The organism is Paenirhodobacter populi, from assembly GCF_004022215.1.
Taxonomy (GTDB): Bacteria; Pseudomonadota; Alphaproteobacteria; order Rhodobacterales; family Rhodobacteraceae; genus Rhodobacter; species Rhodobacter populi.
In genome coordinates this window covers 1-113,008 of record NZ_SAUZ01000006.1, presented here as the reverse complement: position 1 = coordinate 113,008, position 113,008 = coordinate 1, and the positions used below count along the sequence as shown (strand labels likewise).

Annotated in this window: 104 protein-coding genes, 3 pseudogenes and 1 riboswitch (1 of these 108 cut by a window edge); of the genes and pseudogenes, 72 read left to right on the top strand and 35 right to left on the bottom strand. The window is 66.5% G+C overall.

The window, feature by feature from the left end; genetic code table 11:
* Positions 1 to 582 carry the 3' portion of a DUF707 domain-containing protein gene (locus tag D2T30_RS07290; protein WP_128183497.1) on the top strand. 393 nt of this gene lie to the left of the window's left edge, so the window shows 582 of its 975 coding nt (coding positions 394-975); the start codon falls outside the window, past its left edge; its stop codon occupies positions 580 to 582.
* Here D2T30_RS07290 and D2T30_RS07285 read toward each other — a convergent pair.
* From D2T30_RS07285 to D2T30_RS07270, 4 genes are all read right to left on the bottom strand, one after another.
* A complete protein-coding gene (locus D2T30_RS07285; RefSeq protein WP_128208334.1) occupies positions 561 to 1,496 on the bottom strand; it encodes a putative B6 ABC transporter permease subunit 1 in 936 nt (311 codons plus the stop codon). The two genes, D2T30_RS07290 and D2T30_RS07285, sit on opposite strands and share 22 nt — an antisense overlap.
* Position 1,497: 1 nt before the next feature.
* Positions 1,498 to 2,577, bottom strand: coding sequence for a putative B6 ABC transporter permease subunit 2 (locus D2T30_RS07280; RefSeq protein ID WP_128208333.1), 1,080 nt, complete (start codon positions 2,575 to 2,577; stop codon positions 1,498 to 1,500).
* A gap of 196 nt (positions 2,578 to 2,773) precedes the next feature.
* Entirely contained in the window at positions 2,774 to 4,309 is a 1,536-nt protein-coding gene (locus D2T30_RS07275; RefSeq protein ID WP_128208332.1) for a putative B6 ABC transporter ATP-binding protein, read from the bottom strand.
* Between the two features lie 108 nt (positions 4,310 to 4,417).
* Positions 4,418 to 5,452, bottom strand: coding sequence for a putative B6 ABC transporter substrate-binding protein (locus tag D2T30_RS07270; RefSeq protein ID WP_128208331.1), 1,035 nt, complete (start codon positions 5,450 to 5,452; stop codon positions 4,418 to 4,420).
* Between the two features lie 85 nt (positions 5,453 to 5,537).
* On the opposite strand from D2T30_RS07270, the gene D2T30_RS07265 reads away from it, so the two are divergent.
* From D2T30_RS07265 to D2T30_RS07230, 8 genes are all read left to right on the top strand, one after another.
* On the top strand, positions 5,538 to 5,954 hold the full coding sequence (locus D2T30_RS07265) for a hypothetical protein (RefSeq protein ID WP_128208330.1): 417 nt from the start codon (positions 5,538 to 5,540) through the stop codon (positions 5,952 to 5,954).
* 423 nt (positions 5,955 to 6,377) lie between these two features.
* The gene (locus D2T30_RS07260) at positions 6,378 to 7,880 is read left to right on the top strand and encodes a 4-hydroxyphenylacetate 3-hydroxylase N-terminal domain-containing protein (protein ID WP_128208329.1); all 1,503 of its coding nucleotides are present in this window, start codon (positions 6,378 to 6,380) and stop codon (positions 7,878 to 7,880) included.
* Between the two features lie 51 nt (positions 7,881 to 7,931).
* The gene (locus D2T30_RS07255; protein WP_164884242.1) at positions 7,932 to 8,327 is read left to right on the top strand and encodes a nuclear transport factor 2 family protein; all 396 of its coding nucleotides are present in this window, start codon (positions 7,932 to 7,934) and stop codon (positions 8,325 to 8,327) included.
* Positions 8,311 to 9,783 carry an amidase gene (locus D2T30_RS07250; RefSeq protein ID WP_206612881.1) on the top strand — a complete coding sequence of 491 codons (1,473 nt, stop codon included), beginning with the start codon at positions 8,311 to 8,313 and terminating at the stop codon, positions 9,781 to 9,783. Before D2T30_RS07255 ends, D2T30_RS07250 begins: the two co-directional genes overlap by 17 nt.
* A complete protein-coding gene (locus tag D2T30_RS07245) occupies positions 9,780 to 11,084 on the top strand; it encodes an amidase (protein ID WP_128208327.1) in 1,305 nt (434 codons plus the stop codon). Before D2T30_RS07250 ends, D2T30_RS07245 begins: the two co-directional genes overlap by 4 nt.
* Positions 11,081 to 12,169 carry an AbrB family transcriptional regulator gene (locus D2T30_RS07240; protein WP_128208326.1) on the top strand — a complete coding sequence of 363 codons (1,089 nt, stop codon included), beginning with the start codon at positions 11,081 to 11,083 and terminating at the stop codon, positions 12,167 to 12,169. Before D2T30_RS07245 ends, D2T30_RS07240 begins: the two co-directional genes overlap by 4 nt.
* Positions 12,170 to 12,174: 5 nt before the next feature.
* Positions 12,175 to 12,687 carry a flavin reductase family protein gene (locus D2T30_RS07235; RefSeq protein WP_128208325.1) on the top strand — a complete coding sequence of 171 codons (513 nt, stop codon included), beginning with the start codon at positions 12,175 to 12,177 and terminating at the stop codon, positions 12,685 to 12,687.
* Between the two features lie 20 nt (positions 12,688 to 12,707).
* Positions 12,708 to 13,739, top strand: coding sequence for a M29 family metallopeptidase (locus D2T30_RS07230; RefSeq protein WP_128208324.1), 1,032 nt, complete (start codon positions 12,708 to 12,710; stop codon positions 13,737 to 13,739).
* A gap of 55 nt (positions 13,740 to 13,794) precedes the next feature.
* Here the strand turns inward: D2T30_RS07230 and ppaT are convergent, their stop codons facing one another.
* On the bottom strand, positions 13,795 to 14,952 hold the full coding sequence (gene ppaT / locus D2T30_RS07225; RefSeq protein WP_128208323.1) for a pyridoxamine--pyruvate transaminase: 1,158 nt from the start codon (positions 14,950 to 14,952) through the stop codon (positions 13,795 to 13,797).
* A gap of 194 nt (positions 14,953 to 15,146) precedes the next feature.
* On the opposite strand from ppaT, the gene D2T30_RS07220 reads away from it, so the two are divergent.
* Together D2T30_RS07220 and D2T30_RS07215 are read left to right on the top strand one after the other, a co-directional pair.
* Complete coding sequence (locus D2T30_RS07220) at positions 15,147 to 15,848, top strand: FadR/GntR family transcriptional regulator (RefSeq protein ID WP_128208322.1); 702 nt, start codon at positions 15,147 to 15,149, stop codon at positions 15,846 to 15,848.
* A 77-nt stretch (positions 15,849 to 15,925) separates the two neighbouring features.
* Positions 15,926 to 17,437 carry a GMC family oxidoreductase gene (locus D2T30_RS07215; protein ID WP_128208321.1) on the top strand — a complete coding sequence of 504 codons (1,512 nt, stop codon included), beginning with the start codon at positions 15,926 to 15,928 and terminating at the stop codon, positions 17,435 to 17,437.
* On the opposite strand, the gene D2T30_RS07210 is transcribed toward D2T30_RS07215, so the two are convergent.
* The 4 genes from D2T30_RS07210 to D2T30_RS07195 form a co-directional block, all read right to left on the bottom strand.
* Positions 17,434 to 18,057 carry an aminotransferase class IV gene (locus D2T30_RS07210; protein ID WP_164884241.1) on the bottom strand — a complete coding sequence of 208 codons (624 nt, stop codon included), beginning with the start codon at positions 18,055 to 18,057 and terminating at the stop codon, positions 17,434 to 17,436. The genes D2T30_RS07215 and D2T30_RS07210 overlap by 4 nt on opposite strands.
* Positions 18,021 to 19,127 carry an aminodeoxychorismate synthase component I gene (locus D2T30_RS07205; RefSeq protein WP_128208319.1) on the bottom strand — a complete coding sequence of 369 codons (1,107 nt, stop codon included), beginning with the start codon at positions 19,125 to 19,127 and terminating at the stop codon, positions 18,021 to 18,023. Before D2T30_RS07205 ends, D2T30_RS07210 begins: the two co-directional genes overlap by 37 nt.
* A gap of 192 nt (positions 19,128 to 19,319) precedes the next feature.
* On the bottom strand, positions 19,320 to 20,615 hold the full coding sequence (locus D2T30_RS07200; protein ID WP_206612880.1) for a sigma-54-dependent transcriptional regulator: 1,296 nt from the start codon (positions 20,613 to 20,615) through the stop codon (positions 19,320 to 19,322).
* A 7-nt stretch (positions 20,616 to 20,622) separates the two neighbouring features.
* Complete coding sequence (locus tag D2T30_RS07195) at positions 20,623 to 22,371, bottom strand: sensor histidine kinase (RefSeq protein ID WP_206612879.1); 1,749 nt, start codon at positions 22,369 to 22,371, stop codon at positions 20,623 to 20,625.
* Positions 22,372 to 22,692: 321 nt separating this feature from the next.
* Between D2T30_RS07195 and D2T30_RS07190 the strand changes: the two genes are divergently transcribed.
* Complete coding sequence (locus tag D2T30_RS07190) at positions 22,693 to 24,018, top strand: MFS transporter (RefSeq protein WP_128183468.1); 1,326 nt, start codon at positions 22,693 to 22,695, stop codon at positions 24,016 to 24,018.
* Positions 24,019 to 24,112: 94 nt separating this feature from the next.
* Positions 24,113 to 24,871: a precorrin-6A synthase (deacetylating) gene (cobF, locus tag D2T30_RS07185; protein ID WP_128208317.1), complete on the top strand. Its 759-nt coding sequence runs from the start codon at positions 24,113 to 24,115 to the stop codon at positions 24,869 to 24,871.
* Between the two features lie 289 nt (positions 24,872 to 25,160).
* Here cobF and cobO read toward each other — a convergent pair whose 3' ends face one another.
* Positions 25,161 to 25,790, bottom strand: coding sequence for a cob(I)yrinic acid a,c-diamide adenosyltransferase (gene cobO / locus D2T30_RS07180; RefSeq protein WP_128208316.1), 630 nt, complete (start codon positions 25,788 to 25,790; stop codon positions 25,161 to 25,163).
* Positions 25,791 to 25,823: 33 nt separating this feature from the next.
* Positions 25,824 to 26,024, top strand: a riboswitch (cobalamin riboswitch).
* Positions 26,025 to 26,136: 112 nt separating this feature from the next.
* Here cobO and D2T30_RS07175 point away from each other — a divergent pair.
* The 7 genes from D2T30_RS07175 to cobJ are packed head-to-tail and all read left to right on the top strand — an operon-like array spanning position 26,137 to position 33,853.
* Positions 26,137 to 26,487 carry a DUF1636 domain-containing protein gene (locus D2T30_RS07175; protein WP_128208315.1) on the top strand — a complete coding sequence of 117 codons (351 nt, stop codon included), beginning with the start codon at positions 26,137 to 26,139 and terminating at the stop codon, positions 26,485 to 26,487.
* On the top strand, positions 26,477 to 27,487 hold the full coding sequence (cobW, locus tag D2T30_RS07170) for a cobalamin biosynthesis protein CobW (RefSeq protein WP_128208314.1): 1,011 nt from the start codon (positions 26,477 to 26,479) through the stop codon (positions 27,485 to 27,487). The genes D2T30_RS07175 and cobW overlap by 11 nt, the downstream gene beginning before the upstream one ends.
* Entirely contained in the window at positions 27,487 to 30,693 is a 3,207-nt protein-coding gene (gene cobN, locus D2T30_RS07165; protein WP_128208313.1) for a cobaltochelatase subunit CobN, read from the top strand. Before cobW ends, cobN begins: the two co-directional genes overlap by 1 nt.
* Complete coding sequence (locus D2T30_RS07160; RefSeq protein WP_128208312.1) at positions 30,690 to 31,799, top strand: hypothetical protein; 1,110 nt, start codon at positions 30,690 to 30,692, stop codon at positions 31,797 to 31,799. The genes cobN and D2T30_RS07160 overlap by 4 nt, the downstream gene beginning before the upstream one ends.
* Positions 31,789 to 32,418: a precorrin-8X methylmutase gene (locus D2T30_RS07155; protein ID WP_128208311.1), complete on the top strand. Its 630-nt coding sequence runs from the start codon at positions 31,789 to 31,791 to the stop codon at positions 32,416 to 32,418. Before D2T30_RS07160 ends, D2T30_RS07155 begins: the two co-directional genes overlap by 11 nt.
* Entirely contained in the window at positions 32,418 to 33,125 is a 708-nt protein-coding gene (cobI, locus tag D2T30_RS07150; RefSeq protein ID WP_128208310.1) for a precorrin-2 C(20)-methyltransferase, read from the top strand. Before D2T30_RS07155 ends, cobI begins: the two co-directional genes overlap by 1 nt.
* Complete coding sequence (cobJ, locus tag D2T30_RS07145; RefSeq protein ID WP_128208309.1) at positions 33,122 to 33,853, top strand: precorrin-3B C(17)-methyltransferase; 732 nt, start codon at positions 33,122 to 33,124, stop codon at positions 33,851 to 33,853. The genes cobI and cobJ overlap by 4 nt, the downstream gene beginning before the upstream one ends.
* Here the strand turns inward: cobJ and D2T30_RS07140 are convergent.
* The gene (locus D2T30_RS07140; protein ID WP_128208387.1) at positions 33,832 to 34,569 is read right to left on the bottom strand and encodes a cobalt-precorrin-6A reductase; all 738 of its coding nucleotides are present in this window, start codon (positions 34,567 to 34,569) and stop codon (positions 33,832 to 33,834) included. The two genes, cobJ and D2T30_RS07140, sit on opposite strands and share 22 nt — an antisense overlap.
* A gap of 162 nt (positions 34,570 to 34,731) precedes the next feature.
* Between D2T30_RS07140 and cbiE the strand changes: the two genes are divergently transcribed.
* The 4 genes from cbiE to D2T30_RS07120 are packed head-to-tail and all read left to right on the top strand — an operon-like array spanning position 34,732 to position 38,322.
* On the top strand, positions 34,732 to 35,910 hold the full coding sequence (gene cbiE / locus D2T30_RS07135; RefSeq protein WP_128208308.1) for a precorrin-6y C5,15-methyltransferase (decarboxylating) subunit CbiE: 1,179 nt from the start codon (positions 34,732 to 34,734) through the stop codon (positions 35,908 to 35,910).
* Positions 35,907 to 36,266: a cobalamin biosynthesis protein gene (locus D2T30_RS07130; protein ID WP_128208307.1), complete on the top strand. Its 360-nt coding sequence runs from the start codon at positions 35,907 to 35,909 to the stop codon at positions 36,264 to 36,266. Before cbiE ends, D2T30_RS07130 begins: the two co-directional genes overlap by 4 nt.
* Positions 36,263 to 37,036 (top strand): precorrin-4 C(11)-methyltransferase, encoded by a 774-nt coding sequence (gene cobM, locus D2T30_RS07125; protein WP_128208306.1) that lies wholly within the window; start codon positions 36,263 to 36,265, stop codon positions 37,034 to 37,036. The genes D2T30_RS07130 and cobM overlap by 4 nt, the downstream gene beginning before the upstream one ends.
* Positions 37,033 to 38,322, top strand: a complete 1,290-nt coding sequence (locus tag D2T30_RS07120; protein ID WP_128208305.1) for a cobyrinate a,c-diamide synthase — start codon at positions 37,033 to 37,035, stop codon at positions 38,320 to 38,322. The genes cobM and D2T30_RS07120 overlap by 4 nt, the downstream gene beginning before the upstream one ends.
* A gap of 98 nt (positions 38,323 to 38,420) precedes the next feature.
* Here D2T30_RS07120 and D2T30_RS07115 read toward each other — a convergent pair whose 3' ends face one another.
* Positions 38,421 to 39,854 (bottom strand): helix-turn-helix domain-containing protein, encoded by a 1,434-nt coding sequence (locus D2T30_RS07115; protein ID WP_128183443.1) that lies wholly within the window; start codon positions 39,852 to 39,854, stop codon positions 38,421 to 38,423.
* A 137-nt stretch (positions 39,855 to 39,991) separates the two neighbouring features.
* On the opposite strand from D2T30_RS07115, the gene aceB reads away from it, so the two are divergent.
* From aceB to D2T30_RS23565, 4 genes and pseudogenes are all read left to right on the top strand, one after another.
* Positions 39,992 to 41,635, top strand: a complete 1,644-nt coding sequence (gene aceB / locus D2T30_RS07110) for a malate synthase A (protein WP_128208304.1) — start codon at positions 39,992 to 39,994, stop codon at positions 41,633 to 41,635.
* A 33-nt stretch (positions 41,636 to 41,668) separates the two neighbouring features.
* Positions 41,669 to 43,279, top strand: coding sequence for an isocitrate lyase (locus D2T30_RS07105; protein WP_128208303.1), 1,611 nt, complete (start codon positions 41,669 to 41,671; stop codon positions 43,277 to 43,279).
* A gap of 426 nt (positions 43,280 to 43,705) precedes the next feature.
* Positions 43,706 to 43,915, top strand: a pseudogene (locus D2T30_RS23570) (class II aldolase/adducin family protein); the annotation flags it as partial.
* A 40-nt stretch (positions 43,916 to 43,955) separates the two neighbouring features.
* Entirely contained in the window at positions 43,956 to 44,228 is a 273-nt protein-coding gene (locus D2T30_RS23565; protein ID WP_241651219.1) for a hypothetical protein, read from the top strand.
* 45 nt (positions 44,229 to 44,273) lie between these two features.
* Here the strand turns inward: D2T30_RS23565 and D2T30_RS07095 are convergent, their stop codons facing one another.
* Positions 44,274 to 45,101, bottom strand: coding sequence for an IclR family transcriptional regulator (locus D2T30_RS07095; protein ID WP_128208302.1), 828 nt, complete (start codon positions 45,099 to 45,101; stop codon positions 44,274 to 44,276).
* 101 nt (positions 45,102 to 45,202) lie between these two features.
* Here D2T30_RS07095 and D2T30_RS07090 point away from each other — a divergent pair, with 101 nt between their 5' ends.
* From D2T30_RS07090 to D2T30_RS07050, 9 genes are all read left to right on the top strand, one after another.
* Positions 45,203 to 45,559 carry a RidA family protein gene (locus D2T30_RS07090; protein ID WP_128208301.1) on the top strand — a complete coding sequence of 119 codons (357 nt, stop codon included), beginning with the start codon at positions 45,203 to 45,205 and terminating at the stop codon, positions 45,557 to 45,559.
* 11 nt (positions 45,560 to 45,570) lie between these two features.
* Positions 45,571 to 46,803 (top strand): NAD(P)/FAD-dependent oxidoreductase, encoded by a 1,233-nt coding sequence (locus D2T30_RS07085; protein WP_128208300.1) that lies wholly within the window; start codon positions 45,571 to 45,573, stop codon positions 46,801 to 46,803.
* Positions 46,804 to 46,818: 15 nt separating this feature from the next.
* On the top strand, positions 46,819 to 48,426 hold the full coding sequence (locus D2T30_RS07080) for a gamma-glutamyltransferase family protein (RefSeq protein WP_128208299.1): 1,608 nt from the start codon (positions 46,819 to 46,821) through the stop codon (positions 48,424 to 48,426).
* 30 nt (positions 48,427 to 48,456) lie between these two features.
* Positions 48,457 to 49,971 carry an ABC transporter substrate-binding protein gene (locus D2T30_RS07075; RefSeq protein WP_128183427.1) on the top strand — a complete coding sequence of 505 codons (1,515 nt, stop codon included), beginning with the start codon at positions 48,457 to 48,459 and terminating at the stop codon, positions 49,969 to 49,971.
* A gap of 84 nt (positions 49,972 to 50,055) precedes the next feature.
* Positions 50,056 to 50,970, top strand: a complete 915-nt coding sequence (locus tag D2T30_RS07070) for an ABC transporter permease (protein ID WP_128208298.1) — start codon at positions 50,056 to 50,058, stop codon at positions 50,968 to 50,970.
* 4 nt (positions 50,971 to 50,974) lie between these two features.
* Entirely contained in the window at positions 50,975 to 51,853 is an 879-nt protein-coding gene (locus D2T30_RS07065; RefSeq protein ID WP_128183423.1) for an ABC transporter permease, read from the top strand.
* Positions 51,853 to 53,493 (top strand): ABC transporter ATP-binding protein, encoded by a 1,641-nt coding sequence (locus D2T30_RS07060; protein ID WP_128208297.1) that lies wholly within the window; start codon positions 51,853 to 51,855, stop codon positions 53,491 to 53,493. The genes D2T30_RS07065 and D2T30_RS07060 overlap by 1 nt, the downstream gene beginning before the upstream one ends.
* Before the next feature lie 23 nt (positions 53,494 to 53,516).
* Complete coding sequence (locus tag D2T30_RS07055) at positions 53,517 to 55,010, top strand: amidase (RefSeq protein ID WP_128208296.1); 1,494 nt, start codon at positions 53,517 to 53,519, stop codon at positions 55,008 to 55,010.
* Between the two features lie 203 nt (positions 55,011 to 55,213).
* The gene (locus D2T30_RS07050; RefSeq protein WP_206612878.1) at positions 55,214 to 56,293 is read left to right on the top strand and encodes a DNA topoisomerase IB; all 1,080 of its coding nucleotides are present in this window, start codon (positions 55,214 to 55,216) and stop codon (positions 56,291 to 56,293) included.
* On the opposite strand, the gene D2T30_RS07045 is transcribed toward D2T30_RS07050, so the two are convergent.
* Positions 56,277 to 56,510, bottom strand: a complete 234-nt coding sequence (locus tag D2T30_RS07045; protein WP_128208294.1) for a hypothetical protein — start codon at positions 56,508 to 56,510, stop codon at positions 56,277 to 56,279. The two genes, D2T30_RS07050 and D2T30_RS07045, sit on opposite strands and share 17 nt — an antisense overlap.
* Before the next feature lie 122 nt (positions 56,511 to 56,632).
* Here D2T30_RS07045 and D2T30_RS07040 point away from each other — a divergent pair, with 122 nt between their 5' ends.
* Entirely contained in the window at positions 56,633 to 57,241 is a 609-nt protein-coding gene (locus tag D2T30_RS07040; protein ID WP_128208293.1) for a UdgX family uracil-DNA binding protein, read from the top strand.
* Between the two features lie 10 nt (positions 57,242 to 57,251).
* Here the strand turns inward: D2T30_RS07040 and D2T30_RS07035 are convergent, their stop codons facing one another.
* From D2T30_RS07035 to D2T30_RS07025, 3 genes are all read right to left on the bottom strand, one after another.
* Entirely contained in the window at positions 57,252 to 57,704 is a 453-nt protein-coding gene (locus D2T30_RS07035; RefSeq protein WP_128208292.1) for a PPC domain-containing DNA-binding protein, read from the bottom strand.
* 5 nt (positions 57,705 to 57,709) lie between these two features.
* On the bottom strand, positions 57,710 to 58,030 hold the full coding sequence (locus tag D2T30_RS07030; protein WP_128183411.1) for a plasmid stabilization protein: 321 nt from the start codon (positions 58,028 to 58,030) through the stop codon (positions 57,710 to 57,712).
* A gap of 493 nt (positions 58,031 to 58,523) precedes the next feature.
* Positions 58,524 to 59,417, bottom strand: a complete 894-nt coding sequence (locus D2T30_RS07025; RefSeq protein WP_128208291.1) for a LysR family transcriptional regulator — start codon at positions 59,415 to 59,417, stop codon at positions 58,524 to 58,526.
* A gap of 221 nt (positions 59,418 to 59,638) precedes the next feature.
* Here D2T30_RS07025 and D2T30_RS07020 point away from each other — a divergent pair, with 221 nt between their 5' ends.
* The 10 genes from D2T30_RS07020 to D2T30_RS06975 all read left to right on the top strand — a co-directional run bounded on the left by D2T30_RS07020 (position 59,639) and on the right by D2T30_RS06975 (position 73,650).
* Positions 59,639 to 61,153, top strand: coding sequence for an ABC transporter substrate-binding protein (locus D2T30_RS07020; RefSeq protein WP_164884240.1), 1,515 nt, complete (start codon positions 59,639 to 59,641; stop codon positions 61,151 to 61,153).
* A 15-nt stretch (positions 61,154 to 61,168) separates the two neighbouring features.
* Positions 61,169 to 62,110, top strand: coding sequence for an ABC transporter permease (locus tag D2T30_RS07015; protein WP_128208289.1), 942 nt, complete (start codon positions 61,169 to 61,171; stop codon positions 62,108 to 62,110).
* Complete coding sequence (locus D2T30_RS07010; protein ID WP_164884239.1) at positions 62,107 to 64,077, top strand: dipeptide/oligopeptide/nickel ABC transporter permease/ATP-binding protein; 1,971 nt, start codon at positions 62,107 to 62,109, stop codon at positions 64,075 to 64,077. The genes D2T30_RS07015 and D2T30_RS07010 overlap by 4 nt, the downstream gene beginning before the upstream one ends.
* A gap of 1 nt (position 64,078) precedes the next feature.
* Positions 64,079 to 65,200, top strand: a complete 1,122-nt coding sequence (locus D2T30_RS07005; RefSeq protein ID WP_164884238.1) for an oligopeptide/dipeptide ABC transporter ATP-binding protein — start codon at positions 64,079 to 64,081, stop codon at positions 65,198 to 65,200.
* 11 nt (positions 65,201 to 65,211) lie between these two features.
* On the top strand, positions 65,212 to 66,597 hold the full coding sequence (locus D2T30_RS07000) for an LLM class flavin-dependent oxidoreductase (RefSeq protein ID WP_164884237.1): 1,386 nt from the start codon (positions 65,212 to 65,214) through the stop codon (positions 66,595 to 66,597).
* 152 nt (positions 66,598 to 66,749) lie between these two features.
* On the top strand, positions 66,750 to 68,423 hold the full coding sequence (locus tag D2T30_RS06995; protein ID WP_128208286.1) for an ABC transporter ATP-binding protein: 1,674 nt from the start codon (positions 66,750 to 66,752) through the stop codon (positions 68,421 to 68,423).
* A 33-nt stretch (positions 68,424 to 68,456) separates the two neighbouring features.
* Positions 68,457 to 69,425 carry an ABC transporter permease gene (locus D2T30_RS06990; protein WP_164884236.1) on the top strand — a complete coding sequence of 323 codons (969 nt, stop codon included), beginning with the start codon at positions 68,457 to 68,459 and terminating at the stop codon, positions 69,423 to 69,425.
* Positions 69,426 to 69,434: 9 nt separating this feature from the next.
* Positions 69,435 to 70,361 (top strand): ABC transporter permease, encoded by a 927-nt coding sequence (locus D2T30_RS06985; RefSeq protein ID WP_128208284.1) that lies wholly within the window; start codon positions 69,435 to 69,437, stop codon positions 70,359 to 70,361.
* A gap of 65 nt (positions 70,362 to 70,426) precedes the next feature.
* Positions 70,427 to 72,181, top strand: a complete 1,755-nt coding sequence (locus D2T30_RS06980; RefSeq protein WP_128208283.1) for an ABC transporter substrate-binding protein — start codon at positions 70,427 to 70,429, stop codon at positions 72,179 to 72,181.
* A 110-nt stretch (positions 72,182 to 72,291) separates the two neighbouring features.
* Positions 72,292 to 73,650, top strand: coding sequence for an LLM class flavin-dependent oxidoreductase (locus D2T30_RS06975; RefSeq protein WP_128208282.1), 1,359 nt, complete (start codon positions 72,292 to 72,294; stop codon positions 73,648 to 73,650).
* Between the two features lie 404 nt (positions 73,651 to 74,054).
* Here the strand turns inward: D2T30_RS06975 and D2T30_RS06970 are convergent.
* A pseudogene (locus tag D2T30_RS06970) lies at positions 74,055 to 74,191 on the bottom strand (IS481 family transposase); the annotation flags it as partial.
* Positions 74,192 to 74,351: 160 nt separating this feature from the next.
* Here D2T30_RS06970 and D2T30_RS06965 point away from each other — a divergent pair.
* Positions 74,352 to 74,594 (top strand): annotated as a pseudogene (locus D2T30_RS06965) (transposase); the annotation flags it as partial.
* Positions 74,595 to 74,885: 291 nt separating this feature from the next.
* On the opposite strand, the gene D2T30_RS06960 reads toward D2T30_RS06965, so the two are convergent.
* The 6 genes from D2T30_RS06960 to D2T30_RS06935 all read right to left on the bottom strand — a co-directional run bounded on the left by D2T30_RS06960 (position 74,886) and on the right by D2T30_RS06935 (position 78,363).
* Positions 74,886 to 75,704, bottom strand: a complete 819-nt coding sequence (locus tag D2T30_RS06960) for a DUF1217 domain-containing protein (protein ID WP_128208281.1) — start codon at positions 75,702 to 75,704, stop codon at positions 74,886 to 74,888.
* On the bottom strand, positions 75,701 to 76,108 hold the full coding sequence (gene flbT / locus D2T30_RS06955; RefSeq protein WP_128183387.1) for a flagellar biosynthesis repressor FlbT: 408 nt from the start codon (positions 76,106 to 76,108) through the stop codon (positions 75,701 to 75,703). Before flbT ends, D2T30_RS06960 begins: the two co-directional genes overlap by 4 nt.
* Positions 76,105 to 76,482 (bottom strand): flagellar biosynthesis regulator FlaF, encoded by a 378-nt coding sequence (gene flaF, locus D2T30_RS06950; protein WP_241565142.1) that lies wholly within the window; start codon positions 76,480 to 76,482, stop codon positions 76,105 to 76,107. Before flaF ends, flbT begins: the two co-directional genes overlap by 4 nt.
* Before the next feature lie 96 nt (positions 76,483 to 76,578).
* A complete protein-coding gene (locus D2T30_RS06945; RefSeq protein WP_128208280.1) occupies positions 76,579 to 77,433 on the bottom strand; it encodes a flagellin N-terminal helical domain-containing protein in 855 nt (284 codons plus the stop codon).
* Between the two features lie 206 nt (positions 77,434 to 77,639).
* Positions 77,640 to 77,975: a hypothetical protein gene (locus D2T30_RS06940; protein WP_128208279.1), complete on the bottom strand. Its 336-nt coding sequence runs from the start codon at positions 77,973 to 77,975 to the stop codon at positions 77,640 to 77,642.
* A complete protein-coding gene (locus D2T30_RS06935; protein ID WP_338325435.1) occupies positions 77,968 to 78,363 on the bottom strand; it encodes a rod-binding protein in 396 nt (131 codons plus the stop codon). Before D2T30_RS06935 ends, D2T30_RS06940 begins: the two co-directional genes overlap by 8 nt.
* An 83-nt stretch (positions 78,364 to 78,446) precedes the next feature.
* On the opposite strand from D2T30_RS06935, the gene D2T30_RS06930 reads away from it, so the two are divergent.
* Both D2T30_RS06930 and D2T30_RS06925 read left to right on the top strand, forming a co-directional pair.
* On the top strand, positions 78,447 to 79,382 hold the full coding sequence (locus D2T30_RS06930; RefSeq protein ID WP_128208278.1) for a flagellar hook-length control protein FliK: 936 nt from the start codon (positions 78,447 to 78,449) through the stop codon (positions 79,380 to 79,382).
* A 15-nt stretch (positions 79,383 to 79,397) separates the two neighbouring features.
* Positions 79,398 to 80,060, top strand: coding sequence for a flagellar hook capping FlgD N-terminal domain-containing protein (locus D2T30_RS06925; protein ID WP_128208277.1), 663 nt, complete (start codon positions 79,398 to 79,400; stop codon positions 80,058 to 80,060).
* Here the strand turns inward: D2T30_RS06925 and ubiB are convergent, their stop codons facing one another.
* Both ubiB and ubiE read right to left on the bottom strand, forming a co-directional pair.
* Positions 80,061 to 81,590, bottom strand: coding sequence for a 2-polyprenylphenol 6-hydroxylase (ubiB, locus tag D2T30_RS06920; RefSeq protein ID WP_128183377.1), 1,530 nt, complete (start codon positions 81,588 to 81,590; stop codon positions 80,061 to 80,063).
* A gap of 18 nt (positions 81,591 to 81,608) precedes the next feature.
* A complete protein-coding gene (gene ubiE / locus D2T30_RS06915; RefSeq protein ID WP_128208276.1) occupies positions 81,609 to 82,361 on the bottom strand; it encodes a bifunctional demethylmenaquinone methyltransferase/2-methoxy-6-polyprenyl-1,4-benzoquinol methylase UbiE in 753 nt (250 codons plus the stop codon).
* Positions 82,362 to 82,435: 74 nt separating this feature from the next.
* On the opposite strand from ubiE, the gene mutM reads away from it, so the two are divergent.
* The 8 genes from mutM to gyrB all read left to right on the top strand — a co-directional run bounded on the left by mutM (position 82,436) and on the right by gyrB (position 91,639).
* Positions 82,436 to 83,281: a bifunctional DNA-formamidopyrimidine glycosylase/DNA-(apurinic or apyrimidinic site) lyase gene (mutM, locus tag D2T30_RS06910; RefSeq protein WP_128208275.1), complete on the top strand. Its 846-nt coding sequence runs from the start codon at positions 82,436 to 82,438 to the stop codon at positions 83,279 to 83,281.
* 92 nt (positions 83,282 to 83,373) lie between these two features.
* Positions 83,374 to 84,150 carry an enoyl-CoA hydratase gene (locus D2T30_RS06905; protein WP_128183371.1) on the top strand — a complete coding sequence of 259 codons (777 nt, stop codon included), beginning with the start codon at positions 83,374 to 83,376 and terminating at the stop codon, positions 84,148 to 84,150.
* 142 nt (positions 84,151 to 84,292) lie between these two features.
* A complete protein-coding gene (rpsT, locus tag D2T30_RS06900) occupies positions 84,293 to 84,562 on the top strand; it encodes a 30S ribosomal protein S20 (protein ID WP_128183369.1) in 270 nt (89 codons plus the stop codon).
* Between the two features lie 456 nt (positions 84,563 to 85,018).
* Positions 85,019 to 86,386, top strand: coding sequence for a chromosomal replication initiator protein DnaA (gene dnaA / locus D2T30_RS06895; RefSeq protein ID WP_128183367.1), 1,368 nt, complete (start codon positions 85,019 to 85,021; stop codon positions 86,384 to 86,386).
* Positions 86,387 to 86,489: 103 nt separating this feature from the next.
* Positions 86,490 to 87,608, top strand: coding sequence for a DNA polymerase III subunit beta (gene dnaN / locus D2T30_RS06890; RefSeq protein WP_128183365.1), 1,119 nt, complete (start codon positions 86,490 to 86,492; stop codon positions 87,606 to 87,608).
* Positions 87,605 to 88,672, top strand: coding sequence for a DNA replication/repair protein RecF (recF, locus tag D2T30_RS06885; RefSeq protein WP_128183363.1), 1,068 nt, complete (start codon positions 87,605 to 87,607; stop codon positions 88,670 to 88,672). The genes dnaN and recF overlap by 4 nt, the downstream gene beginning before the upstream one ends.
* Positions 88,669 to 89,106 (top strand): VOC family protein, encoded by a 438-nt coding sequence (locus D2T30_RS06880; protein WP_128208274.1) that lies wholly within the window; start codon positions 88,669 to 88,671, stop codon positions 89,104 to 89,106. Before recF ends, D2T30_RS06880 begins: the two co-directional genes overlap by 4 nt.
* Positions 89,107 to 89,188: 82 nt before the next feature.
* Positions 89,189 to 91,639 carry a DNA topoisomerase (ATP-hydrolyzing) subunit B gene (gene gyrB / locus D2T30_RS06875; protein ID WP_128183359.1) on the top strand — a complete coding sequence of 817 codons (2,451 nt, stop codon included), beginning with the start codon at positions 89,189 to 89,191 and terminating at the stop codon, positions 91,637 to 91,639.
* A 98-nt stretch (positions 91,640 to 91,737) separates the two neighbouring features.
* On the opposite strand, the gene xylB is transcribed toward gyrB, so the two are convergent.
* Positions 91,738 to 93,189, bottom strand: coding sequence for a xylulokinase (gene xylB / locus D2T30_RS06870; protein ID WP_128208273.1), 1,452 nt, complete (start codon positions 93,187 to 93,189; stop codon positions 91,738 to 91,740).
* 78 nt (positions 93,190 to 93,267) lie between these two features.
* Positions 93,268 to 94,191: a sugar-binding transcriptional regulator gene (locus D2T30_RS06865; protein ID WP_128183355.1), complete on the bottom strand. Its 924-nt coding sequence runs from the start codon at positions 94,189 to 94,191 to the stop codon at positions 93,268 to 93,270.
* Between the two features lie 123 nt (positions 94,192 to 94,314).
* Here D2T30_RS06865 and D2T30_RS06860 point away from each other — a divergent pair, with 123 nt between their 5' ends.
* The 7 genes from D2T30_RS06860 (at position 94,315) to D2T30_RS06830 (ending at position 101,738) form a co-directional block, all read left to right on the top strand.
* The gene (locus D2T30_RS06860) at positions 94,315 to 95,637 is read left to right on the top strand and encodes an ABC transporter substrate-binding protein (RefSeq protein WP_206612877.1); all 1,323 of its coding nucleotides are present in this window, start codon (positions 94,315 to 94,317) and stop codon (positions 95,635 to 95,637) included.
* A 51-nt stretch (positions 95,638 to 95,688) separates the two neighbouring features.
* Positions 95,689 to 96,558: a carbohydrate ABC transporter permease gene (locus D2T30_RS06855; protein WP_128183354.1), complete on the top strand. Its 870-nt coding sequence runs from the start codon at positions 95,689 to 95,691 to the stop codon at positions 96,556 to 96,558.
* Between the two features lie 9 nt (positions 96,559 to 96,567).
* Positions 96,568 to 97,398, top strand: coding sequence for a carbohydrate ABC transporter permease (locus D2T30_RS06850; protein WP_128208272.1), 831 nt, complete (start codon positions 96,568 to 96,570; stop codon positions 97,396 to 97,398).
* Positions 97,399 to 97,408: 10 nt separating this feature from the next.
* A complete protein-coding gene (locus D2T30_RS06845; RefSeq protein ID WP_128183351.1) occupies positions 97,409 to 98,407 on the top strand; it encodes an ABC transporter ATP-binding protein in 999 nt (332 codons plus the stop codon).
* Complete coding sequence (locus D2T30_RS06840) at positions 98,404 to 99,168, top strand: L-iditol 2-dehydrogenase (RefSeq protein WP_128208271.1); 765 nt, start codon at positions 98,404 to 98,406, stop codon at positions 99,166 to 99,168. Before D2T30_RS06845 ends, D2T30_RS06840 begins: the two co-directional genes overlap by 4 nt.
* A 2-nt stretch (positions 99,169 to 99,170) precedes the next feature.
* Positions 99,171 to 100,631 carry a mannitol dehydrogenase family protein gene (locus D2T30_RS06835; RefSeq protein WP_128208270.1) on the top strand — a complete coding sequence of 487 codons (1,461 nt, stop codon included), beginning with the start codon at positions 99,171 to 99,173 and terminating at the stop codon, positions 100,629 to 100,631.
* 156 nt (positions 100,632 to 100,787) lie between these two features.
* Positions 100,788 to 101,738, top strand: a complete 951-nt coding sequence (locus tag D2T30_RS06830) for a hypothetical protein (protein ID WP_128208269.1) — start codon at positions 100,788 to 100,790, stop codon at positions 101,736 to 101,738.
* Positions 101,739 to 101,801: 63 nt separating this feature from the next.
* Here D2T30_RS06830 and D2T30_RS06825 read toward each other — a convergent pair whose 3' ends face one another.
* The 6 genes from D2T30_RS06825 to D2T30_RS06800 all read right to left on the bottom strand — a co-directional run bounded on the left by D2T30_RS06825 (position 101,802) and on the right by D2T30_RS06800 (position 107,797).
* On the bottom strand, positions 101,802 to 102,836 hold the full coding sequence (locus D2T30_RS06825) for a TRAP transporter substrate-binding protein (protein ID WP_128183347.1): 1,035 nt from the start codon (positions 102,834 to 102,836) through the stop codon (positions 101,802 to 101,804).
* A 26-nt stretch (positions 102,837 to 102,862) separates the two neighbouring features.
* Entirely contained in the window at positions 102,863 to 104,188 is a 1,326-nt protein-coding gene (locus tag D2T30_RS06820; RefSeq protein WP_128208268.1) for a TRAP transporter large permease, read from the bottom strand.
* Entirely contained in the window at positions 104,188 to 104,694 is a 507-nt protein-coding gene (locus tag D2T30_RS06815; protein WP_128208267.1) for a TRAP transporter small permease subunit, read from the bottom strand. The genes D2T30_RS06820 and D2T30_RS06815 overlap by 1 nt, the downstream gene beginning before the upstream one ends.
* Positions 104,695 to 105,066: 372 nt before the next feature.
* Positions 105,067 to 106,515, bottom strand: a complete 1,449-nt coding sequence (cls, locus tag D2T30_RS06810) for a cardiolipin synthase (protein ID WP_241560727.1) — start codon at positions 106,513 to 106,515, stop codon at positions 105,067 to 105,069.
* Complete coding sequence (locus D2T30_RS06805; protein WP_128183344.1) at positions 106,512 to 106,844, bottom strand: chaperone modulator CbpM; 333 nt, start codon at positions 106,842 to 106,844, stop codon at positions 106,512 to 106,514. Before D2T30_RS06805 ends, cls begins: the two co-directional genes overlap by 4 nt.
* On the bottom strand, positions 106,841 to 107,797 hold the full coding sequence (locus tag D2T30_RS06800; RefSeq protein ID WP_128183342.1) for a DnaJ C-terminal domain-containing protein: 957 nt from the start codon (positions 107,795 to 107,797) through the stop codon (positions 106,841 to 106,843). The genes D2T30_RS06805 and D2T30_RS06800 overlap by 4 nt, the downstream gene beginning before the upstream one ends.
* A gap of 194 nt (positions 107,798 to 107,991) precedes the next feature.
* Here D2T30_RS06800 and D2T30_RS06795 point away from each other — a divergent pair, with 194 nt between their 5' ends.
* The gene (locus tag D2T30_RS06795; protein ID WP_128208266.1) at positions 107,992 to 108,507 is read left to right on the top strand and encodes a DedA family protein; all 516 of its coding nucleotides are present in this window, start codon (positions 107,992 to 107,994) and stop codon (positions 108,505 to 108,507) included.
* Here D2T30_RS06795 and D2T30_RS06790 read toward each other — a convergent pair.
* Positions 108,504 to 109,976 carry an MATE family efflux transporter gene (locus D2T30_RS06790; protein ID WP_128208265.1) on the bottom strand — a complete coding sequence of 491 codons (1,473 nt, stop codon included), beginning with the start codon at positions 109,974 to 109,976 and terminating at the stop codon, positions 108,504 to 108,506. The two genes, D2T30_RS06795 and D2T30_RS06790, sit on opposite strands and share 4 nt — an antisense overlap.
* A gap of 75 nt (positions 109,977 to 110,051) precedes the next feature.
* Here D2T30_RS06790 and D2T30_RS06785 point away from each other — a divergent pair, with 75 nt between their 5' ends.
* From D2T30_RS06785 to D2T30_RS06765, 5 genes are all read left to right on the top strand, one after another.
* On the top strand, positions 110,052 to 110,879 hold the full coding sequence (locus tag D2T30_RS06785) for an SDR family NAD(P)-dependent oxidoreductase (RefSeq protein ID WP_128208264.1): 828 nt from the start codon (positions 110,052 to 110,054) through the stop codon (positions 110,877 to 110,879).
* A gap of 175 nt (positions 110,880 to 111,054) precedes the next feature.
* Positions 111,055 to 111,252 (top strand): HIG1 domain-containing protein, encoded by a 198-nt coding sequence (locus D2T30_RS06780; protein WP_128183338.1) that lies wholly within the window; start codon positions 111,055 to 111,057, stop codon positions 111,250 to 111,252.
* A gap of 11 nt (positions 111,253 to 111,263) precedes the next feature.
* Positions 111,264 to 111,845 carry a cob(I)yrinic acid a,c-diamide adenosyltransferase gene (locus D2T30_RS06775; protein WP_128208263.1) on the top strand — a complete coding sequence of 194 codons (582 nt, stop codon included), beginning with the start codon at positions 111,264 to 111,266 and terminating at the stop codon, positions 111,843 to 111,845.
* A 119-nt stretch (positions 111,846 to 111,964) separates the two neighbouring features.
* Entirely contained in the window at positions 111,965 to 112,723 is a 759-nt protein-coding gene (locus D2T30_RS06770; protein WP_128208262.1) for an electron transfer flavoprotein subunit beta/FixA family protein, read from the top strand.
* Positions 112,723 to 113,008: adenine nucleotide alpha hydrolase family protein (locus tag D2T30_RS06765; protein WP_459076651.1), on the top strand; the 286-nt coding region annotated here is incomplete at its 3' end. The genes D2T30_RS06770 and D2T30_RS06765, both read left to right, overlap by 1 nt.

Below are 113,008 nucleotides of genomic sequence, written 5' to 3'. Positions count from 1 at the left end.
CTGCTGCGGATACCGGGGTTCCGGCTGCGCTACAGCACCTTTCTGGAATCGATGGCCTGCTGCCTGAAGTCCTGCTACCTGCGCCGGCTGCTGCCGATGTTCGAGCGGCATTTCACCGGCTGGGGCACCGATCTGGTCTGGGCGACGCTGATGGAGGACCCGGCCTACCGCGCCGCCATCGTCGATGCGGTGCCGATGACGCATACAAGGCCGCTGTATTCCGGGCCGCTCTACAGCTCCTACGCCGAGGGGATCGATCCGCGCGAGGAAATCCACAAGATCTCGTCGAGTTTCGAGAACATGCCACACGGGATGCAGATCTATGGCGGCTATCTGGCGAACGGCTGGCGGGTCGGCCCGGTGGCGGCGCGGCTGCTGAACGGGGCCGGGCTGCTGGCGGTGGGGATGCGGTCGAAGAAACGCATGGCCGCGGCACGGTCGAGCGCCGGGCTTTTGCTGCGCGCATTCACGCAGGCCTCCTATCGGCCGGAACAGCTCCGCGCGCGGCCGGGCACTGACATGGCGCGGATCGGGCTTGGGATGCGGCGCCCGCAACAGGTTCAGCGTTCGCCGCGCACATAGGCCGCGCCCAAAGCGGCGGGCAGGCGCGCCTTGCGCCCCGCGACCAGCAGCACCGCCATGACCGCGACGAAGGGCAGCATCTGGATGATGTCCGTGGGCACATCCACCCCCGCGACCTGCAAGGCCGTGGTGGCCGACAGGCAGGTGCCAAAGACCAGCGCCCCGCCCATCACCCATGTCGGCCGGCCGCGCGCCAGCATGGCCAGCACGATGCCGATGAAGCCGTTCCCATGCGTCATGAAAGGGACGAAGACCCCCGCCGCGACGATCGACAGGAAGGCCCCGCCGAACCCCACCAGCAGCCCTGTCGCCAGCACGGCGATGGTGCGGATCTTCAGCACGCTCACCCCGGCGGTGTCCAGCGCCGCGGGCTTGTCCCCGGCGGCCTGCAACATCAGCCCCAGCTGCGTGCGGCGGAACAGCCAGACGAACAGCGGCACCAGCGCGAAGGCCAGATAGACCACGGGTTCGCGGGTGAACAGCGCCGGGCCCACGATGGGGATCTGCGACAGGCCGGGAATGGGCAGCGGCGCCATCACCGACAGCCTCGGGTAGAGCCTCGAAAACTGCTCGTAATGCAAGAGCGCCGTCACCCCCTCGGCCCCCAGTGTCAGCGCGATGCCGACGACGATCTGGTTCAGCCCCATCCGCACGCAGAACAGCGCCATCAGCGCGCCGACGACCATGCCGCCGATCCCGCCCCCCAGAAAGCCGAGCCAGAGGTTCCCGCTTGCCCATGCGACGTAAAAGCCGCCATAGGCGCCCATCAGCATCATCCCCTCGATGCCGATGTTCAGCACCCCGGCCTTTTCGGAAATCTGCTCGCCCAGACCGGCAAGCAGCAGCGGCACCGTGGCGGCGACGACCCCGGCCAGCAGCGCGATGATGAAGGCGTCGGTGAACAGGCCGGACATCTCAGACCCCTTTCCGGGCGCGGCGGAGCGCGGCCCATCTTTCGGTGACGGCCAGCAGCACCAGAAGCAGCGCCACCGTGACCAGCGTGAAATAGTTCGGCACGTCCAGCCGGCGCGCGGCACTTTCGGACCCGATGCCAAGCGCCGAGAACAGGAACACATAGCCGATCGCCGCGTAGCCGTTGAACCGCGCCAGAAAGACCAGCGGCACGATGGTGAAGGCATAGGCGGGGTTCCAGTCGGCGCGGACATTGCCATACTGGCCAAGGATCGCCACCGCCCCGGCAAGCCCGCCAAGCCCGGCCGAGATGGCAAAGACCGCAAGGGTCAGCTTTGGCACGGACAGCCCGGCATGGGTCGCGGCCTCCGGGTTCGCGCCGACGACCCGCAGCTTCAGCCCAAAGGCCGTGCGCGTCATCATCCAGTGGACCGCAAGGATCACCACCAGCCCGATCACCAGCCCGCTTGAGACGTTCGAGCCGAACAGCACCGGCAGCCGGTCCCCGACCGGCAGGGTCCGGGTCTGCGGCACGGTGGTGTCGGGATCGGCAAAGACCAGCTTCACCAGCGCCGAGGACAGCGAGATGCCGAGGAAATTCATCATCAGCGTGGTGATGATCTCGTTGATCCCCTGATAGGCGCGCAGGATCGCGGGCAGCAGGCCCCAGATCGCGCCGATGACCACCGAGACCAGCATCGACAGCACCAGCACCAGCCAGACCGGCAGGTGCTGCACCATCAGGGGCGCCCATGCGGCGACGAAGACCGCCCCCATCAGGAATTGCGCATCGCCGCCAAGATTCCATAGCCCCGCCCGGAAGGCGACGATAAGGCTCGCCGCCAGCAGCAGCAGCGGTCCCATCCGCGTCAGCGTCGCCTGCACGCCCGAGGGCGACAGCAGCCCGCGCTGGAACACATAGCCGTAATAGTCGAACGGATTGACCTTCATCAGCAGCAGCACCAGCCCCGACAGCACGAAAGCCCCGATCATCGGCCCAAGCGACAGCCCCGCCGTCGCCAGCGCCGCCCGCAGGCGGGGCGGCAGCCCCCCCGAGGTCAGGTTGGTGGTTTCCGTGGTCATGCGGAACCTCCTCGTCTTGCCTGAATGCGGACCGGATCGCCGACGGCGGGCGCGCAGAGGGGGCGCTGCCCCCTCGCCGGCCGGGCCGGCTCACCCCCGGGATATTTATGGAAACACGAAAGCAGGTCACGATTCCGCTTGCGGGGGTGCGAGGGGAAAGAGGGCGCCGGAAGGACCTTGAGGAAGCGGGGGAGAGTCATGCGGCGACCCCGCTCATCAATTCGCCGATGCGGCGGCGGGCATCGGCATCGTTCGGCACGACGCCGACGATCCGGCCCTGCGACATCACCGCGATGCGATGCGCGAGTTCCAGCAGTTCGTCCAGCTCGGTCGAGATCACGATCGCCGCGCAGCCCCGCCCGGCGGCCTCGCGGATGCGACGGCGGGTGGCGGCGATGTTCTGCAGATCCAGCCCGTAGGTCGGTTTGGCAAAGATCACCGCCCGCGCGCTGCCGGTCAGCTCGCGCGCCAGCAGCAGCTTCTGGATATTGCCGCCCGACAGTTTGCCCGCGGGCGTGTGGATCGAGGGCGTGCGGATGTCGAAGGCCTTCACCAGCGCGCGGGCGTTTTCGTCGATCTTCGCCGGGCGCTCGATCCCGCCCTGCCAGAAGGGCGGATCGCCGATCTGCTTGAGCAGCAGGTTGATCGAGACGGGAAAGCCGCCCACCGTGCCCTCGCCCAGCCGGTCGTCCGTCACGTAGCGCAACCCCGCGCGGCGGCGCCCGCCGACATCGAGCCCGTCGATGAAGGCGCCATCCAGCCGGATCCGCCCGCTGCTGATCGGGCGCTGGCCGGCGATCGCCTCGGCCAGTTCCTTCTGCCCGTTGCCGTCGATCCCGGCGATGCCAAGGATCTCCGCCGCCGCCACGGTCAGGTTGATGGCGCTGACCGGGACCGTCGCATCCGCGACATGCAGGGCGAGGCATTCCAGAACCACCGGCGCATCCGCCCCGACCGGGGGCGGGGCCACCGCCGCCACCGCCGCATCCTGCGCGCCGAACATCAGATGCACGATCCGCTCCGTCGCGGCGCGGGGGGTCAGGGCGCGCATCTCTTCGGGCGCGATACCGCCGACCTTGCGGCCAAGGCGCAGCACGCTGACCCGGTCGCCATATTCGATCGCCTCGTTCAGCTTGTGGGTGATGAACACCACCGCGACCCCTTCCGAGGCCAGCCGCCGCATCAACTGCCCCAACCCCGCCGCGTCATGCGGGGTCAGCATCGCCGTCGCCTCGTCGAGGATCAGGAACCGCGCCCCCCGCATCAGCGCGCGCACGATCTCCGCCTGCTGGCGCTCGCCAAGCGACAGGCTTCCGGTCAGGGCCGAGGGCGTCAGCACCACCCCGATCCGCGCGGCGGTTTCGGCCATCCGCGCCTCATGCCCGCGCCGGTCCGGGTTCCGCCACCAGCGCCCGCCAAGCGCCGCATTCTCCGCCAGCGTCAGCGTCGGCACCAGCATCGAATGCTGGAACACCGTGCTGATGCCCAGTTCCAGCGCGCGCTCGGGCGAGGACAGCGCCGTGGGCACGCCCTCCACCTCGATCACGCCCTCGTCGGGCTGTTGCAGACCGGCCAGCATGCTCACCAGCGTCGATTTGCCCGCGCCGTTCTCGCCCAGCAGGACATGGACCTCGCCCTGCCGGAACTCCATGTCGATGCTGTCGTTGGCGACGATGCCCGGATAGCGCTTCGTCACCCCCCGCAGCCGGATGATCGGCGCCGGATCGGCCATCTGTTTCTCCTTCACGCCGGAGCCCTTCTGGCTTTCATCTTTCCACAAATATCCCGGGGGTGAGCGCGGAACGCGCGAGGGGGCTGGCCCCCTCGCTTCCCATCCGCCTCAGTTCCCGGTGACCAGCGCGTGCACCGAAGCCGCATCGTATTTCGGCGTCACGGTGATCTTGCCGTCGATGATATCCTGCCGGACCGCCTGCACCTCGGTCCAGATGTCATCGGGGATATTCGCGGTCTTCAGCAGATCGACCGAGCCGTCCTTCAGGTTGATGTCGTAGTTGTGCGTGCCGTAGATGCCCGCCTTCACATCGGCGATCATCCCCGCATAGACGGGTTCAAGGTTCCACAGCACCGAGGACAGCAGGAAGCCCTTGTCGATCGGGGTCTTGTCGCCGATCACGTCGATGAACAGCACCTTGCCGCCATCGGTGGCCTTGGTGGTCTCGACCGCCTGCAACATGCCGAAGGACGATCCGTTCCCTTGGCCAAAGATGATGTCGGCGCCCGCGGCGATCAGCGATTCGGTCACGCGCTTGCCGCCCGCCGCGTCGGAATAGGCCGCCGGGCCGATCACCGCGTAGCGGATCACCGTATCGGGCTGCGTCGCCTTCACGCCCTCGGCGAAGGCCGTCGACTGCGCGTTCCACGACGGCGGCTCGCCCGAAACGACGATGCCGACGGTGCCGGTGCGCGTCATCTTCGCCGCCAGCACGCCCGCGAGATAGGCCCCCTGGTGGCCCGAGGCGGTATAATCCGCCACCGCCCCTTCCTTCAGCGATTGCGGCGTGTCGACCACCGCCACCGGAACGTCGTATTGCGCGCCGACCTCGGGCGCCGCGGTGTTGTAGCCGCTCGCATGGGCGATCAGCAGGCCCGCGCCATCCTCGGCCAGTTCCTGAAGCGTCGGGCGCACGTCGCCGTATCCAAGGTTCTCGGCCACGATCACCTCGACCCCGGCGGCGGCCCCCGCGGCCTTGGCGCCTTCGATGCCCTGCTGGTTCCAGCCGTAATCCGTGCCCTGTTCCGGCGTCAGGATGGCGATCGAGGTCAGGTCCGCCGCCCCCGCCGCCCCGCCGATCGCCAGTGCCAGGGCCGCGCCGCCCAGAAGGCGGGCAAGGCCCTTCACTTTTCCATTCGTCATCTTCTGGCTCCCTGTTTGGTTGTTGACATTCGCATGCGTCGGTTGCCGATTTCGCCCCGGATCAACCGAATGGGGATGGGTCACGATGAAAGCCCTCGCTTTCGCAGCCATGGTTTCCGCCGCCGCCTCCGCGGCCCTTGCCGACAGCGACCACCGCAAGGGCACCGAGGGGCTTTCGCCTCTGGATTACGCCGTGGAAAACACCGGCGCCACCGTTCTGTCCTGCGATGTGAAGCTGGCGCATTGGTATTCCGACCATCTGGCCACCATCGCGCCGCAGGCGCAAGGTGGCTTCACCCTGTGGTCCGACGCCGCCACGGGCGCCGTCTATCTGATGAACGAGGCGCAGGACCGGATGCCGGTCGAGCGGCTGTGGTGCGGGCTCGATGGCCGGTCCTGGGAAACGCGCCATGAAATCGACCTTGCGCGGCGGGGCGGGGCGGTCGCCACCGCGCCCATCCTGCGCTGCGCCGCGCAGGAGACCGCCACCGATTGCCGCTGAGGCGGCGCCGGTCCGGATCGGATGGGGCGGGGACTGGATCATGTCGGGCTCTGCGGCAGGTGTGATGCGGCGGGTCAACCATATCGGGCGTCATTTGGTCGTCAACACAATGCAACCGATTAAATGGTTGAAAATGACCCGCTGACGCCTTTCCCCTTGGGGGACGGCGCCTCTGTTCAAAATTTGCGCAGATTCCGACGAAAAGTCGAAATTATTGCCTGATTACGAAGATTTATCTGTGGAAATCCCCCGGGCTGCTGCCTGAAAAATCGGCAATCCTGCCGGAATCAGTTTGCAACCATTGTTTTTGGTTGCGCGCTATTGGTCGTGCTGTTTACCTGATTCCGATGATCGCGGCGGGCCTGCCGCACCCTCGTGGTTTCGTTCGGCGGCCTGTCCCGCCCAGATTTTCAGGAGAACAGCATGACATCGCAGCACGCGGCGGCATCGCCCCATCCGGCGGGAAAGCCGGTCAGCCGGCTGAAGACCGGGGCGGAATTTCTCGCATCGCTCCGCGACGGGCGGCGGATCTATCTTGGCGGGCGCAGGCTCGACACGGTGTTCGACGAACCCGGCCTCGCCAAGGGGGCGGAACTGATGGCCGAGACCTTCGACGATCAGTTCAGGCCCGAATTCGCCGATGCCACCACCTTCACCGATCCCGCCACGGGCGAGCTGTCCAGCCGCGCCTGGCAGGTGCCGCGCAGCCCCGCGGAGCTGACCGACCGGCGCAAGATCATCGAATATTCCTCGCTGAAGACCGGGGGCACCTTTGGCCGTCCCTCCGACCTCGCGCCCGGGATCGTCGCGGGGCTGATGGCCTATCTGCCGACGTTCCGGAAAAAGAAGTCGATGATCGAGGGCTGCGATCCCGATTTCGCCGCGAATATCGAGGCTTATATGGAATACGGGCGGCAGAACAACCTGACCGCCTCGGAAAGCCTGGCCGGGCCGCAGACCGACCGGTCCAACCCCAAGGCCGCCGAAGCCGCCTTCCTGCGTGTGAAGAAGGTGACGAAGGACGGGATCTACGTTTCGGGCGCCAAGACCGTGGGCTCGATCGCGGCGCAGGCGAACGACATCTTCTTCACCAATCTCGGCGGGCTCGCCACCACCCCGCCCGAGGCCTGCGTCTGGGGCGCCGTGCCGATCGCCGCCGAGGGGATCACCATGATCTCGCGCGAGATGGTGTCCCAACCCGAGGCCAGCAAGTTCGACCATCCGGTTGCCTCGATGGGCGAAGAGGCCGACCAGTTCATCGTCTTCGACAATGTTTTCGTGCCGAAGGACCGGATCTTCAACCTTGGCGATCCGGACGGAATGTCGTGGTATGGGCCGGTCTGCGTCTTTGCCCACTGGCACGTGCTGACGCGGCTTGCGGTGAAATCCGAGCTTTTCGTCGGCGCCGGGCAGATGGTGCTCGACGTGCTGGGCACCGGCAAGATCCCCGCGGTGCAGCAGATGCTGGGCGAGCTGGTGCAGTATCAGCAGACCCTGCGCGCCTTTGTCACCGCGGCCGAGGCCAAGGCCACCTATACCGAGGCGGGCGTCCTGACCCCGGATGTGGGGATGCTGACGGCGGGGCGGCTCTACTCGATTCAGGAATATCCGCGCATCATCCATATCCTGCAGGAGCTGTGCGGTCAGGGGCTGGTCATGCGCTTTGGCCAGAGCGCCTTCGGCAACCCGGACATCGGCCATTACCTGAACGACCTGCTGCCCGGTCATGGCGTTTCGGCGATGCAGAAGGAACACCTGATGAACTTCATCTGGGACATGACGAGCGGCGCGCTCGCCGGTCGTGTGGCGCTGTTCGAGAACGTCAATTCCAGCCCCGCGCCGCGCCTGCGCGCGAGACTGCATGACGAGGTGGACCGGACGAAATTCGTCGATCAGGTCAAGACGCTGGCCGGGATGGACTGGTAAGCGGCCATGCCGCGTGCCCGCCGGGCGCGCGGTCTTTCGCCGGAGGGGCTCATGCCGGACGCGAACGATATCGTCACCGCATTCCTTGCGGCCTATAACCGGCACGACTGGCAGGGGGCGGCGGCGCTTTACGCGCCCGAGGCCACGCATCACGAGGCCGCCATGGGCAAGACACGCACGGGCCGCGAGGCGATCGAGGCGGGCCTGAACGGCCTTGCCGCCATGCTGCCCGATGTGGCCTGGCACGAACGGGAACGGATAACCTCTGGTCCTCACCTGCTTTTGCGCTACGATCTGGCGGGCACCTTCACCCCGCGCGCGGCGGCGGATGCCACGCCGCGCACGGTCAGCCTGCCGGGCATCCTGATGTTCACCCTGACAGGCGGCCGGATTGCCGCAACTGCCGACTACTGGGACAAGGAAGCCTTCCTTGCCCGGATCCGATAGGCCCTTCATGCTGTCCTTCGACGATTACGACCGTTCAGATGCCACCGCCCTCGCCACGCTGATCCGGACCGGGGAAACGACGGCGCAGGAGGTGTTCGACACCGCCCTCGCGCGGATCGAGGCGGCGGATCCCGCGCTCAACGCCTTCGCGCACAGGCATTTCGACCTCGCGCAGGCGCAGATCGACGCGGGCCTGCCCGAGGGGCCGTTCACCGGCGTGCCCTTTGCGATCAAGAACACCGGGCTCGATGTCGCGGGGATGGAGCTGTCGACCGGATCGGCGCTGTTCCGGGGCTGCGTCTCGCAGGCCGATTGCACGCTGGTCGCGCGGTATCGGCGGGCGGGCCTCGTGATCCTCGGCAAGACCAACACCCCCGAATTCGCGCTCAGCTTCGCGACCGAGCCCGCGGCCTTCGGCCCGACGCACAACCCGTGGAAGCACGGGTATTCGGCGGGCGGGTCATCTGGCGGGTCGGCGGCGGCGGTGGCGGGCGGGCTGCTGCCCTTCGCCAATGCCTCGGACGGCGCGGGTTCGACCCGGCTGCCCGCAAGCCACACCAACCTGTTCGGCTTCAAGCCCAGCCGGATGCGCAACCCCCTCGGCCCCGTCGCGGTCGAGGCGATCGCCGGCATGTCCACGCCCCATGCCCTGACCCGCACCGTGCGCGACAGCGCGGCGCTGCTGGACGCGACGGCGGGGCCGGATCAGGGCGACCCCTACGGTCCGCCGCCGCGCGAGGGCAGCTTCCTTGCCGCCGCGGGGCGTGATCCGCGCCCGCTGCGGATCGGCATGACGCTGGCCTCACCCCTTGGCACGCCGGTCGATCCGGAAATCGTCGCGCGGGTGCAGGCGGCGGCGCGGCTTCTGGAAAGCCTCGGCCATCATGTCGAGGAGGTCGCGGACGCGGGCTATGACGGCCCGGCGCTGAAGACCGCGTGGCGGGTCATTCCGGGCACCGCCGTCGCGGCGGCGGTGATGGCGCGGGGCGCGGCGCTCGGTCTGACCGACCCGCCCGCCGCGCTGGAACCCGTCAATGCCGAATGGGTGCGCGAGGGGCTGCGGCTGACGGCGGGGGATTACCTCGCCTCGGTCAACCAGTTGCACCGGACGGCGCGCGATCTGGGGCGGTTCTTCGCGCGTTATGACGTGCTGCTGTCGCCCGTCGCCGCCGAACCCGCGCCAAGGCACGGCGAAATGGCCAGCGCGGGCACCACGCTCGACGTCTTCTACGACCGTTTCTGGGCGCACAGCCCCTTCACCTGCGCCTTCAACGCGGCGGGCTTTCCGGCGATGTCGGTGCCCTTCGGCTTCCTCGCCTCGGGCCTGCCGGTGGGGGTGCATTTCGGCGCGGGCTTCGGGCACGAGGAGACGCTCTTTTCCCTCGCCGGACAGATCGAGCGCGCCGCCCCCTGGGCGCATCTGCGCCCCGGACAGATGCAGGAGGCAGCCCGATGACCCTTTCCTCTGAAGCCATCCGCGCGCTGGACGCGGTTTCCCTGACCGCCGCCGTCCGCGCGGGCACGATCAGCGCCGTGGCGGTGACCGAGGCCTATCTGGACCGGATCGCGGCGCGCGAGGATGCGGTGCGGGCCTGGCAATATCTGTCGCCCGAACAGGCGCTTGCGGCCGCGCGGGCGCTGGACCGGCGCGGCGCGCGGGGACCTCTGGCCGGGCTGCCGGTGGCGGTCAAGGACGTGATCGCCACGCATGACATGCCGACGGGCTACGGCAACGCCAGCTATGCGGGCACGCGGACGGTCTGCGATGCGCCCTGCGTCGCGCTGACCCGCGCGGGCGACGGGATCGTGCTGGGCAAATCCGTCACCACCGAATTCGCCATGGCGAGCCCGGGCAAGACCCGCAACCCCTTTGACCCGGCGCGCACGCCGGGGGGATCGTCCTCGGGGTCCTGCGCGGCGGTGGGGGCGGGGATGGCGCTGCTGGGCTTTGGCACGCAGACGGCGGGATCGGTGATCCGCCCGGCCTCTTATTGCGGGGTGGTGGGCTACAAGCCGACGCACGGGCTGATCAACCCGGCCGAGGTCAAGGTGCTGGCGCAGAGCCTCGACACCATCGGGCTGCTGACGCGGACGGTGGCGGATGCGGGGCTGGCGGCCTCGGTTCTGGGGTGGCGGCCCGATCTGTTCCCGGTCGAACCGGCCGGGCGGCTGCGGGTCGGGCTGTTCCGCCCGGCGCCCTTCGACAAGGCCGGGCCGGGCACCATCGCCGCGCTGGAGGCCGCCGAAAAGGCGCTGCGCGACGCGGGGGTCGAGGTCGCGGCCCTGCAAACCCCCGACTGGTTCATCGACGCGCATCTCGCGCATCACCGGGTCATGGGGTTCGAGGTGACGGCGGCGCTGGCTTATGAACGCCTCTCGCCACAGGTTGCGCTGACCGGCGTGACGCGCGATTTTCTGGCCGTGAAAGAGGGCGTGACGGCCGAGGAATATGACGCCGCGCTGGCCTTCCGCGATGAACACGCCCGCAGGATGGCGGCGCTGATGGAGGGGATCGACGTGCTGCTGGCACCCTCGGCCCCCGATGTGGCGCCGGTCGGGCTCGACAGCACGGGCGATCCGGTCTTCAACACGCCGTGGACGCTGTTCCGGATGCCGGCGCTGACCCTGCCCGCGATCCGGTGGCAGGGGCTGCCGGTCGGCGTGCAGGTGATCGGGCGGCGCGGCGCGGACCGCGCGACGCTTGCCGCCGCCGCGCGGGTCGAGGCCGCGCTGGCCTGCGACTGGACCGCCGCATGATCCCTTTCCCGCAAAACCGGGCGGCGCAATGGGGCTTGCTGATCGGCCTTGTCGGTGTGTTCTGGGGGCTGTTCGCGCTGCTGCGGTTTCCGGCGGCGCCGCTGCTGGGCGGCATGGCGGCGGGGATCGTCGCGGCGACGGCGGCGGGCGTGACGCTGCGCAACCCGCGCCCGGTCTATGTGCTGGCGCAGGGGGCGGCGGGGGTGTTCATCGCCACCTCGCTGACGCCCGGGATCTATGCCGACATGCTGGCGCATCTGCCGCTGGTGCTGCTGGTGACGGTGCTGACGGTGGCGGTTTCCTTCGCCACGGGCTGGGCGCTGAACCGATGGGCCGGGGTTTCGGCGGATGCCGCCGTCTTCGGCAGCCTGCCCGGCATGTCGGGCGCCATGGTCATCATCGCGCACGAACGCGGCATCGACAGCCGCATCGTCGCGCTGATGCAATATTGCCGGCTGGCCTTCGTCATCGTCGCGGCGACGCTGGTGTCGAAACTGCTGCCCGAGGGCACGTCCGACATCCTTCCGCCCGGCGACGACGGGCCGGGATCGCTGGTCCTGACCCTTGCGCTGATCGGGCTGTCGCTGGCCTCCGCGCGGCTGAAATGGATGCCGGCGGGCGGGATGCTGGTGCCGATGGGGCTGGGCGCGGTGATCGAGGGGTTCGGCCTTGCGCGGCTGTCGGTGCCGCCGATGGTCGTGGACGCGACCTTCATCGTCATCGGGCTGGAGGTCGGGCTGCTGTTCACCCGCCAGATGGTCGGCCATGCGCTGCGGCTGCTGCCGGTGGTGCTGGGCGCGAATGTGGTGATGGTGATCTGCGGCGGGATCATCGCGGCGGGGCTGTCGCTGATCCTCGGGCTCGACGCGGCGACGGCGTTCCTGTCCACCGCGCCCGGCGGGATCGAGACGATGACCCTGATCGCCGTGGCGATCCATGCCAATGTCTCGATCGTGCTGGCGTTCCAGACGGTGCGGCTGTTCGCCGTGGTGCTGTGCGGCCCGACGATCCTGCAAATCCTGCTGCGCCGCCTGCCGTGGCGCAAAGATGGCCCGGTGGGCCGCATATCCCAAGAACAGAGGTGATCTCGATGACACAGGTTTCCACGGAACGCATTTCCGACCCGCTCGAAGGGCTGAAGACGGCGATGCGCCATTTCGCCTCGGGCGTGACGGTGATCACCGCCGGCACCGGGGAGGCGCGTCGCGGAACGACGGCGACGGCCTTCACCTCGGTCACGATGGAGCCGCCGACGGTGCTCGTCTGTCTCAACCGGGCGAGCTCGGCCAATCCGGCGGTGCGCGGGGCGGGGCGGTTCTGCGTCAACATCCTTGCCGAAGGGCAGGACGAAGCCTGCGCCACCTTTTCCGGGCAGAGCGGGCTGTCGGGGGCCGATCGGTTCGGGCCCTTCGACTGGTCGCCCTGCGCGGGCGAGGATCTGGCGCTGAAGGGCGCGCTGGCCGCGATCGGCTGCACCGTTTCGGGCATGATCGAGGAGGGGACGCATACCATCTTCCTCGGCCGGGTGGAGGAGGTACTGCTGACGCCCTCGGCCCGGCCGCTTGTGCATTACGACCGGGCGCTGCGCCCGATCGGCGGCTGAACAACGACAGGAGAATTGGCATGGCCATCAGCGACGCCGACATGGTGATAGCCTGGAAGAACGTGCTGGAGCAGTGCAACCTGAAGGCGGGCGAGCAGGTCGCCATCCTGATGAGCGACGACAGCAACATGCAGATCGTCGGCACCGCGCGGATTGCGGTGGGGTTGCTGGGCGGGATCCTGACGCTGATCCACCTGCCGCCGATCAACGGGGACAAGGCGCTGAGCCGCGACAAGTCGGGCTATGTGGGCAAGACGCCCCTGGCGTTCAACACCGCCGCGCTGGCCGGGCTGAAGGCCGCGGACATGGTGATCGACACGATGCAGCTGCTGTTTTCCAAGGAGCAGGAGCAGATCCTGAAGACCGGGACGCGGATGCTGCTGGCGGTGGAGCCGCCGGAGACGATGCTGCGGATGATCCCGACGCCCGAGGCGAAGGCTAAGGTGATCGCGGCGAATCGCTACATGGAACCGGCGCGGGTGATGACCGTGACCTCGAAGGCCGGGACCGATTTCCGCTGCGCGCTCGGGCAATATCCGGTGCTGATGCAATACGGGCTGGCGGATGAACCGGGCCGCTGGGACCACTGGCCGAGCTGCATGATCGCGCGCTGGCCTGACGAGGGCAGCGCCGAGGGCGTGATCGTCATCGACGAGGGCGACATCCTGCTGCCCTTCAAGCATTACGCCCGCGACCGGGTGGTGCTGACCATCGACAAGGGCCGCGTCGCGAAGATCGAGGGGGGCGTGACGGCGGAATACATGAAGGCCTTCATGGACAGTTTCGACGACCCGGACGCCTATGCGATGGCGCATGTCGGCTGGGGGTTGGAACACCGGGCAAGCTGGACGACGCTGGGTCTCTATGACCGGGAGGCGGCGCTGAGCATGGACAGCCGCTGCTTTGCCGGGAATTTCCTGTTCTCGACCGGCCCGAACACCGAGGCAGGGGGCACGCGCGACACGCCCTGCCATCTGGATATCCCGCTGCGGGGGTGTTCGTTGTCGCTCGACGGCCGGCCGATGACGGTGGATGGCAAGGTCGTCAGCTGACCATAAGGAAAAAGGGGCGCGCGGGCGCGCCCCTTTTGCGATCATGCGCACCGGATCAGGCGGCCAGGGCCGCCTCGATCGCGGCGCCGAGGCGCAGGGGGCGGGTGGTCAGCCGCGACATCGCGCCGTGGAGCGCGGTCAGCGCGACCACCGCATACATCGGCCAGGCGGTCGGCCCCATATGCCCGACGCGCACCAGCCGGTTGAAGGTCTCGCCGCGGCCCGACGAGATCACCACGCCGTAATCCCGCTGCATCAGGTCGCGCAGGGCGGTTTCGTCGACGCCCTCGGGCAGGCGGATCGCGGTGGCGGTGGGCGCGGCGAAAGCCTCCTCGGCCGCCCAGAGGTCCAGCCCCATCGCCTTCACCCCGGCGCGCATCGCCGCCGCCGTCCGCGCATGGCGCGCCCAGACGGCCTCCGGCCCCTCGGCCGCGTAACGGTCGAGCGCGGCGTCGAGCCCGTTCAGTTCCGCGATCGAGGGCGTGAAGGGGAAGGGCGCGCCCGCCTTCCACGCATTCTCCCAGTCGAGCACCGACAGGATGGAGCCGCGTGGCGCCGCCGGATTGGCCTTCATGTGATCCCACGCCCGCTCCGAGATCGCCAGAACCGACAGCCCCGGCGGGCAGCCGAGGCATTTGTTCGGCCCCGTCACCAGCATGTCGATCAGATCAAGGTCCACCCGCGTCCCGCCATAGGCCGAGACGGAATCGACCAGCAGCAGCGCGCCGTGATCGCGCACCACTTCGGCCAGTTCCGCCAACGGGTTGATCGTGCCCGAGGGCGTGTCGTGATGGCACAGGGCGACGATGGTGGTCTGCGGATGATTGCGCAGCGCCTTCCGCAGCAGATCGGGAGTGATGATGCGGTCGTAGTCCACCCGCAGCTCGGCCATCGAGGCGGCATGTGGCCGGAGCCAGCCGCCATAGGCCGCGCCATAGACGCCCGACACGAGGTTCAGCACGTGGTCGCCCGGCCCGACGAGCGAGGCGGCCGCCGCCTCCAGCCCCAGAACCGGCTCGCCCTGCAGGATCACCGGCACCGTCGCCGCGCCCATGATGCGTTGCAGCTTCAGGGACAGGTCTTGGTAGAACCGCTGGAACACCGGGTCGTAGTCGTAGCTGACCGGGCGGCCAAGGGCGCTCAGCACCTCGGGGTAGCAGTTGACGGGGCCGGTGGTCAGGGTGAACAGGGCGGGGCGGGGATCGGCGGTCACGGGTGTCTCCTTGCGGCGATGGGGTCAGGGAACGGCAGCCGCGCCGAACATGCAACCATTTGCAGGATTTCGCCTGTGTTTTTGGTTGAAATGGTTGACCTGCGCCGAAATATCCAGCAGCTTGGCGGCAACCGGATCTGGCGCAAACCCCGGACGGGGCCGCGACAGGGACATGGGGCAGCGGAAGGGCAGAGATGACGGATACGGCGACGGAGGCCCCTGACGCGCGGCTGGACCAGCTGGTCGCGGCGCTGCGCGCGCAGATCCCGGACAGCGGCGAACTGCCGCCCGAACGGGTGCTGTGCGATCAGCTTCAGGTGACCCGGCATCTGCTGCGCAAGGCCCTGCGCGTGCTGCGCGAGGCGGGCGAGATCCGCGAGACGCGCAGCGGCCGGCGCGCAGCCGGTGGCACGGGGGCGGTCTCCGCGCTCAGCCCGAAGCGGATGGTGCAGTCGACCAATCCCTTCGAGGTGATGGAGATGCGCCTGATGATCGAGCCTTCGCTTGCGCGGCTGGCGGCGCTGCGCGCCTCGCCCGACGAGATCGCGAAGATCGTCGAGGCCGCCAGTTCCGCCCCGCACATGACGCCGAGCGAGGCCGATCAGGCCTTTCACCGCGCCATTGCCGCCGGGGCGCGCAACAGTCTGGCGAGCGAGCTGAACTTCCTTCTGCATTGCGTGCAGACCGATGCGCGCCTGCGCTTCACCGACAGCGATGCCGATGCCCGCACGACCGAGGCCCGCGTGCGCGACCGTGACGCCGCGCATCGCGCCATCGCCGAGGCGATCGCCGCGCGCGATCCCGCCGGCGCGGCCGAGGCGATGCGGGCGCATCTGTCGGCGATGCAGGCGAAACTGATGGGGCGGCTTGGCCTGACCGGGTTCGAGCCGGGCTGACCCCTTTCCCCCGATGCCTTCCCGCCCGGCCGGAGCCCCTTCGGCCGCCTCCGTGGTCATGTCCGAAAGGGACCGCCGTGACGACCGATGTCCTGATCCTTGGCGCGGGCAGCGCCGGCTGCATCCTTGCGAACCGGCTGAGCGCCGATCCCGCGCGCCGGGTCACGCTGGTCGAGGCGGGGGGTTTCCCGACCGATCCCGATATCTTCGATCCGGCGATGTGGCCGATGATCCAGCGCCGGCCCTATGACTGGGATTACCGCACGGTGCCGCAGCCCGGCACGGCGGGGCGGGTGCATCACTGGGCGCGCGGGCGGATGGTCGGCGGGTCGAGCGGGTTGCACGCCATGTTCCACCTGCGCGGCCATCCGGCGGATTTCGACCGCTGGGGGGCGATGACCGGCGATGCGGGCTGGTCCTACGATGCCCTGCTGCCGCATTTCCGCGCGACCGAGGGCTATGCCACGGAAACGCCCCTGCATGGGGCGCGGGGCGAGATGCCGGTGACGATCCCGGAGGCCGAGACCCATCCGCTGGTGCGCAGCTATATTGAGGGCTGGCAGGAACTCGGCCTGCCGCGCCTGCCCGATCACAACGGCCGCGAGGTGATCGGCGCCGCGCCGAATGCGCTGATGATCCGCGATGGCAGGCGGGTGACGACGGGCGAGGCCTTTCTGCGCCCGGTGCTCGGTCGCCCGAACCTGACCGTGATCACCGGGGCCGAGGTGCACCGGCTGCGCATCGCCTCGGGCCGCGTCACCGGGGTCGAGATCCGCACGCCCGAGGGCGATACGGTGCTGGCCGCCGGACAGGTGATCCTGTCGATGGGAACGATCGGCGACCCGCTGCTGCTGATGCGCTCGGGCGTCGGCGACCCCGGGGTGCTGGCCGCGGCGGGCGTGCCCTGCCGGGTGGAGCGGCACGCGCTTGGCCGCAACCTGCACGACCACATGCTGGGCGCGGGCGTCGTCTGCCGGGCGCGCAGGCCCGTCGCGCCCTCGCGCCTGCAACATTCGGAATCGCTCGCCTATCAGTCGTCGCGCGGGCTCGATGTCCATACCGGCGCGCCGGATATCGTCGTGGGCTGCGTCGTCGCGCCCTCGGTGTCGGAATGCTTCCCGATGCCCGGCCCGGGCGAGACCTTCACCCTGCTGTTCGGCGTCACCCATCCGACCAGCCGGGGTGAGCTGGCGATCACCGGGCCGGATCTGGCGGATGCGCCGCGCATCGACCCGCGCTACCTCAGCACCGATCACGACCGCACCGCCTTCCGGGCGGCACTCGACCGCGCCCGCATGGTCGCCGGCACCCGGGCGATGCGCGACTGGAACGGGGGCGAGATCCTGCCCGGCCCCGGCATGCGCGACCTTGACGACTTTATCCAGAGGGCGGCGATCACCCATCACCATCCGGTCGCCACCTGCGCCATGGGCGCCTCGGACGATGCCGTGGTGCGGCCTGATCTGTCGTTGCGGGGGCTCGACAACGTGTCGGTCGTCGATGCCTCGGTGATCCCGGCGATCCCATGCGGGCCGATCCACGCGGCGGTGATGGCGATCGCGCAGAAATTCGCGGCCGGGCAGGGTTAGCGGGGCACGAAGACCGCCTCGCCCATGCCGCGCAGCGCATTGCCCAGCCACAGCCGGACCAGCGGCAGGTCATGCGGCACCAGCACCTCTTCCCGCACGCCGCGCGCGATCATCTCGGACCGCAGCACGCCGGGCAGCACGCCCGAGGCGAGCGGCGGCGTCCGCATCCCCGCGCCCCGGTCGAAGAAGAGGGTGGTGATCGAACCGTCGCAGACCTCGCCGCGTTCGTTCAGCAACAGCACCTCGTCCAGCCCCCCGGGCAGGGCGCGCCGCGCCGCGTCATAGGCCGGGCGGTGGGTGGACTTGATCCGCAGCCACGGATCGTCCGAGCGCAGCCGTTCCCCCGACAGCCCGACATGCCAGCGCGCGACGGGGGCGGGCAGGGAGGCGGTTTCCACGCTGGCCACCCCATCCGCGCCGATCAGCAGCCGCAGCCGCGCCGCCCGCCCCGCAGGCCCGGCAAAGGCCCCGCGCAGCACCGGCAGGTGCCAGCCCAGCCGCCGCGCGCCATCGGCAAGCCGCGCCAGATGCCGGTCGAGGAACCGGCACGCCGCACCGTCCCAATGCGCCGTCTCGATCAGCTTCAGCCCGTCAGGGGCGCGATGTAGCGGGCTTTCCACAGGGCTTCCTCCCATTCGCTGTCGGCGCGGGAATCGCTCACGATTCCGCCGCCGACATTCAATGTCACGGATGCCCCGCGGATCGCCAGTGTGCGAATCGCCACAGAGAAGGCCGCCGATCCGTCGGGCGCCATCCAGCCCATCGTGCCGCAATAGATGCCCCGCGGATGCGGCTCCAGTTCGGCGATGATCTGCATGGCGCGGATCTTCGGCGCCCCGGTGATCGAGCCGCAGGGGAACAGCGCCCGCATCAGCCCCGTCAGCTCCGGCGGCCCCGCCAGCCGCGCTGTGATGCGCGAGGTCATCTGATGCACCGTGACAAAGGTCTCGACGGCGAACAGCTCGGGCACCGCGACCGATCCGACCCGCGCGATGCGGGCGAGGTCGTTGCGCAGCAGGTCGACGATCATCAGGTTCTCCGCCCGGTCCTTGACCGAGGCCGCCAGCCCCCGCGCCGTCGCCGCATCGCGCGCGGGGTCGGGATGGCGCGGCGCGGTGCCCTTCATCGGGCGGGCCTCGATCCGGCCATCGGCGGACAGGCGGAAGAACAGCTCGGGCGAGCGCGACACGATTACCGGCCCCGCGCCCATATCGGCGAAGGCGCCGAAGCCCACGGGCTGCAACGCGGCCAGCGCCGCGGCCAGATCGCGCGGCGTGCCGGACAGCAGCCGGGTGCCGATCGGAAAGGTCAGGTTGACCTGATAGCAATCCCCCGCCGCGATATAGGCCTGAACCCGGGCGAAGGCGCGGTCGTAATCCACGCGCCCGATCAGCGGCTCCAGCGGAGCGAGCCGCACCGGCCCCGCCGCATGGGGCGACACCGGGCCGGGCGCGTCATACAGGCCGAACAGCAACAATGGCTCCCCGGTCGGGCGCGGGGGCAGGCGCTCCTCGAAGGCCAGCCCCGCCTCATACGCCATCCAGCCCGCGACCCATGCGCCATCGCGCCGCGCGCGCTCGGCCCGGGCCAGCGCGGGCAGGACCTCTTCGGCGGTATCGGCGCGGACAAGCTCCCGCGGCCTGTCGAAACAGGCCGGTTTCCCATCGGGTCCATGGTCGAACAGGATCATGCGCGCCTCCTGCGGCAGGCCCTAGCAGCGCGCGGCGGCGGAGCAAAGCGGCTTCACGCATATTGCCGCCGTGACGGCCCCAAACCCCGCGCGGCCTCCTGCCTTCATTCTTCCATAAATATCCCGGGGGTGAATTTGCGCGTCAGCGCAAAGAGGGGGCTGGCCCCCTTGACCCGCCATCCACCCGGCACCTCAGTGTTTCTTGCGAAATCCGGCCGCATCAAGGCCAAGCCGTTGCAGCCGCGCGTAAAGACTGCGCCGGGGCAGTTGCAGGATCCGCGCGGCCTCGCCCACATCCCCGGAGCAGCGCCGCAGAACCGCCTGCAACACGCCGCGCTCGAAATGGTCCATCTGCTCGGCCAGAGGCCGGTCGCTCGCCCCACCCGCATCCGGATGTTGCAGGCCCAGCACCATCTGCGTGGCGAAATTGCGCAATTCGCGCACATTGCCGGGCCAGTCGTCGGTGGCAAGGCGGGCCTCGATCCCGGCGTCGATGGGCGGGCAGGGGCGGTCGAACTGGCGCGCCGCCTCGGTCAGGAAGGCGGCGAACAGCAGGCCGATATCGGCGCGCCGGTCGCGCAGGGGCGGGATGCGCAGCCGCACCGCCTCCAGCCGATACAGCAGATCGGCGCGGAATCGGCCCTGCGCCACCGCCTCGGCCATGTCCTCGCGCGCGGACGCAAGAATACGCAGGTCGATCCGGCGCGGCTCGCCGCCGAACACCGGCAGCTCGCGTTCCTCGACCACGCGCAGCAGGCGGCCCTGCAAAGCGTCCGGCATGTTGCCGATATTGTCGAGGAACAGCGTCCCGCGATCCGCCTCGGCGATGCGGCCGCGGCTGATGCGGCTGCCGAACAGGGTTTCGTCGGCGATGGCCTCGGGCAGGGCGGCGCAATCCACGGCGACGAAGGGGCGGGCGCGGCGGCTGCTCCAGCGGTGCAGCAGGCGGGCGACGACCTCCTTGCCGGTGCCGGTCTCGCCCTCGATCAGCACGTCCACATCGACATTCGCCAATTGCCGGATCGTGTCCTGCAACCGCCGCATGACCGGCGTTTCGCCGAGCAGGGGGGAGCGTTCCCCGGCCTCCTCCGCCGCGGCGCGCAGGCGGCGGTTTTCCAGCACCAGCCGCCGGGTTTCCAGCGCGCGCCGCACCGAGGCGATCAGGTGATCGGTGGCGAAGGGCTTGGCGATGAAATCGAACGCGCCCTGTTTCAGCGCCGCCACCGCCATCGCGATATCGCCATGCCCGGTCATCAGGATCACCGGAAGTTCCGCATCGCAGGCCAGCGCCGCGTCCAGCACGCCATGCCCGTCCACGCGCGGCATGCGGATATCGGTGACGATCACGCCCGGATACTCCGCCGACAGGCCGTTCAGCGCCGATTGCCCGTCGGGGTGCAGATCGACCTCGATCCCCGCGATCAGGAAGGAATCGGCCAGCGCCTCGCGCAGCCCCGGATCGTCGTCGATCAGCATCACCCGCATCATCCGCTCCTCATGCATTTGGCACGCGCGCTTTGGGCACGCGCGCGGTGAACGCCGCGCCGCCAAGGGGGGAGGGCGCCAGTTCCAGCCCGCCGCCCAGATCCTTCATGATGTCGCGCGCGATGCCGAGGCCAAGGCCCAGCCCCTCGGCCTTGCCGGTGACGAAGGGGCTGAACACCTCGGCGCCCAAAGCCGCATCGACGCCCGGCCCGTTGTCGGCGACGGTCAGGGTCAGCGCCTCGCCGTCGCCGCCGACGATCAGCGCGACATGCGGGTCCGGCCGCCCGGCCACGGCGTCGAGCGCGTTTTGCAGCAGGTTGACCAGCACCTGTTCCAGCCGCACCCGCTCCGCCAGCACCACGGGCTGGCCGCGCGGCGGCAGGTCGAGCCGCACCCCCGCCTTGCGGAACCGGTCCCCGGTCAGCAGCATCGTCCCCTCGATCACGTCGTCCAGCGCCACCGGCCCCACCGCGCCGCGCCCGCGCCGGGCGAAGCGGCGCATCTCCTGCGTGATCTGGCCGATCCGGGCGGTCAGCTCGACCGTGGTGTCGAGGTTCCGCGCCACCCGGTCCAGCCGCGCCGCCGTCAGGTGATGTCGGGCGTTTTCCGCCAGCGTGCGGATCGTCGCCACCGGCTGGTTGATCTCATGCACCAGCCCCGCCGTGATCGAGCCGAGCGAGGCGAGCCGGTTCGCCTGCGCCAGTTCCTCGCGCGCCTCGCGGAAACGCTGATCGGCGCGGGCGCGTTCGGCGATCTCGGTGCTGAGTTCGGCGGTGCGGCTTGCCACGGCGGCTTCCAGCGCGCGCCGGTCCGCCGCCGCGCGGGCGGCGCGCGTGAGCCGCCATCCCACCGCCCCCGCCAGCAGCCCGAGCGCCGAGACGATCGCCAGCGTCCCCACCACCGCCTGATCCGCCGCCGCCCGCAGCGCCGGGCCGGTGGGCAGCAGATGGACCAGTTGCAGGTCGGTGCCCGCGACCGGCTCGGCCGCCTCGGCCATCAGCGCATCGCCCGGCCCGCGCATCCGGCCCCGGTCGTCCAGCCGGTAGGGACCGGCGTCCAGCGGCGCGTCATGGAACTGGCCCGAGGCGGCGACGTTTTCGCGCAGGGCGGCGGGCAGCGGCAGCAGGACATGCAGCTCCGCCTGCGGATCCGTTGCCGCAAGGATGATCCCGTTTGGATCGACGATGAAGGTCTGGCCCGGATCGTTGCCCCAGATCCGCGTCAGCGCGCCGAATTCGTATTTCACCACGACGACGCCGATCGGCGCCGCCGCGGGCCCGATCCGGCGCGACAGAAACAGCCCCGGCCGGCCCGACAGATCGCCCACCGCGTAATATTCCGCCGTGCCCCGCGCCATCGCCACGCGGAAATAGGGGCGGAAACCGTAGTCGCGCCCGACGAAGCTTTCCTCCGTCCCGGCGTTCGAGGCGCCCATCACCCGCCCCTCGGCGTCGATCAGGTAGATGACCGGCGCGCCGGTTTCCGCGGCGAGCGAATGGAGCTTGCCGTTCATCCGCTCAAGCGCCGCCGCCGACCGCCCGGTCAGCGCGTTTTCAAGGTCGGTATACTCGCCCAGCACGATCGGCAGCAGCCGGAACCGCGCCAGCTCGCTGTCGATCAGGCGGCTGTGCTGCCGGGCAAGCTGCGCCGCCTCGCCGGACAGGCCCGCCATCGCCTTGCGCTGCAACAGGGCCGAGCTGACAGCCCAGACCCCCGCCGCCACAAGGGCAACCATCAGCGCGATGACGAATCCGGGCAACTTCCGCATTTGTGCAGGATATTGCAAAAACATGACGCACGCCATGCAATATTCTGCGCGAAACAATCTTTCGTGAACACTTGTTCTTTCGGAAATATGACTATTTTCAGTGGCTTACCAAAAATGCCGCGCAAGGCTGGCGTCCCGTTTCATCCTCGGCGACCTTGACAGGATCGGAATTGCCGGACCTTCGGGGGAGGAGGTTTACCGCAAGCGATCATGATGCCGCCCTGTCGGCCATGTCATGCGATTGCCGCCCGATCCTCCCGGTCCATCCGCACGCGGGGCCATCCCCGGCCCGCAACAGGAGGAGAGATTCGAATGACCTCATCGCCCATCCCCGCCGGCATCACGCCCGGGCTGACCGATGCGCAGGACCGCCGCAAGCGGCTGAAGAACATCATTGGCGGTTCGACCGGCAACCTCGTCGAATGGTTCGACTGGTATGTCTATGCCGCCTTCGCGCTGTATTTCGCGCCGCACTTCTTTCCGAAGGGCGACCAGACGGCGCAGCTGCTGTCCTCGGCCGCGGTCTTTGCCGTGGGCTTCCTGATGCGCCCGATCGGCGCATGGCTGATGGGGATGTATGCCGACAACAAGGGCCGCAAGGCGGGGCTGACGCTGTCGGTGACGCTGATGTGCCTTGGCTCGCTGATCATCGCGCTGACGCCGGATTACAACACGATCGGCGTGTTCGCCCCGATCCTGCTGGTGGTCGCGCGGCTGATGCAGGGGCTGTCGGTCGGCGGCGAATATGGCGCCAGCGCCACCTATCTGTCCGAAATGGCGGGCAAGAACCGGCGCGGCTTCTTTTCCTCCTTCGCCTATGTGACGCTGATCTCGGGCCAGCTTCTGGCGATCGCGGTGCTGCTGATCCTGCAGAATACCATGTCGTCCGAGGCGCTGAACAGCTGGGGCTGGCGGATCCCGTTCTTCATCGGGTCGATCCTCGCCGTCGTCGTCTTCTGGCTGCGCCGCGGGCTGGATGAAACCGAAAGCTACAAGAACGCCAAGACCGAGAAAAAGCCCCAGTCCGGCTTCTGGCTGCTGGTGACCAAGCATCCGCGCGAAACCCTGACCGTCATGATGCTGACGGCGGGGGGCACGCTCGCCTTCTACGCCTATTCGATCTACATGCAGAAGTTCCTGGTGAACACCTCGGGCTTTTCCAAGGAAACGGCGTCGGAAATCAACGCCATCACGCTGTTCATCTTCATGTGCCTTCAGCCGGTCGCGGGCGGGCTTTCGGACAAGATCGGGCGCAAGCCGCTGATGATCTTCTTCGGGGTCTGCGGGGTGCTGTTCACCTATCCGATCTTCTCGACGCTGGAAACGACGACCGATCCGGTGACGGCGGGGCTGCTGGTCATGGCGGGGCTCATCATCATCACCGGCTATACCTCGATCAACGCGGTGGTGAAGGCCGAACTGTTCCCCGCCCATATCCGCGCCCTTGGCGTGGCGCTGCCCTATGCGCTGGCCAACACCCTCTTTGGCGGCACGGCGGAATATGTGGCGCTCAGCTTCAAGAGCCACGGCTGGGAACATGGGTTCTACTGGTACATCACCGGGATGATCTTCATCTCGCTGATCGTCTATGTGCGGATGAAGGACACCTCGAAGCACAGCCAGATCAAGGAAGACTGATCCGGCGGAAACCGACAGGGACCGGCGCGGGCAACCGCGCCGGTCTTTTCATTTGCCGCGCCGGATGCGATGTCTGCGGATATCGGAGGCGCGCATGGAACTTCTTCTGATCGGCATCGGCACGGGCAATCCCGAGCATCTGACCCTGCAGGCGATCCGGGCGCTCAATTCCGCCGATCTGGTGCTGATCCCCTCGAAAGGCGCGGAGAAGGCCGAGCTGGCGCATCTGCGCCGCACGATCTGCGACGAGGTTCTGACCAATCCCGCGACGCGGGTGGCGGGTTTCGAGATGCCGCGCCGCGATGCCGCGAACCCCTCCTATCTCGACGGCGTGAACGACTGGCACGACGCGGTGGCGCGGGTCTGGGCCGAGACCATCGCCGCCCATCCCGGCGCGGATCGGGTGGCGCTGCTGGTCTGGGGCGATCCGGCGCTCTACGACAGTTCGCTGCGCATCGCGGCGCGGCTCGGCGCGCCCGTGACGGTGATCCCCGGCCTGATGTCGCCGCAGGTGCTGACGGCGGCGCATGGGGTACCGCTGAACGAGCTTGGCGCGCCGTTTCTCGTCACCACCGGGCGGCGCCTGCGCGAGGATGGCTGGCCCGAAGGGGTGGACACGCTGGTCGTGATGCTCGACGGCGATTGCGCCTTCGCCACCCTGCCGCCCGAGGGCATCTCCATCTGGTGGGGGGCCTATGTCGGGATGGAGGGCCAGATCCTCGACCACGGTCCGCTGGCCGAGGCCGGCCCGCGCATCCTCGCCACCCGCGCCGCCGCCCGTGCCACCCGCGGCTGGATCATGGACATCTACCTGTTGAGGCGGTGCGCCGAAACCGAGCCCGTGCGCGCGTGAATTAGGGTGGCAAGGGGGCCAGCCCCCTCGCCCGTTCCGGGCTCACCCCCGGGATATTTATGGAAGAATGAAGACAAAAAGGCCCGACCCGGGACGCTCGGCGAAGCCGGGCCAGACCTTCATCCTTCACGGTCATCGGCGTCCCCGCCTGTTCCGCATATCCAGAATTGCCCGGATCTGGTAACTGAAGACTTAATGGCCTTCATTCTTCCATAAATATCCCGGGGGTGAATTTGCCTTCAGGCAAAGAGGGGGCTGGCCCCCTGCCGCGCCATCCGCTCGCCCCCGGTCAGAATTCGATCCCCGGCTGCGCCTTGATGCCGTCGCGGAAGGGATGCTTCACCACGGTCATCTCGGTCACCAGATCGGCCAGCGCGATCAGCTCGGGCTTCGCGTTGCGGCCGGTCAGGATCACATGGGTCATGGCGGGCTTCTCGTCGCGCAGGAAATCCACCACCTCGGCCACCTCCAGATAATCGTAGCGCAGCGCGATGTTGATTTCATCCAGCAGCACCAGCCGGTTCGACGGATCGCGGATCATCTCCTTCGCCTTGTCCCAGCCCGCCCGCGCCGCCGCCCTGTCGCGCGCCAGATCCTGCGTTTCCCAGGTGAAGCCCTCGCCCATCGTGTGGAACCGGCACATGTCCGGGAAATGCGTCAGCAGGAAGTCGCGCTCCCCCGCCGCCATCGCGCCCTTGATGAACTGCACCACGGCAACCGGCATCCCATGCGCGATTGCCCGCATCACCATCCCGAAGGCCGAGGAGGACTTTCCCTTCCCCGGTCCGGTCAGCACGACGACCAGCCCCTTTTCACCGGTCTTCGTCGCCATCATCCGGTCGCGTGCGGCCTTGATCTTCGCCTTCTTTTCGGCGTGGCGGCGGGCGTCTTCGTCTTTGGCGGGCGGGGTTTCGGTCATCGGTGCCTGCTTGACATATCCGGGGGGGCGTGGCTTGGCTGGTGCATCGCTGGTTCCTGCTTATGGCAGGCGAAGAGGGAATGCGAAAGCCTTGCGCGAAACGCAGCCGCCCCCGCGACCGTGACCGGAGAGGTCGCCCAACCGCCACTGGCTCTGCCGGGAAGGCCGGGTGACCGCCAGGGGCGACCCTGACATCCGCAAGCCGGGAGACCTGCCAGCACCGGCACCGATCCATTCATGGGCGGTGCCGTTTGGAAGATGCGGACGGGGTGTGCCGCAGTCGGGACGATACGGGGCCGCAGGCCCCCGGTTCCCGCGCATCCCGCCGTAACCGGAAAGGAAGAGGATGGAGCTTGTCGTCTGCACCACCTGCCGCGCGCCCGGCGCCGATCCCGCCGCCCCCCGCGACGGCGCGCGCCTGTCGGCGGCGCTGGCCGAACGCGGCATCGCGCACCGGGCACAGGAATGCCTGTCCGCCTGCACGCGCGGCTGCGCCGTGGTGCTGCGCGGGCCGGGGCGCTGGACCTATGTGCAGGGCGGGCTCGACCCCGACCGCGACCTTGACGACCTGATCGCCATGATCCGCGCCTACGACGCCGCGCCGGATGGCGTCGTGCCATGGCGCGCGCGCCCCGAGGTCATCCGCAAGAACACCATTGCCCGCATTCCCCCGCTGGAGATCCAGAATGTCCCTTGAGAAAACCCCCGTCACCATCGTCACCGGCTTCCTCGGCGCCGGCAAGACCACTCTGATCCGTCATCTGTTGCAGAACCCCGACGGGCGGCGGCTGGCGGTGCTGGTCAACGAATTCGGCGATGTCGGCGTCGATGGTGACCTGATCCGCGCCTGCGCCGATGCGAACTGCCCGGAATCCAGCATCCTCGAACTGACCAACGGCTGCATCTGCTGCACCGTCGCCGACGAATTCATCCCGGCGATCGAGCGGCTGATGGCGATGGACCCGCGCCCCGACCATATCGTGATCGAGACCTCGGGGCTGGCGCTGCCGAAACCGCTGCTGAAGGCTTTCGACTGGCCCGATCTGCGAAGCCGCATCACCATCGACGGGGTGGTGGCCGTGGCCGATGCCGAGGCGGTGGCCGCGGGCATCTTCGCCCCCGATCCGACGCATCCGGGGACCGAAGCCGATCATGAAACCCCGCTATCGGAGGTGTTCGAGGATCAGATCACCTGTGCCGACCTCATCCTGCTGTCCAAGGCCGATCTGGCCGGGGAGGCGGGTCTGGCAGCCGCCCGCGCGGTGATCGAGGCCGAAGCCCCCCGCCCCCTGCCGATGCTCGCGCTGACCGAAGGCGTGATCGACGCCCGCGTGGTTCTGGGCATCAGCGCAGCGGCCGAGGATGGGCTGGACGCCCGTCCCTCGCATCACGACGGGGGGGAGCCGCATGATCACGACGATTTCGACACTGTGGTGATCGAGATCCCGGAAATCGACGATCCGCAGGCCCTGTCCGACAGGATCGCCGCGCTGGCCGCCGCGCATCGCATCCTGCGGGTCAAGGGGCATGTCGCCGTCCGCGGCAAGCCGATGCGGCTGCTTGTGCAGGCGGTGGGCACGCGCGTGCGGCATCAGTTCGACCGGCCCTGGGGCGCGCAGCCGCGCCTTGGCCGGCTGGTGGTGATCGCCGAGAAGGGCGACATCGACGCCGCTGCGATCCGGGCGGCGCTGGTCTGATGCACGTCCTGTTCCGCGAAAGCCACGGGCTGGAGGAAACGGCAACGCCGCGCGATCTGGGGCAGGCGCCCGCGAATCTGCTGGTGCTGTCGTTTTCCGACAGCGACCTTGGGGCTTTCGCGGCGGGCTGGCGGCGGGGGGCTCTGCCGACGCTGCGATTGGCCAATCTGGCGGATCTGGCGCATCCCCTGTCGGTCGATACCTATATCGAGCGCACCTTGGCGCAGGCGAAAGGCGTGCTGATCCGACTGATCGGCGGCGCGGCCTATTGGGCCTATGGGCTGGAACAGGTGGCCCGCGTCGCGCGGGACCGGGGCATCGCGCTGGCCGTGCTGCCCGCGGACGGGCGGCAGGATCCGGCGCTCGACGCCGCCTCGACGGTGCCGGTGGCGGTGCTGCGCGAACTGGCGACGCTCTGCGATGCCGGGGGTGCGGTCGCGGCGCAGGCGGCGCTGGCGCGGATGGCGCAGGCGGCGGGCCTGCCCGCCGGGCCGGTCGAAGGGGCGCGGACCCTGCCGCCCTTCGGGCTGTGGCACCCGGACGGGGGCGATGTGCCCGGGGGGGATGCGCCGCTGATCGTCATCCCCTTCTACCGCGCATGGGCCGCCGCCGCCGATACGGATGGCGTCGCAGGCCTGATCCGGGGGTTCGAGGCTTCGGGCTACCGCGCCGTGGGCGCCTTCGTGCCCAGTCTCAAGGACCCGGCCGCCGCCCGCTGGCTGCGCGATCTTCTGCCTCGGCTCGCCCCCGCCGCGGTGGTCAACGCCACCGCCTTTTCGGCGCGGAGCGAGGGGGGATCGCCCCTCGACGCCACGGACGCGCCGGTGTTTCAGGTGATCCACGCCACCTCGGACCGCGCCGCGTGGGAGGGGGCCGATCGCGGCCTGTCCCCCGCCGATCTGGCGATGCATGTGGCCTTGCCCGAGGTCGACGGGCGTATCCCGGCGGGCGTCGTGTCGTTCAAGGAACACGCGCCCCGCGACCCCGATCTGCAATGGGCCCATCCCGAACATCGCGCCGCGCCCGACCGGATCGCGGCCACGGTCGCGCGGGTGGATGGCTGGCTGCGTCTGGCGCGTCTCGCACCCGGGGCGCGGCGGGTGGCGCTGGTGGTCTCGACCTATCCCGGTCATGCGCACCGGATGGCCCATGCGGTGGGGCTTGATGTCCTTGCCTCGGCCGAGGCGATGCTGGCCGATCTGCGCGAGGCCGGTTTCGACGCGGACCCCGAGGGGGCGGAGCTGGACGTGGCGCTGCGCCGGGACCCGGTGATCTGGCCGCTGGCCGATTACCGCCGCGCGCTGGCCCGCCTGCCGGAACCGCTGCAACAGGCGCTGACCGAGGCGCATGGCGACCCCGAGGGCGATTTCGCCTTTGCCGTCACCCGCCGGGGCCGGGCGCTGGTCGCACTGCAACCCGAGCGCGGCGCCGCCCCGGACCGCGAGGGCGAATATCACGATACCTCCCGCGTGCCCTGCCATGCCTATGTGGCCTTCTACCTCTGGCTTCAGGGGCAGGCGGATGCGCTGGTGCATATCGGCGCGCATGGGACGCTGGAATGGCTGCCGGGCAAGGCGGTGGCCCTGTCGGCCGCCTGCTGGCCCGAGGCGCTGACGGGTGCCTTGCCGGTGATCTATCCCTTCATCGTCAACGACCCCGGCGAGGCGGCGCAGGCCCGCCGCCGCCTTGGCGCGGTGACGCTCGGCCATCTGCCGCCGCCTCTGGCGGGGGCGGGGGTGCCCGCGCCGCTCGCCCGGCTGGAACGGCTGCTGGACGAATATTCGACGGCCGACGGGCTGGACCCCGCGCGGCGCGGCCGGCTGATCGCCGCGATCCGGGACGAGGCGCGGGGGGCGGGCGTCGAAACCGATCTGGGCATCCCCCCTGACGCCAGCCCGGCCGAGGCGGTGCCCCGCATCGACCGTTTCGTCTGCGACATCAAGGAATCGCAGTTCGGCGAGGGGCTGCACATCTGGGGCCGCGGCACGCCGGGGGGAGTGGCGGACGCCGCCTCTCTCGCCGGGGAACGGGCCGCGCTGGTCGCGGCGCTGGCGGGGCGGCGGATCGCGCCGGGGCCTTCCGGCTCGCCCTTTCGCGGGCGGGTGGATGTGCTGCCGACGGGGCGCAACCTCTACGGCACCGATCCGCGCGCCGTGCCGACCCGCGCCGCCCATGCGCAGGGGGTGAAGCTGGCCGGGGAGCTGATCCGCCGCCATTTGCAGGATCAGGGCGATTATCCGCGCGGGCTGGTGGTCAATCTCTGGGGGTCCGCCACCATGCGCACGGCGGGCGAGGAATTCGCCATGGCGCTGCATCTGGCGGGGGTGGCGCCTGTGTGGGATGTCTCCTCAGACCGGGTGACGGGGTTCGAGGTGGTGCCGCTGGCGCTGCTGGATCGCCCGAGGATCGAGGTGACGCTGCGCATCTCGGGCCTGTTCCGCGACGTGTTCCCCGATCTCGCGCGGCTGTTCGAGGCGGCGGCCGCCGCCTTGGCGGCGCGGGACGAGATGGCCGACATGAACCCCTATATCGCCGCGCCGCCGGGACCGCGCGTCTTTGCCCCCGCGCCGGGGGGCTACGGGCTGGCGATCGACACCGGCCCCCTGACGCCCGAGGCCCGCGCGGCGGCGGGGGAGGCATGGCTTGCGGCCTCCGCCCATACCGCCGCCGGCGTGCCCGCCCGCGCGGCGCTGGAAACCCGGCTGCGCGGGGTGGATACCTTCGTCCATGTGCAGGACATGCCGGAAACCGACCTGCTGCTGGCCGAGGATTACGCCGCGCACGAGGCCGGTTTCGCCGCCGCGATGGAACGGATCGGCGCCGCCCCCACGCTTTATCATCTCGACGCCACGCGGCCCGACCGGCCCCATGCCCGGCCGCTGGCCGAGGAAATCGCCCGTGTCGTCCGTGCCCGCGCCACCAACCCCATCTGGCTGCGCGGCATGATGCGCCACGGCTTTCGCGGCGCGGCGGAGATCGCGGCGACGCTCGACCATCTCGCGGCCTTCGCGCATCTGGCGGGGGTCGTGCCGCCGCATCTGTTCGAGCTTTATCATTGCGCGACGCTGGAGGACCCGGAGATCCGCGCCTTCATGCAGGCCGCGAACCCCGAGGCTCTGGCCGCGCTGGAGGCGCGCTTTGCCGCGCTGGAACGGGCCGGGCTGTGGGACGGGCGGTCGAACAGCCGCCGGGCGGGTGTGCGATGACCGTCCGGGGATGGTGCCCCGGCGCGCTGCGCCCGATGGCCTCGGGCGACGGGCTGGTGCTGCGCATCCGGCCCCATGCCGGGCGGCTGACGGCGGGGGCCGTCCGCGCGCTGGCCGATCTGGCGCAGGACCACGGCAACGGGCTGATCGACCTTGGCAGCCGCGCGCATCTGCAACTGCGCGGGCTGACCGAGGCCGCGCTGCCCGCCGCCCATGCGGTGCTGGAAGGGCTCGGCCTGCTCGACCCCGACCCGGAGGCCGAGGCGCGGCGCAACATCCTGACGACGCCCCTCTGGACCGGGGACGAAACGCCCCGCCTTGTCGCCGCGCTGGAATCCGCGCTGGCGGATGCGCCGCCCTTGCCCGCCAAGTTCGGCTTCGCGGTGGATACCGGGGCGGCGGCGGTGCTGGGCGGTGCCTCGGCGGACATTCGGATCGAGCGGGCGGAGCGGGGCCTGATCCTACGCGCCGACGGGATGGCGATGGGCGCGTCGGTGACGGCCGAAGAGGCGCCGCAGCGCGCCGTCGATCTGGCGCGCTGGTTCGCCGCGCATCGCGGCGCGGCGCGGCGGATGGCGGGGCTGCGCCCGCCGATGGAGGCTTTGGTCCCGCCGCTGACGGGGGCACCCCTGCAACCGGGGCCGGGGCCGCTTGGCTTCTGCGTCGGCCTGCCGTTCGGGCGGATCACGGCGGCGCTGCTGCGCGATCTGGCCGGGGCGCCGGTGCGGCTGACGCCGTGGCGGTCGCTGCTTCTGGAAGGCGTCGATCATGTTGCCCCGCGCGAGGAGCTGATCACCGATCCCGCCGATCCGCTGCTGCGGATCAGCGCCTGCACCGGCGCGCCCGGCTGCCTCTCGGCCAGTGTCGAGACGCGCGCGCTGGCCCGCGAACTGGCCGCGCGGTTGCCCGAGGGCGCGACGCTCCACATTTCCGGCTGCGCCAAGGGCTGCGCGCATCCCGCCCCCGCCGATCTGACCTTGACGGGGCGCGAGGGCCGATATGATCTGGTCATTCGCGGCAAACCGGGCGACACCCCGATCCTTGGCGGACTCACCCGCCGCGACATCCTCAGACCCCGATTCCTAAGAGATCCCCTTGCCCCATAGCTACGAAACCGATGGCGCCGCGATCTACCGGGCCTCTTTCGCCACCATCCGGGCGGAGGCGGATCTGGCCCGCTTCACCCCCGAGGAAGAGGTGGTGGCCGTGCGCATGATCCATGCGAGCGGCATGGTCGACCTCGCCCCGCAGATCGCCTTCGCCCCCGGTTTCGCCCTTGCCGCGCGCGCGGCGCTTGAGGCCGGGGCGCCGATCCTGTGCGACGCGCGGATGGTGAGCGAGGGCGTCACCCGCGCCCGTCTGCCCGCTGGCAACGCCGTCATCTGCACCCTGCCGGATCCGCAGGTGCCCGCGCTGGCCGCGGCGATGGGCAATACCCGTTCGGCCGCGGCGGTGGAGCTGTGGCGCCCGCATCTGCAGGGCGCGGTGGTCGCCATCGGCAATGCGCCGACGGCGCTGTTCCATCTGCTCAACCGCTTGCAGGACCCGGATTTTCCCCGCCCGGCAGCGATCATCGGATGCCCCGTCGGCTTCATCGGCGCGGCGGAATCGAAAGCGGCGCTGATGGGGGACAATCCGGTGCCGTGGTGCGTGGTGCGGGGGCGGCTTGGCGGCTCGGCCATCACCGTGGCGGCGGTCAACGCGCTCGCCTCGCGGAGGGAATGATGGGCAAGGTGATCTGCATCGGCCTCGGCCCCGGCGACCCGGACCTGATGAGCCTGCGGGCGCATCGCACGCTGGCCGGGGCGCGCATCGTCGCCTATTTCCGCAAGGCCGGCCGCCCCGGTCAGGCGCGCCGCATCGTCGAGGGCCTGATCCCCGCGACGGCCGAGGAATGGCCGATGGAATATCCCGTCACGACCGAGATCCCCTTTGACGACCCGGCCTACAACGCGCAGCTTGCGGCGTTTTACGACCTCTGGGCCGCGCGTCTGGCGGCGGCGGCGGCGGATGTGGTGGTTCTGTGCGAGGGCGATCCCTTCTTCTACGGCAGTTTCATGCACCTGCACGCCCGCCTGCCGCGCGAGCGTGTCGAGGTCGTGCCCGGCATCCCCGGCATGTCGGGCTGCTGGACCGCGACGGGGCAGCCAATCACCTGGGGCGACGATGTGCTGACCGTCCTGCCCGCGACCCTGCCCGAGGATGAACTGACCCGCCGCATCGCCGATACCGACGCGCTGGTGGTGATGAAGATCGGCCGCAATCTGCCGCGCCTGCGCCGGGCGCTGGCGGCGGCAGGGCGGCTCGATGATGCGTGGCTGGTGGAGCGCGGCACGATGCCCGGCGAAACCGTGCGCCGGCTGGCCGAGGTCGAAGGCCCCGTCCCCTATTTCACCATCGCGATCGTGCATGGCCGGGGGCGCAGGCCGTGACCGGATCGCTTGTCATCGCCGGTCTCGGCCCCGGCTCCGATGCGATGGTGACCCCCGAGGTGACCGGGGCGCTGGCCCGCGCCACCGATGTCGTGGGCTATATCCCCTATGTCGCCCGCATCGCGCCGCGTGCGGGGCTGACCCTTCATGCCTCGGACAACAGGGTGGAGATGGACCGCGCCACGGCGGCCTTGCGCATGGCGGCGGAGGGGCGGCATGTGGTCGTCGTGTCCTCGGGCGATCCGGGGGTTTTCGCCATGGCCTCGGCGGTGTTCGAGGCGCTGGAGCCGCATCCCGAATGGCATGGGCTGGATATCCGCGTCCTGCCCGGCATCACCGCGATGCTGGCGGCGGCGGCGGCGGCGGGCGCGCCGCTTGGCCATGACTTCTGCGCGATCAACCTGTCGGACAATCTCAAGCCCTTCGATCTGGTGCTGAAACGGGTGCGGCTGGCGGCGGAGGCGGATTTCGCCATGGCCTTCTACAATCCCCGTTCAAAGGCGCGGCCCGATCAGTTCGGCCATGTGCTGGAGGTCTTGCGCGCGGCCTGCGCGCCGGAGCGGCTGGTGATCCTTGCCCGCGCGGTGTCGACGCCCGAGCAGGCGCTGCGGGTGCTGCCGCTGTGCGAGGTGACGCCCGAGATGGCCGACATGCGCACGGTGGTGATCGTCGGATCCTCCGCCACCCGCCGCGTCGGCGGATGGGTCTATACGCCGAGGTCGGCATGAAGGCGGGACAGAACCTCCTCGACCGTCGCCACGGTATCGCGCGGCGGCAGGGCCGGACGGTCAATCAGGATCACCGGGAGGCCAAGGGCGCGCGCCGCGATCAGCTTGGCCTCGGCCCCCGCGCCGCCGGCGTTCTTGGCGACGATCAGGTCGATGCGGTGCCGTTCCATCAGGGCGCGATCCGTGGCCGGGTCGAAGGGGCCGCGGGCGATTTCCACCGTGCAGTCGGGCAGGGGCAGGGCTTCGGGCGGGTCCACCAGCCGCAGCAGGTAGTGATGCGGATGGACGGCGAAAGGGGCGAGGGTCTGCCGCCCGATCGCCAGAAACACGCGCCGGGGGGCCATGTCCAGCGCCGCCACCGCCTCCGCGACATCCGACACCCGGGTCCAGCGATCGCCGGGGCCGGGCACCCATGCGGGCCGTTCGAGCGCCAGCAGCGGCACCTCCGCCGCCGCACAGGCCGCGACGGCATTGGCGCTGATCCGCGCGGCGAAAGGATGGGTCGCGTCGATCACCTGCCCGATGCCCTCGGCGCGCAGATAGGCGGCCAGCCCTTCGGCCCCGCCAAAGCCGCCCGTGCGCACCGGCACCGGCTGCGCGCGCGGGGCCGCCGTGCGCCCGGCGTAGGACAGGATCGCGGGCAGGCCGCGCGCGGCCAGCGCGGCGGCAAGGCGGCTCGCCTCGGTCGTGCCGCCCAGAATCAATATCCGCGGGATGGAAGCGGGGCTCAAGATCGCGATCCGCGGTTTGTGGGGATGGGGCGCAGGGGGCGCCGCCCCCTCGCCGGCGATGCCGGCTCACCCCCGGGATATTTGTGGAAGAATGAAGGTGACAGGGTTTTTCGGCCGGTTTTACCGCGTAGGTCGGGAGGAGGGCGCATGGGTGAATGGCTTTCGATCATCGGCATCGGCGAGGATGGCCCGGATGGCCTGCCGCGCGCAAGCCTTGCGGCGCTGTCGGGGGCCGAGGCGGTCTTTGGCGGGCCGCGTCATCTGGCGCTGGTCGATCATCCGGACAAGCGCCCGTGGCCGGTGCCGTTCTCCGTCGCGCCGGTGCTGGCGCTGCGTGGACGGCGGGTGGCGGTGCTGGCCTCGGGCGATCCGTTCTGGCACGGCGCGGGCGGCGCGCTGGCCGAGGCGCTGACCCCCGGCGAATGGCGGGCCTTCCCCGCGCCCTCGGTGCTGTCGCTGGCGGCGGCGCGGATGGGATGGCGGCTGGAACGGGTGCTGTGCCTTGGCCTCCATGCCGCGCCGGTCGCGCGCCTGCGCCCGCATCTGGCGCCGGGCCTGCGCGCCCTTGTCACCCTGCGCGACGGGGCGGCGGCGGGGGCGCTGGCGGGTTGGCTGGTGGCCGAGGGCTTCGGCGCGACGCGGATAGTGGTGATGGAATGCCTCGGCGGCCCGCGCGAGCGGCTGCGCATAGTGCGGGCCGAGGATTTCGACCTGACCGTGATCGACCCGCTGGTCACCGTCGCGCTGACGGTGGCGGGCGGGGGCCGGGTGATCCCGCGCGCCTCGGGTCTGCCGGATGATCTCTTCGACCATGACGGGCAGATCACCAAGCGGCCGGTGCGGGCGCTGGCGCTGTCGGCGCTGGCCCCGCGTGCCGGGGAAATGCTGTGGGACATCGGCGCGGGTTCCGGCTCGGTCGGGATCGAATGGCTGCTGGCGGGTCCCGAGATGCGCTGTGTGGGTGTCGAGGCCGATCCCGCCCGCGCCGCCCGCGCCCGCGCCAATGCCGCGCGGCTCGGGGTGGATCCGGAGATCCGCGAGGGGCGGGCGCTGGACCTGCTGCCCGGCCTGCCGCGCCCCGATGCGGTGTTTGTGGGCGGCGGCGCGGAGACCGCGCTGATGACGGCGCTGTGGGACCTGCTGCCCGCGGGCACCCGCCTCGTCGCCCATGCCGTCACGCTGGAGACCGAGGCCTTGCTGACCATCTGGCACGGCCGCGCGGGCGGCAGCCTCTTGCGCGTGGAACTGTCCGAGGCCGCGCCCCTTGGCCGCAAGCGCGGCTGGAAGGCCAGCTATCCGGTGGTGCAATGGAGCGTGACGCGATGATCGCGGGGGTTGGGTTCAGGGAGGCGGCAAGCCCGGCCTCGATCCTTGACGCGCTGGCGCGGGCGGGGGCGGGCGACCTGCGCCGCATCGCGGTGCCCGAGGTCAAGGCGCGCCATCCCGCCATTCAGACGCTGCGCCGCTTTGGCTATCATGTCACCGAAATCACCGCCGAGGCGCTGACCCGGCCCGCGACGCTGACCGACAGCCCCGCCGCCCGCGCCACGCATGGCACCGGCAGCGTGGCCGAGGCCTGCGCGCTGGCGGCGCTTGGGCCGGGCGCTCGGCTGATGGCGCCGCGCGCCGTTTCCGCCGATGGGATGGCAACCGCCGCACTGGCAAGGGAGGAAAGCGAATGACCGTCCATTTCATCGGCGCGGGGCCGGGGGCCGCCGATCTGCTGACGTTGCGCGGGCGGGATCTGATCGCCGCCTGCCCGGTGTGCCTTTACGCAGGATCGCTGATCCCCGAGGCGGTGCTGGCCCATTGCCCGCCCGGCGCGCGGGTGGTGAACACGGCGCCGATGGACCTTGACGCGATCATCGCGGAAATCGCGGCGGCCCATGCGGCGGGGCAGGACGTGGCGCGGCTGCATTCGGGCGATCTGTCGGTCTGGTCGGTGATGGGCGAACAGCTCCGCCGGCTGCGCGATCTGGGCATACCCTATACCGTCACGCCGGGGGTGCCGTCCTTCGCGGCGGCGGCGGCGGCCTTGGGGGCGGAACTGACCCTGCCGGGTGTCGCGCAAAGCGTGGTGCTGACCCGGACGGGTGGCCGCGCCTCGCCCATGCCCGAGGGCGAGCGGCTGTCGGCCTTTGCCGCGACGGGGGCGACGCTGGCCATCCACCTGTCGATCCATCGGCTCGAGGCCGTGGCGGCGGAACTGGCGGGCCATTACGGCGCGGATTGCCCGGTGGCGGTGGTCTGGCGCGCGTCCTGGCCCGATCAGCGGATCGTGCGCGGAACGCTTGCCACCATCGCGGCGGAGGTCGGCGAAACGATGGAGCGCACGGCCCTGATCCTTGTCGGCCCCGCGCTGGCGCAGGAGGGGTTCGACGAAAGCCGCCTCTATGCCGCCGATTACGACCGCCGGTTTCGTGCCGGGCGGGCGGATGCGGTGAAGGAATGACGCCCGGCCTGATCATCTCGGCCCCCCGCTCGGGCGCGGGCAAGACCACGGTGATGCTGGGCCTCTTGCGCTGTCTGGCCGAGGATGGCGTCGCCGTGCAGCCCTACAAATGCGGGCCGGATTACATCGACCCGGCATTCCACCGCGCGGCCTGCGGGCGCGACAGCTTCAACATCGACACTTGGGCGATGCCGGATGCGCTCTTGGCGGCGCAACTGGCGCGCGGCGGGGATATGGCGCTGGCCGAGGGCTCGATGGGCCTGTTCGACGGCGTCGCGCGGGCGGGCGAGGCAGGGACCGGCGCCAGCGCCGATATCGCCGCGCGGACGGGCTGGCCGGTGGTGGTGGTGCTCGACGTGTCGGGGCAGGCGCAGACGGCGGCGGCGATTGCGGTGGGGATGGCGCGCTACCGGGCGGATGTGCGGGTGGCGGGGGTGATCCTGAACCGCGTCGCCAGCCCGCGCCACGAAAGGCTGTGCCGTCTGGCGCTGGAGGATGCGGGCATCACGGTCTTCGGTGCGCTGCCGCGACGGGGCGACCTGACCCTGCCGGAGCGCCATCTGGGGCTGGTGCAGGCGGTGGAACATCCCGACCTCGATACCGCCATCGCGGGCTATGCGGCCTTCCTGCGCGAACATGTCGATCTGGCGGCGCTGCGGCGCGCGGCCTCGGGCGGCACGGCACCGGAACCGGGCACGCTGCCCCCGCCGCCCGCGCAACGGATCGCGCTGGCGCGGGACGCGGCGTTTTCCTTCACCTATCCCCACCTGCTGGACGCCTGGCGCGCGCAGGGGGCCGGGATCCTGCCTTTCTCGCCGCTGGCCGACGAGCCCCCGCCCGAGGCCGATCTGTGCTGGCTCCCCGGTGGCTATCCGGAACTCCATGCCGGGCGGATCGCCGCAGCGGGGCGGTTTCTGGCCGGGCTGCGCAGCTTCGCCGGGCCGATACACGGGGAATGCGGCGGCTACATGGTTCTGGGGCAGGCGTTGATCGACGCCCAGGGCGCGCGCCATGAAATGGCCGGGTTGCTCGGCCTCGTCACCAGCTACGAAAAGCGGCGGATGCACCTTGGCTACCGGCTGGCGGAGCTTGCGGCCCCGATGCCCGGTCACGCGCCGGGGGCGCGCCTGCGCGGGCATGAATTCCACTATTCCACCATCCTCGCGCAACCCGACGCGCCGCTCGCCCGCGTCACGGATGCCGAGGGGGCGACGGTCGCGGAAACCGGCTCGCACCGGGGCCGGGTCAGCGGCACCTTCTTCCACCTCATCACCGCGGCCTCCTGAGGCCCCTCTCCCTTCATTCTTCCATAAATATCCCGGGGGTGAGGCGCTTGCGCCGAGGGGGCTGGCCCCCTCTCTCCCTCTCCACCCAGGATCCCGCCCTATTCCTCGTCCACCTCGAAATGGAAACTCGACACGCCGCGCTCGCGTTCGGAAAACCGGAAGGGGCGGTTGATCGGCGGATAGGCGCGCGAGCCGCAGTTCTGCCGTTCGCACAGGTAGCAGTTCACCCCGATCCGCACCGGCGTCACCGCCTCGAGGTTCAGCCCGCGCGCATAGACCAGCCGCGGCGCATAGGCGATGTCGCAGCCAAGCCCGATGGCGAATTGCGCGGCGGGTTCGGAATAATTGCCGATATGGCGCGCGACGGTGCGGGCGATGGAAAAATAGGTCGTCCCGTCGGGCATGGCGATCACCTGGGTCTGCACCCGGCCCGGGACCTCGAAACAGCTGTGGATGTTCCACAACGGGCACGACCCGCCGAACTTGGAAAAATGGAACCGCCCGGCGCTGAACCGTTTCGAGACATTGCCCGCCTGATCCATCCGCACGAAGAAGAAGGGCACGCCGCGCGCCTCGGGCCGTTGCAGGGTGGTCAGCCGGTGCGCCACCTGTTCGTAGCTGGTGCCGAAGCGCTGGCCCAGCAATTCGATGTCGTAGCGCTCCGATTCGGCGTTTTGCAGGAAGCGCTTGTAGGGCATCAGCAGCGCGGCGGCGAAATAATTGGCAAAGGCCGCGCGGGCGAGGGGGCGCGCCTCGGGGGAAAAATCCTCGGCCTCCTTCTCGATCAGGTCGCCATATTCCAGCCGCGCCAGCAGCACCGCGATCTGGAACCGCCGCCCGGTCTGTTCCAGCCGCTCGGACAGGTTCAGATGCTTGCGGTGCGGGTCGATCAGCCGCAGCTTTTCCGGCATCACATCCTGCGGCAGGATGCGCACGCGAAAGCCGTGCCGGTCGCGCAGCCGCGCGCTGAGCACGATATGCGGCTCGCGGCGTTGCATCTCCAGCTCTTCGGACAGCGCCTCGGCGGCGCGGTCGAGCGCGTCGATGTGGTTGTTGCGGGCGTGCAGATGGGCGCGCACCTCCTCGACCGGGCGGGCGGTCTGTTCCAGCATCTCGACCTTCTCGCGGTCGGACAGCGGGTTCTTGTCCGAGATCGCCGCCATCGCCATCGTGCGGTAACGGTCGTGCAGGCGCAGCAGCGCGCGGGCGAGCGCCGGCGAGGCGTTGACCACATCCTCCACCTCGCTGCGCGGAATCGTCTCGGCGAAGACCGGATCCTTCAGCGCGGCTTCCAGTTCGGCCTGCAACTGCAGATCCTGCCCGCCGGCGATGTCGCGGGGCGCGAAATCGTAGACCTGCGACAGCTTCAGCAGCAGCTTGGCGCTGATCGGGCGCTGGTTCGCCTCGATCAGGGTGATGTAGCTGGGCGAGACGTCCAGATCCTGCGCCATCTGCGCCTGCGTCAGCCCAAGCGTCTTGCGCAGCCGTTTCAGCCGCGCCCCGATCACCAGCTTCTCCCCCCGTTCGGACATGACAGACCTTACAGATTACAAGGGATCCCTGTGACAACAGTTACAGCATGACCCTTTAATTACAAATACTTATTCCATCCCTTGGAGACATTACTAACATCACAGTATCGGACGAATCCAGCAGAAAGGCCGAGACCATGAACCTTGCAACGCCTGCTTCCCTGATCCAGACCGGCGCATCGGTTGCCGAACGGCCGGTCGTGCTGCGTGACGTTCCCGGTGTCGACCGGGTGCTGACGGAAGGCGCGCTCGATTTCATCGGCGCGCTTCAGGCCCGCTTCGGGCAAAAGCTGAACGCGCTGATGGTGGCCCGCGAACGCCGGCAGGAACGCTTCGACGCCGGGCGCCTGCCCGACTACCTCGAAGAGACCACGGATATCCGCCGCGGCATCTGGCAGGTGGCCCCCGTGCCCGAGATCCTGCAGGACCGCCGGGTGGAGATCACCGGCCCCGTGGACCGCAAGACGATGATCGCCGCGCTGAATTCCGGCGCCAAGGTCTTCATGGCGGATTTCGAGGATGCGACCTCGCCGCGCTTCGACATCCTGATCGCCGGTCAGGTGAACATCATCGACTACCGCGACGGGCGGCTGAGCTTCGACGATCCGAAGACCGGCCGGGAATACCGCCTGAACGACGAAACCGCGCTGATGATGGTGCGCCCGCGCGGCCTGCACATGCAGGAGGCGAACGTGATGCAGGGCGGTTATCCCGTCTCGGCGGCGCTGTTCGATTTCGGGCTGCACATCTTTCACAACGGTGTCTCGCTGGCCGAACGCGGGCAGGGGCCGTTCTACTACCTGCCCAAGATCCAGAACCACGACGAGGCGCGCTTCTGGAATCAGGTGTTCCTGTTCGCGCAGGATTACCTTGGCATCGCGCCGGGCACGATCAAGGCCACCGTGCTGATCGAGACGCTGACCGCCGCCTTCGAGATGGACGAGATCATCTGGGAGCTGCGCGACCATATCGCCGGGCTGAACTGCGGCCGCTGGGATTACATCTTCAGCTACATCAAGACCCTGCGCGCCCATCCGGGCTATGTCCTGCCCGACCGGGCGCAGGTGACGATGGACCGCGCCTTTCTGGCCACCTATGTCGCGCGGCTCATCAAGGTCTGTCACCGGCGCGGCATCCATGCGATGGGCGGCGTGGCGCCGCAAATCCCCGAGGGCGACGATCCGGTTGCCAATGCCGAGGCGCTGGCCGGTTTCCGTCTGGACAAGGAACGCGAGGTGCGCGCCGGTCATGACGGCACATGGGTCACGCATCCCGACCTCGTGCCCGTGGCGATGGAGGTCTTCGACGCCGAACTGCACGGCCCGAACCAGATCCGCCGGCAGCGTCAGGAATGGCGGATCGAGCCGGAGATGCTGCTCAAGCCGCATACCGGCACGATCACCGAGGAGGGCGTGCGGACCAATATCTCGGTCGCGATGGAATATCTGGCGGCGTGGCTTTCGGGCCGGGGCGCGGTGCCGATCCATCACCTGCTGGAAGACGCCGCTACCGCCGAGATCAGCCGTGCGCAGCTCTGGCAATGGATCCGCCACGGCGCGCAGGTCCAGACGGGTTCGGGCGAACGCAGCCTGACCCGCGACTGGCTGGCCGAGCTCATTCAGGCGGAAATCGTCGCCGTGCTGGGCCGGATCGGTCCCGGCGGCTTCCACCGCGGGCATTACGCCCCGGCGGCGCGCATCCTGCAAGAGGCGGCCGGCGCCGAGGTGCTGCCCGATTTCATCACCACGCCCGCTTATGCGGTGCTGAACGCGCTCGACTGAGCGCACCGGAATTTGCCACAGAGGAGTGAAAAGATGGCACATCACAAGACCTACGCCGAACTCGAAGCGGAAGTGCGGGCCCGTTATCCCTCGGGTCAGACGCCGGGTGGCGTTTCGGTCGACGATATCGTGCAGCTGCGGTTGCAGAACACCTACGACACGCATCTGGACATCGCGCGGGAAATGGCCGGGGTGATGCGCGCCGACATGGCCGCCTATGACGCCGATCCGTCGAAGTTCACCCAGTCGCTCGGCTGCTGGTCGGGGTTCCATGCGCAGCAGATGATCAAGTCGATCAAGCGCCTGCGCGGCACGGCCAAGGGCACCTATGTCTACCTTTCCGGCTGGATGGTCGCGGGGCTGCGCAACACCTGGGGGCATCTGCCGGACCAGTCGATGCACGAAAAGACCGCCGTGGCCGATCTGATCGAGGAGATCTACGTCTCCCTGCGGCAGGCAGACGAGGTGGCGATCAACGACCTGTTCAAGGTGCTGAAAGCTGCCAAGACCGAGGCCGAACGCGCCAAGGCCATCGCGGCGATCGACAATTTCGAAACCCATGTCGTGCCGATCATCGCCGATATCGACGCGGGCTTCGGCAACGAACATGCCACCTATCTGCTGGCGAAAGAGATGATCAAGGCCGGCGCCTGCTGCCTGCAGATCGAAAATCAGGTGTCGGACGCCAAGCAATGCGGCCATCAGGACGGCAAGGTCACCGTCCCGCGTGAGGATTTCATCGAAAAGCTCCGCGCCTGCCGTCTGGCGTTCGAGGAACTGGGCGTCGATCAGGGCGTCATCGTGGCGCGCACCGACAGCCTTGGCGCGGGCCTGACGCAGAAGGTGCCGGTCAGCCGCGAGCCGGGCGATCTGGCCTCGCAATACATCAAGTGGCTGAAGGTCGAGCCGATCACCGAGGCGAACCCGATCGAGGAAGGCGAACTGGCGCTGTATCAGGGCGGCGAATTCGTGAAGCCGGTGCGGCTGCCGAACGGCCTCTTCCCGTTCAAGGACGGCTCCGGCCGGGCGCGGGTGATCGAGGATGGCATCGTCAACCTGACCGAAGGCGGCGCCGACCTGCTGTGGATCGAGACCGACACCCCGAACGTCGACGAGATCGCCGGCATGGTGAACGAGATCCGCAAGGTGGTGCCGAATGCGAAGCTTGCCTACAACAACTCGCCCTCGTTCAACTGGACGCTGAACCTGCGCAAGCAGGTGCGCGACCAGTGGATCAAGGAAGGCAGGATCAAGGCCGACGATTACCCCGAAGGCAACGAGCTGATGAAGGCCGATTACGACGCCACCGATCTGGGCCGCGAGGCGGATGCCCGCCTGCAGAAGTTCCAGACCGATATCTCGGCCCGCGCGGGGGTGTTCCACAACCTGATCACGCTGCCGACCTTCCACCTGACGGCGAAGTCGATGGACGAACTCAGCCGCGGCTACTTCGGCGAGGAAAAGATGCTCGCCTACGTCAAGACGGTGCAGCGTGAGGAAATCCGCCGCGGCATCTCGGCGGTGAAGCACCAGCACGAGGTCGGCTCGGATCTGGGCGATTCGTTCAAGGAAATGGTCGCGGGAGAACGCGCGCTGAAGGCGGGCGGGCACAAGAACACGATGAACCAGTTCGCCGCAGAATAGGAAAGCCGAACAGAAAAGGGCGTTCGGGGGCTGGTGACTCTGCCCCGGATGTCTCTGCGCCGCCCCGGGGCCGGGACGGCGCAGTTTGCTGAACGGATGGAGGTCCGCCTGCCGGCCAATCGGCAAACGCGATTGCACAGATGCCCTCCGCTGGGGTCAGGACCCGTTCCCGGATCATGGCCAACATGCGGACGGACTTGAACAGTCCTTCCTGCGCCCGTCCCAGATCCCCGGCGGATCTGGCTCCGGAAGTCGATGCCGCCTTCCTTTGCCAGTGCCGCATGATTCACCGATAGGCATGTTCGGCCCCTGCGCGATCAGCCTGACGCAGCTCAGGCCTGTTGTAATCACAGGCAGCCCCCGCTGTCCGGGGGCTTCCCCATCCATTCGGCATTGCACATGCCGGTGCATGAGGCCACGTAGCTCATGCATACCCGTGCCGGGGTGGCGATGTCATGCATGGAAGAGGGGTTCCTGCCGCTCAACCAGATCTCGCGGCGATTCTTCAACCGCATCATCCATCATGATTTCGGGGGGATCGCCCTAGATCTGGCCGAACGGGAAAGGATCATCGCCGATCCGGGGTCCTGTCCGGTCATGGTTCCGCGCAATCACGGGCTGATCGCCGCCGGGCGAAGCGCGACCGAGATGTACAACAACATGTTCCATCTGAGACGTGCCTGCGAGATCCAGATCACGGCGCTCGGACGAGATCCTGACGCATCAATTGCTGGTGCCGTTGCCGTCTTCGGTCCCGCAGGCCGGGGCGATCCGTATCTTCGCCGAAGATGGCATCCTTCTGGGCACCTGCGCCGACCCGGCTGTGCCCGGTGGCCAAGCCTTGCGCATCGGCACCCAGTTCATCACCCGTCACAAGACGGACGATACCCCCGATTGGGACGAAATCGCCCGCAGGCTGGCGCAGACCTTCGGCAAGCTGAGCCGTTAGGCGCCAGCCCCGGGAAGGTCTGTGCCGGGCATGCGGTTCGGGCGGCTATGCGGATCTGGCGGGATGCAGCTTGTGCCAGTTCAGATCGGCATAGGGCCATGACATGCGGTTGATGATATTGCCGAGCTTCTGCCCCGCCTCCTGCAACGGCACGAGATAGGAATGCAGGTTGCGCCGGATCTCCTCGGTGGGGATGATCATGCAAAGCGAGGCGAGGATGCGTCCCTGCCCGTCCACGACCGGACAGGCGAGAGTGGACACCGTGCCCCCCAGCCAGCCGGTGACGGTGACATAGCCCTGAAGACGGCCGCGATCCACGTCCTCGAAAAAGCCCTCCCAGCTGATCCGCCTGCCCGAGACATCCACCAGTTCCTCATCCGCTATCTTGCGGCGGATCACGTCGCGCGGCACATCGGCCAGAATCACCCGCGCCGCCGCCGTGGGCATCAGCGGCAGGCGCGCGCCTTCGATCGGGCGCAGATAGCCCTGCGCCATCCGCCCCTCGCTCAGGGCCACGACATGGACCCAATCCTCGACCACGTCGATTTCCGTCAAGGTGCCGGTGCGGGCTGACAGCTCCGCCAGAACGTCCCGCGCAAGCCGCTCGAACCCGTTCTGATGCAGATAGCCGTTGCTGACGAACCCGGCCTGCGGACCAAGCTGAAGCCCCCGCTCGGTTTCCTCGAGCCAGTTGCGGTGCAAAAGCAGATCGGTCAGCGCATAGATGGTCGATCGGGGCATGCCGGTCAGGCCTGTCAGCTCGCTCCGGCCGACGGGACGATTCTGCATCGCCAGACATTCAAGAATATCGAGCACACGATCCGTGCCCTTGGCGCGATGAGCGCCCTTTTTTTCATCATTGTCCGAACTCAAGGCAGTTTGCTCCTTGACAGGTGAATTCCACACCCGTCATCGTCCATTATAGGAAATACAAGTCCACTATAGTGGAAATTTTGAATGGGGGAAGACCAAAGATGATCGAGCGCATCGAGCCCAACGCACGGATGAGCATGGCGGTAAGCTGGCCGCTGAACGGCCGCATGGTCGTGCTGTCCGGGCAGGTTGCGGATGATCGCGACGGTGACGTGGCGGCGCAGACCGCCGATATCCTCGCCAAGATCGACGCCCTGCTGGCCAAGGCGGGCGTGGGGCGCAAGGATATCGTCAGCGCCACGATCTGGCTTTCCGACATCGCCACCTTCGACGAGATGAACGCGGTCTGGGATGCCTGGGTCGTGCCCGGATCCGCCCCCGCCCGCGCCTGTGTCGAGGCGCGCCTCGCGCATCCCTCGCTCAGGGTCGAGATTCAGGTCCACGCCGTGACGGCCTGAGGCGGAACGAGATGGTCCAGACGATTGTTCTTGGCGCGGGGATGGTCGGGGTCTCGACGGCTCTGGCCCTTCAGGCGCGCGGCGACGAGGTGCTGCTGGTCGATCGCCGCGGCATCGGGCGGGAGACGAGCTACGGCAATGCCGGCGCCATCCAGACGGAGGCGGTGGAGCCCTATGCCTTTCCCCGCTCGATCCCGAAGCTGATCGACGTCGCGCTGAAACGGACGAATGATGTCAACTGGCACCTTTCGTCATTGCCGGAACATGTCCGCCCGCTCTGGACCTACTGGAAGAATTCCTCCCCCGCGGGTCATGCGCGGGCCTCGGAAACCTACAGCCAGCTTGTCGGCAAATCCGACCTCTACCACGCCCCGCTGATCAAGGCGGCGGGCGTGCAGCATCTGATCGAGCGCAGGGGGTATCGCTGCATCTTCCGCACCGAGCGCGCGTTCGGGGCGGCGCTGCGCGAGGCGCAGCGGGTCGAGGGCGTCTTCGGCGTGCCCTTCGCCACCGAGACAGCGGCGGAGCTTGCCGCGGCCGAACCGGGGCTGAAACGGTCTCTGGCCGGGGCGATCCATTACGGGTCTGTCTGGACCTGTCTGAGCCCCGGCGGCCTGACCGCCGCCTATGGCCGGCTCTTTGTCGAAAGGGGCGGGCGTTTCGCCTATGGCGACGCGCAGAGCCTGACGCAGGACGGTTCCGGCTGGTCGGTGCGGACCGAAGAGGGGGTGCAGGCGGCCGAACGCGCGGTTCTGGCGCTCGGCCCCTGGTCGACGCAGGTCACCGCGCGGCTGGGGTATCGCATCCCGTTGTTCCGCAAGCGCGGCTATCACCGCCATTTCGAGGCCGCGAACGGCCCCCGCATCTCCATGTTCGATGCCGAGCGGGGCGTCTTCCTTGCCCGGATGAACCAGGGGCTGCGGCTGACGACCGGCGCGGAATTCACCCGGATGGATGCCCCCGTCAACTGGTCGCAGATCCGCCGGGCAGAGCTTTCCACGCGCGAGCTGTTCGACATGGGCCCCGCGGTCGAGGCGGATCCCTGGTTCGGCCACCGCCCCTGCCTGCCCGACATGCTGCCGGTTCTGGGCGAGGCCTCGCGCCATCCCGGCCTGTGGTTCCATTTCGGCCATGCGCATCAGGGTTTCACCGCGGGGCCGGCCTCGGCCCATATCCTGGCGGAATTGATGTCCGGCAATCCGCTTCCCCTGACCCGGGCGCTTGCCCCGGGCCGTTTCGACTGATCGGAGACTGTCCCGATGACCCTTGCCTTCAAGGAAACCAATACCTCGCTGCGGGCCGAATTGCGCAAGCCCGCCATCAGCAGCACGGGCGGGGTGGTCTCCACCCAGCACCGCCGCGCCTCCGAGATCGGCGCGGAAATCCTGCGCGCGGGCGGCAATGCCTATGATGCGGCGGTTGCGGTTTCCTTCGCGCTCGGCGTGCTGGAACCGTGGATGTCGGGGCCGTTCGGCGGCGGTGCGATGATGGTCGCGCCCGAGGGCGGGCCGGTCGAGGCGCTTTACTACGGAATGCGCGCACCGCAAAAGCTCGATCCTGCGGATTATCCGCTGGCGGCTGACGGTCATGCCTCCGACCTCTTCCCCTGGCGCGCGGTGGAGGGCGATCGCAACGTCTATGGCCCGCTGGCCGTGGCGGTTCCGGGCACCGTCGCTGGGATCGGCACGTTGCACGACCGTTTCGGCACCATGCCGTGGAAAGACCTCCTTACCCCCGCGATCGCCTGCGCGCGGGAGGGGATGCTGATCGACTGGTATGCCGCGCTGATGATCGCATCGCGGGCGCAGGCGCTGTCGCGCGATGCGAATGCCGCGGCGATGTTCCTTGATGACGGCATCTGGCCCAAGATCGCCGGCTGGACGGCGCTTTCCGACATGCGGGTGAACATGGACCGGATCGCCGCGACGCTTTCGCATCTGGCCGAGGCCGGCTGGCAGGATTTCTACCGGGGCGATCTGGCGCAAAGTCTCGTCGGCGATCTTCAGGCCAAGGGCAGCCGCATGATCGCGGAAGATCTGCGGGATTACCGGCCGGAATGGCAAAAGCCGCTTGCCATCGCCCACAGGGGCGGGCTGATCCATGCCACGCCGAAACTGACCGCAGGGCCGACGCTGGCCGATACGCTGGCGCATCTGGAGGCCGCTCATCCCGCCCCGGCCAAGGGCGCCCCCGGCGCGGCGGATTACCTTGCCTGGGCCGGGGCCCTGCGCGCCGCCTATCGCAACCGGCTGGCCAATGCCGGCGATACCGAGGTGGCGGAGGCCGGCGCGGATGCGCCCAACGCCCCTTCCTGCACCACGCATTTCGCCGTGGTGGACCGGAAGGGCAACATGATCTCGATGACGCAGACGCTGCTTTCGGCCTTTGGCTCGGCGGTGGTCTCGCCCTCGACCGGGCTTTTGCTGAACAACGGGATCATGTGGTTCGACCCCGAACCGGGGCGACCCAATTCCGTGGGGCCGGGCAAGCGCTGCCTGATGAACATCTGCCCGGTGATCGTGGAAAACGACGGTCTGCGGGTGGCGCTTGGCGCATCGGGCGGGCGCAAGATCCTGCCCGCCGTGACGCAGATGGCGCTCTTGATGACCGATCACGGGCTCGATCTCGATGCCGCCGTGCATACGCCGCGGATCGATGTCTCCGGCGGGGCGACGCTTCAGGCGGATGCGGCGCTGTCCGCGGATGTGCTGGCGGCACTGGGCGGGGAATATGAAACGATCGCCGTCCCGCGATCCTTCTTTCCGCTGGCCTTTGCCTGCCCGGTCGCCGTCGCCCGCAAGGACGGCACCAACAGCGGCGCCTGTGAAACCACGATGCCCTGGGCGGAAGCCGTTGCGGAATACTGAACAGAAACGACCAATGGGAAGGAAGACCACATGAGCACCATGTCACGCATTCTCGGCTCGGCAGCGCTTGTCGCGATGCTGCCCCTCACCGCCATGGCCGGCAAGAGCGACGATACCGTCCGCATCGCCCTGTCCAAGGATCTCGACAGCGCCGATATCTATTTCAGCTCGGCACGCGAAAGCACCGTCTTTGGCTATTCGGTCTTCGACGCGCTGGTCGAACGCGATCTGAAAACCGGCGAATGGGTCGGCAATCTGGCCGAAAGCTACGAATGGGTCGATGACCTGACGCTGGAGTTCAAGCTGCGTCAGGGGGTGAAGTTCCACAATGGCGAGGATTTCGACGCCGATGACGTGGTCTTCACCTTCAACCACTTCTCCGACCCGGCGACGGGCGTGGCGATGCCCAACACGGTGAACTGGATCGGGTCTGCCGAAAAGATCGACCAATACACCGTGCGCGTCCATCTCAAGGCGCCTTTCCCCGCCGCGCTCGATTATGTGGAAAGCGCGCTGCAGATCTATCCCGACCAATACTACCAGGAGGTCGGCCCGCAGGGCTTCGCGCAAAAGCCTGTCGGAACCGGCCCCTATGCGGTGGCCTCGATCGACCCGGGCCGGGGCTATACGCTCAAGGCCTTCGACGGGTATCATGAAGCGGGCCCGCGCGGCAAAGCCCATATCGGCACCGTCGAGGTGCGCTCCATCCCCGATGTGAACACCCAGATCGCCGATCTCTTCTCGGGCGCCGTCGATTTCATGTGGCAGGTGCCCGAGGATCAGGCTCAGCGTATCGCGCAGCGCGGCGGCTATACCGTCACACAGGCGCCAACGGTGCGGTTTGGCTATCTCTCGCTCGACGCTGCGGGGCGGACGGGCACGAAACCCTTCACCGACATCCGCGTGCGTCAGGCGGTCAACCATGCGATCGACCGCGTGGCGATCCGTGACGCCTTCTTCGCGCCGACGTCGGAGATCATCAATTCCATCTGCAATCCCGTCCAGTTCGGCTGCGAACAGGATGTGACCACCTACGATTACGACCCGGAAAAGGCCAAGGCACTTCTGGCGGAGGCCGGCTATTCCGACGGCTTCAGCGTCGATTTCTATGCCTATCGCGACCGTCAGGCGGCCGAGGCGATGGCGCAGATGCTTGAGGAAGTGGGGATCAGGACCAACCTGACCTTCCTGCAGTATTCGGCGCTGGCCGAAAAGGTGCTGAAGGACGAGATCCCGATGTCCTTCATGACCTGGGGGTCGGGATCCATCGCCGATGTCTCCGCCTCCACCTCGAAATTCTTCGACGGTTCGGCCATCGATGATGTGCGGAACCCGGAGCTGACGGCCCTGCTGCGGACCGGCGACACCACAACCGATCCCGAGGTTCGCAAGGAAAACTATTCCAAGGCGCTCAAGCTCATCGCCGACGAGGCCTACTGGGTGCCGCTGTGGACCTATACGTCGAATTACGTGATGGCGTCCGACCTCGATTTCGAGCCGACGCCGGACGAATTCGTTCGCTTCTTCGACATGTCGTGGAAATGACCTGACATCCTGTGCGCCCCCGCCGTCAGGGCGGGTGGCGCACCTTTTGTCGGGAACCGGAAAATCAAGACAACAGGGGCGGCAATGCTCAGATATCTTCTGGGACGGCTCGGGATGGCGGCGCTGGTGGCGTTGACCGTCTCGGTCATCAGCTTCGGGCTCATCTATATGGCGGGGGATCCGGCCGTGGCTCTGGCGGGCGAGAATGCGACGCCGGAGATCATCGCCCAGATCCGTGCCCAGCACGGCTATGACCGGCCGATCGCGGTGCAATATCTGGACTGGCTCGCCCATGCGCTGCGCGGCGATTTCGGCGTCAGTCCCTATTTCAAGATCGAGGTCGCAACGCTGATCGCCGACCGGTTGCGGATCACCATGACGCTGGGGGTGCTGGGCATCTCCTTCGCGCTGCTCGTGGGCGTGCCGATGGGCGTTCTGGCGGCGATGCGGCCGAATTCGATGATCGACCGGGCGGCGCTTTTCATCGCGGTGGTGGGGCAGGCGATCCCCTCGTTCTGGTTCGGGCTGATCCTCATCGTCCTGTTCGCGGTGAACCTTGGCTGGCTGCCGGCCTCGGGTGCCGACAGCTGGAAGGGCTTCGTGCTGCCGACCATCGTTCTGGGCTATTACGCCACCCCCGCCATCATGCGGCTGACGCGCACGGGCATGATCGAGGTGCTGGGGTCGGACTATATCCGCACCGCCCGGGCCAAGGGCGTTCCGCCGCGCAAGATCCTGTTCAAGCACGCGCTGCGCAACGCGGTGATCCCGGTGGTCAGCCTGGCCGCGGTGCAGATGGGCTTCATGCTCGGCGGTTCGATCGTGACGGAAAGCGTCTTCGCGCTGCATGGCGCGGGCTATCTGGCGTGGCAGTCGATTTCCCGAAACGACCTGCCGACGATGCAGGCGCTGATCCTGATCTTCTCGCTTTTCTACATCATCTTCACTTTCCTCGCGGATGCCCTGAATGCGTGGCTCGACCCGCGGCTGAGGGATTGAGGCCATGACCATGACCCGGACACTCCCGCTTTCGCCCCGCAGGCAGATGGCGCAACGCGCGCTCCGCCACCGCGGCCTGATCCTTTCCGGCGCCGTCCTGCTGGCCATCGTGCTCATCGCGATCCTTGCCCCGGTGATCGCGCCGCATGATCCCTACAGGCAAAGCCTTGTCACGCGCCTGCGCCCCCCGGTCTGGCTGGGCGGCACATGGCAATATCCGCTGGGGACCGATGCGCTTGGCCGCGACATGCTTTCGCGGTTGATCTACGGCGCAAGGGTGTCGCTGATGATCGGCCTGATCTCTGCCGGGGTTTCCATGGTGATCGGCACGGTCCTGGGCATTTCGGCGGGCTATTTCGGCGGCCGGGTGGACAGCTTCGTGCAGTATCTCATCAACGTGCGCCTTGCCATGCCGGTGATCCTCGTGGCGCTGGCGGCGGTCTCGTTGCTGGGCGGGTCTCTGCTGATCGTGACGATGGTCATGGGCCTTCTGCTCTGGGACCGTTTCGCGGTGGTGCTGCGCGCGGCCACGATGCAGGTGCGGTCGATGGAATATATCGCCGCGGCGGACATGCTGGGCGCCACGCAGCCCCGCATCCTGTGGAAGGACGTGCTGCCGAACGTCATGAGCCATTTGATCGTCATCCTGACGCTGGAAATGGCCCATGCGATCATCCTTGAGGCCGGGCTTTCCTTCCTGGGCCTTGGCGTGCAGCCGCCGACGCCAAGCTGGGGGCTCATGATCTCCGAGGGCAAGGAGCTTCTGCTTTTCGACAGCTGGCTGATCATGATCCCCGGCGTGGCGCTTTTCCTGCTGGTCTTTTCCATCAACATGTTCGGCGACGGCATCCGCGATGTCACAGCACCGGAGGGACGCAACTGATGGCCGCACCGATCCTTTCCATCACCGACCTGACCGTGGATCTGCCCCGGGGCGGCGATCGCCCCCATGCGGTCGAGGGGCTGTCGCTTGAGGTGGCACCCGGAGAAATCGTCTGCATCGTGGGCGAATCCGGGTCCGGCAAGTCGATCACCTCTTTCGCGACCATGTCGCTGCTGCCCAGATCGCTGAAGGTTTCCTCCGGGCGCATCCTGTTCGAGGGCCGGGATATCCTGACGCTGTCGGAATCCGAACACGCCAAGCTGCGCGGCCATCGCATGGCAATGATCTTTCAGGAACCGATGACCGCGCTCAACCCCTGCTACACGGTGGGCGATCAGATCGAGGAGGTCTTCCTTTCCCATACCGACATGCCGAAGGCGGAGCGCAAGGCGAAGACCATCGCCCTGCTGGAAGAAGTCAGGATGCCCGATCCGCCGCGCATCCATGCCTCCTACCCGCATCAGCTTTCGGGCGGGCAGCGGCAGCGCATCGTCATCGCCATGGCGCTGGCGCTCAACCCGTCGCTGCTGATCGCGGATGAACCGACGACCGCGCTTGACGTGACCACGCAGGCGCAGATCCTTGCCATGTTCCGTGATCTCCGCAAGACGCGGGGCGCAGGGATCATGCTGGTCACCCATGATTTCGACGTGGTGGCCGAGGTCGCCGACAAGGTCGTGGTCATGCAAAAGGGCCGCGTGGTCGAACAGGGCACGGCGGAAGAGGTTCTGAACCGTCCCCGCCATCCCTATACGCGCCAGCTTATCGACGCGGTGCCGCGCCGGCAGGCGGAGGTCACGCAGGATGTCAGCGGCCGGCCCGTCGTGCTGCGCGTCGAGGGGCTGGAAAAGATCTACCGCGTGCCGGCAAGCTTTGGCCGTGCCGCGCGCGAGGTGGCGGCGCTGAAACCCGCGAGCTTCGAGCTGCGCGAGGGGGAGACTCTGGGCATCGTCGGCGAATCCGGCTCGGGCAAGACCACGCTGGTGCGCGCGATGCTGCGGCTGATCGATCCGTCGGGCGGGCAGGTCTTTGTCGACGGGCGCGACATCGCCAGCGCGCAGAGATCGAGCCTGCGGTCGCTGCGCCGCGATATCCAGATCGTCTTTCAAGACCCCTATGGCTCGCTGAACCCCCGCCGCACCATCGGCGATCAGCTTGTCGAAGGGCCGGTCAACTTCGGCATGTCGCGGTCGGAGGCGATGAAACGGGCGCGCGAGCTTGTCCGCATCGTGCGGCTGGAGGAGGAGGCGCTGAGCCGCTATCCCAATCAGTTCTCGGGCGGGCAGCGCCAGCGGCTTTGCATCGCCCGCGCGCTGATGGTGGAACCGAAGATACTGGTGGCGGACGAGGCGGTCTCGGCGCTCGACGTTTCGGTGCAGAAGGAGGTTCTGCGCCTTCTGGCCGAGATCCGCGACCGCATGGGTCTTTCGATGCTGTTCATCACCCACGATCTGCGCGTCGCGGCGCAGGTGTCGGACCATGTGATCGTGATGAGCAAGGGCGAGATCGTCGAGCGCGGTCCGATTGCGCAGGTCTTCAACGATCCGCAACATGCCTATACGCGCCAGCTTCTGGCCGCGATGCCGGGGCAGGGGTGGGAAGTTCCCGACATTTCCACCCTGCCGCCCGTTTCCGCCTGATTGTCCCTTTCCGGAGAACCGCCATGACCGATCCCGCAGACCTTTCCGCGACCGAAGCCCGCGCCCTGATCGGGCGCCGGCAACTGTCCCCCGTCGAGCTGACGCGGGCCTGTCTTGACCGGCTGCACCGGCTGAACTCGGTGGTCAATGCCGTGGTCTCGATGGACGAGGATGCCGTTCTGGCCGAGGCCCGCGCCGCCGAGACCCGGCAGATGTCGGGCGAACCTCTTGGCGCGGTGGAGGGGTTGCCCTTCGGGGTGAAGGACATGATCAATGTCCGCGGTCTGCCCACCACCTTCGGCTCGCTGATCTACAGGGACAATGTGGCGAAATCCGACGACCCGATCGTCGCCGCCCTGCGCGGACAGGGCGGGATCGTGCTGGGCAAGACCAACAATCCGGAATTCTCGCTCGGCGGCAATACCCGCAATGCGGTCTATGGTGCGACGGGCAACCCGCATGATCCGACGAAAAGCGCCGCCGGATCCTCGGGCGGGTCGGCGGCGGCGCTGGCCTGCGGGATGGCGCCGCTCTGCACCGGGTCGGATACCGGCGGCAGCCTGCGCAATCCGGCGGCCTTCTGCGGGGTGGTGGGGTACCGGCCATCGCCCGGCGTGGTGCCGGGCAACGGGCGGGGGATCGGGCTTTTCCATTTCTCCACCTCCGGCCCGATGGCGCGGACGGTCGATGACGTGGCGCTGATGCTGTCCGTGATGGCGCGGTCCGACCGGGCCGATCCGCTGACCCCGGTCGTGGACGGCCATACCATCTTGGCTCCCGCGACGCTGGCCCGGCCCGCGCGCACCGATGCCGCGCGCTGGCGCGTGGCAGTGACCGAGGATTTCGGCTTCACCCTGACCGAAGGCATCATCCGCCGCGCCTTTGCCAAGCGCATCGACTATCTGCGCCCCCATCTGGGCCGGGTGGAGGAGGCGCATCCCGATTGTACCGGCGCCGACCGCATCTTTGCCGTCCTGCGCGGCGTGGTCATGCTGGGCGGCCATCTGGACGGCCTGCGCAAAACCCCCGAGGCCTATGGCCCCAACGTCCATGCCAATGTCGAGGAAGGTCTTTCCTTCTCGGTCGAGGATGTGACGCGGGCGCTGACCGACCAGACCAGCTATTACCGCCGCTGGCAGCAGTTCTTCGAGACGACGGATTTCATCCTCTCCCCGGCCGTCACCATTTCCCCGCGCGACTGGCACGAGCTTTATCCCGAAGAGATCGACGGGCAGAAGACCGAAAGCTATTACCACTGGCTGTCGCTCGCCTATGCCTCCACCCTTGCGGGGCATCCCTCGATCACGCTGCCCATCGGGCGGGATGAGACCGGAATGCCCTTTGGCCTGCAGATCATCGGGCGGCGCAACGAGGATGCGGCCCTGCTGAGCTTTGCCCGCGAGATCGAGGCGATCTGCGCCGCAAGCCCCGAGATGGCTTTCCCGAAGGTGGATGTGGCGGCACTGGCCGCGCGCCCGCCCATTGCGACCCTGCCGGGGTTCAGGGGTTTCGACTGACGATTGCCGCGATCGCCCGGTAATCGCCGGCAGCGCTGTATTGCGTCTTGGTCCCGTGATCCGGGCACCATCGGTGCCCGGGACGACCTTTCCGGGGAACAATGCGCGATGTCAGCGGTTCCAGACTTCAGTCCTATGAGGGAGTCTGCGATGGGGCAAGGCGTCGCAAAAGGCCCGGTCCGCAATGCGCAAACGGTTCTGCCATGAGCCGCGCGGCGCCGGATCATTCCCTGCCTTCGGATGGACAGCAGGCCGATCTCATCTACGTCAGCGACACCGAGCCCGGCTATCGGCGCCAGCGTGCCGGCAAGGGTTTCCTGTACCGCGACGAGCAGGGCGAGGCCATACGCGACGGGAACGTCCTTGCCCGGATCAGGGCGCTGGCGATTCCGCCCGCCTGGACCGATGTGTGGATCTGCCCCGATCCGGCGGGTCATATTCAGGCGACGGGCCGGGACGATCGCGGCCGCAAGCAATATTGCTACCATCCGGACTGGACGGTCCGTCGCGGCGCGGCGAAATTCTCCGGCCTGACCGCCTTTGCCCGCGCCTTGCCAAAGCTGCGCCGGCAGGTGGATCAGGACCTGCGTCGACACGGGTTGCCTCGCGCGCGGGTGGTGGCCTCGGTCGTCCGTCTGTTGGACGAAACGCTGATGCGCGTCGGCAACGAAGCCTATCGCCGGGACAACCGCAGCTTTGGCCTGACGACGCTGCGATCGCGTCATCTGGAGGTCGAGGGATCGCGCCTGCGCTTTTCCTTCACCGGGAAATCGGGCCGGAAGTGGCGCCTGAAGCTGTCGGACAGAAGGATCGCCTCGGTCGTCCGGGCGATACAGGAATTGCCGGGGCAGCGCCTGTTCCAGTATCTGGATGAGGATGGCGGCCGGCACGACATCCGCTCGCAGGACGTGAACGACTACATCCGCGCGGCAGCGGGGCCGGATTTCACCTCCAAGCATTTCCGCACCTGGGGCGCGACGGTCGCCGCGGCGCTGGCGCTTGGCGCAACGGATCTGCCCGGACCCAAGCGCGAACAGGCAAGGGCGCTCAACGCGGTGCTGGATGACGTGGCGGGGATGCTGCGCAACACCCGCGCCGTCTGCCGCAGCGGTTATGTGCATCCCGCCGTGATCGACGCTTGGGCGCAGGGACGGCTGGGCGCGGAGATGAAAGCAATCCGCCGGCGCTTTTCCCGCCCGTTCAAAGGCCTCGACGCCGGAGAATCCCTTGTCCTGCGCTGGCTCTTAACGCTCGAAGGCGGCGGGGCTAGGCCCGGTCGGTAAGCGCGGTGGCGCCGTCCTGCGCCGCGCAATGGGCGCAGCAATAGATGACGTCGGCCTGCTCGACGCCATGCCCGACGATCCGGCAGCCGCAATGCGTGCAGGCCGGTGCCAGCCTGTGGACCGCGCATTCGAAACTGTCGAAGACGAATGTCTCCCCCGCCATGATCACCTCGAAGGATTTGTCATAGTCGTTGCCGCATTGGTCGCATATGGCCATTGGTTGATCTCCTCTCCTGTTCAGAACCGAACCTGTCAGCGCGCGTTATGTTCCGCCCGGATCGGGAACAAAGGCGGGGGCCATCGGTTCGGACAGGGAGTTTCGTTCAGGAGGGCGCCGGAATGTCGACCGCGGAAGTGGAAGCCTCGTCCCTGTCGGCCTTGGCCCGGGCGGAGGCCGCCTGCACGCGCTGTCCTCTCTACCGGGACGCCACGCAGGTCGTTCCGGGCGAAGGCCCCGATCAGGCGCGCCTGATGGTTGTCGGCGAACAGCCGGGCGACAGGGAAGATCTGGCCGGCCGTCCTTTCGTCGGACCGGCCGGGCGGCTTTTCGACGCCGCTCTGGCGGAAGCCGGGATTCCCCGCGACGCGATCTTTCTGACGAACGCCGTCAAGCATTTCAAATTCGAGCAGCGCGGCAAGCGCCGGCTTCACAAACGCCCCAACGCCGGCGAGATCCGGCATTGCAAATGGTGGCTCGGCCAGGAACGCAAGCTGGTGGCGCCAGCGGTCATCCTTGCGATGGGCGCGACGGCGGTGCAGAGCCTGCTCGGGCGGGCTGTGTCCATTTCCTCGCTGCGGGACAGGGTCGGGAAACTCGAGGACGGCACGCCGATGATCGCGACCGTTCACCCGTCCTATCTGCTGCGCATCCGCGACTCCGCCGATCGGGAAAGGGAACATGCGGCCTTCGTCGCCGACCTCATGCGCGGCTGGGAGCTGGCAGGCTGACGCTGCCCTGTCACGCCTCTCTGGCGGACAGGTCCAGCAGGGAAATCCCGAACTCGCTTTTCTTCGTGCGGCGCAAGTGTCCCGGGGTTTCCGTCACCATGACCTCCAGCGTCGGGCGGACGGTGCCTTCCAGAAAGTGCCCGCCGCGGGTCGACCCGTCGGCTAGACCCAGCACGGCATGGAGGTGCAGGCTCGGCTTGCCCTCCTTGTCCACCCCGATGTCGCCAAGCGCGCTGAGGACCTCGCATTGCTCTTCGACCGGAATGCGCCGGTAGCTTTCCGTCTCGATGTCGAACCAGCCGACGACCGCGCGCTCGAACGCGCCAATCGCGCTGACCGATGCGGCGGTGATGTTCTGCCGCGCAGCGAAGTCCTGGATCGCGCCGAACGCTTCGTCATCCCGGTCGAGCACGACGGCGAATAGCCGCAGGCCGTCGGTTTCCTTCAAAAGCTTCCAGTCCATGATGCTCAGCCCCCGGTGTGCTGTTCGGCGTTGCGCTTGCGGGTCGCCGCGGCCTTTTTCGCCGAGGCCGACCGTTCGGCCGCGGATCGTGAGGCCGAGGCCTCGCCGCCCTTTTCGCCGCCCTTGTGGGCGGCCGGATGGCCGGTATGCACGCCCCTGCCGGAACCGCCGGGCTTCTTGCCGCCGCCATCGTCCTTGTTCACGGTGGCCCAGGCACGGCGCTCCGCCTCTTTTTCGGGGACTCCGCGTTTTTCGTAGCCTTCGGCGATGTGCTCGGCCTTGCGTTCCTGCTTGTCGGTGTATTTCGATTTGTCTCCGCGTGGCATTTCCGTCTCCTTGCGTTTGGTCCCGCATCCGGGCGAGACGTGGCGGTCGGCGCGTTGTTGCCTTGTCTGAGGCGAACCGCGGGCGCGGCGTTTTGTTCCTGTCCGCGCCGCGGATTTCGGGCCTAGCTTCGGTTTTGCGCCGGTCCCTCCGGTCCGGCGCAACCTTCGACGGAAAATGTAGAGGGAAGGATTCCGACCGCAGAGTTTTCGCCGCGATTCGCTGCCTCCCCTTGCTGCGCAGGGGTGCGGCCAAGTCGGGCGACCCGCCGGAAACAGGGGAAAGATAAATCTCAGTTGTCCATTTGCCTTAAAAACCGGCATGCAGGCATAGCTGAAGTCATCCGGATTCCACTCTGCATAACTGCGATTTATGCAGGCCGATGCCCGGGGCAGCTTTCAAAATCTCTCGGAAGCGATCTTTCCGCCATCCTCCTCCCCCCGAATTCCGGGGAAGGATCGCCGGCGAATGCGAGCCCGGAACCGGAACATGCGCTTATCCCGGATCACGCGAACCGGCCATCGCGATGATATGTTCGGAAAACAGCTTCGAGACCAGTGTCTTGGGTTTGTTGACGTTTCGCAGCAGATAGATCGGCGTCGATATCGGGGTCGAGAAGCGCAGCACCCGCGATTTCCCCGGATCGTGCAGGCGCGCCGATTCCTCGTCGACGAGGCCGATGCCGCCGCCCGCCTCGACGACCTTGCACATCATCGAGCCGAGCGAGATCTCGATCTTGCTGGAGTAGGAATGGCCCCTCATCAGCATCATCGCCTGAAAGCTGCGCTGCAATTCGTCCGGGGCGCTGAGCGTGATGATCCGCCGGCCGTTCAGATCGGCAAAGTCTATTTCACGCTTTTCCGCCAGAGGATGATCGATCGGCAGGATGCACACCGCATTCAGATCGAAAAGTTTGATCTTTTCGAGGCTTGCATCCTCGGAAGGCGCCTGTGAAATACCAAGGTCAAGCTCCCCCCGCGCGACAAGCTGCACGGTTTCGGGCGAACTGCGGCTGCGGAACGCCAGGGTGGCATCCGGATAGCTGTGGATGAACTTCGCGGTCGCCTGTGGCAGCCAGAAAATGGACAGGGCGGGCATGCAGCTAATTTCCAGCCGGGCGTGTTCCATCTGCGGCAGGTTGCGCGCGAACCCTTCGAGATGGGCATAGTTGTCGGTCATCCGCGATGCTTCCAGATAGAGCGATCGCCCCTCATCCGTTGCCTGCAAACCTTTGATGCCACGCAGGAACAGCCGGATGCCCAGCTCCGTTTCCAGCAATTTCAATGATTTGCTGACCGCCGGTTGCGACAGGTTCAGCTTTTCGGCCGCCGCGGTGACGGAGCCGCATTCGATGACCGCGACGAAAACTTCGAACTGCCGGTAGTTCACGACCCATAACCTCAGGATATGTGCATCAGGAATTTATAATTTGACGCAAAGTCAAGCGGACGACAACGTTTCCTCATGAGGGCGCCCCGAAACGGGTCGCCGCATCCGGAAACAAGAAGCCGTGGGAGCGGGGCCGTCTGGCCCGGAAAAACGGCGGAACATCCACAGCAACAGGATTTTCGATGCAACCGCTTCTTTCTTTTGGACTCTCGGTCAGACGGATGGCAGCCGCGCTGATGATCGCGACGGCGATGCCTGTCGTGGCGAATGCGGCAGCCGAAGGCACCATCACCATCGCCGTGGGGGCCGATGCGACGACCTTCCATCCGCATGTCAACGCGCTGCCGGTCGGCAATGCCGTCGACATGCTGGTTTTCGAGCAGCTTTTCCGAATGGGGGCCGACAGCAAGGTGGTCCCGCAGCTGGCACAGGAATGGGGCTGGTCTGAAGACGGGATGACCTTCACCGTCCGGTTCGAGACGGGGCATGTCTTTTCGAACGGCAATCCGCTGGATGCCGAGGCGGTCGCCGCCTCGTTCAATCAACTGCTCGATCCCAAGAGCGGCTCGATCTACGCAGGTCTCTATGCCTCGCTCGGGCGGGCCGAGGCGCAGGGCGACGACACGGTTGTTTTCCATCTGGCCGAGCAGAACGGCCATATCCTGATGCTGCTGGCGAACAGCGCCGCGGGGATCATCGACGTCAAGGCGAATGCCGAGATGGGCGCCGAATACGGGCGCAAGCCCGTCGGATCCGGTCCCTATGTCATCGACGAATTCATCGGCGGCGAGCGGTTCAGCCTGATCCCGAACCCCACCTACAAGGGCGCGCTGCCCGCCACGCTTGAGAAGATCACCTTCATGTCGGTGCCCGAGGACGGCGCCCGCATGGCCCTGATCGAAACGGGCGAGGCGGATGTGGTCGATCGCGTTCCCGCCGATGCGATCGACGCGGTGAACGACTCCGGCCTCGCCAAGGTGATCCTGCCGGACAGCATGTTTTCGATCAGCATGGAGCTGATCAATTCCGGGGTGCTTGCGGATCGGCGTGTGCGCGAGGCGCTGAACATCTCGATCGACCGCGACGGCATGATCCAGGGGATTCTGGGCGGGCTGGCGACGCCGTCCGTCGGCATGGTCGGCCCCGGAACGCAGGACGAGCTGCGCGCGACCTTCCCGCCGAAGCCCTTCGATCCGGCGCGGGCCAAGGACCTGCTGACCGAGGCGGGCTATGGGCCCGGAAATCCGCTGTCGCTGGTCGTGACCTGCCCGAATGGCCGCTACATCAAGGATTCGCAGGTCTGTCAGGCGCTTGTCGCCCAGTGGCAGGCGATCGGCATCGACGCGAAATCGCAGGTGATGGATCTGTCGAACTGGTCGGCGAACAGCCGCCTGCCGCTGTCTGAGCGCAAGGACAACATGACGATGGTCGGCCGCGCGACGGCGGGCATCGACTTCACCCTCTATCGCCTGTTCAAGACGGGCGTCAGCACCAACATCTCGGGCTTCAGCAATCCCGAAGTCGACCGGCTGCTGGCCGAAGGGCGGGCGACCGTCGATCCGGAGGCGCAGAAAAAGATCTACGGCGAAGTCCAGAAGATCATCTGGGATCAGGATCCCTATGTCTTCCTCTGGTATCAGAAGCAGGCGCTGGGCGTTTCGAACCGGGTCAACGGTTTCGCCATACGTCCGGATGAAACCATGATCTTCGACAACCTCACCGTGTCGAGCAACTGAGCCGAGGGCAGGCGGATGTATGTCCTCAGACGCTTCGTTGTCGCGATACCGACGCTTCTTGCGGTCAGTATCCTTGCGTTCTGGTTCGTCGACATGATCCCCGGCGATCCTGCCGCCAAGCTTGCAGGGAACATGGCCACGAACGAGGAAGTCGCGGCCATCCGCAGCCACCTTGGCCTCGATCAGTCGCCGATCGCGCGTTACGGCCTTTTCCTGAAAGGCGTCGTCGATCCGGAAATCGCGGTTTCCTACCGCACCAGCCGGCCGGTCGTGCAGGAGATCGGCGAACGTCTGCCAAAGACGCTGATCGTTGCCGTGGGCGGCCTGCTGCTGGGGATCCTGTTCGGCGTCGTGACGGGCGTGATCTGTGCGTTGCGTCAGGGCGGCTGGTTCGATGCCATCGTGACGATCGTGACGCTTGCCGGGATTTCGATGCCGATCTACTGGCTGGGCCTGCTGTGCATCTGGCTTTTCGCGGTCGAGCTGCGCTGGCTTCCGGCGGCGGGGGCGGCGACGCCCTGGCATTTCGTCCTGCCGGTGATCGTGGTGGCGACACGCCCGGCCGCGCTGTTCAGCCGTCTCGTGACCGCCAACCTGCTGGAGGTCATGGGCAAGGACTACCTCGACACCGCGCGGTCGAAAGGCCTGAGCGAGACCCGCGTGATCGTCCGCCATGCGCTGCGCAATTCGCTGGTCGCCGCCGTCAGCGTCGCCGGCGTGCAGTTCGGCGGCATGCTGGGCGGCTCCGTCGTGACCGAGACGGTCTTCGGCATTCCCGGCCTTGGCCGGCTACTGGTCGAGGCGGTCGGCAGCTCCGACTATCCGGTGATCCAGTATTGCGTGCTGATGTTCGCCGCCGTCTTCATTGTCATCAACCTTGCCACCGACCTGATCGGCCAATGGCTCGATCCGCGCACCCGCGAAAAGTCGGCAGCCACGGGATACGGACGCATATGACCCTTCCGATGTCCAACGAGTTTTCCGGCACGCGCATCGCGGCCAGCGCCCCTGCCACGCGCCGCAAGCCGCATTTCCGGGTCCTGCGGCGGCTGGTGTCGTCGCCCAAGGGGGCCATCGGCCTTGGCATTGTCGCCGTCATGATCTTCATCGCGCTGTTCGGGCCGTTCATCGCGCCGCTCGATCCCTACAAGCAGGATTTCATGGCGACGCTGAAAGGGCCGTCGGCCGCCCACTGGTTTGGCACGGACCAATTGGGCCGCGATGTCTTCAGCCGGATCCTGCAAGGGGCGCATTCGTCGCTGGGGATCGGGATCGGGGGTGTGGCGGTCGCGTTCCTGTTCGGGGTGCCGCTTGGCCTTGCGGCGGCATGGTTCCGCGGCTGGTTCGATCAACTGGTGATGCGCGCCGTCGACATCATGCTGAGCTTTCCCGATATTGTCTTCGCACTGGCTCTGGTGGCCCTGCTGGGGCCGAGCACAATGAACGTGATCATCGCCGTCGGCACGGTGTCGATCCCGGTCTTCATCCGCACCGCCCGGGCCGTCGCGCTGAGCACGCTGGCCGAGCCGTTCGTCGAGGGCAGCGTCGCCCTGGGGTGTTCGCCGTTGCGGGTGATGGCGCGGCATGTGCTGCCCAACATGGCGGGCATCCTTGTCACGCTGTCGAGCCTGCTGTTCGCCTCGACGCTGCTGACCGCTTCGGGGCTGAGCTTCCTTGGCCTCGGCACGCAGCCGCCCGAACCGGAATGGGGCACGATGCTGGGCGAGAGCCGGTCCTACATCCGAAGCCACCCCTACATGGCAACGTTCCCGGGGCTGTTCCTTGCCATTGCGGCGCTTGGCTTCAACCTGCTGGGGGAGGAGCTGCGGAATATCTACGACCCCACCGCCGCAAAGACGCGTCGGGCGCATTGGTTCGGCGGGCTTGCCAAAGCCGCGCGGCGCAAGCCCGTGGCGGCGCCGACTGCCATCCCCGACATGCCGGAGGATGTGCTGGTCGCCGGCCGTGATCTGGAAGTGTCCTATCTGACCGCGTCCGGGGCACTGCCCGCGGTGCGGGGCGTCAACTTCACCCTGCGGCGGGGCCGGATGCTGGCGGTCGTCGGGGAATCCGGCTCGGGCAAGAGCACGCTTCTGCGCGCGGTCGGCACCATCCTGCCGCGCGGTCAGGCGCTGATCAGCGACGGCACCCTTGCCATCGGCGGCGAAGACGTCAGCGCGATGACGCCCGAGCGCCTGCAACAACTGCGCCGCAAGCATATCGGTGTGGTGTTTCAGGATGCGTCCAGCGCGCTCAATCCGGTGATGACCGTGGGCGCGCAATTGATCGAGGCGATCCTGTCAGGCAATCCGATGCCGAAGGCGCAGGCGCGCAGCCGGGCGGCGGAGCTGCTGGCCGCCGTGCAGATCGCCGACCCGCAGGAACGTCTTGACCAGTATCCGCATCAGTTCTCGGGCGGCATGAAGCAGCGGATCGTCATCGCCATCGCGCTGGCGCAGAATCCGGACATCCTGCTGGCGGATGAACCGACCTCGGCGCTCGATGTGACGATCCAGCAGCAGATTCTGGTCCTGCTGCGCCGGATGCAGCAGGAAAGCCGGATGGCGATGATGCTGGTGACCCACGATCTGGGGCTGGTGTCGCGCTATGCCGACGACGTGGCGGTGATCTACGGTGGCCGCATCGTCGAGACCGGCACCGTCGAGGAGGTTTTCCGCAACCCCTCGCATCCCTATACCCGCGCCCTGCGCGCGGCGGCGCCGCGGCTTCATGCGGCCGGCGAGGGCAAGCGCCTGTCCGCCATCACCGGCGATCCGCCGATGCTGGGTCAGTTTCCGCCGGGATGCAGTTTCGCGCCCCGTTGCGGCCGGACGCATGGCCGCCCGCTGTGCCAGACGCAGACGCCCGAGCCGCGCCCCGTCGGCGGCAAGCTGGTCGCCTGCCATTTCGCGGAGGAGGTCTGACATGCCCTTCGACGTCACCGGATCGGACACGATCCTGAGCATCCGCAACCTCTCGGTCCGGTTCCCCCTGTCGCGCCCGCTGTTCAGCAAGGGGCCGACCCGCCATGTGCTGGCCGTCGATGACATCAGTTTCGACGTTCCGCGCGGATCCTGTTTCGGCATCGTGGGGGAATCCGGGTCGGGCAAAAGCACGCTCGCCCGCGCGATCACGGGTCTTGTGCAGGTTTCATCGGGCGAGGTCCTGCTGGACGGACAGCCGATCCAGTCCCTGCCGCCGCGGGAAAAGCGCCGGTTGCGGCGCCGGATGCAGATGGTGCTGCAAGATCCGCGCGCCTCGCTCGACCCGCGCCAGACGGTTTACGACGTCCTGCGCGAGGCGCTGATCGTCCATGACATCGACCGCACCCGCGAGGGTCAGCGGATGCGGATCGAAAAGGTGATCCGTCAGGTCGGCCTGAACATCGCGCATCTGGATCGCTATTCGAATGAGCTGTCGGGCGGCCAGCGACAGCGTGTCGCCATCGCCCGCGCGATCATCTGCGAACCCGAGATCGTCGTTCTGGACGAACCTGTCAGCGCGCTCGATGTTTCGGTTCAGGCGCAGATCATCAACCTGCTGGTCGATCTGCAGGAAACACTGGGGCTGACCTATCTGTTCATCACCCATGATCTGGCACTGGTCAGCCGTTTCGCCGATGCGACGGGGGTGATGTATCTGGGGCGGTTCATCGAACATGGGCCGACCCGGCGGATCTGCGACGCGCCCGCCCATCCTTATACCGACAGCCTGCTGTCGGTCGTGGCGGAGGGCGATCCCGAAGAGGCCCGTGCGAAACCCGTCTGCCTGCTCGACGGGCAGGTGCCAAGCCCGCTTGCCCTGCCGACGGGCTGCGCCTTCCATACGCGCTGCCCCCATGCCCGCGCCCTGGCGCGGACGATGGACCCACATGGGGTGGTGGTCGAGGGCGGCCACCGCCTTCCCCGCCTCTGTGTCGAGATGCGCCCCCAGCCGGGCCCAACGGGCGGCGTGCACGCCACGCCCGAAAACTGCCTTTGCCACTATCCTCTCCGCCCGCAGGCGGTGGAGCGGTTCGAAACACAAACGCCGGTCATGGGCCGGTGAGGGAGACCGAGATGACGGAACCGAAACGCATGATGAAGATCGGCATCAACATGGTGCAGAATGGGGCGCACAATTCGGGGTGGCGCCACCCGGACGCCGATCCCGATATCGCGAATGATTTCGAAGGCTATGCCCGCATCATCAAGATGGCCGAGGATGCCAAGATCCATTTCATGTTTCTGGCGGATGGCGCCGCCGTGCGCATCCCGCATCGCGATGCCGAGGAACTGAGCTATCACGGCCATATCGACAGGTTCGAGCCGCTGACGCTGCTGTCCGCACTGGCCGCGGTCACATCGAAGATCGGCCTGATCTGCACCGCCTCCACGACCTATAACGAACCCTACACGCTGGCGCGGAAATACGCCTCGCTCGATCATATCAGCCACGGGCGTGCGGGCTGGAACCTCGTGACCGGATGGAGCGAGGATGAGGCGCAGAACTTCAATCGCGACACGCTGATGGAACATGCGCAGCGCTATGAACGGGCGAATGAATTCGTCGATGTGGTCACCGGATTGTGGGACAGCTTCGACGATGACGCCTTCATCGCCGACAAGGAGACGGGCCAGTATTTCCGCCCCGAAGGCATGCATGTGCTGAACCACAAGGGGGAATTCTACAAGGTGCGCGGCCCGCTGAACCTGCGCCGCTCGCCGCAGGGGCATCCGGTGATCGCGCAGGCGGGCAGCTCGGGTCCGGGGCGCGAACTTGGCGCGCGCGTCGCGGACATCATCTATACCGGCCAGAAGGATCTGAAGCTCGCGCAGGAATTCTATGCGGATATGAAGGCGCGGGTGGCCGCCGCCGGGCGCGATCCGGCAAAGGTTCTGGTCATGCCCGGCATGATGCCGGTCATCGGCGCGACCGAGGCCGAGGCCGAGGCCCGGATGGCCGAGCTGAAATCCCTTGTGCATCCGCAGGTCGGGATGCAGCTCATTTCCAAGACCTTCGGCGACCTCAGCCATCTGGACCCGGACGATCTGGTGCCGCTGCCTTTGCCGGAATCGAACGGGGTGAAGAGCGCGCGTGACCAATGGGAACGCCGCCTGCGGGAAACGCCGATGACGGTGCGGCAGGTCTATGAGGAGATCTCCATCTCCTCCGGGCATTGCGTGGTCAGCGGAACCGTCGAAACGATCGCCGATCACATGCAGACATGGTTCGAGAACGGCGCCTGCGACGGATGGAACCTGATGGAGCCCTATTTCCCCGGCGGGGCCGAGGATTTCATCACCAAGCTCATCCCGGAGCTGAAGCGGCGCGGACTGTTCCACACAGAATATGAGGGGAAGACGTTGCGGGAAAGCCTCGGGCTCGACCCGGTGCCGAACAAGAAGACGCAACCGGGCGTGGCTGCTTCGCAAAGCGAGGATCGGATAGCCATTTCGCATTGAGGCAAAACCCCCGGTGATCCGCGTCGGGGCAGGAAATGCGTTCCGGAACGACAGGTTCCGGGCGGCGGGTGAGGCTTGCCCCGTTTCCCGGAAACTCCGGGCCGGCACGGAAGACAGATGAAAATCACGACGAAATCGACAAGGGACGCAAAATGAATGCCTCTGCTCAAATCGAAAGATCGGATGTGATTTCGACGGATGATGTCATTCTGGCGATCGAGGGTCTGAACGTTTCCCTGCCGGCGGGAATGGACCGTGACCATGCCGTCCGCGATATCAGCGTGGAGCTGCGCCGTGGCGAGATCCTTTGCGTGATCGGTGAATCCGGGTCCGGCAAGTCGGTGATGTCGAATGCGGTTATGGGGCTTTTGCCGCCGCAACTGAAACCCGTTGCGGGCCGGATCGTCTTTGACGGCCGCGATTTGCTGACCGAGCCGCCCGAGGCGCTGCGCGATCTGCGGGGCAGGGCGATTTCCATGATCTTTCAGGACCCGCTGTCCGCACTCAATCCGCTGATGACGGTGGGCGATCAGATCGCCGGGGTGATGCGCGCGCATGGTGTCGGAACGGCGCAGACGCGGCGGGCGCGGGCGCTGGAACTGGTGAGGGAGGTCGGGCTGCCCGATCCGGAACTGATGCTGCTGCAATATCCCTTCCGGCTGTCCGGCGGGCAGCGGCAGCGGGTGATGATCGCCATGGCGCTTGCGCTGGAGCCGCAGATCCTGATCGCCGATGAACCGACGACGGCGCTTGATGTCACGACGCAGGCGCAGATCCTCGAACTGATCCGGGATATTCAGCGCCGCAAGGGGATGAGCGTGATGTTCGTCACCCACGATTTCGGCGTGGTTTCGGAAATCGCCGACCGCGTTCTGGTGATGGAAAAGGGGCATCTGGTCGAAGCGGGCACCGTGCAAAAGGTCCTGACGCGGCCCGAACACCCCTATACGCAGCGGCTTGTCGCCGCTGTGCCGCGGATGCGGGGCGACACGCGCGAGGGGATGCAGGGCACGCCCGTGGTCCTGAAGGTCGAGAACCTGCGCAAGGTCTACCGTTCCGGCGGCGGATTTCTGTCAAAGGAACGCCGGGTCGTCGCGGTCGATGACGTCAGCTTTGAGCTGCGCAAGGGGCGGACGCTGGGGGTCGTGGGGGAAAGCGGCTCGGGCAAATCGTCGCTCGGCAAGCTGCTGATGAAGCTGATCGACTGCGACGGCGGCCGGATCATCCTGAATGGCGCGGATGTCGCGGCGATGCCCGAGGCCGCGTTCCGCCCCTACCGCAAGACCATCCAGATGGTGTTTCAGGATCCGTTCGCCTCGCTCAACCCGCGCCACACCATCGGGCGCATCCTGACGGCGGGGCCGGTGACCTATGGCGAAACGCCCGGCGTCGCCCGCGCGGCCGCACGGCGTTACCTCGACATGGTTGGCCTGTCCGCTTCGGCCTTCGACCGCTATCCGCATGAATTTTCCGGCGGTCAGCGTCAGCGGATCGGGATTGCGCGCGCGTTGATGTTCGATCCGCAGGTCATCGTCGCGGATGAGGCGATCTCCGCCCTCGATGTGTCGATTCAGGCGCAGATCCTGAAGCTTTTCGCGGATGTTCAGGCGGAAACAAAGGTCGGGCTGGTCTTCATCACCCATGACCTGCGGGTCGCGAGCCAGATCTGCGACGAGGTGCTGGTCATGCACAAGGGACGGGTCGTCGAATCCGGCCCGCCCGCGCAGATCTTCCTGTCGCCGGGCGACGACTACACCCGCCGCCTTGTTGCGGCGATCCCGGGGGCCGAGATCACCCTGTCTCACGACGGGAGCCCGCAGCCATGATCCCCGTTCGCAATGAACACAGGAGCCGATGACATGGAAACCGGCCGCTACATCCTCAGGCGACTGATCTATGCCGCGATCATGATGCTTTGCACTTCGGCGGTGATCTTCTTCCTGATCAATTCTCTGGGCAATCCGGTCGAGCTGATGCTGGCCGAAACGCCGGGTGTGTCACAGGAAACCGTCGATCTGATCTCGGCCCAGTATGGTTTGGACAAGCCATTGATCCAGCGATATTTCATCTGGATTGGAGATCTGCTGCGGCTCGATTTCGGGACGAGCATCACCTACAACCTGCCGGTCGGCGGCATGATCTGGTCCTGGGGTCTGCACAGCATGCAGATCCAGATCCCGGCGATCATCCTGTCGGTCGCGGTCGCGATCTGCGCCGGAACATGGGCCGCCCGGAGGCAGCATTCGCGGCAGGATTTCACCGTCATGGGAACGGTTCTGCTGGGTCAGTCCATGCCGGCCTTCTTTCTGGGGATCATCCTGATCTACATCTTTTCCTTCGTGCTGGGATGGTTTCCGAGCTACGGCGCGATCTCGACCCGGCGGCTTCTGTGGGGCAGCGCCCTGTTCGACGGGCTGTGGCACATGGTCCTGCCGGTCGCGATGATTTCCATGTTCAACATCGCCACGCTGACCCTGCTGGTGCGGACGAACATGATCGATACCCTGCGGCAGGATTTCATCCGCACGGCGCGGGCCTCGGGCCTGAAAGAGGGCGAGATCATCCGCCGTCACGCCCTGCGCATGGTGATGCTGCCGGTGATCACCTATGTCGGCCTGCTGCTGGGACTGATGCTGGGCACCTCGCCGGTGACCGAGACGGTCTTCACATGGCCCGGCCTCGGGGCGCTGTACGTGATGGCGATCCAGCAGCTCGACTATCCGCTGATCATGGGGATCAGCATCGTCATCGCGGTGATGCTGATCCTGATGACCACCCTGACCGACATTCTCTACGCGCTGATCGATCCGCGCGTCCGGCTTGAGTGAGGAATTGCCATGACGAGCATGAACGACAGCATCGATCCTGTAGCCCGTCCCGCGCGCTTCGGCTTGTTCGGCCGTTGCCTGCGGACGAGCATGACGGGGCGGGTCGGCTTCGGGCTGGTGATGTTCGTGGTGATCGTGGCGATCTTCGGACCGCTGCTGACGCCCTATGCGCCCAAGGACCAGTCGGCGATGTATGCGGTCGGCGCGAATGCGCGGCCGTCGGCCGACCACTGGCTCGGCACGGACCGGCTGGGCTATGACATCCTGACCCAGCTGCTGTATGGCGCGCGGACGGCGCTTGTCGTGGGGCTGGGGGCGGTGCTGATCTCGGGCTGCGCGGGCATCCTGATCGGCGGCATCGCGGGCTATCGCGGCGGCTGGACCGACGAGGTGCTGATGCGCTTTGCCGAGTTTTTCCTTGTCGTGCCGATCTTCATCATCATCCTTGCGGTCGTGCGGGTGCTGTCCAAGGCGGTGACCGGCACGGCCTTTGAAACCATGCCCTATTTCAACCTGACGGTCATCATCCTGATGATCGGCCTGTTTGGATGGGCGCCGATCGCGCGGATGACGCGGGGTGAATTCCTGCGGATCAAGACCTTGGAATTCGTTCAGGCGGCACGGTGTGGCGGGCAAAGCGGCCGGCAGATCGTCCTGTCCGAAATCCTGCCCAATGCCTTTCCCTCGATCGTCGTGCTGATCGCGCTGGAAATCGGCGGCGCGATCCTGGCCGAGGCGATGATCTCTTTCCTCGGCTTCGGCGATCCGAACGCGGTGAGCTGGGGGCAGATGCTCTACTTCAATTACCAGTCGCTCAAGATCTGGCCGATGGCCTCTCTGGCGCCGGGATTCATGATCTTCATCACCGTGCTGGGGTTCAACCTGCTGGCGGACGGCCTGTCCGACGCCGCCAACCCGCGCGCGCGACGCCGCTGAACCGAAAACAGATCGCCGGCAGGAACCGGCGGCACCTTCAACATTGCAACAAACAGGGAAACAAGATGTCGAACAATCAACCGACGCGCCGGGAGTTCCTGCAAAGGGTCGGGATCGGTGCCGCCGCCATGACCGTGCCGACCGTGATCTGGAGCCCGGCCCACGCCGCGGAGCCGCATTTCAAGATCTATCTGACGATCTTCAACAACCAGCAGACCCGGATGATCTGGACCGACCTGATCGGCAAGAACATCGCCGAACTGGGTGTCGAGGTGGTGACGAGCTACGTCCCCCCGTCAGAAGTCATCAGCCGCCGCGCGAATGAAACCGGCGCCACCTATACCGAAGGCGGCTTCGACATGTATTCGGAGCGGATCTACTACAGCACCATGATGCCGCTGCCCGATGTGCTGTTTTCCAAAGCGGCCTTCCCGCCCTTCGGCAAGAACTTCTACCGGGTCGAGGATGATATTCTGGAACAGGCGATGGAGACCTATTCCAGTTCGCCCGATCCGCAGAAGCGGGCCGAAGCCCTGAAGACCTTTGAACACCGCTGGTATGATATTCAGCCCCTGCACATGGTCTTCTATCCGGAGGACGTGATCGCGATCAATCCCGACCTCGAAGGCTTCGACGCGACGACCTACAATCCGGTCTTCTTCCCGCGCCCGGAAAACTGGACGATCACCAGCGCCACGGGGCCGGATGTTTCGGCCGCATTCGCCTGCTGGCAGCCGCCGACGACGCTCGTGCCCATGTATTCCTCAGGCTACAATGAATCGAACATCTTCGGCCCAGTCTACAATTCCCTGATGGAATACGACAGCTGGGAGACCAAGAAGGCGGTGCCCGCGCTGGCGGAAAGCGTGACCGCATCCGAAGATGGTCTGGTCTGGACGATCAAGCTGCGCGAAGGCGTCAAATGGCACAGCGGCGAGGAATTCACCGCCGATGACGTGATCTACACCTGGGACACGATCCTCGATCCGGCCTATGCCTCGGTGCAGAACAGCCCGCTGGTCTCGACCTTCGGTTCCAAGGAGGCCTATGAAAAGGTCTCGCCCTACGAAATCAAAGTGACCTTGCCGAAATACTCGATCCTGTTCGAGGGGCTCGTGCTGACCTCGATCAGCATCATGCCCAAACATGCCTATGCGTCCATCGGCCCCGAGGAGTTCCGCAAGCACACGATCTCGACTTGGACGAGCGGTTTCACGGTCACCACCTCGGACGGCAGGACCTATGAGGCGAAGGGCGCCGTGGGAACCGGCCCGTGGATCCCGGCCGGGTTCGACGCGATGCGCAAAGCCTATCGCATGGTGAAGAACCCGGATTACTGGAAAGAGACGACGGGGAATGTGACGGAATTCTTCGTCGTCAACATTCAGGGGGCGGATGCCGTCCTGTCGGCGCTCAAGGCTGGCGAGATCGACGCCCATGATCCGATGTATGACATCGGCACGCTGGTCAGCACCATCGAGGAGGACTGGGGCAAGGTTCTGACATTCGACAGCTACAAGTGGCAGCAGACCTGTCTGAACCTCAAACATCCGGTCTTCGGCACCGGGGTGGACACGCCGCTTGGCAAACAGGATCCGTCGCGGGCGGCGGAAGCGGCCGTCTATGTGCGGCAGGCCATCAGCCATGCGATCCCGCGCGAACAGATCATCAAGAACCTCATCGCCGGTTATGGGAAGCCCGGCACCGTTCCGATGCCGGTGACTGCCGAGGAATATGATCACGACTATCTCAAGCCCATTCCCTACGATCTCGACCTGGCGAAATCGCTGATGGAAAAGGCCGGCTACAAATACGCCTGACCTCCGGCACCGGGATACGGGCTGACCCGTTCCCGGATGCATGGCCTGCATCCGGGAACCCTCTTTCAACTATCGCGGACCTCGTCGTCCGTTCCGGAAAGGAAAATGACATGACCATGACTCGCCAGATCAAACTCGGCCTGTCCTGTCGCTATCTTGGCTACCACATTGCCGCCTGGCGGCATCCGGATGTGCCGGCGGATGGGGCGCTCAGCCTGCAACACTTCCTCAAGGTCGCGAAACAGGCCGAAGCCGAGAAGATCGACATGATCTTCTTTGCCGACAGCGTGGGGGTGCGCGAAGACGACCTGCCGCCGGGTTCCGCTGCGCGCAGCATGAAGAATGCGGAACTGGAGCCCACCACGCTGCTGTCCGCCATCGCCGCCTGCACGCAGAACATCGGGCTCGTCGCTACCGCCTCGACCAGCTACAATGACCCGTTCCATATCGCGCGGCGCTATGCCTCGCTCGATCATATCTCGGGTGGCCGCGCGGGCTGGAACGTCGTCACCTCATGGTCCGAGCAGGAGGCCTGGAATTTCGGCCGTGACCAGCATTTCGACTATGACACGCGCTATGCGATGGCGGATGAATTCGTCGATGTCGTGGCCGGCCTGTGGGATAGCTGGGAGCCCGATGCCTTCCTGCGCGACAAGGAAAGCGGCCTGTTCTACGATGAGGCCAAGTTGCATATCCTCAATCACTCGGGGCGCTTCTACAAGGTTCGGGGGCCGCTGAACTCGGCCCGCACGCCGCAGGGGCGGCCGATCATCGTGCAGGCCGGCGCATCGGAGCCGGGCCGCGACATTGGCGCGCGGGCGGCGGATGTGATCTATTCCTCGGCCTATTCGATCGAGAAGGCACAGGCCTATTATGCCGACATGAAAGCCCGCGCCGCCGCCTATGGCCGCGATCCGGCCGAGCTTCTGATCATGCCGGGCGTGACCTTCTACGTGGATGAAACGATGGAAAAGGCGAAGGCCAAGCAGGACCTGCTGCAACAGTTGATCGATCCGGTCGTCGGCCTGTCGATCCTGTATCACCATTTCGGCGATCTGCGCGACTACGATATCGATGGCCCGGTTCCCGAACCGAAGAATGCCAAGGTCAAGTCGCTGGCCGACAACCTTTACCAGATGGCGCAGGAAAAGAACCTCTCGATCCGGGATGTCTATCTGGCCGCGGCCGCCGGAAATTCCGGCTGGACGATTGCCGGGACGCCGGAAAGCATCGTGGACGAATTGCAGAAATGGGCCGAGAACGGCGCCGCCGACGGGTTCAACATCTGCCCCGCGACCCTGCCCAACGGCATGGAGGACGTCGCCGAATTCATCTTGCCGGAACTTCGCGCGCGCGGAATGTTCCGTACGGAATACGAAGGACCGACCCTGCGCGAAAATCTTGGGCTGCCCTTGCCGAAGTTCGGCGATATCGCCGCGCGCCACACCTGCAAGGCCGCGGCTGAGTAATTCTTTGCGGGGCAGGTCGACGGCCCGGAAGTTCTCCGGTTCGTCTGTCGATCGCCGCCTGTCATCGTGGAAGGGCCCGGATGCGGGGCCTGTCCGCATTTGCTCGGGTCTATGGGTGGGTACCCTCGCCCCGAGTTTTGGCCGTCCGCAGGTGCGCACCTGCCGGGCGGTCACGCCGAGGTCAGGGCTGATCTGCAAGATCCCGTTCCGTTTCAAGTCCTGAACGCAGTTCGATTCCTTTTGCAACACCCGGCCTGTTCCGTCCCGTAAACCGCTCCTGATTTGCCGGAACCTGCTTCAGGGAGGTTCAACCAGCCTGAATACAGTTGCCGGCAAATCAGGAGCGGTTCAAAGGCATCTGGTGGATCGGGTTTAAGATGAAACAGATCAGGCTCTGAGGTTCAGACCTCGCCGATGTATTCGTAGGGCGTGAGGCCGCCGAGTGTCTTGAGCCAAGGGGCGAAGTTGTAGGCTGCACAGAAGTCGGCGAGGTGCTGTGGAGCTGGTCGTGGCTGTCGTAGTGGAAGTGCTTGACCGTAACGTAGCCTGCGCCGCGACCCGCCCGTTATCGTTGCAAAGTCGAGGGCAAGCTGGCGCCGCTCCCGTATCGGATTCTAGATTAGGACTGCGGGATGAAGCTGTTTGTCGGGCTGGATGTGTCGCTGGAGAAGACCGCGATCTGCGTGATCAGTGAGCATGGACCCATGCTCCGCGCGCGCTTGGCGCTGCGGCGTGAGTTGGCGGGTCTTGAGCGGCATGTTCGCCAACTCACCCATGAGGATCCGGCCTGTTTGCGCCTCATGTCGATGTCCGGTGCGGTCGTTGCGCTGACCTATCGATCCGTTGTCGATGATCCTGATCGGTTCACATCGTCGAAGAAAGTCGAGTCGAGGGCCTGTCTGACGCCCTCTCGCAACCAGTCGGGCGAGCGCGACATCCCGGGCCCTCGAGATCCCCACGGGACGCGGTTCCAGTGATGCCGTGCTCATGACTGATGCCGATCTTGCCGAGCACGCCAATGAGATGGGCACACCGGAATGCCATTGAATCAGCATCATGTTGGCCACCGTCGCGTTGACTACGGACCGAAGCATGCACCCGGGGCGGCCTCGGACGCAGGCCGCATGAACAGGAACGCAGATCAAACTATTAAAGGACAGAACCGCTGCCCACCGGTGCATAATACATGCGCAAAACCCATTGATTGGGACCGTCCCGTTACCGAAGACTGTAGCTTAGAGAAGCAGTGAGAGCAGATTGGTGGAAGTCCCTTGCAGGATCTGCAGGGCGGCAGATTGCCCTGTGGCAGAGGTTCCCTCCGTCAACTGGGTTCTGACGAGATAGGATTTGATCAACTTGTCCATACCATCACCGGAGACAATGGCGGCGAGGTCGTCTGTCCCGAACAGGGTTTTGGCCTTCTGCTTGTAAATCTCAAGCTGGCGGTCGACATCCAGACTTGAAATCGCCGTGGGAAGGCCAAGGGCTGACTGCATGAAGCTGGCTAATGGCGACGATCCAATGATCTGATACCATTTCGTATTGTTCGAGGATGATTTCGCCGCGATTTCGGGTAGATCACGTTGCGCTGTCAGGGCGAATCGAAACGATTCGTTGACCGCTCCCACGGCGACCTCGAACTGGCGATTCTTGTATTTTTCAAGGATTCCGTCTGCGAAGCCGGCCTCCGCCGTGCGGGGCGTTTCATAATCGCCGAAGCCGAAGGCCTCGGCCAGTTTGAAATAGCTCTTGTCGCTCAGACGGTTCGCCAGAGAATCCGAGGCCTGCGTGCCTTCTGCCAGCACCTTTCTGATGAACGCCTTGCTGTTGATATCGTCATCCAGACCGAAAGCGCCAAGCGCAACTGCAAGCAGGCGCCGGTCGGCGACAAGTTCCTCGGCCGAGGTGATGCTGCCGATCTTTTCCCGAAAATAGTCTTCGTTGCGCTGATAAGCCGCCGTCTGAACGAAGGCGGCTTCCTGCTTGGCCATGGTGCGGTTGAGGATAAGCCAGCCTGCATATCCACCCGTTGGAATCGCTGGCGTGTAGGTCATGGCCGCGATCCTGCCGCGAGAAGCCGTTCCTCCCGCGGCAACAGGCTGCGGAGGGCCTTGAGGACGTTGTAATGCTGACTTTCCAGAACGGCACTGGTGGCCAGCCCGAGTTGCTTGCGGCTGTCATGATCGGTCAGGACCTGACTGAGCTGCTCGATTCCGCGCAGAAGCTGAACATGCGCATCGGACGCGGAAACATCGCCGGACAGGACGAGCTGGGCAATGTAGCAGACGCGCCGCACCGGGGTGTTGACCTCCTCCGGGTGGATCGCATCGCGCAGGCGCAGGATATGCGCATTCGGGGTCATGATCGCCAGCCGAGAACGACGCTCGCCATTCTCGATCACCGCGCCGTTGATCAGAACCCTTTCCTTCGGGGCCAGCTTCAGGACAAGGCCGCTCATGTCGGCTTTCCTTCGCAGCGCAGGCCGCGCATGATCGACGTATTGATTTCGATGAGGATGTCCACCGAGGCCTTGCTTTCCAGAATCTTCTGGGAATGAAGGCGTGTGAAGGCTGCCAGATAGCTCAACCGCGCGCGCAATTCGCCGGGAAGCGGATTTTCGGGCAACGCGACATCCGCCGCCAGAACGTTCCAGAGCTGACGGTTGTCATGCACCGCGCTGACGAGACCGGGGAAATCATGCGCATCGGGGTTGCTCGCCTGCTTCAGGCGGCGTGTGACGCGGGCGAACGCTTCATATTCCGTATCTCGGGGCGTCCGGGTGGGTTGATTGGGGTCAGCATAGGCCGTTTTGGCCATCAATGTCACACTCACGGGTGAACCTTCCTGCGGTGAAAAGGCAGACAATCTAAGTCCGGCCGACCGATCCGGTCGGATAAGGGGCGCCGAATCCGGCGCCCCCTTTGGTCATTAGCGGAACAGAGCCAGAATGTTCTGCGGCGTCTGGTTGGCGATCGACAGCGCCTGGATGCCAAGCTGCTGTTGGGTTTGCAGCGCGGTCAGACGGGCGGAGGCTTCTTCCATATCCGCATCGACCAACGTGCCGATGCCAGCGGTCATCGCGTCCGAAAGCTTGCCCATGAACTCCGACTGGCTCGCGATCTGTGCTTCCTTGGCGCCGTAGTAGGAGGCCACCTTGGTCGTCGCCGAAAGCACGCTGTTGATCGCAGTCATAGCCGCTTGAAGTGCCGTTGCGTCAGCGGCGGTTTCCACGTCAAGACCTTCGAGACCGGCGAGGGCACCCGTGAATGCAGAACCATCGTAGAGCTGGTTCCGTTCGATATCGATCGTATCCGTGCTGACGGCACCGGTGTTGTCGCGATTGAGCGCGGCAAGCACCTTGACGTCATCCCCAGTCGTATTGAGAAAATTCAGCCCATTGAACTGGGCACCGGAAATATAGTTCCGGATGCTGTCCATCTTGTTGGTGATCTGCGTTTGCAGAGTCTCCTTGTCGACGTTCTCAGCCTGAGCCTGAACCACCAGATCCTGAATGCTCTGAAGATCCTTCACGATCGACTCGGTCGCCTCCCGTGCGACCGAAACGGTCGATCCTCCGAGATCCAAGGCGGTCTTGATCGAGTTGATACCGGACACATCCGATTCCATGACCTTGGTGATCGACCAGATCGCGGCGTTGTCCTTTGCCGTCGAGATGGTCTTGCCGGTCGAAATCTCGTTCTGGGCCGAAGCCAGGTTCGAGTTGATGGACTTGAGGGTCTGCAACGCGGTCATGGCGCTGGTATTGGTGATAATGCTGGTCATTCTGTAGGTCCTTCATTTCGGCGCTTTACGCCGATGGTTTCACGAGCCGTCATAAACGGCACTCGCGGCGTTCTGACCGTTGCGGTTTGCTGTGCTTACCGCGCCATCCATCGGGATGCGGGGTCATCCTTGCATTCAAGGGCCTAATGAAATGCTAAGGCCGGCCTCTCGGCCGGCCTTTGATACATTGCATTGTAACGATCCGCTCAGGCGCGCCGCTCGACATTCCCCTCGCTGCGGCGGATGGAGGTCGCCTGTCCGTTGCGGTCGTATCCGGTGTAGCCGCGCACCCCTTCGTCGATCTGCTGCAAGCGGTTGAGCGCGCTGCGAACCCCCCGCAGCGACGCGGACAGAAGGCGCTGGTTCTGCTGCGCGGCCTGTTGCAGGGCGGCGGCATCCTCCCGCGACAGATCGAGCGGTGCGGAGGTCAGCCTTTCCTTGGCCTCGATCAACTGGGGCAGCCGGGCGAAATCGCCCGAAAGAATCGCCCGGCGTTCCTGTTCCAGAATCCCGGAAAGCCGCGTGGCCGGGGTGTTACGCATTTTCGGTGCCTTTCGTCAGGGCGTGATGGATCGTCTCGGCGAGGCCTATTCCGCCGGTCTCGGCCATCGTCTGGGCATAGGAATCGCGCAGGAACGAGGTGAACTGTTCTTCACCGATGCCGCCCCCGAATTCGCCTTGCAGCGCGCTGAACCCGGCATATCCAAGCATTTCCGACAGGAAATTCGCTTCGAGCTGCACGGCCTTTTCCTTCAGCTCCTCTGCCCGGCCGCGGGAGGTCGCCTCTGGCAAGGGGCGGAAACCGCCGGATATGTCGTTGATCATCGGGCACCCCATTGTGGAAATTTTTCCCAGAATGATGGCGGGAGGTAAAGAATCAGTAATCCTGCCCGGGTCATGATCGGCGGAACGACAGAAGTCCGAGGTCATTGATGAATGCTCCCCCGATGGATCTTATGGCCGCCGACGCCGATCCGGGCAAACGGCCCGCGAACAGGAACAGGGCGCCTGAAATGGCCGGAGAGGATTTTTCCCGTTATCTGGATCAGGCGCGGGAGGAGGAGGCTGCGGACGAGGATCCGGCTCTGGCAGGTATGATGTTGGCCATGCCCGCGACCGCCGATGAAACCGGGGCAAAGACACAGGCGACCGGGGAGATTGCGAATACCGACCCGGTGGTGGAGTCGCCCGCGTCGCCTGTTGCAGCCGACATGCGGGGTTCCGAAGCTGACGAGCCGCAGCAGAACCCGACGCGGGAACAGGCCGCCGAGATGACAGTCGATCCGACGCCGGACGATACCGTCGAGGTCATCCCCGAAGCGGCGAAGGAAAAGGGCGCGGGGGACAGCGGGGATATCTCGCAGGCTGGCGGCGTCGATTCGGACTCTGCCGATCTTTCGCAGGACGCGGACGAACCGCAGCCGGACATGAGCGATGGCCACGACGCCCCGGAACGATCCGACCCCTCTTCAGATACATCGGGGCGCGGATTTTCCGCCGACGCGCAGTCGCTTTATGGGGCGACCACGGCGCTCAACGCCCGCCATCAGGGGGCTTCGGCAGCGCAACAGGCGCAACTCGTCTCGCAGCAGATCGTGCAGGCTGCGCAGATCACGCCGGAGGGTGCGGTCGAGCTTGCCCTTTCGCCCGAGGAACTCGGTCATCTCAAGCTGGTGCTGCATTCCGACGACGGAAAACTCCACGTCACCATCCAGGCCGAAAGGCCGGAAACCCAGGACCTGCTGCGCCGCCATGTCGACGGGCTTGAAAAGGATTTCCGGCAGGTGGGCTATTCCGAGGTCACCTTCAGCTTCGGGGAACAGGGGCGGGACAGACGGGATGGCCCCGCCGATCCGATGACCGCGGCGGATGCGCCGGAAGCCGAAAGCATTGCCCCGCCGCCCCGTGCCACCCTTCGGGTAACGGGTGGGCTGGATCTGAGAATGTGACCAAAGGATGACAGCATGACCACGATAACGGCCGCCAGTGGTGCGGCAACGACGACGAACACATATACGGCGAAGGAAACCATCAGCTCGGATTTCCAGACCTTCCTGAAACTGATGACGACGCAGTTGCAGAATCAGGATCCGACGAGCCCGATCGACAGCTCGGACTATGCCGCGCAGCTGGCCCAGTTTTCGCAGGTCGAGCAGCAGGTGAAGACCAACGACCTTCTGGAAGCGCTTTCAACGCAGCTCGGCGGGTCGGGCATGTCGCAATATGCCGATTGGGTGGGCATGCGCGCCCTGGCGCAGACGCCGGCGCTTTTCGACGGGACGGCGCCGGTGACCATGGCCTTCGATGTGGCTTCGGGCGCGGATCAGGCGGTGCTTGTGGTGAAGAACGCTTCGGGCAGCGAAGTTACCCGCCTGCCTGTCCCGGTCGACGCCTCGGAAGTCGCCTGGAATGGCACCGACGCCTCGGGCAACCTGCTCGGGGCCGGGGTCTACAGCTTCAGCTTCGAAAGCTACAGCAACGGCGAACTGCTCTCGGCGAATGCCGCGCAGGTTTACAGCGGGATCACCGAGGTGCGCCTCGGCACGGGCGGCGTGACGCTTCTTCTCGACAACGGGCAGGAGATCGCGCCCGGCGATGTCGTCGCGCTGCGCGCGGCGAACGCCTGATCAGAAGGCCTGCCCCAGCATCGCCCCGACCGCGACCAGAGCCCCCCCCGCCAGCACCAGCCATGCGGTGGCGGAACGGCTCCGGGGTGGCGGTTCCTGCTTTGGCTCGTCGCGCCGCATGAGCAGACCCTGCAAAAGCGATGGCAGCCGCGGGCCGAAATGACCCAGCACCAGCGCCGTGCGCCGCATATCGCGCAGCGCGGCCTTGGGGCCAAGGTTTTCGCGGATATAGGTCTCCACCACCGGGCGGGCCGTCTCCCACATGTTCATCGCGGGATTCAGCGACCGGGCCACGCCTTCGACCACGACCATCGTGCGTTGCAGCAGGATCAGTTCGGTCCGCGTCTCCATCCCGAATCGCTCGGTGACCTCGAAAAGATAGGCCAGCAGCCGCGCCATGGAAATCTGGGTCGCATTCATGCCGAAGATCGGCTCGCCCACCGCCCGCAGCGCCAGCGCGAAATTGTTCACATCGCGGTCGGCGGGGACATAGCCCGCCTCGAAATGCACCTCGGCGACACGGCGATAGTCGCGGCGGATGAAGCCCATCAGGATCTCGGCATAGACGCGGCGGGTATATTCGTCGATCTGCCCCATGATGCCGAAATCGAAGGCGATGATGTCGCCGTTTTCGGCGACCTTCAGGTTCCCCTGATGCATGTCGGCGTGGAAATAGCCGTCGCGCAAAGCATGGCTGAGGAACAGTTGCAGGACCCGTTCCGACAGCGCGACCAGATCGTGCCCGGCGGCACGCAGCGCCGCGACATCGCCCATCGGGATGCCCTCGGCCCAGTCCATCGTCATCACGCTGCGCCCGGACAGGGACCAGACCGGCTGCGGCACGCGAAAATGCGCATCCCCCGCCGTATTCGCCGCGAACTGGGATGCGGCCGCCGCCTCCAGCCGCAGGTCCAGCTCCCCAAGAACCGTGCCCTCGAAATGGTTGATGACGTCCGAGGGACGCAGCCGCCGCGACGCCGGTGACAGCCGTTCGATCATCGCCGCGGCGAAATGGAACGCATCCAGATCCTTGCGGAAGGCCTTTTCGATGCCGGGCCGCAGCACCTTGACCGCCACCCTCTCGCCGGTATCCGCCCGCACCGCCTGATGCACCTGCGCGATCGAGGCGGCGGCGACGGGCTCCGAAAATTCGGAAAAAAGCGCGTCGACGGGCCGCATCAGTTCCTCGGCGATCATCGCCTTGGCGACCTCGGTGGGGAAGGGGGGCAGCCTGTCCTGCAGCACGCGCAGCTGGTTCGCCAGATCCGGCCCGACCACATCCGGCCGGGTCGAAAGCACCTGCCCGAACTTGATATAGGCCGGCCCGAGCGCGGTGATCGCCCGCGTGACCGGCGGCAGGGCGGGATCGCCCTTGTAGCCCAGCCATTTGAATGGCCAGCCCATGATCCGCGCGACCAGCCGCAGCCGGGGCGGAGCGTCCATCGCCTCCAGCGCCTCGCGCATCGCGCCGGTGCGTTCAAAGGTGGCGCCGGTGCGGATCAGCCGCCAGATGTTGTGCGGGCCTCTCATTTCGGAAATTCCCGCATCTCAGATCTTCCAGCCGGAATGCAGCGCAGCGATCCCCAGGGACAGATTGCGGTATTTCACCTGCTCGAATCCCGCGTCGCGGATCATGCTGGCGAAGGTCTCCTGATCCGGGAACTTGCGGATCGATTCCACAAGATATTGATAGCTGTCGCGGTCGTTCGCCACGATCTGCCCCATGACCGGGATCACGTTGAAGGAATAGCGGTCATAGAGCCATTGCAGCATGTCGTTCGGAATCTGGCTGAATTCCAGCACCATCAGCCGCCCGCCGGGGCGCAGCACGCGATACGCCTCGCGCAGCGCATCGGGGATGCGCGTCACGTTCCGGATCCCGAAGGAGATCGTGTAGACATCGAAGCTGTTGTCCTCGAACGGCAGAGCCATCGCATCGCCCACCACCCAGGACAGCCGCTCGGCCATATCCTCGGCCTCGGCGCGCTTCTGGCCCTCGACCAGCATCGATTCCGTCATGTCGCAGACGGTGGCGGTGGCGCCCGGCGCGCGCTTGAGGAAGCGGAACGCCACATCCCCGGTGCCGCCCGCCACGTCCAGCAGCCTCTGCCCCGGACGCGGCGCCAGCCAATCCATCATCGCGTCCTTCCACAGCCGATGGATGCCGACGCTCATCAGGTCGTTCATGATGTCGTATTTCGAGGCCACACGCGAAAACACGCCGTGGACCATTCCGGCCTTCGCGTCCTCGTCCACGGTCTTGAAGCCGAAATGGGTGGTCTTGTTGTTTTCCGCTGTCATCGCTCTTGCCGATCCCGAAATCTTCCTCTTCTTATAGGTGCCCTTTCGGTCAAGACAATGCGACAGGAAAAAAGATGCCCGAACTGCCCGAGGTGGAAACCGTCCGTCGGGGGCTTTTGCCCGCGATGGAGGGGCGGATTATCGCCGAAGCCCGCGTGAACCGTCCCGATCTGCGCTGGCCCCTGCCGGAGCGGATGGCCGAACGCCTGACCGGCGCGCGGGTCGAACGCCTGCGGCGGCGGTCGAAATATATCCTCGTCGATCTGGACCGGGGCGAAAGCCTGCTGATCCATCTGGGCATGTCGGGGCGGATGCTGGTCTCGGGCACGATGATCGGCGGCTTCCACCACGACCATCCTGCGCCGCAGAAACACGATCATGTGGTGTTCGAGATGGAGGGCGGCGCCCGCGTGACCTTCAACGACGCGCGCCGCTTCGGGGCGATGGACCTGTTCCCAACGGAGGGGGAGGCCGCCTACTGGCTGCTGGCGCAGCTTGGCCCCGAGCCTTTCGGCAACGACTTCCACGAAGATTATCTGGTCGCGCGGTTGAAGGGGCGGGCGATGCCGATCAAGGCGGCGCTGCTGGATCAGCGCGTTGTGGCGGGACTGGGCAACATCTACGTCTCGGAAACCCTGTTCCGGGCCGGAATAGACCCCCGCCGACCCGCCGGCCGGATTTCCGCCGCCCGGATCGCCAGCCTCGTGCCGGTCATCCGCACGGTCCTGACCGAGGCGATCGAAGCCGGCGGATCGAGCCTGCGCGACCATCGGCAGGCCTCGGGCGAACTGGGCTATTTCCAGCACGCCTTCCGCGTCTACGACCGCGAAAACCAGCCCTGCGTCACCTGCGGCGGGCCGGTGCGGCGGATCGTGCAATCCGGGCGTTCGACCTTCTACTGCCCGCATTGCCAGCACTGACGCAGCGGTCCGAAGGGGCCTGCGCCGGAAAGGCTTGATTCACGGGGCCGTCCTGCTAGGACTCGCCTCGAAACAAGGAAAGGCGAAGCCAGATGGCCTACCAGACCCTGATCGTCGAGATCGAAGACAATGTCGCCCTGATCCGGCTCAACCGTCCCGAAGCCCTCAACGCCCTGAACTCGGTGCTGCTGGGCGAACTGGCCGATGCGCTGAAATCCGCGGATGGCAACGACAAGGTCCGATGCATCGTCATCACCGGGTCCGAAAAGGCCTTCGCCGCCGGCGCCGACATCAAGGAAATGTCGTCGAAAACCTATGTCGAGATGTTCGGCACCAACTTCTTCGGCACCGAACCGGATTCGATCGGGCGCACCCGCAAGCCGATCATCGCGGCGGTGGCGGGCTATGCGCTGGGCGGCGGATGCGAGCTGGCGATGATGTGCGACTTCATCATCTGCGCCGACAACGCCAAATTCGGCCAGCCCGAGATCAATCTGGGCATCATCGCCGGGATCGGCGGCACGCAGCGCCTGACCCGCTTCGTCGGCAAGTCGAAGGCGATGGACATGCACCTGACGGGCCGCTTCATGGACGCGGCCGAGGCGGAACGTTCCGGCCTCGTGTCCCGCGTCGTGCCGCTGGCGCAGCTGATGCCCGAGGCGATGGCTGCCGCGCAGAAGATCGCGGCGAAATCGCAGATCAGCGTGATGGCGGCCAAGGAATGCGTCGACCGCGCCTACGAAACCACCCTGAACGAGGGTGTGCTGTTCGAGCGGCGCCTGTTCCATTCGATGTTCGCGACCGAGGACCAGAAGGAGGGCATGGCCGCCTTCCTCGAAAAACGCGAACCGCAGTTCCGCGACAAGTAATCCGGGCTTCCCTTCCGTGCGGTTTTGCCGTATAGGCCCCGCCAATACATGCGCGTGAAGCCCGCTCTGGCTAGAATCATCCGGTTCACTGGGATCCGGGCTTTGCGCATTTTTGCAACAGACCGGAAGTTCGAAAACACATATGGCCAATACGTCCCAGTCCAAGAAGCGCGCCCGTCAGAACGAGACCCGCAACGAAATCAACCGCGCCCGCCGTTCGCGCATCCGCACCTTCGTCCGCAAGGTCGAAGAAGCGATCGCCGCCGGCAACGCCGAAGCCGCGAAGACCGCGCTGCTGGCCGCCGAGCCGGAACTGGCCCGTGGCGTGACCAAGGGCGTGCTGCACAAGAACACCGTTTCGCGCAAGGTCTCGCGTCTTTCGGCGCGGGTTAAGGCGCTGTCGGCGAACTGATTTCAGCCCGTATCCAGAAAATGTTTATCGAAAGGGCGCCTCGGGCGCCCTTTTTGTTTTTGCAAGGTAAATCAAATTATTAATGGTTTCTGTTGCGCCATTTCCCGGCCGGGGGATTCGTTTCATGGATTCCCGCGTCAAGCGCGAAGATCGGTTGCAGCCGCCCTCGCCGGCTTGCTAGCTTGGCTGAGCGATTCCAGTCGCCTTGGGGGACTTGACGCATCCATGCTGCCAGACGGGCATTTAAAGTCTGCCAGACAAAGAAGAAAGCCGATCGTTCGGGCAGTATGGGTGTGATTCCGATTCGAGGGGAGGCTGCTCTCTCCGTTTTCGGCATGGGGACCGTCTGTTGATGGCGGGCCTTGGTCCATGTTTGATCCTGCAACCCGCCTTGGCGGGGCAGCTTCTTGCACCCTGACGGCAGGAACGACAGGCGAACAATGCTGAAGGCAGAAGATGAGCGAAGAATCCTGGGGGCGGGTCCGAAATGAACTTCTCAAGAATGTCGGGAAGACCAATTTCACGACATGGATCGAGCCTCTCAACCTGATCGGGGTCACGGATGGGATCGCCTCTGTCGAGGCGCCGACGAAATTCATGCGCGACTGGGTGTCGCGCAATTTCGGCGAGCCGATCCTGCGTGAGCTGCGGGCTTCGGGCCTTGCGGTCGAACGGATCGAGTTTCAGGTCCCCGATCTGCGCCCGATCCCGGCGACCGAGGTCAGCCGTCCCGCCGCGCCGGCGCGCAAGCCTGCCGCGCCGATCCGCACCGGGGATGACGAGCTTCCCGGCGCGCCGCTGGACGCGCGTTTCACCTTCGACAGCTTCGTCGTCGGCAAGCCGAACGAGCTGGCCCATGCCGCCGCGCGCCGCGTGGCCGAAGGCGGGCCGGTGTCCTTCAACCCGCTGTTCCTGTATGGGGGCGTGGGGCTGGGCAAGACGCACCTGATGCATGCCATCGCGCATGAGCTTTACACCCGCCGCCCCGACATGCGGGTGCTGTATCTTTCCGCCGAGCAGTTCATGTATCGCTTCGTGCAGGCCCTGCGCGACCGGCAGATCATGGATTTCAAGGGGATGTTCCGTTCCGTCGACGTGCTGATGGTCGATGACGTGCAGTTCATCGCCGGCAAGGATTCGACGCAGGAGGAATTCTTCCACACCTTCAACGCGCTGGTCGATCAGGGCAAGCAGATCGTGATTTCCGCCGACCGCGCGCCGGGCGAGATCAAGGATCTGGAAGAACGGATCCGGAGCCGCCTGCAATGCGGTCTGGTCGTCGATCTGCATCCGACCGACTACGAACTGCGGCTTGGCATCCTGCAGACCAAGACCGAATCCTACCGCGTCCAGTATTCCGGGCTGAAGATGGCCGACGGGGTTCTGGAATTCCTCGCCCACCGGATCACCACCAACGTCCGCGTGCTCGAAGGGGCGCTGACGCGTCTCTTTGCCTTCGCCTCGCTGGTCGGCAAGGAAATCACGCTGGATCTGGTGCAGGAATGCCTGACGGACATTCTGCGCGCCTCGGACCGCAAGGTGACGATCGAGGAGATCCAGCGCAAGGTGGCCGAGCATTACAACGTCCGCCTGTCCGACATGATCGGGCCGAAGCGACTGCGCACCATCGCCCGGCCGCGTCAGGTGGCGATGTATCTGTCGAAGCAGCTGACCACCCGGTCGCTGCCGGAAATCGGGCGCCGCTTCGGCGGGCGCGATCACACGACGATCATGCACGGGATCCGCAAGATCGAGGAACTGATGGTTTCCGACCACCAGCTGACCGAGGATGTGGATCTGCTGCGGCGTCTGCTGGAGTCGTGACCGCTGACTCTTGACGCTCCCGGCAAAGCGGTTGAAAGTCCGGTGAAACTTGTGCGGTGCGGGCGGGGTCACGCTTTCGTCCGCGACATCCCGAGGAAGACAGATGAAGATCAGCATCGAGCGCGCTGAACTGCTCAAGGCCGTCGCGCAGGCACAATCGGTCGTCGAACGCCGCAACACGATCCCGATCCTTGCCAATGTGCTGATCGAGGCCGAGGGAAACACCGTTTCCTTCCGCGCGACGGATCTGGACATCGAGGTGGTGGACAAGGCCCCGGCGCAGGTCGAACGCCCCGGCGCGACCACGGTTTCGGCGGTGATGCTGCATGAAATCGTGCGCAAGCTGCCCGATGGCGCGCTGGTCGTGCTGACCGACGATCCGGCCGCGGGGCGGGTGACGATTCAGGCGGGACGGTCGAGCTTCAACCTCGCCACCCTGCCGAAGGAAGATTTCCCGGTCATGGCCACCGCCGAATATGCGGCGAATTTCACCGCCAAGGCGGGCGTGCTGCGGCGGCTGTTCGACAAGTCGAAATTCGCCATCTCGACCGAAGAGACGCGCTATTACCTGAACGGCGTCTACATGCATGTCGCGCAGGGCGACGAAGGTCCGGTCCTGCGCTGCGTTGCGACCGACGGCCACCGGCTGGCGCGGATCGACGCGCCCCTGCCCGAAGGGGCGGCGGGCATGCCCGGCGTCATCGTGCCGCGCAAGACGGTCAACGAGCTGCGCAAGCTGCTGGACGACGACGATGCCGACATCGCCGTTTCGGTCAGCGAAACCAAGGTCCGCTTCGCCACCCCGGCGATCACCCTGACCTCCAAGGTCATCGACGGCACCTTCCCCGACTACACCCGCGTCATCCCGACCGGCAACACCCGCCGGCTTGAGGTCGACGCGGCCGAATTCGCCAAGGCGGTGGACCGGGTCGCAACGGTGTCCTCGGAACGCTCGCGGGCGGTGAAGCTGGCGCTGGACGAAGACCGGCTGGTGCTGTCGGTCAACGCGCCCGACGCGGGCGCCGCCGAGGAAGAGCTGGCCGTGGCCTATGGCGACGAGCGGCTGGAGATCGGCTTCAACGCCAAATACCTGCTGGAAATCGCCAGCCAGGTGGACCGCGAAAATGCCGTCTTCCTGTTCAATTCCTCGGGCGACCCGACGCTGATGCGTGAAGGCAACGACACCTCGGCTGTCTATGTCGTCATGCCGATGCGCGTGTGACGCTACCGCTTCGTGAACTGACGCTGCTGCAGTTCCGCTCGCACCGGCGGGCGCATTTCCTGTTCGACGGACGGCCCGTGGCGCTGTTCGGGCCGAACGGCGCGGGGAAGACCTCGGTGATCGAGGCGATCTCGCTCCTGTCGCCGGGCCGGGGGCTGCGCCGTGCGGCGGCCGAGGAACTGATCCGGCGTCAGGAAAGCGTGGGCTGGAAGGTCCGGGCCGATCTGTCGGGGCATGAGGTGGAAACCTCCGCCCTGCCGGGGCAATCGCGCGAAACCCTGATCGACGGCAAGGCGGCGCCGCAGCTTGCGCTCGGGCGGCTGGCGCGGATCCTGTGGCTCGTGCCCTCGATGGACCGGCTGTGGATCGAGGGGGCCGAGGGGCGGCGCCGTTTCCTCGACCGGATGACGCTGTCCTTCGATCCCGACCACGCCGAGGCGGCGCTGACCTATGACAAGGCGATGCGCGAACGCAACCGGCTGCTCAAGGATCAGGTGCAGGACCGCGCCTGGTATGACGTGCTGGAAACCCGCATGGCCGGGGCGGCGACCCGCATCCGCGCCAGCCGGGCCGAGGCGCTGGCCCGGATCGCGGCGGCGCAGGAGGATGCAGTGACGGCCTTCCCGGCGGCGCATCTGTCGATCACCGGCGAGGGGCCGGAGGATCTGGCCGCCGCGCTCGCCGCGAACCGGCGGCGCGACATGGCGGCGGGCCGCACGCTCGAAGGTCCGCACCGCGCCGATCTCGAGGCGGTCTATACCGAAAAGGCGACGCCCGCCGCGCTCTGTTCGACGGGGGAACAGAAGGCGCTGCTCATTTCGCTGCTTTTGGCGAATGCGCGGGCACTTGCGGCCGAAAGGCCGCTGCTTCTGCTCGATGAAATCGCGGCGCATCTTGACGCAAATCGCCGCGGCGCTCTCTATGATGAGATATGCGCGCTCTCCGCTCAGGTCTTCATGACGGGCACGGGGGCGGAGCTGTTCGAGCCGCTCGGCCCGCGCGCGCAATATTGGGAAGTGTCCGAAACCGCAGGCGTTTCGGCGATACGGGAGGTCGATCCATGAGCTATCCGGTGCAGCGCGTGACCCTGATCACGCTTGGCGTGCGCAATCTGGCGAAATCCCGCGCCTTCTACGAGGCGCTCGGCTGGACCCCGGCCGAGGCGACGCCCGCCGTGACCTTCTTCCAGATGCAGGGGATGGCGCTCGGCCTGTTCGGGCTGCGGGATCTGGCCGTCGATCAGGGCCGGCCCGAGGTGCCGCTTGGCACCGGGGGCTTCACGCTGGCGCAGAACTTCGACTCGACCGAGGATGTGGATGCGGCCTATGCGGCGGCGGTCGCCGCGGGGGCCGATCCGATCCGCCCGCCGTCCAAGACCTATTGGGGCGGCTATTCCGGCTATTACGGCGATCCGGACGGCCATGTCTGGGAGATCGCCTGGAACCCCTACTGGCCCTTGAACGAAGATGGAACGCTGACCCTGCCGGGGCAGGGATGATCCCCCTATATTTTGTGTGTTTGGCGTGACATTCCCGTGCTGAACCGCTAAAACTCCGCAGCAACTCACAGGATTGGTGCGGATGACCGAGCAGACCCAGAACAAGTCCGAATATGGCGCGGATTCCATCAAGGTTCTCAAGGGCTTGGAGGCGGTGCGCAAAAGGCCGGGCATGTATATCGGCGATACCGACGACGGTTCCGGCCTGCACCACATGGTCTATGAGGTCGTCGACAACGGGATTGACGAGGCGCTGGCGAATTATGCCGATTATGTGCATGTCGTGATCCACCCCGACAGCTCGGTTTCCGTGCGCGACAACGGGCGCGGCATCCCGGTGGACATCCACCACGAAGAGGGCGTCTCGGCGGCCGAGGTCATCATGACCCAGCTCCACGCCGGGGGCAAATTCAACAACACGGACGAAAGCGGCAACGCCTACAAGGTTTCGGGCGGTCTGCATGGCGTGGGCGTTTCGGTCGTCAACGCGCTGTCCGACTGGCTGGAACTCAAGGTCTGGCGCAACGACAAGATCTATTTCGCCCGGTTCGAAAAGGGCGAATGCGTCGAGCATGTCCATGTCATCGGCGAGGAGCCCGGCGGCCGCGGGACCGAGGTGCGCTTTCTCGCCTCGGCCAAGACCAACGATCCGGACGGCACCTTCCTGAACCTCGACTACAGCTTCAAGACGCTGGAAACGCGGCTGCGCGAACTCGCCTTCCTGAATTCGGGCGTGAAGATCCTGCTCGAAGACCTCCGCCCGGCCGAGCCGCTGCGGGTCGATCTGCATTACGAAGGCGGGGTGAAGGAATTCGTCAAATACCTCGACCGGTCGAAGAACGCGCTGATCCCCGAACCGATCTACATGACCGGCGACGTGCGCGGCATCGGGGTCGAGGTGGCGATGTGGTGGAACGACAGCTACCATGAAACCGTGCTGCCCTTCACCAACAACATTCCGCAACGTGACGGCGGCACCCATATGGCGGGCTTTCGCGGCGCGCTGACCCGGACGATCAACACCTATGCCCAGACCTCGGGCATCGCCAAGCGCGAGAAGGTCGATTTCACCGGCGACGATGCACGCGAGGGGCTGACCTGCGTTCTGTCCGTCAAGGTGCCGGACCCGAAATTCTCCAGCCAGACCAAGGACAAGCTGGTTTCCTCCGAAGTCCGCCCGGCGGTCGAGAATCTGGTGAACGAAAAGCTTGCCGAGTGGTTCGAGGAGCATCCCGCCGAAGCCAAGATCGTCGTCGGCAAGATCGTCGAGGCGGCGCTTGCCCGCGAAGCCGCCCGCAAGGCGCGCGAACTGACCCGGCGCAAGACGGCGATGGACGTGGCCTCGCTGCCCGGCAAGCTGGCCGATTGTCAGGAAAAGGATCCGGCCCTGTCCGAGGTCTTCCTGGTCGAGGGTGACTCGGCCGGCGGTTCGGCCAAGCAGGGGCGCGAGCGCAAGAACCAGGCGGTGCTGCCGCTGCGCGGCAAGATCCTGAACGTCGAACGCGCGCGGTTCGACCGGATGCTGTCGTCGGAACAGATCGGCACGCTGATCACCGCGCTTGGCACCGGTATCGGGCGCGACGAATTCAACATCGGCAAACTGCGCTACCACAAGATCATCATCATGACGGATGCGGACGTCGACGGCGCCCATATCCGCACCCTGCTGCTGACCTTCTTCTTCCGGCAGATGCCGGAGATCATCGAACACGGCTATCTCTATATCGCGCAGCCGCCGCTCTATAAGGTCGCGCGGGGCAAGTCCGAAGTTTATCTCAAGGATCAGGCCGCCTTCGACGACTACCTGATCCATCAGGGGGTCGAGGGGGCGACGCTGATCCTTGGCGACGGGCAGCAGATCAAGGGCGCCGACCTCGAACGCATCGTCGAGGAAGCGCGGCTGATCCGCCGCATCCTTCAGGCCTTCCCGACGCATTATCCGATCAACATCCTCGAACAGGCGGCGATCGCCGGGGCGTTGGTGCCGGGCCGGGTCGATGCGGATGCGCAGGGCGTCGCGGATGCGGTCTCGAAGCGTCTGGACGAGGTCGCGGTCGAATACGAACGCGGCTGGTCCGGCCGTCCGACGCAGGATCACGGCCTGCGCTTCGCCCGCGTCCTGCGCGGGGTCGAGGAACACCGCACGCTCGACGGCGCGTTGTTCCGCTCGGCCGAGGCGCGCAAGCTCGCCGGCCATACCGAGATGCTGCAAGAGGTCTACAGCCTGCCCGCCACGCTGATCCGCAAGGACCGCGAGCAGGTGATCCACGGTCCGCTGGCGCTGCTGAAGGCGATCCTGACCGAGGGCGAAAAGGGCCTGACGATGCAGCGCTACAAAGGTCTGGGGGAGATGAACCCCGAACAGCTTTGGGAAACCACGCTGGATCCGGCGGCACGGACGCTGTTGCAGGTGCGGGTCGAGGATGTGGCCGAGGCCGACGACATCTTCACCAAGCTGATGGGCGATGTGGTCGAACCGCGCCGCGACTTCATCCAGCAGAACGCGCTGAACGTCGAGAATCTCGATTTCTGACCGCGCGGGCTGCCTTTGCGGCCTTCATTCTTCCATAAATATCCCGGGGGTGAGCCCGGAACGGGCGAGGGGGCAGCGCCCCCTTGCGCCCCCTCCGCCTAAGCTTGCCCCGGATGCGTGGCGCCCGCGTAAAGCTCGCGGAACACCGCCAGCCGGTCGGCAAAGGCCCCGCTCAGCGCCGCGACAGGCTTGATCTCCGCCGCGATGACGGGCGCGGTGCACACCGATACCGGATCCGCGCCGGTCGCCGCGATCATGCCAAGCCGTGCCGCCCCGAAAGCCGCGCCGAAATCGCCGCTTTCCGGCAGCAGCAGCGGCAGGTTCAGCGCCGTTGCGATCACCTGCAGCCAATATTGCGACCGTGCGCCCCCGCCAAGCGCCAGAAACGCCTCAGGGTCCGATCCGGCGGCGCGCAGAACCGCAAGGTTGTCGGCCAGCGCGAAGGCCACGCCCTCCAGCACCGCCTGCGTCAGCGCATTGCGGTCGGAACTGGCCGACAGGCCGACAAAGGCCCCGCGCGCGGTGGCGTCGTTATGCGGCGTCCGTTCGCCCGACAGATAGGGCAGGAAGGTGACTTCGCCCGGCGCCTTCAGATCCGGGCCGAGCGCGCCGGTCAGATCCGCCGCCGATTGCCCCAGAAGCGCCGACAGCCATTCGAGCGCCGCCGAGGCCGACAGCACCACCCCCATCTGGTGCCACATCCCCGGCAGGCAGTGGCAGAAGGCATGGACCGCGCTTTCCGGTCGCGGCAGGTAGCGGTCGGTCGCGGCGAACAGCACCCCCGAGGTGCCAAGCGACACGAACCCTTGCCCCACCGCCACCGTTCCCGCGCCGATCGCGGTGGCGGCATTGTCGCCCGCGCCGCCCGCGACCGGAATGCCGGGCTTCATCCCCCACGCGCCGGCCAGATCGGCGCGCAGCCCGCCCGAGACCTCGGTCCCCTCGATCAGCCGGGGCATCTGGTCCATCCGCATCCCCGAAGCCGCCAGCAGATCCCCGGACCAGCGCCGTGCCCCGGTGTCGAGCCAGCTTGTCCCGGCGGCATCCGACATCTCGGCCACATGTTCGCCGGTCAGCCACAGGCGCAGGTAATCCTTGGGCAGCAGCACCATCGCCACCCGCTCGAACAGCGCGGGTTCGTTCTCCGCCATCCAGACGAGCTTCGGCGCGGTGAAGCCCGGAAAGACGATATTGCCCGACAGCGCCCGGAACCGCGGATCGGCGTCCAGCCGCGCCGCCTGTTCCTGCGACCGGCCGTCGTTCCACAGGATCGCCGGGCGGATCACCCGGTCGGCTGCGTCCAGCGTCACCGCCCCGTGCATTTGCCCCGACAGACCGATCCCCTCGACAGCGGACAGGTCATGCCGGGCGCGAAGCGTGGCGATGGCGGTTTCCGTCGCCGCGATCCAGTCGGCGGGTTCCTGCTCGGCCCAGCCGGAATGGGGGCGGGCGACGCTCAGCCCCGCCGTGGCCGAGCCCAGAACCCGCTGGTCCGCATCCATCAGCAGAGCCTTCACTCCCGAGGTGCCAAGGTCGATGCCCAGATACATGTCCGTTCCTTTCGATCATCCGGCCCGCGCGGGCGTCGGCGCCCACGATGCAAGCCGCGCGCGGAATTGCAAGCCCTCCTAGCGGTCGAGCAGCGCGCGCGCCGTGGTCTCGTCGGTGATGAGGCCGTTGATCAGGCGGCCGCGCAGCGCCCCGCAGATGCCGTCGATCTTTTCCGCGCCCGAGGCCGCGGCGATGATCAGCGCCCGGTCCGGGGGCGGCAACCGGGCCGAGGCGACACGTTCGTTCCCCGGCAGGAAGCGCCCCTCGATGTCATAGGCATTGCCGAGGATCTCGCCCACGGCGCCCTGTGCGCGCCGCTCCATCACCTCCGCCACCGTCAGGAAGCCGTCCTTGGCGATCGGCGCATCCGGCCCCATCGAGCCCAGCCCGATCAGCGCGATATCCGCCGTGCGCGCCATTTCCATGACCCGGATGTTGCCCGGCTGGCGGTGGATCGCCTCGCGTTCCTCGGCGGTGGTGGCGATCACCGGAACCATCAGCGGAAAGCTCCGCGCGGTGACCAGTTCGGACAGTGAAAACAGCACGTTGTAGAGCGCGGCGGAGCCGTCCGGCGCGATGTTCCCGGTCAGCGAGACGATCCGGTGCTGCGGACAGTCCAGCCGCGACATCTGCGCCACCCCGGCCCGCAGGTGCCGCCCCGTGCCGATCGCCAGCGTGATCGGATCGCGGCGCGACAGCTCCGTCTCGATCAGGTCGGCGACGGCCATGGCAACGCCCTGCATTCCGGCGAGGGCCGGGCTGACCTCGACCCGGCGCAGGCCGAAGCGGTCCTTCACCTGCCGCGCCAGATCCAGACATTGCGCCAGCGGATGGTCGATCCGCACCTTGACCAGCCCCGCCGCCATCGCCTGCGCCACCAGCCTTTGCGCCGTCTGCCGGGAAACGCCCATTTCCTGCGCGATCTCGTCCTGCGTGCGCCCGGCCACATAGGACAGCCAGGCCGCCCGCGCCGCCTGTTCCAGCTTCCTGTCGTCCCGCATGTCTCCCCCGCTGCATATGGGCCACCGGACCGGCGATCCAAAAATCGTTTGACAAATCTACCATCCGAAGTGAGCATTTGCCAATGGTGCGGGCAATTGCCGCATCGGAGGAGGAGTTCACCAATGAATATGCTCATTCGCTCCCTTCTGGGAGCTTGTGCCGTGTCCGCTCTGGCATTGCCCGCCCTTGCGCAGCAGACCACGCTGACCATCGCCACCGTGAACAACGGCGACATGATCCGCATGCAGAAGCTGACCGGCGATTTCACGACGAAACACCCCGACATCCGGCTGCAATGGGTGACGCTTGAGGAAAACATCCTGCGCCAGCGCGTCACCACCGACATCGCCACGAGGGGCGGCCAATACGATGTGGTGACCATCGGCAATTACGAGGTGCCGATCTGGGCGAAGCAGAACTGGCTGCTGCCGCTCGACGGCCTGCCCGAGGATTACGACGCCGACGACCTGCTGCCCGCCGTCCGGCGCGGCCTTTCGGTCGAGGACACGCTTTACGCCGCGCCCTTCTACGCCGAATCGGCGATGGTGATGTATCGCAAGGATCTGGCGGAAAAGGCCGGCGTGACGATTTCCGAATCGCCCACCTGGGGCGAGATCTTCACCGCCGCCCGCGCGATGACCGACAAATCCGCCGAGATCTACGGCATCTGCCTGCGCGGCAAGGCGGGCTGGGGCGAAAACATGGCCTTCCTCAGCGCGATGGCGAACAGCTATGGCGCATCGTGGTTCGACATGGACTGGAAACCGCAGTTCGACCAGCCGGAGTGGCACGACACGCTGACCGATTACGTCACGATCATGGCTGAGGCCGGCCCGCCCGGCGCCTCGACCAACGGGTTCAACGAAAACCTCGCGCTGTTCCAGCAGGGCAAATGCGGCATCTGGATCGACGCCACCGTGGCCGCGAGTTTCGTGACCGATCCCGGGGAATCGCAGGTCGCCGATCAGGTGGGCTTCGCGCGCTTCCCGAACAAGGAAGGCGTGGACAATCACGGCAACTGGCTGTGGTCGTGGAACCTCGGCATCCCGGCCTCGACCACCAAGGCGGAGGCGGCCAAGGAATTCGTCGCCTGGGCGACCTCGAAGGGCTATACCGAGCTTGTCGCCGCGCAGGAAGGCTGGCGCGCCGCGCCTCCGGGCACGCGGACCTCGCTCTACGACAATCCCGAATATGAAAAGGACGCGCCTTTCGCCAAGCTGACGCTTGCCTCGATTGACGGGGTGAACACGGATCAGTCCTCGGTCAAGGAAACGCCCTACACGGGTGGCCAGTTCGTCTCGATCCCCGAATTCCAGGCGATCGGCACGGCGGTCGGGCAACAGTTCGCGGCCACGGTCGCGGGGCAGGTGAAGCCCGAACAGGCGCTGACCTCGGCGCAGCAACTGACCACGCGTGAAATGACCCGCGCGGGCTACATCAAGTGATCCGGCGCCGGGCGGCGGTGCCGCCCGGCCGCGTCTTCGTGGGAGGCCATCATGGCGACTCTGCATCAAAGATCGCTCGCGCGCCTGATGGTCGCGCCCTCGGTCGTGCTGCTGTTCTTGTGGATGATCGTGCCGCTGGGAATGACCCTTTGGTTCAGCTTCCAGCGTTACAACCTGCTGATGCCGGGGATGGAGGAATTCACCGGGCTCGGCAATTACCGCTATTTCCTGTCCGATCCGGGGTTCTGGATTTCCCTGCAGAACACGCTGATCATGGTCGGCGGGATCCTTGCGATCACGGTGATCGGGGGCATCGCGATCGCCATCCTGATCGACCAGCCGATCTTCGGGCAGGGCTATGTGCGGATTCTGGTGATCGCGCCCTTCTTCGTCATGCCGACGGTTTCGGCGCTGGTGTGGAAGAACATGTTCATGAACCCGGTGAATGGGCTGCTCGGACAGGTTTCCCGCGCCTTCGGGGCGCAGCCGGTGGACTGGCTGTCGCAATATCCGCTGTTCTCGATCATCGTGATCGTGTCGTGGCAATGGCTGCCCTTCGCCACGCTGATCTTCCTGACCTCGCTGCAATCGCTGGACAGCGAGCAGGTCGAGGCGGCCGAGATGGATGGCGCCGGCATCTGGGCGCGGTTCACCAACCTGACGCTGCCGCATATGGGCCGCGCGATCACCGTGGTCATCCTGATCGAGACGATCTTCCTGCTGTCCGTCTTCGCGGAAATCCTCGTCACCACCAACGGCGGTCCGGGCTATCAGACGACGACGCTGACCTACCTCGTCTATACGCAGGCCTTGCTGCAGTTCGACGTGGGCGGAGCTTCGGCGGGGGGCATCATCGCCGTCATCCTCGCCAATATCGTCGCCTTCTTCCTGATGCGCATGATCGGCAAGACGCTGGACTAGGGGAACATCATGGCACGCAAGGTTACCAATACCCGCAAGTGGATCTTCACCTGCCTCGCATGGGGGGTGGCGCTGCTCATCTTCTTCCCGATCCTGTGGACGATCCTGACCAGCTTCAAGACCGAGGGCGACGCCGTCGCCACCCCGCCCAAGTTCCTGTTCTTCGACTGGACGCTTGCCAATTACCGCGAGGTGCAGGCGCGTTCCGACTATTTCAGCCATTTCATGAACTCGGTCATCATCGCGCTCGGCTCGACGGCGCTCGGGTTGCTGGTCGCCATTCCGGCGGCATGGGCGATGGCCTTCCAGCCCGGCAAGCAGACGAAGAACGTGCTGATGTGGATGCTGTCGACCAAGATGATGCCCGCCGTCGGCGTGCTGATCCCGATCTACATCCTGTTCCAGCGGATGGGGCTTCTGGACAGCCGCACCGGCGTGCTGATCGTGCTGATGCTGATGAACCTGCCGATCATTATCTGGATGCTCTACACCTATTTCCGCGAAATTCCGGGGGAGATCCTCGAGGCCTCGCGGATGGACGGGGCGAGCCTGTGGAACGAGATCCGCTACGTCCTGACGCCGATGGCCGTTCCCGGCATTGCCTCGACCATGCTGCTGAACATCATCCTCGCGTGGAACGAGGCGTTCTGGACGCTGAACCTGACCACCTCGCGGGCGGCGCCGTTGACCACCTTCATCGCCAGCTATTCCAGCCCCGAGGGCCTGTTCTACGCCAAGCTTTCGGCGGCAAGCACCATGGCCATCGCGCCGATCCTCATCATGGGCTGGTTCAGCCAGAAACAACTTGTCCGCGGCCTGACCTTCGGCGCGGTGAAATAGGAGAAGCACGATGGGAGCCATTACCCTCAAAAACGTGCGCAAGACCTTCGGCGAGACCGAGGTGATTCCGGGCGTCGACCTGACCATCGAGGATGGCGAATTCGTCGTTTTCGTCGGGCCTTCGGGCTGCGGGAAATCCACGCTCCTGCGGCTGATCGCGGGGCTGGAGGATGTGACCTCGGGCCAGATCCTGATCGACGGGCGCGACGTGACCGGCGAGGCGCCCGCGCGGCGCGGTCTGGCGATGGTGTTTCAGTCCTACGCGCTTTACCCGCATATGTCGGTGCGCCGGAACATCGCCTTTCCGCTCAAGATGGCGGGCATGCCGCAGGCGGAACAGGAAAAGCGCGTGGCCCGCGCGGCCGAGATCCTGAACCTCGGCCCCTATCTGGACCGCCGCCCCGGCCAGCTTTCGGGCGGGCAGCGCCAGCGCGTCGCCATCGGCCGGGCCATCGTGCGCGAGCCTTCGGCGTTCCTCTTCGACGAACCTTTGTCGAACCTCGACGCCGCGCTGCGCGTGAACATGCGGGTCGAGATTTCCGAGCTGCACAACAACCTCAAGACCACGATGGTCTACGTGACCCACGATCAGGTCGAGGCGATGACCATGGCCGACAAGATCGTCGTGCTGCGCGCCGGGCGGATCGAACAGGTCGGCTCGCCGCTCGACCTGTATCACAAGCCGGTCAACCAGTTCGTCGCGGGCTTCATCGGCAGCCCGAACATGAATTTTCTGGGCGGCGCGACGGCGGCGCGGCGGGGGGCGCATGTGATCGGCATCCGGCCCGAGGACTGGGTGATTTCCCGCACCGAAGGCCGGGTGAAGGGCAAGGTGACCGTGGCCGAACATCTGGGATCGGACACCTACCTGCACATCACGCTGGAGGACGGCAACCATATCGTCGCCCGCTCCCCCGGTGAATTCCCGGTGACCGTGGGGGAGGAGCTGTTCCTGACGGGCGCCGAGGGGCGCATCTACAAATTCGATGAACAGGGGTTGGCGGTATGAGGCTCGCTGGAAAAACGGCCCTGATCACCGGGGCGGCGCGCGGCATCGGCCGGGCCTTTGCCGAGGCCTATATCCGCGAAGGCGCGATGGTCGCCATCGCCGACATCAACGCCGAACGGGTCGCCGACACGGCGGCGGAAATCGGCGCGGTGCCTGTCGTCATGGACGTCACGCAGCAGGACAGCATCGACGCGGGCGTGGCCGAGGCGGTCGAACGGATGGGCGGGATCGACATCCTCATCAACAACGCCGCGCTGTTCGACCTTGCGCCCATCACGGAAATCACCCGCGAAAGCTACGACACGCTTTTCGCGATCAATGTGGGCGGCGCGCTGTTCACGATGCAGGCGGTGGCGAAGCACATGATCGCCTCGGGGCGGCGGGGCAAGATCATCAACATGGCGTCGCAGGCGGGGAGGCGTGGGGAACCCCTGGTCGCCGTCTACTGCGCCACCAAGGCCGCCGTCATCAGCCTGACCCAATCCGCCGGGCTGAACCTGATCGCCCACGGGATCAACGTCAACGCCATCGCGCCCGGCGTGGTGGACGGCGAACACTGGGACGGGGTGGATGCCAAATTCGCCCAATACGAAAACAAGCCCCGCGGCCAGAAGAAACAGGAGGTCGGCGCCGCCGTCCCCTTCGGCCGCATGGGAACCGCGCGCGACCTGACCGGCATGGCGATCTTTTTGGCCACGCCGGAGGCCGATTACATCGTCGCCCAGACGTATAACGTCGATGGCGGCAACTGGATGAGCTGACCATGACCAGATTGACCGAAACCAACCTGCCCGCCTTCGCCGTTCCGAAGCCGGGCTATGACCGCGGGGCGCTGAAGGGCGGGATCGTCCATTTCGGCCTCGGCAATTTCCACCGGGCGCATCAGGCGGTCTTCCTCGACCGGCTGATGAATGCGGGGAAGGGCTTCGACTATGCCATCGTCGGGGCCGGGGTGCTGCCCTCCGACGCGCAGATGCGCGACGTGCTGGCGGCGCAGGACTACCTCTATTCGGTGGTCGAGCAATCGGCGGGCGCATCGAATCCGCGCATCGTCGGCGCGATGATCGACTATCTGCCCGCCGCCGATGCCCCCGCGATCATCGCCAAACTCGCCGATCCGGAAACCCGGATCGCCAGCCTGACGATCACCGAGGGCGGCTATTTCATCGACGCCGCGACCGGCCATTTCGACCCGACCCATCCGGCCATCGCCGCCGACGGCAAGACGCCCTTCATCCCGAAGACGGTCTTCGGCCTGATCGTCGCCGCGCTGAAGGCGCGCCGCGCGGCGGGTATCCCGCCCTTCACCGTGATGTCGTGCGACAACATCCCCCACAACGGCCGCGTCACGCGCGAGGCGGTGGTGGAAACCGCCCGCCTGTCGGACCCGGAACTGGCCGGTTGGATCGCGGCCAATGTCGCCTTTCCCAACGCGATGGTGGACCGGATCACCCCCGCCACCTCGGACCGCGAACGCGCGCTGATCCGCGAGATGGGGATCGAGGATGACAGCCCCGTCTTCTGCGAGGATTTCATCCAGTGGGTGCTTGAGGACAACTTCCCCGCCGGCCGTCCGCCGCTGGAGGATGCGGGCGTCGAATTCGTCGCCGACGTGACGCCGTGGGAGATGATGAAGATCCGCATCCTCAACGGCGGGCACGCGATCATCGCCTATCCCTCGGGCCTGATGGACATCCATTTCGTGCATGAGGCGATGGAAAACCCGCTCGTGCGCGCCTTCCTCGACAAGATCGAGACCGAGGAGATCATCCCCGTCGTGCCGCCGGTGCCGGGCACCGACCTGACCGCCTATTTCGAGAAGGTCAAGGAACGCTGCGCCAATCCGAAGATCGGCGACACGATCCGGCGGCTGTGCCTTGACGGCTCGAACCGGCAGCCGAAGTTCATCGTGCCGACCATCGCCGACCGGCTGGCCCGGGGGCTGCCGGTCGAGGGGCTGGCGCTGGAAAGCGCGCTGTGGTGCCGCTATTGCGCGGGCATCACCGATTCCGGTCAGGCGATCGCGCCGAACGATCCGAACTGGGACCGGCTGACTGCGGTGGCGGCGCTGGCCAAGGGGGATCCGGCGACATGGCTGGGCATGGCCGACATCTACGGCGACCTCGGCCGCAATCCGGCCTTCGCCGCGCCCTTCGCGCGCTGGCTTACGGCCCTGTGGGAACAGGGAACCGAGGCCACGTTGAAAGGCTGGCTCGGGCGCTGATCCCGCCTTCGTCCCGCCCGGCGCGGCCGGGCGGGACGCGGCTTGAAGCGGGGGGCATCTGATGGCTTACTGCGCCGATCATCGCGCCGCTTGCGCGCGGCCATCCGATCGGTATCAAGGTCCCGTGCCGCCCGGCACGGGAGCAAGGGAACAGCAATGCTTATCGTCCATGTCGGGACACAGAAGACCGGATCTTCCTCCATCCAGCATTTCCTGCGGGAAAACGAAGGATTGCTGCGGGAGTCCGGGATTTCCTATATCTCGGCGGTGCGGGAGTGGAGCGATCACAACAAGCTGGCGCGGGAATTGCGCAGCGACGCGGCCGACACGCCGCGCGCCGACGCGGTGGTCGCGGAAATCACCGCGCGCGGCTATGACAAATACATCCTGTCGGCCGAGGAGCTGTTCCACAAGCGCGTGCCCGGCCGGCTTTTCGACCATCTGACCCGGCATCTGGACATGGAGGTGCGGATCGTCTGCTATCTGCGCCGCCCCGACCATCTGATGGAGGCGCTTTACAAGCAGCGGGTCAAGACCGGCGACATCAAGCCCTGGCCGCTGCGCTACCTCGACGCGAACAAATGGGAATGTGATTATCTGCCGGTTCTGGACGCCTTCGCCGACCGCTTCGGGGGGGAGCATATCAGCGTGCGGCCCTATGCGCGGCCGCACCTGAAGGACGGCGATATCGTCGCGGATTTCCTCGACGTGACGGGGCTGCGGATGAACGGCTCGCCCACGCGCTCGATGCCCGAGGACAACCCGACCTTTTCCTCCGCGGTGTCCGAGATGATGGGCTTTTGCGTGCGCAATTCGGACATCCGGTTCTATGACCTGAATGAAAAGATCGCCGGGCTCGACTGGCCCAACCTGAAGAAATCGGGCGATGTCTACAATCGCACCACGCGGCTGCGCCTGCTTGAGGAACTGGAACCCGGCCTGCGCGAGATCACCCGCAGATACGGTGAGGATCTGTGGCAGACGCTGTCCTTCGACGATCTGCGCGAAGGCGGCAGCTTCGCCTTTCCAAGCGAGCATGACCGTGCCGAACTGGCCTTGCAGGCGGGCAAGGCGGTGCTGTTCGCGGCGATGCGGCTGAAGGGCTAGGCGTCGCGGCCTGCCCGATTGGGCCGGATACCGGGTTGCCGCGGTATCCGGCCATTTTGCGGATCAGGAACGGTAGGGCGCCCCCGCCTTTTCCATCACGTCGTTGTATTGCTTGATGATGTCAACGACCTTTGCCTTGATCGGGCTTTCGGCGGCGACCTCATCCCAGAAGACACGGGCCGCATCCTCGATCTTCTTGTAATCCTCGGGCGGCAGCGAGGTCAGGGTCATGTCGGTCCCCTCGACGCGCAGCTTTGCCTCGCCCGCCCAGTACCACCACTGGCGCTGGTAATGCGACTGATCGAAGGCGGTCTGCACCAGCTGTTGCAGATGCGGGGGCAGGGCGTTCCAGCGGTCCATATTGGCGAAGAAATGCCCGATCCACGCGCCCGAGATGTTGTTCGTCAGGAAATAGGGCGCGACCTTGGACCAGCCCGAGGTGTAATCCTCGGTGATCCCCGACCAGGCGAGCCCGTCCAGTTCGCCGGTCTGCAAGGCGACCTCGACATCTTCCCACGGCACGGTGACGGGGATGACGCCGAACTGCGCAAGGAACCGCCCGGCGGTGGGGAAGGTGAAGACCCGCTTGCCGTTCAGGTCGGCCAGCGAATTGATCGGCTCCTTCATGTTGAAGTGGCACGGATCCCAGGACCCGGCCGAGATGTGCTTGATCCCGACCTTGGCATATTCCTCTTCCCAGATCTCCTTCAGGCCCCAGCTGTTGAACAGCGCGGGCACGTCCAGCGAATAGCGCAGCGCCAGCGGGAAGTAACCGCCGAAGACGGTGACCTCGGTCGGGCTGGCCATGGAATCGTCATCCGACTGCACGGCGTCGATCGTGCCGTTCTGCATCGCGCGGAACAGCTCGGTCGTCGGGACAAGCTGATCCGCGGTATACAGCTCGATCTCCAGTTCGCCGTTGGCGATGGTGTTGATCGCCTCGACGGCGGGTTTCACCACCTCTTCGGCCAGCGCCGCCCCGGCATAGGTCTGGAGCCGCCATTTGACCGAAGTGGTCTGCGCGATCGCCGGCGCCGCAAGCCCGGCCGCAGCCGCACCAAGTGCACCGCTTGTAAGGAACTTCCGTCTGGTTGTCATGGGTAACTCCTTGTTGATTATTATTTTCAATATCCAAGAACCGTGCGCGGCAGCCACAGCGCGATGTCCGGGAAAATGCCGACCAGCAACAGCGTCAGCAGCATGATCAGAACGAAGGGGAACACCGATCTATAGATGATCGGCATGGTGAATTCGGGCGGCGCCATCGCCTTCATCAGGAACAGGTTGTAGCCGAAGGGCGGCGTCAGATAGGCGATCTGGCAGGTGATCGTGTACATGATCCCGTACCAGACCAGATCGAAGCCCAGGGATTTGGTCAGGCTGATGAACACCGGCGCGACGATCACCAGCATCGCCGTATCGTCAAGAAACATGCCCAGCACCAGAAAGCTGAGTTGCATCAGCACCATGATCTGCCACGGCGCCAGCCCCAGATCGTCGGTGAAGAACCGCTGGATCGACCGCCCCGCCCCCAGCCCGTCGAAGACCGCGCCAAACACCAGCGCGGCGGTGATGATCATCATGAACATCACGGTGATCTGCAGGGTCGAGACGGTGGCCGTATGCATCACCCGCCACGTCAGCTTGCGCTTCATCGCGGCGACAAGCAGCGTCGCCAGCACCCCGATGACCGAGGATTCCGTCAGGCTCGACCAGCCGTTCAGGAACGGAACCATCATCGCGACAAAGATGAACAGCGGCAGCAGCCCCGCGCGCAGCAGATGCACCCGTTCGGACCATGTGATCCGCGCCCGTTCCTCGGCCGCCATGGCGGGGGCCAGCAGCGGGTTCAGCCCGCAGCGGATCACGATGTAAACGACGAACAGCGCCGCCATCAGCAGCCCCGGCATCACCCCCGCCAGCCACAGGTTCGACACCGGCTGGCGCGCGATCAGCGCGTAAAGCACCAGCACGACCGAAGGCGGGATCAGGATGCCAAGGCTCGACCCCGCCTGAATGACGCCCGAGATCATCTGCTTGTCATAGCCCCGCCGCAGCAGCTCGGGCAGGGCGATGGTCGCGCCGATCGCCATCCCCGCGACCGACAGCCCGTTCATCACCGAGATCATCACCATCAGCAGGATCGTCCCGATCGCCAGCCCCCCGGGCAAAGGCCCGAACCAGACGTGGAACATTCGGTAAAGGTCGTCGGCGATGCGGCTTTCGCTCATCACATAGCCCATGAAGATGAACATCGGCAGGGTCAGCAGCGCCGACCAGCGCATCACCTTGATGACCGCCTGAAAGCCCATGTCCGTTGCCCCGTCCCCCCAGAGGAAGAAGGCAAAGACCACGCCGACGAAACCGATGGCCCCGAAGACCCGCTGCCCGGTGATCATCATCAGCAGCATGGTGGCAAACATCAGCAGCGCGATGGCATTGTAATCCATCAGATTTCCTTTCCGCGCACGGTCGCGATGTCGCGGATCAGGATCGAGATCGCCTGCAACAGCATCAGCGCGAAGGAAACGGTGATGATCAGCTTCACCGGCCACAGCGGCGGTCGCCAGGCGCTTGGATTGCGCTCGTTCATGGCGATCGAATAGGCGGTGCTGTCGAAGGCGCCCCAGAGCATGAAGCCCAGATAGAACATCAGGCAAAAGACGGTGAACACGTCCCAGATCGCCTGCCCGCGGCGGTTGAAGCGCGCATAGAACAGGTCCATCCGGACGTTCGCATTGCCTTGCAGGGTCCACGGCGCGCCCAGCATGTAATAGGCGACCAGCGTGAACTGCGCCATTTCAAGCGTCCACATCGCGGGCACATGCAGGAATTTCGTCACCGAGGAAAACAGCATGATCCCCATGATGACGTAGATGAGATACATGGCGACCTTGCCGACGCGGGCGTTCAACCCATCGACAAAGCGCACATAGGCAATCAGAGCGGAAGGCATCCGGACCCCTTGGCGGCTACCCGGAAACGGTTTCGTGATGTTGACCGACGAGTCAACAAAACCCGCCAGAGACGGCGCTTCAGCCCGCTTTTGCCTGTCCGGCGATCACGAAAATGTATGGATGCGCACTAAACGCGCATTCCAGAACCGTCCGGCCCGCTTCCTCCCTTTCATCTTTCCTCAAATATCCCGGGATGAGGCGGACAAGCCGATCTTCCGGTGGAAGATCGGCCCGCCGAATGCACGGACACGGGCGAGGGGGCTGGCCCCCTTCTCCCCATCCGTCTGAACCGGCGATTCAATGAATGGAACCCGCCGCGCCGCCAGTCACAGCACCAACGATTCACGGGAAAACACCCGCCCGCTGCCCGATCACAGCACCGGCGCGAACAGCCGCGCCACGGGCGCCGCGATGCGCAGCGGCCATGAGGCATCGGCCAGCGGCCGGCTGTACAGCCGCGCCCGGCTGAAATCCTCTTCAAGCATCGCCGCGACTTCGGCGGCAAAGGCCGGATCGGCCAGCACGACCGAGGCCTCGAAATTCAGCCGGCAGGAACGGCTGTCCAGATTGTGGCTGCCGACGGCGGCGATGTCGTCATCGACCAGCACCACCTTCTGGTGCATGAACCCCGCGGAATAGCGGTAGATCTTCACGCCGGAACCGCGCATCGCCTCGATGAAGGCAAAGCCGGCGAGCCAGACCAGCCAGTGGTCGCGCTCCCCGGCGATCAGGATCCGCACATCGACCCCGCGCAGCGCGGCCAGCCGCAACGCCTGCATCAGCCCGGTGTCCGGGGTGAAATAGGGCGACGCGATCCACAGCCGTTGTCGCGCCGCGGTGATCGCATGGGTGAAGAACAGCGCCCCGGTTTCCTGTGCGTCGGACGGCCCCGAGGCCAGCGCCAGCGCCGGCACCAGCCCGCTCACGTCGGGGCGCCATTCCAGATCCAGCACCTCGCCCGTGGCCCAGTGCCAGTCCTCGGCGAAATGCAGTTGCAGCTGATCCACCACCGGCCCTTCCAGCCGGATCATCGTATCCCGCCACGGACCCAGCCGCGGATCGCGCCCGATATATTCGTCGCCGATATTGTAGCCGCCGGTGAAGGCCACATTGCCGTCGATCACCGCGATCTTGCGGTGGTTGCGAAAGTTCACCCGGGTCAGCGACAGCCGCCGCTGCGGGTGGCGGGCATGGAAGTTGTTGATCTCGATCCCGCCCTCGCGCATCCGGTCCAGATAGCTGCGGTGCAGCCCGTAGCTGCCGACCGGATCGTAAAGGACGCAGACCCGCACCCCCTGCGCGCGCTTTTCCAAAAGCAGGTCCTGAAGCGCCCGGCCCAGCCCGTCGTCGCGCAGGATATAGGTCTCGATCAGGACATAATGCTCCGCCTCGCGGATCGAGGCGAAGAGCGTTTCGAACACCACCCGGCTTTCGATCAGCAGTTCGACCGCATTGCCGCCGACGGCGGGACGGGCGGCGATCGCCTCGAACCCGGCCATCAGATGCGAGGCATGCAGCGACAGGGGCGGGGCGCCGACATCGGCCTCGGGCGCGTTGCGCAGCCGCGCCGCCGCCTCGGACAGCTTGCGGTCGCGGATCATCGCCGGATAGCGGATGTCGCCAAAGATGAAATAGGCGGGCACGCCGACATAGGGCAGCGCGATCAGGAACACCGTCCAGCCCACCGCGCCCTGCGGCGTGCGGGCCGTGCGGATGGCGCGAAAGGCCAGAATGACGGCGGTGCCGTGCAGCAGCAACAGGCCGACCGGCACCGCCAGCAACGTGAAATGGGATGACAGGGCCTCGGCCAGTCCCGTCATTCGCGCCCGTCGTCCTGCATGGCGGTGATCCGGGCCAGCAGCCTTTCGCCCAGCCCCTCGGCGCGCAGGGCGCCTTCGACCGTGCGCATGCCGCGGCGCAGGGTGGTCACCTCGTCGATCAGGTTCAGGATCAGCGGCACCGCCTCGTCGTTCACGGCCATGTCCTCGGTCAGCTCGACGATCAGCCGCAGCCGCGCAAGGTCGGTGTCGTCATAGACCACGCCCTGTTGCGAGCGGCGCGGCCGCACCCAGGATCGCGTCACGCACAGCGTCAGCCGGTCATGGGTCAGACGGTCGATCCGGGTCAGGATGTCGGTTTCGGTCATCATTTCCGGTTGCCCTCCCAGTTCGCACGGGCGTCATAGGAATGCTCCGCCCGCCATTTGCGGATCGCCTCTGCCAGCGCGGGATCCTCTGTCTGCGGCAGGACAACCTTCAACGTCACCAAAAGATCCCCGGCGCGGCCGTTCGCGCGCACGACGCCCTTGCCGCGCAGCCGCATCACCCGGCCCGAGGAGGAGTTCGCGGGCACCTTCAGCCGCACCCGTCCGCCGGGCAGGGGCACCTCGACCGGGCCGCCCAGCACCGCCTCGTCGATAGAGACGGGCAGATCCATGTGGATGTCGTCGCCGTCGCGGGTGAAAACCGGATCCTCGGCGACCGAGATGGTGATCAGCGCATCGCCCGGCGCGCCGCCATTGGCGCCCGGACCGCCCTTGCCGGCCAGCCGCAGGGTCTGGCCATCCTCGATCCCCGCCGGGATGGTGATTTCCAGCCGCCCGGCCTCGGGCAGGGTGACGGCCTTCTTGCCGCCCTCGACCGCCTCGCGGAAGCTGATCTCCATGTGGAAATGCAGATCCTGCCCGCGCATCTTCATGTGCGAGAAATCTTCGCCGAAGCCCGACGAAAATCCGCCCCGGCTGCGGCCGCCGCCCCGGAAGGCGTTCTTGAACAGATCGCCCAGATCGTCGAAGCCGCCTTCGTATTCGTAGCGGCCCGAGGGGTCGTTTTCCGCATATTGCCGGTAATATTGTTCCTGCGGCCGTTCCTGCCCGCTGGCGTCGATTTCGCCCGCGTCGTAGCGGCGGCGCTTTTCCGCGTCGCGCAGCAGGTCGTAGGCGGCGGAAACCGCCTTGAACCTGTCCGCCTTCGCGGCATCGCCTCCGGTCAGATCGGGGTGGAGTTCCTTCGCCAGCTTGCGGTAGGCCTTCTTGATCTCGGCGTCCGAGGCGGTCTTTGCCACCCCGAGCACCTCATATGGTGTCTTGTTGTCGTCAGCCATGGGTCGTCCCATTCCTTCGCATGCCCGGTCCCGCGCCGGATCGCACCGGCGCATCGGTTTGCCCAGAATATGGGGCGGAGGACCCGGCGCGGCAATGCGGTTTCGCGGAAATCCCCGCTTTTCCGGGCCTTTCCGGGATCTGGCGCGCAGCCGGCGGATAGGGCTAGACTGGCCCGAACCGATCGGAGGCCCGCATGTGCTGTTCCTTTTCCTGGGTCGAGCAGACCCTCCATTCCTACGGCCTGCCGGTGATCTTCGGCGACCTGTTCTTTGAATCGCTCGGGGTGCCCCTGCCGGGGGAAACGCTGCTGCTGCTGGCGGGGACGCTGGCGGCAAAAGGGGATCTGGCGCTGCTGCCCCTGTGGCTGACGGCCTTTGCCGCGGCGGTTCTGGGCGACAATACCGGCTATCTGATCGGGCGCAGGCTGGGGCGGCCCGCCGTGCTGCGCTATGGGGCGAAGATCGGCCTGACCGATGCGCGGCTGTCGCGGGTCGAACATGTGATCCGGCGGCATGGCGTCTGGATCGTGATGGCGGCGCGCTTCGTCGCGGTGCTGCGGCAATTGAACGGCGTCGCGGCGGGCACGGCGGGGATGCACTGGGGCCGCTTCCTCATCGCCAATGCGATCGGGGCGGCGCTGTGGGTCTCGGTCTGGGTCGGCGCGGCCTATTGGTTCGGGGTCGATGCGCACCACCTGCGCTGGCACTAGATGTTCGGCGCCTGCCCGGTCGCGGGGGCGTTCGGGTTCCGCGCGGGCGCGCCCTCGGCCACGACCGAGATTTCGGCCGGCGCGGACTTGATCCGGCTATCGTCGAACCGCATCACCGGCGCCTTGCGCCACCCGCCCTGCAGATACAGGGCCGTCGCCATGATCAGCGTCGAGACCATCGCCGCCGGGAAGCTCAGCCACAGGGCATCCGTGCCAAGCCAGTCCCGCAGCCCGAAGGCAAAGCCGAGCCGCACCGGATACATCGACACGAACAGGATGATCAGCGGCCAGATCACCTGACCGTTCGCGCGGATCGTGCCGAACAGCACCATCGTCACGCCAAAGCAGATGAAACCCCAGGTCGAGACCTGACCGATATGCCGGCCGATCTCGATCGCCGGGCTGCCGGGGGCAAGGAACAGCTCCATCACCCAGCGGTCGGCGAAGAACAGCGCCACCACCAGCCCGCCGGTCAGCACGATGTTGTAGCCGATGCCAAGCTGCGTGATCCGCCGCACCCGGTCCCACCGCCCGGCGCCGATGTTCTGCGCGGCCATCGCGCTGACCGCGGCGCCAAGCGCCATCGCGGGCATCTGCACATAGGTCCACAATTGCTGCGTCGCGCCAAAGGCCGCCGCCGTATCCACGCCCTCGCGGTTGACCAGCGTCAGCATCGTCAGCATGGACGACGATACCACGACCATCTGGATCCCGATCGGCAGTCCCTTGGACAGCATCAGCTTCAGCACCGAGGGCGTGGGGATCAGCAGCCGCATTTCCGCCCCGCGCAGCCGCAGCGGCAGATCCTTGGCGTAAATATAGATCAGCATCCCGATCAGGCTGACGTAATTCGCCAGCGCCGTGGCAAGGGCCGACCCGCCGATCCCCATCGCCGGCAGCGGCCCGAGCCCGAGGATGAACATCGGGTTCAGCACCGTATCCAGCACCACCGCGATCGCCATGAAGATCAGCGGCGTGACCGCATCACCCGACCCGCGCAGCGCCATCATCAGCAGCGTCAGCATCAGCACCGCCGGCATCGCGGCAAAGATCACCCGCAGGAAGTCTATCGCCAGCGGCACCGTCTCGGCGGGCGTGCCCAGAGCCGCCAGCAGATCGGGCGCATAGATCCAGCCCAGCACCGCGATCACCGCCGTCAGCGGCACGAAGGTGCCGATCGCCGTGCCCACCACCTCGCGCGCGGCCACCATGTCGCCGCGCCCCACCGATTGCCCGATCAGGATGGTCGAGGCCATGCCGAAGCCGAAGACGAAGGCCGTCAGCAGGAACAGCACGAGGTTGCCGTTCGTCGTCGCCGCCAGCGCGTTTTCCCCGATCAGCCGGCCCACCCAGACCGCGTCGATCGACCCGTTCGCCGATTGCAGCACCGAGGACCCCAGCGTCGGCAGCGCGAAAAGCAGCAGCGCCGGGCCGATCGGGCCGGTCGTCAGGGAAGGGCGGGCTTTCATCAAATTCTCCTCGTTCGGGCGCTTTCATTCTAGGGCGGCGCGCGGCATTGTCACGGCGTGGCGAAAGGGGAAAGCATGAAGACCATCCTGATCACCGGCTGTTCCTCGGGCATCGGCCATGATGCGGCGCTTGGGCTGCGCAAGGCGGGATGGACTGTTCTTGCCACCTGCCGGAGGGAGGAGGATTGCGAACGCCTGCGGGCCGAGGGGCTGACGTCCTTTGTCATCGACATGGCCGATCCCGCCTCGATCGCCGCAGGGTTCGAGGAGGCGATGCGGATCACGGACGGGCGGCTCGACGCGCTGTACAACAACGCCGCCTTCGCCTGCCCGGGTGCGGTCGAGGATCTGCCGGTGGGCGCGCTGCGCGAGAATTTCGAGACGAACCTGTTCGGCCTGCATGACCTGACCACCCGCGCGATCCGGGTGATGCTGGCGCAGGGGTCGGGTCGGATCGTGAACTGTTCCTCGGTCCTCGGGCTGGTGGCGGCGCGCTGGCGCGGGTCCTATGTCGCCACGAAATTCGCGCTGGAAGGGCTGACCGATGTGCTGCGTCTGGAAATGCGCGATACGCCGATCCGGGTCATCACGCTGAACCCCGGTCCGATCCCGACCGCGTTCCGCCGCAACTCGATCCCGCATTTCGAGAAATGGGTAGACTGGCGCGCCTCGGCCCGGCGGGCGCAATACGAAGGCTCGCTGCTGAAGCGGCTCTACCATCCCTCGGACAAGCCCGACAGGTTCGAGCTGCCGCCCGCCGCGGTAACGGCGGCGCTGCTCCGCGCGCTGGAGGCGCCGAACCCCAAATCCCATTACTACGTCACCGGGGCCACGCATCTGGCGTCATGGCTGCGTCGCCTTGCCCCGCCGCGTCTGCGCGACTGGTTCCTCAACAAGGCCTGAGGCGCGGGTGGACAGGTTGCAGGGGCGCTGCCCCTCTTCGCTTTCAGCGAATTCACCCCGGGATATTTATGGAAGAATGAAGGGAGCAGGGCGTTCTTTAGGATGGTTGGGTGCCTGACTTTCCGGTCGCATTTCGGCGCCATGCCGCTAGTCTTCCCGAAAGGAGGAGGCAAAGATGTTTGAAAATCCAAATCTTCTGGTGATGCTGGGCGCCTGCGTGGCGGTGATCTTCGTTCTGCTGGCCGGGGTGCTGGTCTGGGGGCGTGGTCAGAGCGAGCAGGACATCCGCCGCATGAAGCAGTTGCGGATCGCCGCGCAGGTGGTTGCTTTCGGGCTGATCGTGCTGTTCATTCTGATGCGCCACAAATTCTAACGGGGGTGGCGATGGTCGTTCTGAACAGGATCTATACGAAGACCGGCGACGCGGGCGAAACCGCGCTTGGCAATGGCGCGCGCGTGCCGAAACATGCGCCGAGGGTCGCGGCCTATGGCACGGTGGATGAGCTGAACGCCACGCTTGGCCTGGCGCGGCTGCATGCCGGCGGGGAGATGGCCGCGGCCATCGCCCGGATCCAGAACGACCTGTTCGACCTTGGCGCCGATCTGGCCCGGCCGGACATGGCGCGGGACGGCGAGGCGGGCCACCCCGTCCTGCGCATCGTGCCCGCGCAGGTGGCCCGGCTGGAAAGCGAGATGGATGCGATGATCGCGCGGCTCGACCCCCTGCGCAGTTTCATCCTGCCCGGCGGCAGCGCCTTGTCGGCGCATCTGCACCTGTGCCGCACCGTCGCGCGCCGCGCGGAACGCGAGGCCGTGGCGCTTGCCGTGGCCGAGGAGGTCAACGATCAGGCGCTGATCTACCTCAACCGCCTGTCCGACTGGTTCTTTACCGCCGGGCGCATCGCCAATGACGAAGGCAGGGCCGACATCCTCTGGGTGCCGGGCGCGAACCGCGAAGGAACGTGACGTAGCAAAGGCGAAAGGCGTCGATTTTGCGCTGTTCCTGTCGCTGTGGCTCTAGTAACAAATTCCGGAAACCATGACCCGCCGCCCGCCGTGGCGGAAACGAAAGGGAGACACCACCGATGAAGGTCCTAGTGCCCGTGAAACGCGTGGTCGATTACAATGTGAAGGTCCGCGTGAAGGCGGACGGTAGCGGCGTCGACCTTGCGAATGTGAAGATGTCGATGAATCCGTTTGACGAGATTGCTGTGGAAGAGGCGATCCGGTTGAAGGAGAAGGGCGTCGCGTCGGAGATCGTGGTGGTGTCGATCGGGGTGAAGCAGGCGCAGGAGACGTTGCGCACGGCGATGGCGATGGGGGCGGACCGGGCTGTACTGGTGGTGGCCTCCGAGGATGCGGGCACGGATATCGAGCCGCTGGCGGTGGCGAAGATCCTGGCTGCCGTGGCCAAAGAGGAACAGCCCGGCTTGATCCTGACCGGCAAGCAGGCGATCGACAACGACATGAACGCGACGGGACAGATGCTGGCGGCGCTGCTGGGCTGGCCGCAGGCGACCTTCGCCTCGGAAATCACCGTCGAGGGCGGGAAGGCCAAGGTGACGCGCGAGGTCGATGGCGGGCTTCAGACGATCGAGGTCACGCTGCCGGCGATCGTCACCGCCGACCTGCGGCTGAACGAGCCGCGCTACGCGAGCCTGCCCAACATCATGAAGGCAAAGAAGAAACCTCTGGCCGAGAAGACCGCCGCCGATTATGGCGTCGACGTCAGCCCCCGGCTGACGGTGGTGAAGACGGCCGAGCCCGCCGGGCGCAAGGCCGGGGTCAGGGTCGGCTCGGTCGACGAGCTGGTGGCGAAACTGAAGGAAGCGGGGGCGATCTGATGGCGGTTCTTCTGATTGCGGAAGTGCAGGGCGGCGCGGTGGCGCTGGACGCGACGGCGAAGGCGCTGACGGCGGCGAAGTCGCTTGGCCCGGTGACGGTTCTGGTGGCGGGGCAGGGGGTCGATGCGGGCCCGGTCGCGGCGCTCGACGGCGTGGCGAAGGTGCTGGTGGCGGACGATGCCGCCTATGCGCATGGTCTGGCCGAGCCGCTGGCCGATCTGATCGTGTCTCTGGCGGGCGACTACAGCCACATCGTCGCGCCCTCGACGGCGCTGGCGAAGAGCG

Bases quoted from the DNA above. Each gene is read 5' to 3' on its own strand.
- D2T30_RS07285 (WP_128208334.1), bottom strand. From the start codon at position 1,496: ATGTCCGGCCTGTTCACCGACGCCTTCATCATCGCGCTGCTGGCCGGG.
- D2T30_RS07280 (WP_128208333.1), bottom strand. From the start codon at position 2,577: ATGACCACGGAAACCACCAACCTGACCTCGGGGGGGCTGCCGCCCCGC.
- D2T30_RS07275 (WP_128208332.1), bottom strand. From the start codon at position 4,309: ATGGCCGATCCGGCGCCGATCATCCGGCTGCGGGGGGTGACGAAGCGC.
- D2T30_RS07270 (WP_128208331.1), bottom strand. From the start codon at position 5,452: ATGACGAATGGAAAAGTGAAGGGCCTTGCCCGCCTTCTGGGCGGCGCG.
- D2T30_RS07265 (WP_128208330.1), top strand. From the start codon at position 5,538: ATGAAAGCCCTCGCTTTCGCAGCCATGGTTTCCGCCGCCGCCTCCGCG.
- D2T30_RS07260 (WP_128208329.1), top strand. From the start codon at position 6,378: ATGACATCGCAGCACGCGGCGGCATCGCCCCATCCGGCGGGAAAGCCG.
- D2T30_RS07255 (WP_164884242.1), top strand. From the start codon at position 7,932: ATGCCGGACGCGAACGATATCGTCACCGCATTCCTTGCGGCCTATAAC.
- D2T30_RS07245 (WP_128208327.1), top strand. From the start codon at position 9,780: ATGACCCTTTCCTCTGAAGCCATCCGCGCGCTGGACGCGGTTTCCCTG.
- D2T30_RS07240 (WP_128208326.1), top strand. From the start codon at position 11,081: ATGATCCCTTTCCCGCAAAACCGGGCGGCGCAATGGGGCTTGCTGATC.
- D2T30_RS07235 (WP_128208325.1), top strand. From the start codon at position 12,175: ATGACACAGGTTTCCACGGAACGCATTTCCGACCCGCTCGAAGGGCTG.
- D2T30_RS07230 (WP_128208324.1), top strand. From the start codon at position 12,708: ATGGCCATCAGCGACGCCGACATGGTGATAGCCTGGAAGAACGTGCTG.
- D2T30_RS07220 (WP_128208322.1), top strand. From the start codon at position 15,147: ATGACGGATACGGCGACGGAGGCCCCTGACGCGCGGCTGGACCAGCTG.
- D2T30_RS07205 (WP_128208319.1), bottom strand. From the start codon at position 19,127: ATGATCCTGTTCGACCATGGACCCGATGGGAAACCGGCCTGTTTCGAC.
- D2T30_RS07200 (WP_206612880.1), bottom strand. From the start codon at position 20,615: ATGATGCGGGTGATGCTGATCGACGACGATCCGGGGCTGCGCGAGGCG.
- D2T30_RS07190 (WP_128183468.1), top strand. From the start codon at position 22,693: ATGACCTCATCGCCCATCCCCGCCGGCATCACGCCCGGGCTGACCGAT.
- cobF (WP_128208317.1), top strand. From the start codon at position 24,113: ATGGAACTTCTTCTGATCGGCATCGGCACGGGCAATCCCGAGCATCTG.
- cobO (WP_128208316.1), bottom strand. From the start codon at position 25,790: ATGACCGAAACCCCGCCCGCCAAAGACGAAGACGCCCGCCGCCACGCC.
- D2T30_RS07175 (WP_128208315.1), top strand. From the start codon at position 26,137: ATGGAGCTTGTCGTCTGCACCACCTGCCGCGCGCCCGGCGCCGATCCC.
- cobW (WP_128208314.1), top strand. From the start codon at position 26,477: ATGTCCCTTGAGAAAACCCCCGTCACCATCGTCACCGGCTTCCTCGGC.
- cobN (WP_128208313.1), top strand. From the start codon at position 27,487: ATGCACGTCCTGTTCCGCGAAAGCCACGGGCTGGAGGAAACGGCAACG.
- D2T30_RS07160 (WP_128208312.1), top strand. From the start codon at position 30,690: ATGACCGTCCGGGGATGGTGCCCCGGCGCGCTGCGCCCGATGGCCTCG.
- cobI (WP_128208310.1), top strand. From the start codon at position 32,418: ATGGGCAAGGTGATCTGCATCGGCCTCGGCCCCGGCGACCCGGACCTG.
- cbiE (WP_128208308.1), top strand. From the start codon at position 34,732: ATGGGTGAATGGCTTTCGATCATCGGCATCGGCGAGGATGGCCCGGAT.
- D2T30_RS07130 (WP_128208307.1), top strand. From the start codon at position 35,907: ATGATCGCGGGGGTTGGGTTCAGGGAGGCGGCAAGCCCGGCCTCGATC.
- cobM (WP_128208306.1), top strand. From the start codon at position 36,263: ATGACCGTCCATTTCATCGGCGCGGGGCCGGGGGCCGCCGATCTGCTG.
- D2T30_RS07120 (WP_128208305.1), top strand. From the start codon at position 37,033: ATGACGCCCGGCCTGATCATCTCGGCCCCCCGCTCGGGCGCGGGCAAG.
- D2T30_RS07115 (WP_128183443.1), bottom strand. From the start codon at position 39,854: ATGTCCGAACGGGGGGAGAAGCTGGTGATCGGGGCGCGGCTGAAACGG.
- aceB (WP_128208304.1), top strand. From the start codon at position 39,992: ATGAACCTTGCAACGCCTGCTTCCCTGATCCAGACCGGCGCATCGGTT.
- D2T30_RS07105 (WP_128208303.1), top strand. From the start codon at position 41,669: ATGGCACATCACAAGACCTACGCCGAACTCGAAGCGGAAGTGCGGGCC.
- D2T30_RS07090 (WP_128208301.1), top strand. From the start codon at position 45,203: ATGATCGAGCGCATCGAGCCCAACGCACGGATGAGCATGGCGGTAAGC.
- D2T30_RS07085 (WP_128208300.1), top strand. From the start codon at position 45,571: ATGGTCCAGACGATTGTTCTTGGCGCGGGGATGGTCGGGGTCTCGACG.
- D2T30_RS07080 (WP_128208299.1), top strand. From the start codon at position 46,819: ATGACCCTTGCCTTCAAGGAAACCAATACCTCGCTGCGGGCCGAATTG.
- D2T30_RS07075 (WP_128183427.1), top strand. From the start codon at position 48,457: ATGAGCACCATGTCACGCATTCTCGGCTCGGCAGCGCTTGTCGCGATG.
- D2T30_RS07070 (WP_128208298.1), top strand. From the start codon at position 50,056: ATGCTCAGATATCTTCTGGGACGGCTCGGGATGGCGGCGCTGGTGGCG.
- D2T30_RS07065 (WP_128183423.1), top strand. From the start codon at position 50,975: ATGACCATGACCCGGACACTCCCGCTTTCGCCCCGCAGGCAGATGGCG.
- D2T30_RS07060 (WP_128208297.1), top strand. From the start codon at position 51,853: ATGGCCGCACCGATCCTTTCCATCACCGACCTGACCGTGGATCTGCCC.
- D2T30_RS07055 (WP_128208296.1), top strand. From the start codon at position 53,517: ATGACCGATCCCGCAGACCTTTCCGCGACCGAAGCCCGCGCCCTGATC.
- D2T30_RS07050 (WP_206612878.1), top strand. From the start codon at position 55,214: ATGAGCCGCGCGGCGCCGGATCATTCCCTGCCTTCGGATGGACAGCAG.
- D2T30_RS07045 (WP_128208294.1), bottom strand. From the start codon at position 56,510: ATGGCCATATGCGACCAATGCGGCAACGACTATGACAAATCCTTCGAG.
- D2T30_RS07040 (WP_128208293.1), top strand. From the start codon at position 56,633: ATGTCGACCGCGGAAGTGGAAGCCTCGTCCCTGTCGGCCTTGGCCCGG.
- D2T30_RS07035 (WP_128208292.1), bottom strand. From the start codon at position 57,704: ATGGACTGGAAGCTTTTGAAGGAAACCGACGGCCTGCGGCTATTCGCC.
- D2T30_RS07030 (WP_128183411.1), bottom strand. From the start codon at position 58,030: ATGCCACGCGGAGACAAATCGAAATACACCGACAAGCAGGAACGCAAG.
- D2T30_RS07020 (WP_164884240.1), top strand. From the start codon at position 59,639: ATGGCAGCCGCGCTGATGATCGCGACGGCGATGCCTGTCGTGGCGAAT.
- D2T30_RS07015 (WP_128208289.1), top strand. From the start codon at position 61,169: ATGTATGTCCTCAGACGCTTCGTTGTCGCGATACCGACGCTTCTTGCG.
- D2T30_RS07010 (WP_164884239.1), top strand. From the start codon at position 62,107: ATGACCCTTCCGATGTCCAACGAGTTTTCCGGCACGCGCATCGCGGCC.
- D2T30_RS07005 (WP_164884238.1), top strand. From the start codon at position 64,079: ATGCCCTTCGACGTCACCGGATCGGACACGATCCTGAGCATCCGCAAC.
- D2T30_RS07000 (WP_164884237.1), top strand. From the start codon at position 65,212: ATGACGGAACCGAAACGCATGATGAAGATCGGCATCAACATGGTGCAG.
- D2T30_RS06995 (WP_128208286.1), top strand. From the start codon at position 66,750: ATGAATGCCTCTGCTCAAATCGAAAGATCGGATGTGATTTCGACGGAT.
- D2T30_RS06990 (WP_164884236.1), top strand. From the start codon at position 68,457: ATGGAAACCGGCCGCTACATCCTCAGGCGACTGATCTATGCCGCGATC.
- D2T30_RS06985 (WP_128208284.1), top strand. From the start codon at position 69,435: ATGACGAGCATGAACGACAGCATCGATCCTGTAGCCCGTCCCGCGCGC.
- D2T30_RS06980 (WP_128208283.1), top strand. From the start codon at position 70,427: ATGTCGAACAATCAACCGACGCGCCGGGAGTTCCTGCAAAGGGTCGGG.
- D2T30_RS06975 (WP_128208282.1), top strand. From the start codon at position 72,292: ATGACCATGACTCGCCAGATCAAACTCGGCCTGTCCTGTCGCTATCTT.
- D2T30_RS06960 (WP_128208281.1), bottom strand. From the start codon at position 75,704: ATGACCTACACGCCAGCGATTCCAACGGGTGGATATGCAGGCTGGCTT.
- flbT (WP_128183387.1), bottom strand. From the start codon at position 76,108: ATGAGCGGCCTTGTCCTGAAGCTGGCCCCGAAGGAAAGGGTTCTGATC.
- D2T30_RS06945 (WP_128208280.1), bottom strand. From the start codon at position 77,433: ATGACCAGCATTATCACCAATACCAGCGCCATGACCGCGTTGCAGACC.
- D2T30_RS06940 (WP_128208279.1), bottom strand. From the start codon at position 77,975: ATGCGTAACACCCCGGCCACGCGGCTTTCCGGGATTCTGGAACAGGAA.
- D2T30_RS06935 (WP_338325435.1), bottom strand. From the start codon at position 78,363: ATGACCTCGGACTTCTGTCGTTCCGCCGATCATGACCCGGGCAGGATT.
- D2T30_RS06930 (WP_128208278.1), top strand. From the start codon at position 78,447: ATGGCCGGAGAGGATTTTTCCCGTTATCTGGATCAGGCGCGGGAGGAG.
- D2T30_RS06925 (WP_128208277.1), top strand. From the start codon at position 79,398: ATGACCACGATAACGGCCGCCAGTGGTGCGGCAACGACGACGAACACA.
- ubiB (WP_128183377.1), bottom strand. From the start codon at position 81,590: ATGAGAGGCCCGCACAACATCTGGCGGCTGATCCGCACCGGCGCCACC.
- ubiE (WP_128208276.1), bottom strand. From the start codon at position 82,361: ATGACAGCGGAAAACAACAAGACCACCCATTTCGGCTTCAAGACCGTG.
- mutM (WP_128208275.1), top strand. From the start codon at position 82,436: ATGCCCGAACTGCCCGAGGTGGAAACCGTCCGTCGGGGGCTTTTGCCC.
- D2T30_RS06905 (WP_128183371.1), top strand. From the start codon at position 83,374: ATGGCCTACCAGACCCTGATCGTCGAGATCGAAGACAATGTCGCCCTG.
- rpsT (WP_128183369.1), top strand. From the start codon at position 84,293: ATGGCCAATACGTCCCAGTCCAAGAAGCGCGCCCGTCAGAACGAGACC.
- dnaA (WP_128183367.1), top strand. From the start codon at position 85,019: ATGAGCGAAGAATCCTGGGGGCGGGTCCGAAATGAACTTCTCAAGAAT.
- dnaN (WP_128183365.1), top strand. From the start codon at position 86,490: ATGAAGATCAGCATCGAGCGCGCTGAACTGCTCAAGGCCGTCGCGCAG.
- D2T30_RS06880 (WP_128208274.1), top strand. From the start codon at position 88,669: ATGAGCTATCCGGTGCAGCGCGTGACCCTGATCACGCTTGGCGTGCGC.
- gyrB (WP_128183359.1), top strand. From the start codon at position 89,189: ATGACCGAGCAGACCCAGAACAAGTCCGAATATGGCGCGGATTCCATC.
- xylB (WP_128208273.1), bottom strand. From the start codon at position 93,189: ATGTATCTGGGCATCGACCTTGGCACCTCGGGAGTGAAGGCTCTGCTG.
- D2T30_RS06865 (WP_128183355.1), bottom strand. From the start codon at position 94,191: ATGCGGGACGACAGGAAGCTGGAACAGGCGGCGCGGGCGGCCTGGCTG.
- D2T30_RS06860 (WP_206612877.1), top strand. From the start codon at position 94,315: ATGAATATGCTCATTCGCTCCCTTCTGGGAGCTTGTGCCGTGTCCGCT.
- D2T30_RS06855 (WP_128183354.1), top strand. From the start codon at position 95,689: ATGGCGACTCTGCATCAAAGATCGCTCGCGCGCCTGATGGTCGCGCCC.
- D2T30_RS06850 (WP_128208272.1), top strand. From the start codon at position 96,568: ATGGCACGCAAGGTTACCAATACCCGCAAGTGGATCTTCACCTGCCTC.
- D2T30_RS06845 (WP_128183351.1), top strand. From the start codon at position 97,409: ATGGGAGCCATTACCCTCAAAAACGTGCGCAAGACCTTCGGCGAGACC.
- D2T30_RS06840 (WP_128208271.1), top strand. From the start codon at position 98,404: ATGAGGCTCGCTGGAAAAACGGCCCTGATCACCGGGGCGGCGCGCGGC.
- D2T30_RS06835 (WP_128208270.1), top strand. From the start codon at position 99,171: ATGACCAGATTGACCGAAACCAACCTGCCCGCCTTCGCCGTTCCGAAG.
- D2T30_RS06830 (WP_128208269.1), top strand. From the start codon at position 100,788: ATGCTTATCGTCCATGTCGGGACACAGAAGACCGGATCTTCCTCCATC.
- D2T30_RS06825 (WP_128183347.1), bottom strand. From the start codon at position 102,836: ATGACAACCAGACGGAAGTTCCTTACAAGCGGTGCACTTGGTGCGGCT.
- D2T30_RS06820 (WP_128208268.1), bottom strand. From the start codon at position 104,188: ATGGATTACAATGCCATCGCGCTGCTGATGTTTGCCACCATGCTGCTG.
- D2T30_RS06815 (WP_128208267.1), bottom strand. From the start codon at position 104,694: ATGCCTTCCGCTCTGATTGCCTATGTGCGCTTTGTCGATGGGTTGAAC.
- cls (WP_241560727.1), bottom strand. From the start codon at position 106,515: ATGACGGGACTGGCCGAGGCCCTGTCATCCCATTTCACGTTGCTGGCG.
- D2T30_RS06805 (WP_128183344.1), bottom strand. From the start codon at position 106,844: ATGATGACCGAAACCGACATCCTGACCCGGATCGACCGTCTGACCCAT.
- D2T30_RS06800 (WP_128183342.1), bottom strand. From the start codon at position 107,797: ATGGCTGACGACAACAAGACACCATATGAGGTGCTCGGGGTGGCAAAG.
- D2T30_RS06795 (WP_128208266.1), top strand. From the start codon at position 107,992: ATGTGCTGTTCCTTTTCCTGGGTCGAGCAGACCCTCCATTCCTACGGC.
- D2T30_RS06790 (WP_128208265.1), bottom strand. From the start codon at position 109,976: ATGAAAGCCCGCCCTTCCCTGACGACCGGCCCGATCGGCCCGGCGCTG.
- D2T30_RS06785 (WP_128208264.1), top strand. From the start codon at position 110,052: ATGAAGACCATCCTGATCACCGGCTGTTCCTCGGGCATCGGCCATGAT.
- D2T30_RS06780 (WP_128183338.1), top strand. From the start codon at position 111,055: ATGTTTGAAAATCCAAATCTTCTGGTGATGCTGGGCGCCTGCGTGGCG.
- D2T30_RS06775 (WP_128208263.1), top strand. From the start codon at position 111,264: ATGGTCGTTCTGAACAGGATCTATACGAAGACCGGCGACGCGGGCGAA.
- D2T30_RS06770 (WP_128208262.1), top strand. From the start codon at position 111,965: ATGAAGGTCCTAGTGCCCGTGAAACGCGTGGTCGATTACAATGTGAAG.